The sequence below is a fragment of the Sphingomonas sp. genome, from assembly GCF_965227385.1.
Classification (GTDB): Bacteria; Pseudomonadota; Alphaproteobacteria; order Sphingomonadales; family Sphingomonadaceae; genus Sphingomonas.
Window position 1 is genome coordinate 3,754,663 of record NZ_OZ245750.1, and the last position, 112,974, is coordinate 3,867,636.

The following is a 112,974-nucleotide window of genomic DNA, read 5'->3' on the forward strand; positions in this document are numbered from 1 at the left end:
CAGCAAACGGTGGAATCCGACGAGGATGGTCTGCGCATCACACTGATGGACAGTGTGCGTCAGCCGATGTTCCGGCCCGGTACCGCGCAACTCAACGATCTCGCCCGCCGCCAGCTGAACACCGTGGCGGAGAAACTCGCCCGGTCGGGCGCCCGCCTGACGATCGAGGGGCATACCGACGGTGCAGGTGGCGACAATGAAGCCAATTGGCGACTGTCGGGCGAGCGCGCGCTGGCCGCGCGATCGACGCTGCTGGGCGGAGGCATCACCGCCGACCGCATTGCCGGCGTGATGGCACGCGGCGCGAGTCAGCCGCTCTATCCCGGCGAGCCCGACCGCGCGGAAAACCGTCGCATCACGATCATCGTCAAGGGCGAGTCCCCCGCCACCCCCGCCGATTCAAGCTTCAAGCTGTAAGCCGAGGACCATGAAGAAGATCCTGTTCCCCATCGTATTGCTGATCACCGGCGGCGCAATCGGTGCCGGTGGCGGCTATGCGACCAACTTCTTCCTGGGCACACCCGCCGGCGCAACCACGGCCAAGCCCGAGCCGGTCGAGGAAGAGCCGGGCAAGTTCGTCGCGCTGCCCGCCATGACCGCGCCGCTGGTGCTCAAGGACGGCAAGCTGTCGGGCTATGCGACGTTCGAGGTCCAGCTGGAAGTCGACGAGAGTCAGGTCGACGCGGTCACCGCGCGCCTGCCGTTTCTGCAGCATGCGATCAACCTGCGCACGTTCAAGGTGCCGTTGGCCGCCGGTGCGGACGGGATGCTGCCCGATCTCGACAATTTTCGCCGCGTGGTGATCGAAGCAGCGCGTGAGGCCATCGGCCCGGACAAGGTGCGAAAGGTTGCGATCACCAAAGCGGAGCCGGCCTGATGTATACCGACCATCCCGAACGCTGGGACCGCGCACCGACCGCATCCGACGACCGGCGGAGCGGCGGCGAGACACGCCTGGTCACCACGCTCCTGGTCGGCCGTCTCGTGACGCCGCACGGCGACGTCGTCTGCCGCGTCCGCAACATTTCGGAGAGCGGCGCGCGCGTGGAGTGCCCGATTGCGCTGGCGCGCGGAGACAAGGTGCAGCTCGAGCTGCGCGGTGCCCCGCTGGTGGATGCCGAGATCGCCTGGTCGCAGGGCGGGGCGTCCGGCCTGCGCTTTCTGTCCAAGGTTCCGGCCGAGGTCATTCTCAAGCCGCCACCGTGCAAACAGGGCTGGCACAACCGCCTGCCCCGGCTCGACGCCGAATGCGGGGTTCTCGTGACGTGCGACGGTCGCCGCATGGCCGCAACGCTGCGCGACATCAATCAGCGCGGGATGCGGATCGACGGGCTCAACCGCAAACTGACGCAAGGGACACTGGCTGTGCACATACCGCAGCTCGGGACCGTCAATGCGGCCGTTCGCTGGCAGCGCGAGGATGCGGCGGGTCTGCAATTTCTGACGCCGCTGCGGTTCGAGACACTGTCGGCCTGGCTGCTCGATCCCGCCAGCCGGTTCGGGCGGCGGGACTAGACTAACCGCTTCCGAAACTTCGGATCAGGCTTCCGGCAACCAGCGCCCAGCCATCGACCAGCACGAAGAAGATGATCTTGCACGGCAGCGCAATCGTTGTCGGCGGCAGCATCATCATACCCATCGCCATCAGCACCGCCGACACGGCAAGGTCGATCACCAGGAACGGCAACAGCAGCAGAAAGCCGATCTCGAACGCGCGGCGCAGCTCGGAAATCATGAACGCGGGGATCAGCGTGCCCAGCGGCACGTCCGCCCGCGTCCTGGCAGGTTCGGCGGCAAGGCCGTTGAACAGGGCGATATCGTCGTCGCGCACCTGGCTCAGCATGAACTTGCGGAACGGCGCGGCGGTCTTTTCGAACGCCACATCCTCGCTGATCTTGCCTTCGGTATAGGGCTTGATGCCGGCGGTCCACGCTGCCTCCAGCGTCGGCGTCATCACGAACATCGACAGGAACAGCGCCAGGCTGATGATGACGGGATTGGGCGGCACGCCCTGCGCGCCCAGGCCGGTCCGCAGCAGCGACAGCGCGACGACGATCCGGGTGAACGACGTCACCGTCATCAGGATGCCGGGCGCCAGGCTGAGCACGGTCAGCAGCGCGACCATGCCGATCGCCTTGCCGCTCAGCGACCCGCTGACCGCCTCCAGCGCCGACCCCCCTGCCCCGCCGTCGCCCGCCGCCGCAGCGGCGGTTGCAGGGGCGAGCATCAGGATCGCGGTCAGACCATAACGCAGCAGCTTAGGCATGACGCGCGATCCGTGCATGGGCGAAATTGTGGACGCGCTCGAGGTTGCTGAGGAAGGCGGTCGATCCCGCCGCATCGCCACCGTCGCGCGCCGCATCGAACATCGCGACCGGCTCGGGTTCGACCAGCGCGGCAAAGGCGGGCGCCGGCTTGGGAGCGGGCGTTTCGATCAGGCGCAGCGCAGGCGCGTCGGTGCGTGCCTCGTGCAGCACGACGTTGCCCTCGGGCGCCATCAGCACGAGATGTTCGACATTGTCGCGGCGGACGAGCAGCAGCGAGCGTTTCTGGTCGACGGTCAGCCGCTCGACCACTTCCAGCCGCTTTTCGGGGGTGCCACCGGTACCGAGCCGCCCGGGCAGGCGGATGTCGAAGCGCCGGACCGCCCACAGCGCTCCAGCCAGCAGACCGAGCACGATCGCGAGCGCACCAAACATGCGCAACAGGGCGAGGATCGTCATGCTGCGCTGCTCGCGGGGAGAACTTCGGAAATTTCGATCGACATATGCTCGCCGCTCACGATCACGCGGCCCTTGGCGATCAGCGTGTCGTTGACGTAGATCAGCGTCGGATCGGCATCGGTGCTGTCGAGCGCGACAATCGCGCCGCGGCTCATCTTGAGCACCTGGCGGATCGGCAACTGGGTGGACCCCAGCACGATCGACAGTTCGACCATGATATCGTTGAGCACGGCGTTCCCCTGCGTGGTCGTCATACCGTGTTTATAGGGGGCAGATTTTGCCCCCGGTCCGACCGACCCGGAAAAACTTGCCTATAAGAAAGCTGTCGGGGGCAATTCCTGCCTGCCGCGCCGGATTTGGGATCATGGACCTCAAAAGTGCCGTCTCGGTCTCCGCCTCGGGCCTGCGCGCCCAGTCGTTGCGGATGCGCGTGATTGCGGAAAACCTCGCCAACCAGAGTTCGGTGGCACAAACGCCGGGCGGCGACCCCTATCGCCGCCGCGTGGCAACTTTTGCCGCCGAAGTGGATCGCGCGACCGGCGCCACCAAAGTCTCGGTCAAGGGCGTCGCCACCGACAAGTCGGCGTTCCAGCGCGTCTATCAGCCGGGCAACCCCGCTGCCGATGCGCGCGGCTATGTGAACATGCCCAACGTCAACGGCCTCGTCGAGACCGCCGACCTCAAGGCCGCGCAGCGCTCGTACGAAGCCAATCTCAGCGCCATCGAAGCCGCCAAGGGCATGACGATGCGCACCATCGACCTGCTGAAATAAGGGAAGCATCCATGTCCATCGGAGCACTTGACGCCGCCACCGCTTATGGCCGGGCCGCCGGCGTAGCGCCGCTGTCGCGCGGCCCCGGCATTGGCGGCCCCGGCGCGACCGAGGCCCCGGTTGCCGGCGGCTTCGGCCAGCTCGTTCAGGGGATGGTCGGTGACGCGTCGTCGAGCCTGAAGGCGGCGGAGACCGCATCGACGCGCCAGATCGCCGGCAAGGGCGATCTGATCGACGTGGTGACCGCGATGGGCGCCGCCGAAGTCGCGCTCGACACCGTCGTCGCCGTGCGCGACCGCGTGGTCAACGCCTATTCCGAAATCATGCGGATGCAGATCTAGGCCAGAGCAATGGACGCCAACTCCGCCATCGAGATCGGGCGCGCCGCGCTGATCCTGACACTGACCGTCGCCGGGCCCTTGCTGTTCGCCGCGCTGTTCACCGGCGTCGCGATCGGCCTGCTCCAGGCGCTGACCCAGATCCAGGAGCAGACGCTGACCTTCGTGCCCAAGATCATCATCATGGGCATCACGCTGCTGCTCAGCTTTCCCATGATCGGCGGCGCGCTTGGCGACTTCATGCGCGTGCTCAGCGACAAGATCGTGCAGGGCGGCTGAGCGCAGCATGATCGAGGACCTGCCGCTGCACGCCACCGCCTTTCTGATCCTGTTTGCACGGGTCGGATCGGTGCTGATGCTGCTGCCGGTGTTTTCAGAAGACGCGGTCCCCGCGCAGATCCGCCTGTTCGCGGGGCTTGGCATGACGCTGGGCCTGTGGAGCTTCCTGTCGGCCAAGGTAATCCCTGTCGCGGATGTCACCGATATCCAGCTCGCCGCGATCCTCGTCGCGGAGCTGCTGGTCGGGATCGGCCTCGGCCTGATCATGCGCATCATGTATCAGGCGATCTCGATCGCGGGATCGCTGATCAGCCTTCAGATCGGTCTTACCTCTGCCATGGTGTTCGACCCCGGCCAGTCGGGCCAGGCGCCGATCCTATCCAAATTCGTCGGCGTCGCCGCCGCCGTCGTGTGCTTCGCGATGGCGGTCCACCATCTGTGGCTGGGCGCGCTGATCAAATCCTATGGCCTGTTCCCGGTCGGTGTGGTGCCGAACACGCAGGATTTCGCCCAGCTGGCGGTGCGGGTCGCGGGCAATTCGCTCGCACTCGGCGTTTCACTCGCCGCGCCGCTGCTGGTCTATGGCATCGTCTTCAACACCGTCCTCGGCCTGGTCGCGCGTGTCGCGCCGGCGCTGCAGGTCTTCTTCATCGCCCAGCCGCTCAACCTGCTGCTGGGCATCACCATCGCCGCCGCGACGCTGGGGGCGACACTCGTCACCTTCGCGAACAGCATCGCGACGTGGATGAACATGGGCTGGAGCTGACGCGATGGCCGATGAATCGGAGGACAAGGACTCCAAAACATTCGCCCCATCCGAAAAGCGCATCGAAGATGCGCGAAAGAAGGGCGACGTGCCGATGGCGCCGGAGATGCGTCAGGCGGCGATGTTCGTCGGACTGATCATCGTCACCGGCGCCCTCGGGGCACAGGCTGCATCGGCGCTGGCCGGATCGCTCGCCCGCATCTGGGGCCGAGCGGACGATTTCCTGTTCAATCCCGACGGAGCGCAGATCTTCGGCGGGTTCGTCCTTGGCGAACTGGCCGCCGCGCTGTTGCCGATACTCGGCGCATTGTTCGGCTGCGCGCTGATCGGCGGCTTTGCCCAGGGGCGGCCGATGCTGAGCTTCAGCCGCATCGCGCCGAAATTCTCGAAGATCAATCCGGTGTCGGGCTTCAAGCGCATGTTCGGCGCGCAGGGGTTGTTCGAATTTGCCAAGACGCTCGCCAAGCTGATCGTGGTCGGCACGATCGGGACGATCATCCTGTGGCCGTTCCTGCCCGGATTCGAAACCATGGTGGGCGTCGGCCCGACGACAATAGCCGATCTGTCGCAACAGATGATCATGAGCGTGCTGACCATCGTCGTGGTGCTGGTCGCGGTGATCGCGGGCGCCGACTTCGTCTATCAGCGCTACAGCTGGTCGAAGAAGAACATGATGTCGCTCAAGGACATGAAGGACGAGCACAAGGAGCAGGAGGGCGACCCCAAGATCAAGGGCAAGATGCGCCAGATCGGCCTCAAGCGCTCGCGCCAGCGGATGATGCAGGCAGTCCCCTCCGCCACCGTCGTCATTACCAACCCGACCCACTATGCGGTCGCGCTGAAATATGACCATGGCGCGATGAACGCGCCGATCGTGGTGGCCAAGGGCACCGATGCGATCGCGCTGAAGATCCGCGAGATTGCGACCGCCAACGGCGTGCCTCTGGTCGAAAACCGCCCGCTCGCCCGCGCGCTGCACGCCAGTGCCGAGATCGATCACCCGATCCCGCTGGAACATTATCAGGCGGTGGCAGAGGTCATCAGCTATGTGATGAAGCTGGCGCGCGCGGGGCAGTAACGGCGGCTTCGGCAGGCGCCGGACCGGCATAGTCGCCGATCTGCCCCATTAACCATGTCCATTCACAATGGGGATCAGACCGTGCGGTCGTGCTTGGCCAGTTCGACGCGCACGCGCAGCTCAATGTCGCGCGCGATCTCGGCGAGCTCGGGATCGTCCGGCATTTCGAACAAAGCGGCCCATTGCGACAGCGCGTCGAGCGCTGCGGCGTCGGGCAACCCCTTCACCTGCGCGGCGTGCAGCTGCTCGAGAATCTCGAGCCCGCGCGCCGCCGGGCGTGCCTCGCGGCGGCGCTTGTCCTTAGGCGTTTCCAGCGCGGTCGCGGCGGCGAGCAGCACGTGAACCGTCGTCGCGGCCTGCAGCGTCGGGGCGGCCTGCGCCCCTTGTCGCGGCGCTTCGGGCATCTCCATTTTCGGGATGGCCAGGCGCAGGGCGGCGTCGGATTTGGACAGTGCGCTGAGCACCATCTGCACCGGCATCGGAACGCCCTCGATACGCACTGCTTCTCTTCTCCGCGAAGACCGGAACGGCCTTCTTCCTTCTATAAGAAGATTAACGGCGTTCCGGAGACGATGGACAGGTTTATGCACATTTTAAGGTTCCTGTTGCTGGCGCTGGTGCTGGCGGTGCCCGGTACCGCCGCGGCGAACAGCGCGCACCGCATCAAGGACATCGTCGATATCGAGAATGTCCGCCCCAACCAGCTGGTCGGATACGGCTTGGTCGTCGGCCTGCCCGGCACGGGCGACCGGACGCGCAACACGCCCTTCACCGAGGAATCGATCCAGGCAATGCTGGAGCGGATGGGCGTCAATGTCCGCGGGTCGCAGCTCAAGACGATGAACGTCGCTGCCGTATCGATCACCGCGACCATGCCGCCCTTTGCCCGCGCCGGATCGCGCATCGACGTGACCGTATCGGCGATCGGCGACGCTACCAGCCTGCAGGGCGGGACGCTGATCGCGTCGTCGCTGCGCGCGCTGGACGGCGAAATCTATGCCGTGGCGCAGGGCCAGGTCTCCGTCTCCGGCTTCAAGGCACAGGGCGCGGCGGCAAGCATCAGCCGGGGGGTTTCCACCTCGGCCCGGATCGCCGATGGCGCAATCATCGAGCGGGAGGTTCCGTTTGCGCTGCGCAGCGCGACCAGCCTCAAGCTGGCGCTGAAGAACCCGGATTTCACCACCGCCAACATGATTGCCGGCACGATCAACTCGACCTTTGCCGGTACCGCCGAGGTCCTTGACCCCGCCACGGTCGAAATCAAGCCCGGGCCCGGTTTTCCCGGATCGGTCGTCGATCTGGTCGCCCGTATCGAAAACCTGCCGGTGACGGTCGATCAGCCTGCCAAGGTGATCGTCAACGAAGCATCGGGCACGGTGGTGATGGGCGCCAATGTCCGGATCAGCCCGGTCGCGATCGCGCAGGGCGGGCTGACCATCAGCGTCGCCGAAACGCCACAGGTGTCGCAGCCCGCACCGCTGTCGCAGGGCCAGACCCAGGTCGTGCCGCGCACCCAGGTGACGGTCGACGACGGCACCGGCCGCTCGCTCGGCACGCTGGGCGGCGAAACCTCGCTCGCCTCGCTGGTCGCCGGCCTCAACGCGCTCGGCGTCAGCCCGCGCGACCTGATCACCATTCTTCAGGCCGTGAAGAGCGCCGGCGCGCTTCAGGCCGATATCGAGGTGCAGTGATGAGTCCCCTCTCCACCCCCGCCGCCGCGACCACCGGCGCTGCGCCCAACATTCCGACGCCAAAGAGCAAGGAGACGGCGCAGGCGTTCGAGGCGACCTTCATCGGCCAGATGACCCAGCTGATGCTGGAGAGCGTCGAGGAAGGCGAGTTTTCCGGTGGGCATGGCGAACAGATGTTTCGCGGCGTCCTCGCCGAAAATCTCGGTACCGCGATCGCCGCAAAGGGCGGCATTGGCCTGGCCCCCGCCGTGATGGACCAGATTATCAAGCTTCAGGGAGGCAATACGAATGGAAACTGAGCTTCTCGACCTGTTCCGCTCGCTGGCGTCGATCAGCGAGGAAGAAACGATGCTGCTGACGCAGGGCCGTCGCGGCGAGATCGCGGCGCTGGTGCAGGCCAAGACCCGGCTGGTCGGCGCGGTCGATCATGAAGTGGCGCGGCTCGATCGCACCAGCCCGGACTGGCGCGATACGCTCGACGCGGACACGCGTGCCGAGCTGACAGAACTGGCCGCACGGCTGCGCGACATCTGCGCCGCCAATGGCGCGGCGCTCAAGCGCCAGATCGACCTGTCGGACGAGATGATGGCGGAGATCGCGGCGGATGCCCGCCGCCGCCGCGGCACGGGCAGCGGTGCCTACGGCGCATCGGGCGGACTGGCCTTTGCCGGGACCGCGGTGCCGATCTCGGTCAACGCCAGCTTCTGAAGTCCACAAAAAAGGGGGGCGTCCCGGCCGGGACGCCCCCCTTTTTTCGTGCGCGTGCGTGGCGTCAGCCGCCGCCCTTACGGCCCAGCGCCGACTGCATCAGCCCCTGGCTCTTGCGATAGAGGCTGGTCATCGCGGCAAAGTCCGCCTGGATCTGACCCATTTTGAGCAGCTGGTCTTCGAGCGTCACGTTATTGCCGTCGGGCTTGGTTTCGCTGGTATCGGCGTCGAGCATCACGCTGCCGGCCGAGATCGGTGCGCGGGCGCCGAGTGCAGCCATGCTGCCGGTCAGCTGAACCCGCGGCCGCGCGATCGATGCGCTGCTGTTGCCGGTTTCGATCAGGTCGCTGAAGTCGGGCGCGCGCACGTCGCGCGCCTTGAAGCCCGGCGTTTCGCTATTGGCGATATTCTCCGAAATCACGCGCTGGCGTTCCGAGAGATGCTTCATGTTGCGGGCGATGCCGCCGATCAGATCGCTCATAAGTTCAGAACCCTATGGAGGTCGACGGGCCGGAGGCGAGGCGGCTGAGCGCCGCCTGGTAATTCGCCATCTGCGCCTGTTCGCGCGCGGTGTTCCCGCCCTTGCGTGCGCCTTCGACAAGTGCCTGTTTGCCATCGTCCCAATAAAGCGAGCGATAGCCGGTCTGCGACACCGAAAGCGCGGATTTGAGTTTTGCCAGGGCGGCGGTTGCCGACTTTTGGTCCGCGATCGACAGGCCCGGGTTGAGCCCCAAACCAAAGCTGCCGCCCGGACGGACGCGTGGCGCATCCTTGTCGATCGGGTCCATGCCGGACACGCGCGCAGCTGGCAGACCCAGCTTTTCCAGTGCGTCGCGACCGGCCGGACCTGCGACGAACTCGATATCGATCCCCGCCTTGGGCGACACGCGCAGCATCGCGCCGTCGTCCTTCTTGGGCGTGGTCACCAGCGCCTTCGATCCGGTGATCTTGCGCACCTTGTCGGCCAGGCTGGCCAGCGTTTCTTCCTTCGCGATCGTGATCGTGCGGAGCGGTCCGCCCGCGACGCGCATCTGGAAGCTGTCGCCTTCGCGCAGGCTGGACCCGGTGGTCAGGCGCAGCGAGCCGTCGGGCGTCGCGACGCCGCGACCCAGGCCAAGCGCATCGACCTTGCTCGACCCGCCATCGGATGCGGCAACGCGCACCGGTTCGGTGCGCAGGGTCGGCTGGCCGAATTGCGTGATCTTCTCGACGCCGCCGCTGGCCGGATCGATCCGTGCCACGAAACCGTCGGTCGGTCCGCTGCGCGTGCCGCCCAGATCGCCGGTGGTGCGGCCGCCGACATAGAGCTTGCCATTGCTGAAGGCGAGGCTGTCGACCTGTTCGTTGCCGGCCGTGCCGAGATAGGTGGTGGCCATGCTGCTGCCATCGGCGGCAAGGCGCATGACGAACCCGTCGCGCCCGCCGGTGACCCCGTTGACCTGCGTTCCAGGCAGTGCAGAGAGCGTCGTTCCGCCGATCGCAATCGATCCGTCCGGCGCGATCGCAATGGCGCGCGCGTCGGAAGCGCCCAGATCGATGGTATCGAGCACCGTTCCGGGACTGGCAGGGTCGAGGAAGCGGAGCTTCGACGTCGCGCCCTCTTTGGTCAGCGCGGCGAGGCGACCATCGGCGGTCATGGTCATCGCCGTGACGCTTTCGTCGCCGCTGGTGCCCGGCAATTTGACGCGCTGGGTCACTGCGCCCGTCCCGCTGAGCCGGGCGACAAAGGCGTCTCCGCCACCCTGTGCCGCACGGCCGCCCACCAGGATCGCGCCATCGTCCGCGATGGCGATGCTGGTGGCGCGATCGTCACCCGACGATCGGATGCGGCTGGCGAACATCTCGTCGCCGTTATTGGCATAGCGGGCGACGAGCATGTCGGCGTCCGCGCTGGTTCCGGCGAAATTGCCCGACACCGTGCCGGCAACGACGATGTCGCCATTCTGGGCGACGGTGACGGCAGCGCCTGACGCGCTGTCGGCGGCGCCCAGCGCGCGTTGCCACACGACGTTGCCGAGGCTGTCCATCTTGGTGAGATAGAGGTCCTGCGTACCGGCGGCGCGCAATTCGTCGAGGTCGCCCGAGGCGGTGCCGACGACATAGGCAAAACCGTCCGCATCCGTCGCAACGGCATCGGTGGTAGTCGCCACCGCCTTGGTCGTCAGCCGGTCCTTCGCCTCGATCGTCGCCAGCGTCTTGTTGGTCATCGCCGCTTCGGGATCGTCGATGCGCAGCACGCGGGCTGCGGTCGGCGTTTCGAGGCCGGTGCGGCCGGTGGCGACGATCAGCGCATCGGGGGCATCGACCTGATCGATCGACACGCTCTCCAGCCCCTGGCGGTTGATGCCCATCGTCCAGCCGTCTTTTTCGGTCTTTTTCGGCTCGAACGTGACCTTCCATTTCGGCGCAGGCGTGCCGTCGCCGTTGAGCACGACATTGCCGCCAGCATCGCGCAGCGGAATATTGGCGATCGCCTGATTGACGAGGTTCGCCACGCTGTCGAGTGTGGGCGGTTCGGGCAGCGAACCAAGGTCGATCACCACCGTATCGATCGAACTGCCGCGCTCCAGCGTGACCCGGAACCGTTCGGTCCCCGACATTTGCGAGAGCACCTCGTCGCGCTTCGCCACGACGCCCTTGCCCGACACGCTGACCGTCAGCCCGCCGGTGCCCGGCGCAACCACCGTGCTTTCGGCCCGGCGGACCGGCTGCCCAAAGGACAGCTCCAGCTTGTCGGAGGGCGCGGTGCCCATATAGGTCTGGAGGTCGGCAAGCCCCTTGGCGAAGGTCGCGGCGAGCTGGCCGCGTTCGGTGGCCGACAGGCCCGGCTTCGCGGCGCTTTCGGCAAGAATGTTGAGACGGTCCAGCGCTTTCCAAGTGGTGAAGGCGGTCTGCACATCGGTCGGCAGCGCCCGTACGCCGTTCAGCGGCTTGTCGATGATGGTGGCGAGGCGGCGGATCGTGGCGATCTGATTTGAGATCGACCCGGTCGATCCGGCCTCGCGCCAAGGGGGAGTCGTTTCGGGTAGGGTGAACTGAGCCTTGGCCTCGCGCACGGCCTTGCTTTCCACCGTCAGGCCCGCGCCCGAGGTCGAATACCAGCTCGTATCGGCACCCAGCAGGGTCAGCCCCGCCAATCCCGAAGAGATGTTCATGATCCTGTCCTCACGCGACCGGGAACCCCCTTTCGAGTCCATAATAGAGGGGTCGTGCGCGAAACCGACGGGTTAACCACGAATAAATGCAGGGGAACTAGACGATGTTGATGACTCCGGTCGAGGAACCGCCAGAATATAAGCGGCTCAACCAGCGGGAGCGTGCGGCGGCGCTGATGCTTGCGCTGGGCCAGGAGCATGGCGCGCCGATCTGGGAGCAGCTGTCGATCGACGAGGTCAAGGAACTGTCGCAGAGCATGTCGCAGCTCGGTCGGATCCCCTCCAGCCTGGTCGAATATCTGCTCAACCAGTTCCAGGCCGAAATGTCGTCGATGAGCTCGTGCCACGGCTCGTACGAGACGACCGAACGCCTGCTCAACAGCGTGCTCGATGCCGACCGCGTCAAGGAGATCATGGAAGATATCCGCGGTCCGTCGGGCCGGACGATGTGGGACAAGCTGTCCAACGTCAACGAAGGCGTTCTGGCCGGTTATCTGCGCAACGAATATCCCCAGACGATCGCCGTCATCCTGTCCAAGCTGAAATCCGACCATGCCGCGCGCGTGCTCGGCGCGCTCCCGCGCGACATCGCGGTCGATGTGGTGCAGCGGATGCTGCGCATGGAAACGGTGCAGAAGGAAGTTCTGGCACAGGTCGAAGCGACGCTGAAAACCGAATTCATGGCCAATTTCGCCCGCGCCCAGCGCCGCGACCCGCATGAAGCGATGGCCGAAATCTTCAACGCGATGGACCGGTCGACCGAGGAAAGCATGCTCTCCGCGCTCGACGCCCGCTCGCCCGACGCCGCCGACCGTATCCGCTCGCTGATGTTCACCTTCGAGGATCTGGGCGGTCTGCTGCCGGCATCGATTGCGGTGATCGTCCGCCAGGCCGACAAGCGCCAGATGGCGCTGGCTTTGAAGGGCGCGCCGGAAAACATCCGCTCGCTGTTCTTCTCCACCATGACCGAACGCTCGGCCAAGCTGCTGCGCGAGGATATGGCTTCCATGGGTCCGGTGCGCGCGCGCGATTGCGAAGAGGCGCAGTCCGCACTCGTCCGCCTGGCCAAGAACCTTGCCGATATGGGGGAGATCGTGCTGGTCGATCCCAAGAGCGACGACACGATGATTATCTGAGGTGCAGACGATGGATATGGCCTTCAGCACCAAACCGTTCGGCTTCGATCGCGTATTCACCGCGCCAAAGCCGGCGCGCACGGTCGAGCATGACGACACGATCTCGCTGGTCATCAAGATCGAAGCGCTTGAGGACGAACTGGCGCATCTGCGCAAGACGCAGAATGAGGAGCTGGCCCGCGCACGCGCCGATGCGTTTCAGGCCGGGCTCGATGCAGCGCGTTCGGACCGCGAGACCGCATTGCTCGCGGCAATGGACGCGCTGCATTCAGAGGTGGAGGGCATGGTCGAGGATCGGGCAGGCTTTCGCGCCGACACCGCGCGCGAAGCGGCCGAACTGGTACTCGCGGTGGCGCAGCATCTGGCCGGCCATCCGCTGCTCGCATCGCCGGCCCAGGCGATCGATGACGCCATCGGCCGCGCGCTGGCCCAGGTGACACGCGGCACCGAATTGGTAGTGCGCGTCCACCCCGACATGGCCGAGCAGATCGAGGAGCGGATCGCCGCGCGACAGGCCAATGACCGCCGCCGCCTGAACCTGCATGTTACGCACGACCCCTCGCTCGCCAGCGGCGATGCGCGGATCGAGTGGGACGAAGGCGGGCTGACGCTGGACCGTGCGATGCGCGAAGCCGCGGTGCTGCGCGAACTGAACAATCTTTTTCCGGTTGGCGACGGTCCGGCACAATGATCCTCTATCAGTAACCTGTCGGATGGCCCGGCTCCCCTGCCCGGCCCCCTCCGCAGATCGGCGCCCCCGGACTCCCCCGTCCGGGGGCGTTTTGCGTTTGCGGTCGCGGCAGCGGATCGAAGCGGCACCGGCCCGTTTTCCCCACCCGGACGCACTTGCTCCGCCCGGATTAAAGCGTGGGCGGGCGCCGCAGAAATCCACTCGGCAATTTTTTCCCACCGGCAAAACCTGCCGCGCTGGCGCCATCTATAATTGACCTGAGGAACAGGCAGTTCCGGCTGGTTGATAGGGTGCCGCTTGGAGCAGGTTAAAGGGCTGATCGCACAATTGGGGGCCAAGCGGCTCATCATCATGGGCGGCGTCGCGGCATTGATCATGGCGGCGCTGGCGATGGTCGCGCTGCGGGGTGAGAACACCACCATGGGGTTCCTCTACACCGATCTCGACCCGTCGGCCGCCGCCGCGATCTCGGAGAAGCTGAAGTCGCAGAACGTCCCCTTCGAACTGTCCGCCGACGGCACCGCGGTGATGGCCCCAGTCGATCGCCTCGCCGAACTGCGCATGGCGATGGCCGGCGAGAAGCTGGGCGGCAAGATCGGCTATGACGTGCTGGACGAGGAACAGCCATTCGGCGTGTCCGCCAGCCGCGCCAAGATGAACGAAACCCGCGCGATCGAGGGCGAACTGGTCCGCTCGATCCAGAGCCTCGATGCCGTGTCGGGCGCGCGCGTGCATATCGTGATGCCCGAACGCGCGATGTTCGCCGCAGAGGCGCGGCCCGCGACAGCATCGGTCACCGTCAAGACCAAGGGCCGCCTGCCCGCCGAGACGATCCAGGCGATCCGCTACCTCGTCTCGTCCGCAGTCCCCGAACTCTCGCCCGAATCCGTGTCGATCGTCGACCAGTCGGGCGCTTTGCTCGCGCGGGCCGGCGAACAGGGCGCGGCGGGCGGCGGCACCATCGACGAACGCCAGGCGCAGATCGAGGCGAAGATGCGGGAGGAGATCATCGCGCTGCTCGAGCCGATCGTCGGCCAGGGCAAGGTCCGCGCCGAAGTCGCCGCGCAGATCGATCGCGATGCAACGCGCGAGGAATCCAATGTCTACGATCCCGACAAGCAGGTGATCGCGCGTCAGGTGACGGTCGAAAGCGACGACCAGACCAACGAGAATAGCGGCGAACAGGCCGCGACGGTCGGCAACCAGCTGCCCGAGGCACAGCAGCAGCCGGTCGGCGCCAATGGCGGCGACACACGGCAGCAGGCGCGCAAGGAAACGTCGGAAGACGTGACCTATGCCAACAGCGCGACCCGCAGCGTGGTGACGCGCGAACCGGGCAAGCTGACCCGCCTGTCGGTCGCGGTCACCGTTGACGGCGGTGCCCAGGGTCTGCCCGAAGCACGCAAGCAGCAGCTGACCCGGCTGGTGGAGAATGCCGTCGGCATCGATACCGAACGTGGCGACAGCGTGGTGGTGGAAAGCCTCGCCTTTGCCACCCCGGCCGAACCTGCCGATGCGCAGACCGCCTGGTACAGCTTCTTCACCTCCGACCAGGTGGTCGGGTTGCTGAAGATCCTCCTGGTCGGTGCGATCGGCCTGATCGTGCTGCGCATGCTCCGCTCGCGCGCCAACAAGGAGGCTGAGGGCGAGGTCGGCCCGCCGATGCTGCCCAGCGATCAGAACGCCGAGATGCTGGCCATCGCGCAGCAGGCCGCCGAGGGCGACCCGGAGGCGCTCAAGCAACTGGAATCGATGCAGGGCAAGCGCTCCGACGTCCCCCTGCTCGACCACGAAGTTCAGCTCAACAATGTCGATGGCCAGGTCAAGGCGTCGCATCTGCGCAAGGTCGGCGACATGGTCGCCAGCAACGCGCCCGAAGCGACCGCCGTGATCCGCCAGTGGATGAACGCATGATGGAGACTCCGATGTCCGAACCCGGCGAACCGATCGAGAGCCACGAGAGCGGCGCCATGATCGAGAGCGAGGCACCGCCGTCGTTCGAGGAATTCGCAACCGACGGCCCCGCCACCGATACCGGCCCCGCCGGCTCGCTGTCCGCCGTTAGCGAGGTTCCGGTCCGCGTCCAGGCCGTGCTCGGCCGTGCGCGCGTGCCGGTCGGCGAGCTGATCCGGATGAAGTCGGGCATGGTGCTCGAACTCGACCGCCGCGTCGGCGAGCCGGTGGACGTCTATGTCAACAACCGGCTGGTCGCGCGCGGCGAAGTGATGCTGGTCGACCATGCGCTCGGCGTCACGCTGACCGAAATCGTCCGCCAGGAAGGCTGAACATGCAGCTTCGCCTGATGATCGTCGGCGCCAGCAGCGGCCCGTTTGGCGAGGCTGCGCGCATGGCGCAGAGCCTGGGTGCCGAAGTGACGATCGCCGAGACGCCGTCCGAGGCGCTGGAGCATCTGCGAGAGCGTGGCGCGGGGCTGGTGATGATCGATGTCGACAGCGACGTTCCCGGCTTCATGCGCGCACTGATCGCCGAGCGCTTTGCCGTGCCCGTACTCGCCTGTGGCATCGACGCCCCGGCCGAGCGGGCGGTCGCGGCGATCCGCGCGGGTGCGCGCGACTATATTCCCCTGCCCCCCGATCGCGAGCTGATCGCGGCCGCGATCGCGCAAATGGCCCAGGCCGATTTCGCGCCGATGGTTGGCGAAGACCTCGCCTGGCTGCGCGCGCTCGACTTCGCGCGCGCAATGGCCCCTGCGCATGCCCCGATCCTGATCAGCGGCGAGCGCGGCACCGGCAAGGAGCGCGTCGCGCACGCCACCCATGCCGCATCGGGCCGATCCGGCTTCGTCACGGTCGAATGCACCGGCGTCGCGCCAGAGGTGCTGCACTCCGAACTGTTCGGCCATGCGGCCGGCGCGTTCGACGGCGCGCTGGCCAGCCGCCGGGGTGCCTTTGCCACCGCCAGCGGCGGCACGCTGTTCCTGCGCGATATCGATCGCCTGCCCGCCGCGCTCCAGCTGGACGTGCTCAAGGCGATGGCGGCCCCGGCCGCGCCCAACGTCATCGCCAGCACGCGCCGCGACGTCGCGGCGATGGTCGATGCCGGACAGTTTCGCGGTGACCTGCTTGCCCGCTTCGCACTGGCCACCGTGGCGCTGCCGCCGCTGCGCGCGCGCGGCGGGGACATCCGCCTGCTTGCGGCGACCTTTGCCGCACGCTTCGCGGCGATGCAGTGCCTGCCCAGCCCGCTGATCGACCCGGCGACCGAAACGCTGCTGACCAGCCATGACTGGCCCGGCAATGTCGCCGAACTGCAGGATGCGATGCACCGCGCCGTGCTGCTGTCGCCCGACGGCTATATCGGTCCGGAAGCGATCGTGCTGGCGGACGGGTCGCGGCTTGCCCCGGTCGCTCCATCCGCGGGCAAGCCGGTTATCGCCTCGCTCGTCGGCCAGACCGTCGAAGAGGTCGAGCGCCAGCTGATCCTCGAGACGCTGGAGCGGTGCCAGGGCAACCGCACCTCGGCCTCGCAGATCCTGGGCATTTCGGTCCGCACGATGCGCAACAAGCTCAAGGCCTTTGTCGAGGCGGGCATTGCGGTCGTTCCGGCAACCTGACGCGGAAATCATGCGATGAACGGACTCAACGGCTTTCTTTCGCGTCTGGGCAATGGTCGCGACATCGCGCTGGCGGTCGGCGTGTTGGCGATCATCGGCACGCTGGTGCTGCCGATGCCCGGCTGGATGCTCGACCTGGGCCTTGTCCTGTCGATCACCCTGTCGGTGATGATCCTGATGACGGCGCTGTTCATCGAAAAGCCGCTACAGCTGTCGGCATTCCCGACGATCCTGCTGATCGCGACGATGCTGCGGCTTGGCCTCAACATCGCCTCGACCCGCTTGATCCTGGCGCATGGCCATGAAGGCGCGCATGCGGCGGGCGGCGTGATTGCGGCGTTCGGCGAGTTCCTGATCGGCGGCGAGCCGGTGATCGGCATCACCATCTTCGCGATCCTGATCGTCATCAACTTCGTCGTCATCACCAAGGGCGCGGGCCGCATCGCAGAAGTCGCCGCGCGCTTCAGCCTTGACGCGATGCCCGGCAAGCAGATGGCAATCGACGCCGACCTGTCGGCCGGCATGATCACCGAAGAACAGGCGCGTAGCCGCCGCCAGGAAGTGGAGGCCGAAAGCGGCTTCTTCGGCGCGATGGACGGTGCGTCCAAGTTCGTGAAGGGCGATGCGATCGCCGCGCTGCTGATCACCGCGATCAACGTGATCGTCGGCCTGATCATCGGCGTCGCCGTTCATGGCGTGCCGTTCGGCGAGGCGTTCCACAGCTACACGCTGCTGACCGTCGGCGAAGGGCTGGTCAGCCAGGTTCCGGCACTGGTGATTTCGATCGCCGCTGGCCTGATGGTGTCGAAGGGCACGCAGGCGGGCAAGACCGGCACGGCACTGGGCGAGCAGCTGGGTCGCTATCCGCAGGCATTCGGCATGTCCGCCGTCCTGCTCAGCGGTCTCGCGCTGATGCCCGGCCTGCCATTCCTGCCGTTTGCGATGTTCGCTGCGGGCACGGGCTATGCCGGCTGGCATCTGGCCAAGAAGAGCAAGGAACGCGCCGCCCTTGCCGAGCGCATCGCGCAGGTCGAAGAGGCCGAGGCCGCCGCCACAGTCGAGGAACCGATCTCGCGCACGCTCGCGATTGACGCGGTCCGGATCGAGATCGGCTATGGCCTGTTGCCAATCATCAACGATGCCGCGCGCGAACCGCGCCTCGACGATCAGGTGCGCGCGCTGCGCCGCCAGATGGCGACCGAATATGGCTTCGTCCTCCCCTCGGTCCGCATCATCGACAATATGGGCCTGCAGGCGAACCAGTATGTCATCTACATCAAGGAGACCGAGGCCGCGCGCGGCGACATCCGGCTCGACCGCCTGCTCGTCATCAATCCCGGCGACGGTCCGGCGGGCATCCCGGGCGAACCGACGCGCGAGCCGGTGTTCAACCTGCCGGCCCTGTGGATCGACCGCGAGCTGCGCGAGGAAGCGGGCTTCCGCGGCCTGACCGTGGTCGATGCCGGCACGATCATCACCACGCACCTGACCGAACTGGTCAAGGACAATATCGCCGACATGCTGAGCTACACCGAGGTGCAGAAGCTGTTGAACGAGGTGCACACCGACTCGTCCAAGCTGGTGGCGGAGATCATTCCCTCGCGCATCTCGATTTCCGGCGTGCAGCGCATCCTGCAGAATCTGCTGGGCGAAGGCGTGTCGATCCGCGACGTGCCGACGATTCTGGAGGGAATCGCCGAAGCCGCGCCGATCACCACCAACCTGACGCAGATCACCGAACATGTCCGCGCGCGCCTTGCCCGGCAGATCTCGGCCACCCAGTCGCGCGAAGGATCGATCCCGATCGTCACCCTCTCGCCCGAATGGGACGCCGCCTTTGCCGAGAACATCATGGGCCAGGGCGACGAACGCCACCTCGCCATGCCGCCGTCGATGCTGCAGGGCTTCATCGCAGCCGTGCGCGACACTTATGACCGGATGGCGAACAGCGGGGAAATCCCGTGCCTGCTCACCAACCCCACGATCCGCCCGTTCGTGCGCAGCGTGATCGAGCGGGTACGCCCCGCCACCGTGGTGCTGTCGCAGAACGAAATCCACGCCCGCGCCCGGGTGCGCGCGCTCGGCACGATTGGTTGAGCCATGCGACCGGACGGCATGCCGCACCTCTATGATGCGCCTATGGTGCCCAACCTCCTGCCCTTTTCCGCCGCCATAACCACAGGCGGCGGGCCGACCCCGTCGAATGTCGCGGGGGTTGTGGCCGAGCCCGGCTTTGCCGCCATGCTGGGATTGCCGACTCCGCCGGTGCCCGACGCCGCGGTCAGCGTCGTCGATGCGCCAGTCCAGCTGATCCCGCAGGGCAAGGCGCCGTTGCTGGGGCTGGTCACCGACCAGCCGGTCGCACCGGTCGAAGCGGCTGATCCTGACCAATCGGAGCTTGCAGAACCGATCGCGGTCCCGGCCACGCCGGCACTGGCACTGGTCGAACCGGTCGCCCGCCCGACGGAAGTAGCGCCGGCGCCCTCGTCCGGACCGGGCGATAAGGCAGCCGCGGCGCCGACGGGTCCCGCCGTTATGGTCAATCCGACCGCGCCCATTCGCCCGCTCACGCCTGCGGACAGCGGCGCGCCGGTCGCCGATGCCGCGACCCAGGCGCCAGTTCTAAACCCCGCGCCGGTCGCTGAAGCGCCGACCGAGGGACCGGCAAGGCCGACCGCGATCGATGCGCCATCCCCCGCGCTGGCTCACACCGACGGCACCGTCGCGACGGGCGATGGGGCTGGCAAGTCCATCCCGAACCCGACGCCGTCGGTATCGGAGACGCCGGTGGCCCCGGTCAAGTTGGCGCAAAGGGCGCCTGACCCAGCCCCCGTGGCCGACCCGCAGGGCAGCATGGGGACGGTCGTGGACCCGGTGCGCAAGGCAGAACCGCCGATCCCGGCCCAACCCAAGGCGATCCCGACATCGGAAGATGACAGCGTCGCGGCGATCGATGGGCCGCGCAAGCACGTCATCGGCCCGGTGCCGACAGCTCCGGTAGAAACCGCGCCGCGTGCCGTGGAACCGATGGCGGTCGAGCTGGTCGCTGTTGAACCCGTCGCCGTCGGACCTGATACGGTCAGCTCCGCGTTGCTCGAGCAGCCCGCGGCACAGGCCGAAGCCGCGCCCGAACAGGTCCCGACCCAGCCCCAACCGTCCGTGATGGCATCGATCAGCGTCGCGCCGGTAACGCCGGCCACCGCGGACGCCGTTACTCCGGCGGTACCGGATCCAGCCAAGGTTGAGACGCAGGCCACGCCTGCGGCACCGGTTGCGCTGCGCGTGGTCGAACCCGCTCCCGCTGAAATCGCCAGCGACGCGCCCGCAGATGATGGCGCATTCGATACGCTCGTCGCGATCAAGAGCGATGCCGACGCCGATGCGCTGCGCACCACCAGCGATACCGGCGGCGACGCGATGAACCGCGACGGCCACCGCCAATCGACGCCGCAGCCCGCGGCACCGGCCCCGGCGATCGCACAAGCTGCCGGAGCCCCGCTGCCTGCCTTCGATCCGCTTGCCGCCGCCGCAGCCCATGGCGCGACCCATACGGGTGATCCCGTCGCCACCGAGCATCGCGCGCGCGCAGCCGCGATCGGTGAGGATGTTGGTATCGCCATCGTCCGCCATGCCGATAGCGGTTCGGGCGATGTGCTCGTGATCCGGCTCGACCCCGCCGAACTCGGCAAGATCGAAGTCCGGTTGCGGATGGACGAGGCGCGGCAGCTGAGCGCCGAGGTCACCGCCGATCAGCCCGCGACGCTCGACCTGCTCCGCCGGGACTCCGACAACCTCACCCGCGCGCTCAACGATGCCGGCTTCCGCGCCGACGACCAGAGCCTGCGCTTCGACAGCCGTGGCTTTGGCCAGAGCGACCAGCATGCCCAGCAGGGTCGCCGCATCGCCAGCCGTGCCTATCTGAACGACGGCGATGCCGCCAATGTTCAGTCCGCCCCCACCCCCGTCCAGGTCCGCAGTTCGGGCCGGGTCGATCTCGTCGCCTGAAGGAGCCGATCATGGCCGTCGACGCCGCCTCCGCCGCCAATGCCGCGACCAACACCAACACCGGCAATGCGCTGGGCAAGCTCGCCACCGATGCGACGATGTTCCTGCGCCTGCTGACGACCCAGATGCAGAATCAGGACCCGCTCGATCCGATGGACACGTCGGAATACACCCAGCAGCTCGTCCAGTTCTCGCAGGTCGAACAGTCGATCCAGCAGAATGCGTCGCTCAAGTCGATCCTGACCGCGCTGACCTCCGACAATCTCGTCGGCGCGGCTTCGGTCGTCGGCAAGGTCGCGAGCTTTGGCAGTGATCAGGCGGGCCTGACCGGGACCAGCCCGGCGCAATGGACCTATGCCACCAGCCGCCCGGCGGAATCGGTGGTCGCCACGATCAAGAACGCGTCGGGCGCGACGGTGCACACGGTCAACCTGAGCGGATCGCAGGGCGATCTGGTGTGGGATGGCACGCTGGCCAACGGCACCCGCGCACCTGACGGCGCCTACAAGCTCGAGATCTCGGCGAAGGACACGACCGGCGCGAGCGTGCCGGTTTCGATCTCCGCGCGCGGCCTGGTCAAGGAAGTGGCGCAGGATGCATCGGGCATGACGTTCCAGGTCAACGGCGTCTTCTACAACTCCGCCACGCTGATCCGCCTGACGCAGTGACGCTTCAGGCTTCGCGGGCCTCCAGCATCTTGATGATGCCGGAAAAGTCCATGCCGGCATGGCCCTCGTCCGCGAACTTGCCGTAAAGCTCGGCCGCGCGCGCGCCCATCGGCGTGTCGGCGTGGACCGTTTCCGCCGCCTCCATCGCCAGCTTCAGATCCTTGAGCATCAGCCCGACTGCAAAGCCGCCCTGATAGTCATTGTCGGCGGGCGATTTGGGGCCGACGCCGGGCAAGGGCGCATAGCTTGTCATCGACCAGCTCTGGCCCGACGAGACCGAGCTGATGTCGTAGAAGGTCTGCGGGTCGAGCCCGAGCTTGCGCGCGAGCAGGAATGCTTCGCAGGTCGCGACCATCGTCGCGCCGAGCAGCATGTTGTTGCAGATCTTCGCCGCCTGCCCCGCGCCATTGCCGCCGGCATGAATCACCGCCTTGCCCATGTCGGACAGGAACAGCTCGGCGCGTTCGAACGCGGCGGCGCTGCCGCCGACCATGAAGGTGAGCGTGCCGCCCGCCGCCGCCGCGATCCCGCCGGAGACCGGCGCATCGACCGCCATCAGCCCCTTGATCGCCGCCGCATCGGCGACGCGGCGCGCGGTATCGACGTCGATGGTCGAGCAGTCGATCAGGATTGCCCCGGTATCCGCCGCGCCGAACACGCTGTCGGCATAGACCTGTTCGACATGCTTGCCGGCGGGCAGCATGGTGATGACGGCCTCCGCGCCCTCCGCTGCTTCAGCCGCGCCGGCGACGGGCAGGCATCCGGCGGCCTTGGCGCGGGCGAGCGCCTCTTCGCTGAGGTCATAGGCGCGCACGTCATGCCCCGCCTTTGCCAGGTTCGCGGCCATCCCGCCGCCCATATTGCCAAGACCGATAAATCCTACGCGGGCCATCATCACTCTCCCCTCCCGCTTGCGGGAGGGGCCGGGGGAGGGCCTGTCCGCACGCGGTGTGTTCTGATCTGGAGGGACAGGCCCTCCCCTAACCCCTCCCGCAAGCGGGAGGGGAATTGTTCAGTTCGCCTCCCATACGCGGGAGGGCGACTTATTTACCCGTCCAGTTCCCCGGACGCTTCTCGACGAACGCCGCCATGCCTTCCTTCTGGTCGGCGCTGCCGAACAGGCCGTGGAACAGGCGACGTTCGAACTGGACGCCCTGCGAGAGGCTCGTCTCGAACGCGGCGTTGACCATTTCCTTGTTCGCCAGCACCGCGAGCGGGGCCATCGACGCGATCGTCGCGGCGGTCTTGAGCGCTTCGTCGAGCAATTCGGCGGCGGGAATGACACGGCTGACGAGGCCAGCGCGCTCCGCTTCTTCCGCGCCCATCATGCGGCCGGTCAGGCACATTTCCATCGCCTTGGCCTTGCCCACCGCGCGGGTCAGGCGCTGCGACCCGCCCATGCCGGGCGCGACCGCGAGCTTGATCTCGGGCTGGCCGAACTTGGCGGTGTCGGCGGCGAGGATGAAGTCGCACATCATCGCCAACTCGCACCCGCCGCCCAGCGCAAAGCCTGAGACCGCGGCGATGATCGGCTTGCGCGTGCGGGTGAACTGGTCCCAGCCGGCGAAGAAATTGTGACCGTACATGTCGGCGAAGCCCTGCGCCTGCATCTCCTTGATGTCCGCGCCTGCGGCGAACGCCTTTTCGCTGCCGGTGAGGACGGCGCAGCCCTGTGACGGGTCTGCGTCGAACGCGGTCATCGCCGCGAGCAGTTCGGACAGGATTTCGCTGTTGAGGGCGTTGAGCGCCTGCGGGCGGTTGAGCGTCACCAGCGTGACGGCGTCGCGCTGTTCGACAAGGATGGTGTTGTAGTCTGTCATCGTTGTTCCTGTTCGTCACCCCAACGCGAGCTGGGGTCTTGTAGGCAAGAGACCCCCAGCTTGCGCTGGGGTGACGGCTAATGTCGCGGCGTCCAAGCCTCGTCCTCGGGCAGGGGGGCGAAGATCTGGTCGATCAGATGGTCGCTCACCCCGTCCGGCGTCGCGGGATCCCAGCGTGGATGGTTGTCCTTGTCGATGATCAGCGCGCGCACGCCTTCGATGAAGTCGTGGCGCTGTACGACGCGGGTGGCGACCGCGAACTCCTGTCGCATCTCGTCCTCGAAGGTCGGCATGGTGGCGCCGTCGAGCAGCAGCTTGAGACTGACCTTCATCGACTGCGGCGATTTGCCCGCGATGTCGGCGCGTTGCTGCATCGCCCAGTCGCCCGGATCGGCCTGCAGCGCGGCGATGATGTCTTCCAGCCGGTCGCTGGCGAACAGGCGATCGATGGCCGCGCGGTGGGTCAGGATGGCAGCGTCGGGGGTGGGCGTGGCGAGATCGGTCAGCACCACTTCGATGGCCTGCGGATCGGCGAGGATGTGCGCCTTGGCAACGTCGATGCGCTCGGCCGCCAGATAGTGGGTGGCAAGGTCCAGCGCGACACACTCCGCGCCGTCGAGCCGGTGGCCGGTGACCGCGAGATACTGGCCGACGCGCCCGGGGAGCCGCGAGAGATACCAGCCTCCACCGACATCGGGGAACAGGCCGATCCCGGTTTCGGGCATCGCGAACTTGGTATTCTCCGTCGCAACCCGGAACCGCGCGGGCTGGCTGAGGCCGACCCCGCCGCCCATCGTGATCCCGTCCATGAACGCGACGATCGGCTTCACGAAGGTGAACAGCGCGTGGTTCATCTGATATTCGACGCGGAAGAAGTCCCGCGCCGCAGCGCCATCGTCCGCGCCGCTCTCGGCCAGCATCCGGATATCGCCGCCCGCGCAGAAGCCACGCCCCTCAGCATGGTCGATCATCACCGCCTCGACCGCCGTATCCTCACGCCACGCGGCCAGCGCGTCGACGATCGCGACGCACATGCCGGTGTTGAGCGCATGGATCGCCTTGGGCCGGTTGAGCCGGATCCGGCCGACCTTGCCCTCGGTCGAAATCAGTACATCATTCATTGGCGCGTCAGCTCCCGTCCCACGATCATTCGCATGACCTGATTGGTGCCTTCGAGGATCGAATGCACCCGCAGATCGCGCCAGAAGCGTTCGATCGGGTAATCCATGAGATAGCCGTAGCCACCATGTAGCTGGAGCGCGCGATCGACCACCGCCGATCCGGTGTCGGTGGCAAAGCGCTTGGCCATCGCTGCGAACTTGGTCTTGTCGGGCGCGTTGGCGGTGACCTTGGCGGCGGCGAGATACAGCAACGCGCGGGCCGCCTCGAGCTCGGTCGCCATGTCGGCGAGCATGAACTGGGTGTTCTGGAACTCGGCCACGGCGGTCCCGAACTGCTTGCGGTCTTTTGTATAGACAATTGCCTCGTCAAGGCAGCGCTGCGCCCCGCCGAGCGAGCAGGCGCCGATGTTGAGGCGGCCTCCGTCGAGGCCCATCATCGCGATGCGGAAGCCCTCGCCCTCGCCGCCGATCATGTTTTCGACCGGCACGCGGACATTGTCGAACATCACCTGTCGCGTCGGCTGGGCGTGCCAGCCGAGCTTGCGCTCGTTCGCGCCGAAGCTGACGCCCGGCATGTCCTTTTCGATGGCGAGGCAGGAAATGCCCTTCGGGCCATCGACCCCGGTACGCACCATCGTGACGTAGAGCTCATTCTCGCCCGCGCCGGAGATGAACTGCTTCGACCCGTTGACGATGAAATGGTCGCCGTCGCGCTTGGCGGTGGTCTTGAGCGCGGCGGCGTCGGAGCCGGAGGACGGTTCGGTCAGGCAATAGCTTGCCAGCCAGTCGGCGGTGACGAGCTGCGGGAGATATTTGTCCTTCACCGTCTGCGATCCGAAGCGATCGATCATCCACGCGGCCATATTGTGGATCGAGATGAACGCGCTGGTCGCGGGGCAGCCATAGGCCATCGCCTCCATGATCAGCGCCGCTTCGAGACGGCCGAGGCCGATCCCGCCACTCTCTTCCGACACGTAGATCGCGCCGAAGCCGAGTTCGGCGGCGGCCTTCACCGTCTCACGCGGGAAGATGTGTTTCTCGTCCCATTCCGCCGCATGCGGGGTGATCGCGTCGGCGGTGAAGCGCTGCGCCATCTCCTGGATCGCGCGCTGGTCTTCGGTGAGGTCGAATTGCTGGTCGGTCATATCGGGTCCGTTTTATCAAACAAATTCAGGGCGCAGGGGTTTCGCCAAGCACCCGCCGGGCGAACAGCGGATTGGCGATGCGCAGTTCGTTGCGGGCGTACCAGCGTGGCGCGGGCAGGCCCTTTTCCCACGCCAGCGCCTCGATCAGCGTGCCCTGGGCATGCGGCGTGTCCGGGTCGGCGTCGCGGAGCGGGTCGGCATGGGCTTGGTCGGCGGTGATGATGGTCCAGCCCTTGGCCTTCAGCGCCTTGACCAGATCGCCGATGAACAAGGCGGCGATGTCGGTTTCGTGGAGCAGCATGACGTGGGCGGGGGAGCGGCCCAGCGTCCGGACGGCGAGCGCATCATAGAATTCCGCCGCCTCGACATGACTTTCGACATACAGCTCGCGCAGCGCCTTCATGTCCATCGTCTTGCCGGCCTGTTTTGCGGCGATGGTCAGGCTTTCGATGTTCCAGTCGGACGATTCCGCGGTGACGTATCCGTTGGTCAGGCCGCGGGCCTTCAGCCCCGCGCGGATCGCGTCGCGCTTGACCTTGTCCTTGCCGCCCTCGTCGAGGAACGGGAAGCGGAACCAGGGGCGGTAACCGGCGCGCACTTTGAGCCAGGCTTCGGCGCGGTCGAGATCGGCGAGATAGGCTTGCGCATCGGTGTTGCCGAGCTTGGGGTGCGACCAGCTATGGTTGGCGAGGACATGGCCCGCCTTCACATAGCGGTCGAGATTGGCGAGGCCGTCGCCATGGCCGGGCTGGCCGATATTGCCGGGGTTCACGAAGAACACCGCCTGTTTGACGCCAGCCCGCTTGAGCGCAGCGGTGAGCTTCTTCGCGCGCACATCGGGATCGAGGAACGCCCCCTCCCCGCGTGGCGCATCGTCGAAGCTGAGCGCGATCCGCTTTTGCGCAGCGGCGGGGAGCGCGAGCAGCAGGCTGGCGAGCAGGGCCGCGACGATCCTCACTGGACGGTTGCTCCCTGCATCACCCGCTCTTCGAACAGGCGGTCGGCGACGGGGCCATCGGTGCGGTCGTACCAGCGCGATCCTTCGAGGCCCTTTTCCCAGGCGAGCATCTGGATGCGGGTGCCGTTGGCGAAATCGACCTGCGGCGTGCGGCGCGCGACCGGGTCGTCGAACGCCTCGTCCGCGGTGACGATGGTCCAGCCGGCCTTGCGCAGCCCCGCGACCATGTCGGGGAGGAACAAGGCGGCGAGGTCGGTTTCGTGGAGCAGCAGGACCTGCGCCGGGTGGCGGCCGGTGGCGCGAAGGGCGAGGGCATCGGCGAACTCGGCCGCGCCGACATGGGTTTCGACGTACAGGTCGCGCAGCCGGGCCATGTCGATCGTCCGCCCCGCGCGCTTCGCCTCGATCGTCAGCCGTTCCATGTTCCAGTCATACCCGTCGGCAGTGACGTAGCCGTTCATCAGGCCGCGTGCCGCGAGGCCTTCGCGGACCGCCTGTGCCTTTCCAGCGTCGCTCCCGCCTTCGTCCAGGAACGGGAAACGGAACCACGGGCGATAGTTCGGACGAGTGCGCAGCCATTCCTGCGACTTGTCGATATCGGCGAGGTAGAACGCCGCGCTGACGCGCGACAGGCCGGGATGGGTGCAAGTGTGATCGGCGATGACGTGACCCGCCGTCTCATAGGCGCGGACCAGCGCGCCGTCGCGGTCGCTCTGCAACCGGCACGGGTTGATGAAGAACGCCGCCTGCCGCACGCCCGCCGCCTCAAGCGCGGCCATCAGCTTCGGCCCGCGTTCCTCGAGCGTCAGGAACGCGCCGGCCCCGCGCGGCGTGTCGTCAAAGGTGATGGCGATGCGCTTGTCCACGCGCTCAGGCTCGCTGGCGGTCAGCGCCAACGGCGCGGCCCAGGCGATGCAGGTCAGCGCCGCGACCGCCACCACGATTCGAAACAGCCAGACCATCGCGCATCCCCTGCTGCGTGCAGGACATGGTTAGCACGGGCGTAACCGATTGACGAACGCGGCGGCGCACCCGCATCATCCCATGGTGGGAATGACGAAGGCGTTGGCGGCGTCGCCGACTCCGCCATCGGGCCAGCGCTGGGTGATCGTCTTCACCTTGGTGAAGAACTTGACCCCCTCCATGCCGTGCTGGTTGGTGTCGCCGAACGCGCTGCGCTTCCATCCACCGAACGTGTGGTAGGCAACCGGCACCGGGATCGGCACGTTGATGCCGACCATGCCGACATTGACGCGCGCCGCGAATTCGCGCGCGGCATGGCCATTGCGGGTGAAGATCGCGACGCCATTGCCATATTGATGGTCGCTCGGCAGGCGCAGCGCCTCTTCGAAGCTGTCAGCGCGGACCATCTGGAGGACGGGGCCGAAAATCTCCTCCTGATAGCTGCGCATCTGCGGCGTCACGCGATCGAACAGGGTTGGGCCGACGAAGAAGCCGTCTTCATGCCCCTGCAGCGTGAAGCCGCGCCCGTCGACGACCAGCTCGGCGCCCTCATCGACGCCCATCTGGATATAGCTTTCGATCTTCGCTTTGTGTGCGGCGGTCACCACCGGGCCGTAATGCGCCTCGCCATCGGTCGACACGCCGATCCGCAGCGCCTCGATCGCGGGCAGCAGCTTTTCGCGCAGTGCAATCGCGGTCTTCTCGCCCACCGGCACGACGACCGGGAGCGCCATGCAGCGCTCACCCGCCGAGCCGAACGCGGCCCCGGCGAGGTCGTTGACGACCTGATCGAGGTCGGCGTCGGGCATGACGATGCCGTGGTTCTTCGCGCCGCCCATCGCCTGCACGCGCTTTCCGGCCTCCACGCCGCGACGATAGACATAATGCGCGATGTCGGACGAGCCGACGAAGCTCACCGCCTTGATCTCCGGATGGTCGAGGATCGCGTCGACCATCTCCTTGTCGCCCTGCACGACCTGAAGCACACCGTCGGGCAGACCGGCTTCCTGCATCAGTTCGGCGAGGCGCACCGGCACGCTGGGGTCGCGCTCGCTGGGCTTCAAGATGAAGGCGTTACCGCAGGCGATGGCGACGCCGAACATCCACATCGGGATCATCGCCGGGAAGTTGAACGGGGTGATCCCCGCAACCACGCCGAGCGGCTGGCGCATCGAATAGACGTCGATGCCGGGGCCGGCTCCTTGCGTATATTCACCCTTCAGCACATGCGGGATCCCGCAGGCGAATTCGATGACTTCGAGCCCGCGCTGGATGTCGCCCTTCGAATCCGCGATCACCTTGCCGTGCTCGGACGACAGCAGGTGCGCCAGCTCGTCCATATGCTTCTCGACCAGCGCCTTGAACGCGAACATCACGCGCGCGCGGCGTTGCGGGTTGGTCGCGGCCCATGCGCCCTGCGCAGCCAGCGCCTTTTGCATCGCCGTTTCGAGGTCGTCGGGGCAGCCCAGCGTGACCTGCGCCTGCACCGCGCCGCTATTGGGGTCGAACACGTCCGACCGACGCGTGCCGGTACCCGCGCTGGCGCTGCCGCCGATGAAATGGGTGATCTCGCGCATGGGCCTCTCCTATTTGGGAACGTGATGCACCGGTGGAGTGACGGGCGGCAACCCATCGACATGCAGGGCATAGCTGCATATTTGCAGGCGATGGACTGGAGCGACCTCCCGATCTTCCTCGCCATCGCCCGCACCGGCCAACTGGCGAAGGCGGCGCAGAGCCTGTCGATCGACGCCACCACCGCTGGCCGCCGCCTCCGCCGCCTCGAACAGGCCGTCGGCGAGCGTCTCTTCGAGCAGGGGCCGGATGGTCAGGCGCTGACCCCTGCGGGTGAGCGGCTGTTGACCCATGCGCGTGCGATGGAGCGTGCCGCCGCCGCGATCGGCGAACGCGAGACGGGCGGGCCGGTGCGCGGCACGGTGCGTGTCAGCGTGTCGGAGGGGTTCGGCAGCTGGTTCGTCGGACGGCATCTCGGCACCCTTGCCGATGCCCATCCCGATCTGTCGGTCGACCTGGTCGCGAGCAGCGGTTTCCTCAACCCGACGCGGCGCGAAACCGATGTCGCGGTGCTGCTCGCCCGCCCGCGCCGGGGCCCGCTGCTGACCCGCAAGCTCGCCGATTACGGTCTGCGCCTCTATGCATCGCGGAGCTATCTTGCCGCGCGGGGCATTCCAACCGCTACCGAACAGCTGCGCGAGCACCGGCTGATCGGCTATGTTCCCGACATCCTCTATGCGCCGGAACTCCGCTATCTTGACGAGATTCCGGGCGCCCCCGCGCCGCAATTGCGCTCTTCGAGCATCAATGCGCAGCATCGCATGACTGCATCCGGGGCGGGAATCGCGGTGCTGCCCTGCTTCATCGGCGACGGCGATCCTGCTCTCACTCGCATACTGCCCGACATTGCGATCCGGCGCAGCTTCTGGCTGGTGACGCATGAGGAGACGCGCCACTTCGCGCCGGTCGCGGCGTTTACCGAATGGCTCGGCGCTTTGGTGGCACAGCATCGCGGCGAACTGACGGGATAGAACAAAAGGCGCAGAAAACCGCCATTTGTAACGGAAGTGTCACGCCCGGATAACGCCGCATTTACCCTGCGGTCCCTAGATCAAGGCCATGTTCGCGCTTGCCGATCCCGCTTCCGCCCCCGCCCCGTCGACCACGCGGGAATGGCTGTCCACGGCCGAGCGCAACCCGCCGTTCCTGCGCGAACACGATACGTTGTTCACCGCAACCGAGATGTTCCAGACCAACATGGAACTGCGCCTGCTTCCGGTCGTCGATTCTAGCCATCGCGCGATCGGTGCGCTGTTCGAAAAGGACGTGCGGCGGCTGCTGCTCAACCCGTTCGGCCATGCGCTGATGCGCAACCCGGCCTATGGCAGCGCGATCGCGGCGCATATCCGCCCTTGTCCCCAAGCCGAGGTCGGTCAGGAGATCGGCGCTGTGCTCGACGCCTATCGCGCGGCCAGCGGGCAGGAGGGCATGATCCTAACGCATCGCGGACGGCTGTTCGCGGTGGTCGCCAACCGCCGCATCGTCAGCCTGGCGGTCGAACGCGAGCTCAACCATGCGCGCGCGCAGCTGCGCCGATCGGCGCGGATCGAGGCGGCGTCGCGCCAGTTCGAAACGCAGGTTGCGGCACTCGCGGGGACGCTGAGCACCCTGTCCCAGCGCATCGGCGCCCATGCCGGCGCCACGGCGGTGCGCGCAGCCGACACCGGCGACCGGGCGGCGACGGTGGCGGCGGCGGCATCGCAGACCAGCCTGGGGATGCACGGCATTGCCGAACGCGGGCGCATGCTCGCCGATGCCTTCGCCACGATCAACAGCGACACCGCGCGCGCCAAGCGCGCGGCCGAGCACGCCGTTAGCCTTGTCGGCGAAGGCGGCGCGCGGATGCGTCAGCTGATGCGGTCGGCCCAGTCGATCGACGCGGTGATCGCGCTGATCGGCGAGATTGCCGGACAGGTAAATTTGCTCGCGCTCAACGCGACGATCGAGGCGGCGCGCGCAGGCGAGGCCGGGCGCGGCTTCACCGTGGTCGCGAATGAGGTCAAGGCGCTGGCGACCCAGGCCGGGACCGCCGCCGGGCGCATCAACACCCATGTCGCCGAAATCTGTGACGGCATCGCCCAAGTGGCGGGCGGGCATGAAGAGGTCGAACGGGCGATCGCGGCGATGGCGCGGCTGTGCGACACGGTCGAAGATGCCGTGGCGACGCAGCGCGACACGACGCGCCTGATCGCCGCAACGGTCGATGAAACGGTCAGCGCCGGCGCGCTGATCGCGGACGACGTCGCGGCGATCAGCGGCTGCGCGGGATCGGCGACGCAGAGCGCGCAGGAGATGAGCGGCCTCGCCCACCGCATCCACGCCGAGGCCAGCGCATTGGACGGCGCGGTGCGCAGCTTCCTGTCCGATCTGCGCGCGGCCTAGAGCGCGTCTACCGCCTCCCCTATAACCGCATAAACCCGCGCCAGGTCATCGTCGGCGATGCTGTAGGGCGGCATGACATAGACCGTGTTGCCGAGCGGGCGCAGCAGCACGTCGCGCTCACGGAAGAACGCCATCAGCCGCGGGCCGAGTGCGGACATGTAGCTGCCCGCGCGGTCCTCCAGCTCCATCGCGACGATCGTGCCGAGCTGGCGGAGGTTGGACACTTTGCTGCATAGCGGGGCGCTGAGATCGGTCTGGCGCAGGACTAGGTTCTCAACGCGTTCGAGCACCGGCTCTTCGCGCCAGATGGCGAGGTTGGCGACCGCGGCAGCACAGGCGATCGGGTTGGCGGTGTAGCTCGACGAATGGAAAAACATCCGCGACCGGTCTTCGCCCAAATGCGACGCGAAGATTTCCTCGGTCGCCATGGTCACCGCGAGCGGGAGCGCCCCGCCGGTCAGCCCCTTCGACAGGCACAGCAGATCAGGCACTATCTGCGCCCATTCGCACGCCAGCAGCGCCCCGGTACGGCCCCAGCCGGTCATCACTTCGTCCGCGATGAACAGCACGCCATGCGCCGCGCAGATATCGCGCATCGCGCGCAGCACCCCGGGCAGATAGATGCGCATGCCGCCCGCACCCAATATCATCGGCTCGACGATCAGCGCGGCGGGCCGGGGCGATTGCGAACAGAATTGTTCGAGCGCCGCCATCGTCAGCGGCTCACGACCGCGCTCCGGAAACGGGATGACGTCGACGTCGAACAGCAACGGGGCGTAACTCTTGTTGAACACGCCGCGCGCGCCGACCGACATGCCGCCGATCGTGTCGCCATGATAGCTGCCCTCCATCACAATGATGCGGGACCGATCCTCGCCGCGATTGGCGAAATGGCCGAGCGCCATCTTCAGCGCCACCTCGACACTGGTCGATCCGCTGTCGGAGAAAAACACTTTGGTCAGCGCGGGCGGCATCATCGCGGTGAGGTCGCGCGCCAGCGTCTCGGCGGGCTCGTGCGTCCAGCCGGCGAAGATGAGCTGGTCGAGCTTCTCGCTCTGTGCGCGGATCGCCGCCATGATGCGCGGGTGGCAATGGCCGTGCGTCGTCACCCACCAGGACGAGATGGCGTCGATCACGCGGCGGCCATCGGCGGTGTGCAGGATCGCGCCCTGCGCATGCGTCACCAGCGGCACCGGCTCATTGAGGCCATGCTGGGTAAAGGGATGCCAGACGGGTGACGTCATGCCAGCGGCCCGAGATCGAGCTGCGCCGCCGCCGCACGCAGGCTGTCCGGGGTCAGCGGGTCGAGGCACGGCAGGCGGCCGAGCGACGCGACCTGCCCCATCGCGCAGATCGTCGCCTGGCTGTCGGGGACTTCGTCGCCGGAGAACAGGATTCCGGCGACGGTGACGCCACGCGCGCGCAGCACTTCGATCGTCATCAGGCTATGGTTGATCGTGCCGAGCGCGGTGCGCGCGACGATCACCACCGGCAGCCCCCAGCGCGCGAACAGGTCGGCGTAGAGCAGGTCGCGGGTCACCGGGACCAGCGCGCCCCCCGCACCCTCGATCACCAGCCGCCCCGCCGGTGGCGTCAGGCGCGCGGGGTCGATGGTGACGCCATCGATCTCCGCCGCGCGATGCGGAGAGCAGGGGGTTTCGAGGAAATAGGCTTCGGGCAGCGTTTCCACGCCCGCGAGCCGCGCGACCGCTTCCCGGTCGCTCTCCGCCTCTTCGCGCCCGGCCTGCACCGGCTTCCAGTAGGTCGCGCCCAGCCGCCAGGCGAGCGTCGCCGATGCGACGGTCTTGCCCACTCCGGTATCGGTACCGGTGACGACGATCATGCCAATGCCTCTGCCAGTGAATCAATGTCTTGCGGGGTGACGTTCAGCGTCAGCGTGATGCGCAGCCGCGCGGTGCCCGGCGCGACCGTGGGCGGGCGGATGCCGCGCACGTCGAAGCCGCGCGCCTGCACCGCCGCCGCATGCGCCATCGTCGCCGCATCGTCGCCGATGATGAGCGGGAGGATCTGCGTCCCCGTCGCCGTCACGCCATGCGGAGCGAGTACCGCTTCGGCATGGGCGATCAGCGCATGGAGCCGTGCGCGCCGCTCCGGCTCCTCCGCCACGATGCGCAGCGCCGCGCGAACCGCGCTCGCCAGCAGGGGCGATGGCGCGGTCGAGAAGATGAAGGGGCGCGCGCGGTTGATCAGGAAATCGATCAGCACGCGCGAGCCGGTGACCAGCGCACCCTGACAGCCCAGCGCCTTGCCGCAGGTGTGGAGCGCGACGACGTTCTCCGCGCCCTCCAGTTGCTCCGCCAGCCCGCGTCCGTGCGCACCCCACACGCCGGTGGCATGCGCCTCGTCGACCAGCAGCATCGCGTCATGCCGCGCCGCCACTGCCGCCAGCTCGGCCACGGGCGCGCAATCGCCATCCATCGAATAGAGCGTCTCGAAGGTGATCCATGGCGTGCCCGTCCCGCCCTGCGCGCGCCACGCCCGGATCGCATCCTCCACCGCCTGCGGATCGTTATGTCCCGTCGCCACCGCCGGGGCGCGCGAAAGGCGCAGGCCGTCATGCATGCTGGCGTGGATCATGGCGTCATGGACGATCAGGTCGCCCGGCTGCGGCAGCGTCGCCAGCAGCGCGACATTGGCGGCAAAGCCGGTGGCGAAATAGAGGCAGGCCTCCGCGCCAAACAGCGCAGCGGCTTCGGCCTCCAGCGCCGCAATCTCGGGATCGTTGCCGCGCAGCAGCCGCGATCCGCCCGACCCGACCGCCACGCCACGCGCAACCGCATCGGCCACCGCATCGCGCAGCCGCTGGTCATTGGCGAGGCCGAGATAGTCGTTCGACGCAAAATCCAGCCCGGTGCGGGGGCTCAGCGACCGCAGCCGCCCCGCCCGCTCCAGCCGATTCAGGTCATCGTGGTGAAAGTCTGGCGTCATGCCGCTCCCGCACGGGCAAGCAGCGCCTGCGCCTGTTTCAGGTGCGGCGCGTCGATCATCTTGCCGTCGAGCTGCAACGCCCCCGCGTCCGGATTGGCGGCGAAGGCGGCGACGACTGCCTTCGCATGCGCGATGGCTACTTCGGATGGGGTGAAGGCGGCGTTGATCACCGGCACCTGCGCCGGGTGGATCGCCATCATGCCGGTAAAGCCGTCGCGCATCGCCCGCGCGCAATAGGCCGCCAGCCCGTCGAGATCGCGGAAGTTCGGATAGACCGTCTCGATCGGCGCGACGCCGGCAGCGTGTGAGCCAAACAGGGTCAGGCCGCGGATCATCTCATAGGGCGGGGTATAGCGCCCGTCCGCCTCACGCGAGGATTGCGCGCCGATCGCGGCGGGCAGATCCTCCGCCCCCCAGGTGATCCCGGCGAGGCGCGGCGAGCAGCCGGCATAGCTGCCCAGGCCAAAGATCGCGGCGGGCGTTTCGGTCGCGATTGGCAGGATGCGCGCGGCCACGCCAGCGAGCATTGCGTCGAGCGCGGCGACATCCTGCCCGCTCGCCGATTTGGGCAGCACGATGCCGTCGGCCCCACGCGCGGCGGCAAGGTCGTCCTGCGTCATGCCGCTGTCGAGCGGGTTGATGCGGACCCACAATGCCGGGCCACCATGCTGCGGTGCGAGGAATGCCGCCGCCGCCGCGCGCGCGTCGCCCTTGCGCTCCGGCGTCACCGAATCCTCAAGGTCCAGGATCAGCGCATCGGCACCGCTGGCCAGCGCCTTTTCCATCCGGTCGGGCCGGTCACCGGGGACGAACAACAAGGAGCGCAGGCGCATCGGATTTCCTCTCTCGTGCCCCGCGCCATGCCTTTGCGCGCGCCGGGCTGCAAGGGTGGCATCTATACTCTCCCGCCACGGGGAGGTGGCGCCGAAGGCGACGGAGGGGGAGGAAGCGATGTGGCAAGATGTTGAAGACACAGACGTCATCCCCCTCCGTCACCCCGGATCAAGTCCGGGGTGCCACCTCCCCCTGGCGGGGGGGGGGATAATTTGACGCCGTACGCATAGAGCGAGGTGGCTGCAGACGAGGCTATTTCGGACCGGGACGGCGGCGTCATACGCATACCTCTTCCGCGCGCGAGGACCATAGGAGGTGCGAAGCATGACTGAACGATCAACGCTTATGCTATGCCTAATAGCGCTCTACTTGGGGTCGAGCATTCCGGAGAAAGCGGGAGAAGGGGTATTTTACGCTATCCTCGGACTCGGCTGGGCAGTCTATCTTGTCTGGACAGTTGCTGCCTGGCGTCGCGGTGAGAAGATCTTTATCTGGCAGGAATGAAGTGAGTTCGCTTCCCATCCCTCCTTGATAGCCCCCCTACCGCACCGGCCGCTTCTCCAGCTTCCGCGCCAGCGTCCGTCGGTGCATTCCCAGCCGCCGTGCGGCTTCGGAGATATTGAAGTCGGTCTCGACCAATGTCTGGTGGATATGTTCCCACTCGACCGTCTTGATCGATGAGGTGCGGCCGTCGACCGGGGCATCGACATCGCCATCGACGCGCGCGAACGCGGCCTCGATATCATCGGTGTTCGATGGCTTGGCGAGATAGTGGTTCGCGCCGAGCTTGATTGCCTCGACCGCGGTCGCAATGCTGGCGAAGCCGGTGAGGACGACGATCTTTATGTCCGCATCGCTCGCCCGCAGCGTCTGGACGCACGCCAGCCCCGATGCGCCGCCGAGCTTCAGGTCGACCACCGCGAAATCCGGCGCGTGGTCGGCCAGCAGCGCCGCCAGCTCGTCATGGTTCGCCGCCCACAGCACGGTGTACTCACGCCGCTCGAACGAGCGCTTGAGCGTCCGGGCAAATGCCTCGTCATCCTCGACGATGATCAGCAGCCGCGCACTCATCGCGGTGCCGCCATCGCCAGCGCGGCGAGTGGCAGGACGATGCGCACCCGCGCGCCGCCGTCCAGCCGGTTCTCCGCGCTCGCCTCGCCGCCCAGCTTGCGCAGGACATTGACCAGCAGGAATAGGCCAAGGCCCCCGCCCGGTTTGCCCTTGGTCGAGCGATAGGGCTGGCCGAAAGTCGCGAGGATTTCGGGCGCGAAGCCGGTGCCGCGATCGGCGATCTCGATCACCAGCGCGTCCTCCTCGCGCAGCGCGGTCAGGGTCACGGTGCCGGGCGACACCTCGATCGCATTGTCGATGACGTTGCCGATCACCTGGCGCAGCGCCGGATCGGACACGATGGTGACGTCCGCGCCGAAGCGGTCGTCGAAATCGAGCGTGCCGGGGAGCAGACTGGCGCGATAGTCGGCGACGATTTCGGTCAGGAAGCGGCGCACGCTGGTCACCTCCGGCGCCACGCCGCGCGCCTCGCCCGCCGACATCAGGATGCCGCTGACGATCGCCTTGCAGCGGCGCACCGCCCCGTCCATCTCGGCCAGCTCCTGCTGCAGCTCGGCATCGTCCCTGAGCCGCGGCATCGCGCGCCAGTCGCCGATCGCGACCGACAGCAGCGACAGCGGCGTCCCCAGCTCATGCGCCGCGCCCGATGCGAGCAGGCCCATGCGCACGATATGGTCCTCCTCCGCCGCGCGCTGGCGGACGGCGGCGAGCGCGGCGTCGTGGGTGCGCAGGTTGCGGCTGATCTGGCCGATAAACACCACCAGCAGCACCGCGATCAGCACGAAACAGACGAACCCGCCGAACAGGTAGAGATTGACCGGATCGACCGGCAGATCGGGCGGCAGCACCAACGGCGTCGGATCGAGCGCGAGGATGCCGAGCGCGATCAAAGTCGCGGCGACGATCGTCCATGGGTAATAGGGCCGCAGCAGCACCGCGCCGAGCACGATGTGCAGCAGGAACAAGGCCGCGAACGGGTTGGTGATGCCGCCCGACAGGCTGAGCTGCACCGTCAGCGCGCCGACATCGAACAGCAGGGCGGCGGCCAATGCTCCATCGCTGAAGCGCGCGCCGCTGGCGATCAGCACATGGCTGGCGATGTTGAGCGCGGCGAGCGTCGCGGTGGACATCAGCAGCTGCGTCATCGGCAGGTCGATGCCGAGCGCGAACTTGACCACTGCCACCGTCACCAGCTGTCCGCCCACCGCCAGCCAGCGCAATTGCGTGAGCAGCAGCATGTTGCGCCGCCCCGCATCCGCCGGCTGAAAGGCGGGCTCAAGGATCTGCCGGTTCACGCGTCCTTGTTGGGCGCAACCGACGCTTTGCGCAACACCAGCCAGATGGCGCCCAGCGACAGCAGCGCCAGCGCGAACCACGTCAGCGCATAACCCAGGTGATTGTCGGAGAAGCGCAGCACGGTCAGCCCGCCGCGCGGCCACCCGCCCGGATTGGGCGCGGCGTCGGCATCGATGAAATAGGGCGCGGGGTCGTTCAGCCCTCGCGCGGCGGCGATCGCGGCGACATCGCGCGAATACCAATTGTCCGACGCCGCATCGTTACTGCGCAGGAAGCCGCCGCCCGGCTCGGTCACGCGCAGCAGGCCGGTGACCGTCACCGGCCCCGCCCCATTGCCCGCCGCACGGGTGGCGGCGTTGCGCCGGTCGGGGGACACAAAGCCGCGATTGACCAGCACGGTGAAGCGCCCGGTATCCAGCGGGGTGACGACCCAATAGCCACTGCCCAGATCGCTGACCGCACGCACGAGCGTTTCGCGGTCGTGCAGGAAGCGGCCGGTGACGCGGACACGGCGATAGGCATCTGCCTCGGCGCTGACCGCCACTCCCGGAGCGGGAGCCGCGACCGGCGCGGCGGTGCTGCGCGTTGCGACCGCGTCGATCAGCGCATGTTTCCACGCCCGCCGCTCGACCTGCCAGATGCCCAGCGCCACGAACCCGGCGGCGAGCATCAGCAGCAGCGCCGCTGGCACGGCGCGCCGGAGCTTCACGGAACCTGCTGCTCCAGATGCTGCGGCATCATGTTGCTGTTGAGGTGGTGCATGACCCACAGCGAGCCGGCGAGCATGATGAAGATCACGATCACGGTGAACACCAGAGAGGTCAGCGTCCAGCCGCCTTCGGACTTAGGGTTCATGTGCAGGAAGAAGATCATGTGGACGATGATCTGCACCACCGCAAAGCCCATGATGACGGCGGCGGTCACCCCGGCACTCAGCGGCATCGTCATCACCAGCCAGAACGGGATCGCGGTCAGGATCACCGACAGCACGAAGCCGATCACATAGTCGCGCAGCGTCGCGTGCGGCAGCTCGGCGGCGGCGTGGTGCTCGTCATGGTGCGCGCTCATCGCAGCATCCCCATCAGATAGACAAAGGTGAAGACGCCGATCCAGATGACGTCGAGGAAGTGCCAGAACATGCCAAGGCACGCGACCCGGCGCTGATTGGCCGGGATCAGCCCCTTGCGCCCCAGCTGAACCATCAGCGTCACCAGCCAGATCAGGCCGAAGGTGACGTGCAAACCGTGGGTGCCGACGAGGGTAAAGAAGGCCGACAGGAACGCGCTGCGCTGCGGCGTCGCGCCCAGTTCGATCAGATGGTGGAACTCATAGAGTTCGATGCCCAGGAACGCCGCGCCGAACAGGCCGGTGACGGCCAGCCAGCCCTGCGTCGCGCGAACCTTGCCCAGCTGCATCGACAGCATCGCAAAGCCATAGGTGATCGACGAGAACAGCAGCATCGCGGTGTTGAGCGCGATCAGCTTGAGGTCGAACAGGTCCTTTGGCCCCGGCCCCGCCGCGTAATTGCCGCCCAGCACGGCGTAACAGGCGAACAGGATCGCAAAGATGAGGCAGTCGCTCATCAGATAGATCCAGAAGCCCAGCATCGTGCTGTGCCCCTCGGGGTGCGGATGCTCCTCCAGCTCGTAAAAGACGGGGGGCGTGTTCGGGTCTGCGGTCACGGCGGTCATGCGGCGGCTCCGGCGGCCAGCTGGCGGGTGCGGGCGTCCTCAACCTCGGTGACGGTTGCCGCCGGGATGTGGAAGTCGCGGTCATAGTTGAAGGTGTGGATGATCGCGGTCGCGAGCAGCGCGACGAACGCCGCGATCACCAGCCACCAGATATGCCACACCAGCGCAAAGCCGCTCACCAGGCTGATGCCCGACAGGATGATCCCGGCACCGGTCGGGCGCGGCATATGGATGTCGCGGAAGCCGTCGACCGGACGCGCGGCGTTGCGCTTTTTCATGTCGTACCACGCGTCGAGGTCGTGGATGCGCGGGGTGAAGGCGAAATTATACTCCGGCGGGGGCGAGCTGGTCGCCCATTCCAGCGTGCGGCCGTTCCACGGGTCGCCATCGACCTTCAGCTCCTCACGCTTCCAGATGCTGACCGCGAACTGCACCAGCATCGCGAAGATGCCGACCGCGATCGTCGCCGCGCCGATACCGGCGATGATGAACCAGATCTGCAGGCTGGGATCGTCGAACACCCGCATCCGGCGCGTCACGCCCATCAGGCCGAGGATATACAGCGGCGCAAAGGCGAGCCAGAAGCCCACGACCCAGCACCAGAAGGACACCAGGCCCCACTTCTTGTCGAGCTTGAACCCGAACGCCTTGGGCCACCAGTAATTGATCGCCGCGAACAGGCCGAACAGCACGCCGCCGATGATCACATTGTGGAAATGCGCGATCAGGAACAGCGAATTGTGCAGCACGAAGTCCGCCGGCGGAACCGCAAGCAGCACCCCGGTCATGCCACCGATGGTAAAGGTCAGCATGAAGGCGACCGTCCACATCATCGGCAGCTCGAACCGGATGCGCCCGCGATACATGGTGAACAGCCAGTTGAAGAGCTTCGCACCCGTCGGAATCGAGATCACCATCGTGGTGATGCCGAAGAAGCTGTTGACGCTCGCCCCCGACCCCATGGTGAAGAAGTGGTGGAGCCACACGACGTAGGACAGGATGGTGATGACCACCGTCGCATAAACCATCGAGGTATAGCCAAAAAGCCGCTTGCCCGAGAAGGTCGAGGTCACTTCGCTGAACACGCCGAACAGCGGCAAGATCAGGATGTAAACCTCAGGGTGGCCCCAGATCCAGATCAGGTTCACGTACATCATCGACGATCCGCCGAAGTCGTTCGTGAAGAAGTTGGTGCCGGCATAGCGGTCGAGCCCGAGCAACGCGAGCACGGCGGTCAGCACCGGGAAGCTGGCGACGATCAGGATGTTGGCGCACAGCGACGTCCAGGTGAACACTGGCATCTTCATCAGGCCCATGCCCGGCGCGCGCAGCTTCAGGATGGTTACGATCAAGTTGATGCCGGACAATGTCGTGCCGACGCCCGCTATCTGTAGCGACCATATGTAATAGTCGACGCCGACATTGGGGCTGTAGGTGATCCCCGACAGCGGCGGATAGGCGAGCCAGCCGGTCTGGGCATATTCACCGACGAACAGCGACACCATCGTCAGCGCCGCGCCCGCCGCGGTCATCCAGAAGCTGAAATTGTTGAGGAACGGGAAGCTAACGTCGCGCGCGCCGATTTGCAGCGGGACGACATAGTTCATCAGGCCCGTGATGAACGGCATCGCCACGAAGAAGATCATGATCACGCCGTGGGCGGTGAAAATCTGGTCGTAATGATGCGCGTTCAGATAGCCTTCGCTCCCGCCGAACGCCATCGCCTGCTGCAACCGCATCATGATCGCATCGGCAAAGCCGCGCAGGAACATGATGAGGCCCAGGATCATGTACATGATCCCGATCTTCTTGTGGTCCACGGTCGTGAACCACTCCTTCCACAGATAGCCCCACAGGCGATATTTGGTGAGCAGCGCCATCATGGCGAGGCCGCCGATCGCGACCACCGCAAAGGTGACGATCAGGATCGGTTCGTGCAGCGGGATCGAGTCGAGCGACAGGCGACCGAAAATCGGATCGACCGACGGGGCGGGATGCGCAATGGGATCGGACACGGGCTTGCTCAGCTTTCCGGAAGGGCGGGAAGGTCGGTCATCGCGGTGCGCGCGATCGGCGGGGTCGACTGGCGCACGCGCGACAGGCCGGCGCCGGTCAGCGGGGTGCTGTCCACCGGCATGGGATCGGGGCCGGTCATCGGCACCATCGGCGTGGTGCAGACGGCGGCGACATAGCGGGTGTTGAGCGTCGGCAGCGTGCCGCGCGCAGCGAATTTGTCATAGGAAAGGTCGCGGACGTTATAGGTCCCGGCCAGGCCCAGCCCGCCGCGCGCGTCGATCGCCATCATGTCGTGCATGCACATCTTGCCCGGCTCGACGCAGAGGTTGACGACGCGGTCGAACAGGTTCGGCTCGACCTGCGCGAAGCGGCGCACCGGCTCCTTTTCGCTCGGCTTTTCGAGCTTGAGATAGGTCGCACGGTCGAGCGGCGTGGCATTACCCTTCACCTGCGCCACCCATTCATCAAACTTGCCGCGCTCCATGCTCTTCGCGGCAAAACGCATGTTGGAGAAGCCAGCGCCCGAATAGTTGGCGGAGAAGCCGACGAAATTGCCGGTCTGGTTGAAAATGCCGTGCAGCTTGGTTTCCATGCCCGGCATCGCATAAATCTGGCCCGCAAGCGCCGGGATGTAGAAGCTGTTCATCACGGTCGAAGACGCAATGCGGAAGCGGATCGGGCGATCAACCGGCGCGGCGAATTCGTTCACCGTCGCGATCCCCTGTTCGGGGTAGATGAACAGCCATTTCCAATCGAGCGCCACGACCTGCACCTCCAGCGGCTTTTCGCGGTCGGTCTCGGGCGCGCCCGGCCCTTTGGCTTCAGCGGCAGCGAGCGGGCGATAGGGGTCGAGCAGATGCGTGCCGACCCAGGTCAGCGCGCCAAGGCAGATGATGATCAGCAGCGGCGCGGCCCAGATCACCAGCTCCAGCTGGGTCGAATGGTCCCAGTCGGGATCATAGGGCGCGTCTTGATTGGCCGCACGGTATTTGAAGGCAAAGAACACCGTCAGCGCCATCACCGGCACGATGATCAGCAACATGAGCGCGGTGGAAATCATCACCAGATTGCCCTGTTGCCGCGCCACTTCACCGGCGGGGTCGAGGACGATCAGCCCGCAGCCGGACAGCAAAGGCAGCGCGGCGAGCGCCAGCAGGGGGCGAAGGCGATGGCGGAATCGGACAGGGTTCTGGGCCATGATCCCGCGCCTACGCCCCTGCCCCCGGCGCGCACATAGGACATTTTGTCCAATCCCTTGATGCCCATCAATGCAGCAGTGCGTTTTCGCTGCGGGAAGCCGACACTGGCCCGCATGAGTGAGTCGCGCCGCGTCAGCGGGGCAAGCCGGGAAGACTGGAATGAGCGCCGAGACCGTCCCCACGACCGAAGCCGAGCGCGATGCGCGCGCGGTCAATTCCGATGGCCCGCGGGACGGGCACAAGATTGCGCCAGGCGAGATCGCGATCGGCGTGGTGATCGGGCGCACGTCCGAATTCTTCGACTTCTTCGTCTATGCCATCGCTTCGGTGCTGGTGTTCCCGTCGCTGGTGTTCCCGCATCTCGACCCGCTGCAGGGGACTCTGTGGTCGTTCGCGATCTTCGCGCTCGCATTCGTCGCGCGGCCGGTCGGCACCATGATCTTCACCGCGATCGACCGCGCCTATGGCCGCGGGGCGAAGCTGACCATCGCGCTGTTCCTGCTCGGCGGGTCGACCGCCGCGATCGCCTTCCTGCCCGGCTATGCGTCGATCGGCGTTGGCTCGGCACTGCTGCTCGCGCTGTTCCGCATGGGTCAGGGCGTGGCTCTGGGCGGATCGTGGGATGGCCTCGCCTCGCTGCTCGCGCTCAACGCACCTGAGGGCAAGCGCGGCTGGTACGCGATGATCCCCCAGCTGGGCGCGCCGCTCGGCCTGATCGTAGCCAGCCTGCTGTTCATGTTCCTGATCGCAGCCCTGCCGGCGCAGGACTTCCTCGACTGGGGCTGGCGCTACCCGTTCTTCGTCGCGTTCGCGATCAACGTCGTGGCGCTGTTCGCGCGGCTGCGCATCGTGGTGACGCCGGAATATGCCACCCTGTTCGAGCGCCGCGAGCTTCAGCCGGCGCCGATGACCGAAACGATCCGGTCGGAATGGCGCACGATCATCCTCGGCGCGTTCGCCCCGTTGGCGAGCTTCGCCATGTTCCACATGGTCACGGTGTTCCCGCTGTCCTGGGTGTTTCTCTACACCGAAGAATCGCCGGTCCGCTTCCTCGCGATCGAGGCAGTCGCCGCCGCGCTCGGCGTCGGCGCGATCATCGCTTCGGGCTATCTTGCCGACCGCGTCGGGCGCCGCACCGTGCTCGCTGCGACCGCCGCTGCCATCGCGGCGTTCAGCGGCTTCGCGCCGCAGCTGCTGGAGATGGGCGAGGCTGGCGAGGCGGCTTTCATGCTGCTCGGCTTCGCTTTGCTCGGCCTCACCTTCGGCCAGTCGTCGGGCGCGCTCTCGGCGAGTTTCCAGCAGCGGCACCGCTATACCGGCTCGGCATTGACGTCTGACCTTGCCTGGTTGTTCGGCGCCGGCTTCGCGCCGCTGGCGGCCTTGTGGCTGTCGGCAGAGTTCGGCCTGTTGGCGGCGGGTGCCTACCTGCTGTCCGGCGCGGTCGGCACACTGGTGGCGTTGTGGCTCAACCGCGAACTGGGGCGCACGATCGATTGAGCGCGGTCATGCCGCGCGTACATCGCCCTGCTCCGCGCCATGGATCGCGATCCATTGCGCGACGCGCGCCAGCCGCAGCGGATTGATGAAGATCAGCCCGATCCGCTCGCCGCGCACCCAGCGGACATGCGCGCCCAGCGTACCGATATCGGCAATATCGATCTCGACCCCCTGCCCCAGTTCGACCGGAAGATCGGTTTCGACCTTGGCCCCGCCCTGCGACAGGTCGATCAGCGGGACCAAGTGCCAGACGGCGCCGATCCGCAGACGCGCCCGCAACGTCGTCGTCACGCGCGGGCAACGCGGCAGCTGATCGGGCAGCAAGACATTGTGCGTGTGGAGATAGGTGTGCACGTCGATCGGATCGTCAAAAGCGATCCCGGCCTGGCCCGGCTGGGTCCAGCGCACCACCCCGGCCACGGGATCGCAAACCTTGGGCTCGATGCGCACCCGCGTCCCCGGTTCGAGCGACGCGTAGATTTCAAGCATCATGCCACCCGAGCCGATGTTGCGGATCAGGCACAGATGCTGCGCGCCCGCCTCGGTCAGCAGCCTTGCGACCTGGAACAGAGTCGTGGTGCGATTGTCAGCGCGGCGATCTTCGTCGGGCTGCAGCGTCGTTTCCGGCAAGTGGTCGACAGTCACAGGCAACACTCCCGCAAGCGGACATTTACCGAACCAAGAGTGTTCGCAGCTCCGGCCCCGGCTCCGTCGTTTCAAATTGCAGGCTTACTCACAACGTTGCTAGCGAAGTGTCACTCAGCCTGGCTAATACCGGATTAGCCAGGCGACCATGGTTGCCCGCCGATGGGACCGCACCCCGTCGCGCGCGCCTTTCCGCCGCCCTTGCGGGCGTGGCGCAATGGCAGGTCAGGACCGGACGACCTAGATCGCGCCGCCCTTCAACTGCTTGACCGCGTGATCGGCCGCACGCGCGGTCAGCGCCATGAAGGTCAGCGACGGGTTGACGCACGACACCGACGCCATCTGCGCGCCGTCGGTGACGAACAGGTTCGCCGCGTCGTGCGCCTGGCTCCATTTGTTGAGCACCGCCTCGCGCGGGTCATGGCCCATGCGCGCGCCGCCCATCTCGTGGATGGCGTCGCCCGGCACATGCTCGCCGCGCCAGCTGTGCACGTTGAGCAGGCCCGCCGCGCGCAGCATCCTTTCGCCTTCCGTCCGCGCATCGTCCATCATGCGGATCTCGTTGTCGCGGAAGCGCACGTCGAAGCGCATCAGCGGGACGCCGAACCGGTCGACCTTGTCCGCGTGAAGGCTGACGCGGTTATCCTCATAGGGCAGGCATTCGCCAAACGCGCCCATCGCGAATTTCCACGGGCCATAGTCGCGCATACCCTGCTTCATCGATGCGCCAAAGCCCTTGGGCGGGACCGGCTCGCGCCGCGCGCTGCCCTGATAGCCATAGCCGCGGCGGAAGCCGACGCCTTCCTCGCCGCCGACATTGCGGAAGCGCGGGATGTAGACGCCGCCGGGCCGCCGCCCATATTCGATAAACTCGCTGAACCCGGGAATGTCACCCGCAGCGCCGACGCGAAAGATGTGATCCATCACATAGCGGCCGAGCGTCCCGCTGCTGTCGAAATGGCTCTTGCCGCTGCCCGGCACGCGCGAGTTCATCAGGATCTGGGTGGATGCCATTGCGGACGCGCACAGGAACACCATCCGCGCCGGGATGATCTCGACCTGCTTTGTCTTGGCATCGATCACGCGCACACCGGTGACGCGGCGGCGCGGCGCGTCATATTCAAGGCTGGTGACCACCGAATCCGGGCGCAGCGTCAGCCGTCCGGTGGCGCGGGCCAGCGGCAAGGTCACCGCCTGGGTCGAGAAATACGCGCCGAACGAGCAGCCGCGCCCGCACTGATTGCGAAACTGGCATTTGCTGCGCCCCTGTTCGGGCTTGTCCTCGGTCATGTTGGACAGGCGCGACGGAATGAGCTTTCGCCCGGGCGAGCTCGCTTCGAGCTTTTCCTTGAGCCATTTCTCCGCAACGTTCATCTGCATCGGCGGCTGGAACAGGCTGTCGGGCAGCTGGGGGAGGTTTTCGCGCGATCCGGAGACGCCAACCACCTGCTCGACATAATCGTACCACGGCGCCAGATCGTCATAGCGGATCGGCCAGTCGATCCCGACATTTTCCTTCTTGTTCGCCTCGAAATCTTCCGGGCTCCAGCGGAAGCTCCACCGCCCCCAGATCAGCGACTTGCCGCCGACCGCGCCGGGGCGGATCCAGTAGAATTTGTCACCCTCGCCATAGGCATAGGGGTTCAGTCGATCGTTATTGTAGAATTTCTGGCTGGACGGCGCGATATAGCCGTTCTTGGCGATGAAATAATCGCTATCGATCAACGGTTTGGGCATGATGTCGCGTGCCGGGATCTCGAACGGCGCCTTGCCGTCATAATCGTAATTTTCGCCATGCTCGACCATTACCCCGCGGTCGAGCATGAGGACGCGCAATCCCTTTTCGGTCAGTTCCTTCGCCGCCCATCCGCCGCTCACGCCTGAGCCGATGACGATCGCATCGAACTTGTCGGCCATGCCGATCCCCCCCTAAATCCGGTTACACGCCGATCCGGCGCAGATGGTCGAAACTGGCCTTGATATCGGGCAGATACGGCGCGGGCGCCTGATCATTCTCGACATAAAGATGCTGGACGCCGGCTTGGCTGTTCAGCGCAAAGATGTCGGCGAAATCGATCACCCCCGCCCCCACCCTGACCATCCGGCCGTCGGCGGCGCGATCCTTGACGTGATACGCATAGATGCGACCCGGCAGGCCCTTGATCACCGCCTTCACGTCCTCTCTCGCGGCGACGGCCCAGAACAGGTCGAGCTCGATCTTGACCAAAGCCGGATCGCCGTCCGCGACCAGCAGGTCGAACAGACTGCGCCCGTCAGGGGCCTTCACGGTGAATTCGAAATCGTGATTGTGATAGGCAAAGCCGAGCCCGGCCTGCTTGAGCTGCGCCGCCCAGCGGTTGAAGTCGCCGACCGCGCGCTGAAACACCTGCGGGTCGCGCATCGGCGGGGTCAGCCAGGGCAGGACGATCGTGTCGGCGCCCAGCGTCTTCGCCATCCGGACCACGGCGCCCAGATCAGCGGCCAGCGCCTCATAGCCGACATGGATCGACGGGCATTTCAGGCCGAGCCGGTCCATCGCCTTGCGCAGCGCGGCATGGTCCATCCTGTCATAGCCGCCACCGCCATATTCGACCTCGCGATAGCCGATCGCCGCGACCTTCTCGAGCGTAGCGATCGGATCGGCCGCGAACAGTTCGCGGACGGTATAAAGCTGCAGGCCGATGGATCGCGCCGTTGCGCGGGCCATCAATGGCGCAGCCGCGAAGCCGGTCGCGAGTGCAGCGCCGCCCGCCAGCCATTGGCGTCGGTCGATCATCATGACGAAAATACCTTCGTGCCGGGGGAATAGGGATATGCGCCGTCATAGCGGCCCGGCACCGGCAGATAATCGCGCTCCTGCGTGATGCCGATTTCGGACGTGAAATAGCCGGTGATGACGAGCTGGCGGAACTTGGTGAAGAAGCTCAGGCCGTCGGGGATCTTGTCCTCCATCGCCAGCGTGATCAGCGCGTCCTGCTGCTCGGGTGTGGCGTTGACGGCCGCGATCTGGAAATCGGCCTGGCTGCGCGCTTCGATCGCGTCGAGCCCGGCGACGATGACTTTGCGCTCGTCGGGGACCGCCCAGTCCGCGAGCATCTTTTCGATGAACTCCGGCACGCCCGCAGCAATCGCGCCCGGCGTGTCGGTCGTCGGCATGATGCGGTCGCTGAGCGCGCTCATCAGCGCGCGCTGCTGCGCGGTGAACACCGGGGTGCTGGGCGGGCCATCGCTGATCGGGGTCATCTGCGCCGATGCCGCACGCGCGATCGGTGCGAACACCGCGGTGCCGAACATCGCCGCGATCCCGGCGAGTACGTCGCGTCGGTCGAGTCTCATTTCCCCTCCCCGTGATGGTCGTGGCTCGCCGCAGCTTCGGGGAGCGGGCGCACCCAGATGTTGCGGAACGATACCGGCGAATTGTGATCCTGAAGCTGGATCGGCGCGGCGTCGCCATGCGCCTGATATTTGGCGACTTGCCGCCACACCGTCGTACCGCGCCAGGGCTGGCGGTTCTGCACCAGCACGCCGTTCAGGAAGGCGGTGATATAGGCCGGGCGCAGCAGCTTTCCGTCGGCGGCGAAGCGCGGGCGTTCGAACACGATGTCATAGCTCTGCCATTCGCCGGGCGCGCGCGACGCGTTCACCAGCGGCGGCGTGCTGCCATAGATCGCGCCGACCGTGCCGTCGGCATAGGTCGGGTTGTTGTAGCCGTCGAGGATCTGGATCTCGTAGCGCTGCATGAACCAGATGCCGCTGTTGCCGCGATCCTGAGAACTATGCTCAGGCGGGTTTGGCGAGCGGAATTCGAGGTGCAGCTGGACGTCGCCGAAGCTCTGCTTGCTGATCAGCGCATTCTCGCCCCCGCCGCCGGCGCGCGGACGCGAGGTGACGGCACCATCGGCAACCGTCCACGGCGTGTGCTGCGGCTGCCACGCTTCGAGCGAGCTGCCGTTGAATAGCACGACCGCGTCGGACGGCGCGCCGCCGGGCTGAGCGGCGGGGGTCACGATAGTGGGATGCGGACGATCCGCGTCATGCACTTTCCAGCTGGTGCCGGGGATCACGGGGGTGTCGCGGAAGCCCGGCTTTTCCTGCGCGGGCGCCGAGCCGCTCGCTGCAGCCAATGCCAGCGCCGCGATGGGCAGAGTCAGTTTCACGCGCTTCCCCTTCATGCCGCGTCGATCGCGCGATAGGCGGCGAGCAGGCGCTCCTCGCCCGCACGCCCTTCGACCGAATTGCCGTGCTCCATGCCGATCACGCCCCCGAACGTTTTCGCGCGCAGCCAGCGGACGATGTTGGCATAGTTGATCTCGCCGGTGCCCGGCTCCTTGCGGCCCGGATTGTCGCCGAACTGGAGATAGGCGATCTCGCTCCAGCAGCTGTCCAGCGTGCGGATCAGATGCCCTGCCTGGATCTGTTCGTGATAGAGGTCGGCGAGGATCTTTACCGCCGGACTGTCGACCCCGCGCGCGAGGGCATAGCCCTGCGGCACGGTTTGCAGGAACATGCCGGGATGATCGACCAGGGTGTTGAGCGGCTCCATCACCATCACCAGCCCATGCGGGGCGACGATGTCGGCGGCGCGGCGCATCGTGTCGATTACCCGGCCCGTCTGGATGTCGACCGGCACGCGACGGTCGAGAAAACCGGGGACCACGGTCATCCACTTGGCATTGAGGCGCTTGGCGACGTCGATCGACGCCCGGATATCGGCAAGAAACAGGTCACGGTCGCCATCGCCATCGGCGCCGAGCACGGGTCGCGACTGCGCCCATTTGGGCATCGACGCGACGAACACGCCCATCGTCATGCCGCGCTGCTGCAGCGCCCGCGCCATCGCCACTTGCTCCTCGACCGGCCGACCGGCGGCCTCATTATCCTCCCAGGCGGTGAAGCCCTGATCGGCGGCATAGGCGATCTGCTCGAGGCGGTTGCCCCGGCTGGCGAAGCTGCCCTCATGCGGCGCGAAGCCGAGCGAGAAGCGCGGTGCGTTCGATTGCATCGCGGCGCTCGGCATTGCCGCAGCGCCCGCCGTAGCGGCACCGGCGGCAAGGATGGAGCGCCGCGAGACCCTCACGCCGCTTCGCCCGCCAGCTGCGCGCGGGATCGGCCGCGCTCCCGCAGCCAGATGAAGCCGAACACAACCAGCAGGACCGCAGGCATGATCGCCAGCTTCTGGAACGAGACCGACGCCGCAGCATCCTCGACCGCCAGCTTGGCCGCGCCGGTCAGCGCGGCGAACGCCTCCGGCCCGCCCGCAAATTCGATCTTGGCCTGATCGAACATCGCGCCGAGCTGCGGCAGCACGAAGAAGCTGGCGAGCGCGCCCGCCGATCCGACCAGCCCCATCGCCCACGCCCCGCCGCGCGGATAGCGCTCGGCGACCGAGGCAAGCATCGTCGGCCACATCACGCACACGCCCAGGCCCCAGACGGTCGAGGCGATGATCGCGGCAACCGGCGTCTGTGCCTGCGACAGCATGAACAACCCGATCCCGGCGAGCAGGCTCGACACCCACAGCAGACCGGGGTTGGAAATCTTGTTGGCCAGCCGCCCCGCGAAATGGCGGAACACGAACATCAGCGCGTTGACGTACACCAGCAGCAGGATGCCGCGCATCCCAACGCGGTTGGACAGCGCGACGTCGATCCACTGGCCGGGCGCCAGTTCGGAGGCAGCGGTCAGGAACATCGCGCCGAACCAGATGAAGAAGCTGGGGCGGCGGAACACCTCGCCGATCATCTGGCCAAAGCTCACGCCGCTCTCGCTGCGCAGCGGCGGCGGGAAGCTGGTGGTCGCAGCGAGCAGGATCGTCGCGACTGCGGGCACCATCACGAGCGCCATGATCCCCTGCCACGGCAAGGTTGCCGACAGGAAGAACCCGGCAAGGCCGCCGATGATGATGCCGCCGGGGAACCAGGCGTGGAGCACGTTGAGCCGGTGGGTCGCGTCATCGGGATACAGCTGCGTCGTCAGCGGGTTGATCGCCGCCTCGGTCAGGCCCCAGCCGATCCCGCTCAGCAGCATACCGACCCACACGATCGTGTAGATGGTCATCCCACTCGCGATCTGGCCCGCCGTGACGATCAGCAGCGGCCCGGCGAAGAAGCACAGGCCCGCCGCGACCAGACACCGCTTCATGCCGATCTGGTCAAGAAATGCGCTGGCGACAAACAACGTGATCGCGAAGCTGAGGAACGCGGCACCGAGCGCGGCGGCGATCAGCTCACCCGCCTGCAACGGCGCGATCGGATCGATCCATTCGGCCTTCAATCCGCTCGCGATCGCCCCGCGGATCGCCAGCCCCGCCGCCGCGGTGAACAAAGCGAGGATGCCCAGCCAGAACAGCCGCCCCTTGTGATATGTCTCGGCCATCGCCGCCCTCCCCCTTTCAGTTTCTATTTCAGACCCAGCATCGCGCGGTTGAGTGCTGGGTTGCTGCCCCCGGCGAAATCGTCGAATGCCTTGTCGGCCTTGCGGATCATGTGCGCGGCGATGAACGGCGCGCCCTCGCGCGCGCCGTCCTCGGGATGCTTCAGGCAGCATTCCCATTCAAGCACGGCCCAGCCGGAATATCCGTACTGGGTGAGCTTCGAGAAGATGCCGCCGAAATCGACCTGCCCATCGCCGAGCGAACGGAAGCGGCCGGGGCGATCCACCCAATCCTGAAACCCGCCATAGACGCCCGAGCGCCCGTTCGGATTGAGCTCGGCATCCTTGACGTGGAACATCCGGATGCGCTCGTGATAGATGTCGATGAAGCTCAGATAATCGAGCGCCTGCAGCACATAATGGCTGGGGTCGTAGAGGATGTTGGCGCGCGGATGACTGTCCACGCCCGCCAGGAACCGCTCGAACGTGACGCCGTCATGCAGGTCTTCGCCCGGATGGATTTCGTAGGCAACATCGACGCCCTGTTCATCGAACGCGTCGAGGATCGGGCGCCAGCGCTTTGCCAGTTCGCCGAACGCTTCCTCAACCAGCCCCGCCGGCCGCTGCGGCCAGGGATAGAGATAGGGCCAGGCGAGCGCCCCGGAAAAGGTCGCATGCGCGTTGAGCCCCAGCCGCCGGCTCGCCTTGGCCGCCAGATGGAGTTGCTCGACCGCCCAGGCCTGACGCTCGGCCGGTTTGCCCTTCAGCCCATTGGGCGCAAACGCGTCGAACGCCACGTCATAGGCCGGGTGCACCGCGACGAGCTGGCCCTGCAGATGCGTCGATAGCTCGGTGATCTCGACCCCCGCCTCGCGGCAGATGCCGGCCAGTTCGTCGCAATAATCCTGGCTCTCTGCCGCCAGCGCCAAGTCGATGCAGCGGCTGTCCCAGGTCGGAATCTGCACCCCGACATAGCCAGCGTCCGCCATCCAGCGCGCGGCCGAGGGCAGCGTATCAAAAGGTGCCGCGTCGCCCATGAACTGTGCGAGGAAGACCGCCGGACCCTTCATGCTACCCCTCCGCAGACCAGAGCTATTTCGTTTCGGCTTTCAGATACGCGATCAGCGCGGCCCGGCGTGCCGGATCGGGCACCTTCACCACCATGCGCGTCCCCGGCACGACCTTGGTTGGCGCGGCGAGATACGCGTCGAGCGTCTTTGCATCCCACACGATGCCGGACGCCTTGAGCGCGGGGCTATAGGCAAACCCCGGCGCGGTCCCGGCCTTGCGGCCGAACAGCTTGTTGAGATTGGGACCCATCACGCTTTTCCCGCCTGCAGGCAGCGTATGGCACGCGCGACACGCGGCGAATGCCTGCGCGCCCGGATCCTGGGTCTGGCGTGCATCGACATCGGGCGTTCCCGCCGTTAGCGCTACCACACCGAGGAGCGATGCCACGAAGGGCAATGCGATGAGTGCTTTCACAATCCCCTCCGACTGTGCCAACCTTCGGGCTGACATCGTTGACAGCATCTAAGCGGATGGCGGCGCGGAACGCAACCCTGCCGGACCGGGCCGAGCGGAATTAGATAATTAGGAGAGGCGCAATGGAGACGGGCGGACATCAACGCATTCGCTATGGCATGGTCGGTGGCGGCGAAGGTGCGTTCATCGGCGCGGTGCATCGCATGGCGGCGGCACTGGATGGCGACTATGCGCTGGTGTGCGGGGCGTTCAGCAGCGACGCAGAGCGCAGTCGACGCAGCGGTGCAGCGCTCGGCCTCGATCCGGCGCGCAGCTATCCCACGCTCGACGCGATGCTCGCGGGCGAACGCGCACTGCCCGAGGGTGAGCGGATGCAGCTCGTGTCGATCGTCACACCCAACCATCTCCATGCCCCGGCGGCGATCGCGGCGCTCGACGCCGGATTCCATGTCATGTCGGACAAGCCGATGGCGCTGAACGTGGCCGAATCGCGCGCAATTGCGGCGGCGGTGGAGCGTAGCGGTCGGCTCTATGGGCTGACCTTTACCTATAGCGGTTATCCGCTGGTCGAAGAGGCCCGCGTGCGCGTGGCGCGCGGCGATTTCGGCACGATCCGGCTGGTACAGGTCGAATATTCGCAGGGCTGGCTGAGCGGGCCGCTGGATCGCGAAGGCAACAAGCAAGCGGAGTGGCGCACCGATCCCGCCCGTGCCGGGCTTGGCGGGTGTCTGGGCGACATCGGCACCCATGCTTTCCATCTGGCCGAGCATGTCTCGGGCCTCGCGGTGGAGGAACTCAGCGCCGATCTGACGACGCATGTCCCCGACCGCCGGCTCGACGACGATGTCGCCGCGCTGCTGCGGCTGGAGGGCGGCGCGCGCGGCGTGCTCAAGGCCAGCCAGGTCGCGGCGGGCGACGAGAATGGCCTGCGCCTGCGCATTCACGGCGAGCACGGAGGACTGGACTGGTCGCAGATGGAGCCCAACACGCTCACGCTGCGCTGGCTCGATCGCCCCGCCGAGATCGTCCGTGCGGGCGGCCCGGGCCTCGCCCCCTCGACCCAGGCGATGCTGCGCACGCCGGCGGGGCATCCCGAGGGCTATATCGAGGCCTTCGCCAATCTGTATCGCAGCTTCGGGCGGGCGGTCCGTGGTGGAGCGCCGGACGGATTCCCGGGTGTCGGCGACGGCCTGCGCACCATGACCTTCGTCGAAGCCATGATCGAGAACAGCGTCGGCGCAGAGAAGTGGACGCGTTTGGCAAAGTGGGGAGCGTAACCGTGGGATCGAAGGCTCCGATCGTGGCACTTGCCCTGCTGTGTGGGGCGTGCGTCCAGACGCCTGCGCCCGCAAGCGCGCCCGACATGACCTCGCTCGACCGGGCCCGCGCCGTCAGCGCCGGCCGCGTCGCCATGCCGCAGCGATTGCGGCTGGTCGATCTGCCAACCCCGACCGGTCCGGCCCGCAACCTGTTCAACGGCCGCGATCTTGGCGATTGGGACAGCTGGCTTGGCTACCCCGATCCCGCCGTCACCTATCGCGATGATCCCGGCCAGTCGCCGATCGGCACCGCCCGCGACCGCAGCGGCGATTTCGCGGTGCGGATGATCGACGGCGCACCGGCAATCTGGATCAAGGGCGAAACCTGGGGCAGCCTGGTCCATCGCGAAGACCTGCGCGACTATCATCTGCGCCTTGAGTTCAGATGGGGCGAGAAGACTTACGCACCGCGCGAAACGCTGCCGCAGAACAATGGGCTTCTGTATCATACGCATGGAGCGCCTGGTGCCGTATTCGGCACATGGTCCCCCTCGATGGAGTTTGAGATCATGCGCGGCTCGACCGGGATGCTCGTCGCCGTCGGCCGGAATGTCCGGGGTCGCACCACCGTCGCCCATGACGCGCGGTTGATCGAACCGCATTTGCGCTTTCAGCTTGGCGGGCAGGAAGTGGATATGGTCAACGGCACCCCCACCTGGAATGTCGAGGCGGCGCGAGATGCGGAACGGCCTGTGCGACAGTGGAACACGCTCGACCTATACGTCCTCGGCGACCGCGCGGTGCATGTCGTGAACGGCGTCCCGGTGGCACAGGTGCGAGACATGGCCGTGATCGCGCCAGACGGCACGCGCCGGCCGCTGACACATGGCCGCATTCAGCTCCAGTCCGAAGGCGCCGAGACCTGGTTCCGCAACATCACGATCGAACCGATCGCCAGCATGCCGCGGATCGTTGCCGAATAGCAGCGCCGGGCGCGGGAGGGGCGATCTTCTAAGCGCGGCTGCCCCGATACGGAGCGACGCACAGCGGGAATGAAGCGATCCCCCTCCAAAAACGGCATGGGCAGCCTCAGCGTCGCCGTTGCCGGGAGCAGACTGTCAGCCGCCGGCCCATCCGCCGCGTCGACCGACCGGCAACGCTGCCTGCGCAAACAGGGTTGCGCCCCTGGCCAACATGTGGATAGAGGCTGTCCTGCACGGAGCCACAACAGAGCCGCAGCGCGAAGCGACGGTGACATTAAGGCTCCGAGACTGCGGGTGTAGCTCAATGGTAGAGCAGGAGCTTCCCAAGCATTCTGCACAGCTGCGCAAGCATTCTCATAGCTTCTCAAAATGCAAGTAAGTCAAAAACTTACGTGCATTTGACCTTCTCATCTGGCACATTCTTTCTCGCTCCTACGCCTCACATTGCGGAGACAAATCGGAGACAGAACGTGCCAAATCTTCATCTGACGGACTTGTCGGTCAAGGCGCTCAAAGGGTCGGATACGAACACTACCTTTTGGGACACGACGACGCCCGGTTTCGGCGTCCGGGTCGGCAAGCGATCAAAGACATGGACTGTGATGCGCGGGCGCACCCGTGAGCGCATCTCGATCGGCAAGTATGGCGACATGTCGCTCGCGGACGCGCGAGCGGAAGCGAAGCGGCTCCTTGCCGCCCCCACAAGCGATTCCAAGCCTGCCAGCAAGACGATCCGGGACGCCCGCGACGAATTCCTCACCCACCACTACGACCCCGCCTCAACGAGTAGCTGGGCGCACAAGGTCGAACTCATCCTCAAAAAGCACTTGAGGAGCATCGAGCACAAGCAGGTCGCGGAGATCACTGACGGCGACATCCGTCGCGTGCTCGACAAACTCGCATCGACGCCGAGCATGCAGCTTCACGTCTATCGGGTGGCGCGGACCTTCTTCACGTGGTGCACCCGCTCCCCGCACCGCTACATTCAGCGCTCGCCGATGGAGGGGTACGCCCCGCCCGGCAAGGATCGCAAAGGTACGCGCGTCCTGACCGATGACGAACTGAGGTCCGTCTGGAACGCCGCAGGAAGCAGCTCACGCCTCGTTATTCGCCTTATGATCCTCTGGGGAACTCGCAACGAGGAAACGTGCGTCCTCCGCCGTGATTGGGTGTCAGACGACGTACTCACCATTCCCGGCGCGCACACCAAGAATGGGCGCGATCATGGCATTCCGCTCTTGCCGCTTGCGCAATCCGTGCTCGCCGAACGCCCCTACGATGGCGACTTCTATTTCCCCGGTCGCCACACGAATAAAAAGGCGCTCAACCCGTCGAGCCTTAACCGCATACTGGACGAGATACAGGAAGAGACGAAAACCAGCGGTTGGACGCTGCGCGATATCCGCCGCACCTTCCGCTCGAACATGGCCCGGCTGCGCGTTCCGCGCGAAGTGTGCGAAGTCCTCATCAACCACGCGCCGCCCGTCCTCGACGAGATATACGATCGGTATGACCGCCTGGACGAAAAGCGGGACGCGCTGGCGCGATACGAGGAATTCATTGCTCGGCTCGTGTCTGTGTAGCTGGGTCGGAGGCTCCGGGCCGCTCAAGTTTTCCACAGGCGCGCGGTCTGCCTTCAGGGTACGCTGAACGCAAGAACGCGATCAGCGTCGGCTCTACATCACTCGCTCCCGTGGCTTGGGGAGCGCCTGGACTGGCCGGGCGCTCCCGAATGTCACGGGAGTCAATCATGGACGAGAAGGCAAAGCGCGAGGCGATCAGACAGCTAAATGATCGGTTTCGTATGAGCGGTCCCATGGCCGGGAATTGGCTGGTTACGGCGGGCGTTCAAAGCCTTGGAGAGGCGGCAGTCGTGCTGGCGATCCAACTGACGACGCAGTTTGACGCCTTCACACCGTACAACGATCCATACGGCGAACACGACTTCGGATCATTCACGCTGGCTGGCCATAAGCTCTACTGGAAGATCGACTATTACGACCTGCGATTAAAGTTCGGCTCGCCTGATCCCGCGAACGAACAGCTTACCCGCCGGGTGATGACAATTTTGCTGGCCTCAGAATATTGAGGCCAGCTTTTCTATTGGTTGCAGCCTCTCGTCCACGCCAACAACTTCGTGGTACATTCCGCGTGCTTAGGCGCAAACCTGAGCGTCGCGACGCTCCCATACGGGAGTTAGCGACAATGAGACTGCTATCGAAGAAGGACGTTCGCGACCGGGTTCTCTACAGCCCCGCGCACATCGCCCGCCTTGAAGCTGCCGGACAATTCCCCAAGCGGGTGCGTCTTGGTGTCGGACGGGTCGGGTGGGTGGAAACGGAAATAGAGGACTGGCTTCGCGAACGCATCGCCCGACGCGAGGCATCCGGCTCCTGACGGAGCTACTTAGGGTCGGCGGGATGACCGCCGACCCTTTTTCAAATCAATATTTGCCTTGCTCGACAGGTACGCCGCCAAACCCATTCCCGACGAGCATGCCGTTAGAGGCGATGAAGCACGAACCGTTGTTGCTTTGCTTCCAGGCGATGATCAGTTGCGGCGCACTGTCAGCGTTCGGGATGGCACCGAGAAACGGACCCTGCGAAATATCGCCTGCCCATCCCGCCTTGAGCGCCAGCTTCTTCGCTTTTTCGAAGAAGCCATTCACTTCCGCCTCAAACTCATCGGCATCTTCAAATTCCATCGCGAAATCGCGTGCTTGGAACTTTCTAAGATCGACCATTCCAGACCAGTAATCGATTGGTCCGGTTGTCCACAGGTTCACGAAACCGTTCTTTGCCATGTTCAATCCTAAGTGTTGATAGCCGTAGGTACGCCCAGGCTAACATCATGCGCCAAATGTGCAGCAGACCTTGAAGGACCTCATCGCGCATCGTTCGTACACACAAAATCTAATTCTCGCCCCTCCGATTCGGCCCCGGCTTTTGCTTGGCCAGGGTGAGCCCGGTGCAGTGTTCCTGATCGGCGATCCAGTCCACGTCACCGAGCGGGCGACCGGTACGGAGATGCGCCTCGATTGCTTCGATGACGGCTTGCGCTTTGGGGCTAGCGTCGGACAGGTCAACGCCGTGCTGCCAATAGCTGCGCCAAGTGCGGATATGCGCCGACAGAGCGCGCAGGTCGGTCCGCGGGTCGTCGGCCTAGCGCTTGCCCGCCAGGTGGCTGCGCGCGCTCGACCACAGCCATTGATCGGGGCCGTTCGACCATCCCCGCCGCAACCGGGTTGTTTCGACATAGCGGATCGCCGCCACCAGATACGCGTCGTCCATCGGATAGCTGGCAAAACGCCCCTGAAACAGGAAGCCGCGCCAGCCTTCGCGGAAATTGACCATGCGAGTGTAACGCCGGTGCGCCTCGCCCAGCATAGCACGCAGCCCGTCGCTACTGGAGGGAACGAGAATGAGGTGGACGTGATTGTCCATCAGGCACCAGGCGAGACATCGCGTCCCGCTGGCGCGCGCGCCCTTTGCAATCAGATCGAGATAGGCGCGGCGGTCGTCGTCATCGAAAAAACACCGGCAGGCGGCGATTGCCGCGCTGGGTGGCGTGGTGCGCAATGCCGGGGAGGACGAGACGAGCGAGACGGACCATGGGCCGAGGGTATCACAGTTGCGGATGGCAATTTGGCATTGTGCCCCGGAATTCCCGATGCGATCGCCATATCCGGGTCTCGAACTGAGGACAATTAGGTATTGTGTCCCCGGAACTTGCCCGGAATTCCACGGTGAATTCCGTTTTACCTCCGAACTTCTGGGTTTTCAGGTATGGCCCGAGGTATTGATGGCTTCCTTATTGTCTAAAAATTTACGTATTATGCGGCCGAAACCCGTCCTGAAATTGCGAACACTCTTTCAGTTTAGCGATGATCAAATCCGCATCTTCTAAAGCAAAAGTTACGTTGAAACATTCATAGAAATCCAACGCCTTGTTCATAATAAGGAGATCGCGCCCAAAATTAGAACTATGAACACGAACATCGCAAAAGTCCAGATCATTTATCGGAACCGATTTTACAAAACCTCCATATAATTTCCCCTTACTTATCCATACCGCCGAACCTCCATTTTTAATGACAACTATAATAATAAAAAAAGGAACTGCGAGACCAAACAAAACCAACGGCACAGACACCTCATTATAGGGACGATACCGTGTCTCTTTGATCAAATTTTCAACCGAAAATATTTCAACGAGCGACATACCCGACAAAAGCAATCCACCAATAAGCATTGTGATGTACGGAAGAATGACGACGCACGTCAATCTTAACCATGAAATTCTTGAAATCTCAATTTTTCTTCCGTCGCTGATAATCACGGTACTGGCTCCTGGCACATTGTACAGCCTTCAAGGAGGCTCGGGGGCGGCAACATGGATTCAGCGATGGTACCTGCACCCGCCGTGAAGCCAAGTGCGTCGCTTATTTGACTGAAGGTAATAGCCCCCACCGCCCCGCCCCCCGGCGATCGGTGCAACGCCGCCCCTACAGCGTATCCTACGGTTGCCACAAGTCCATTCACTAGGGTTTGACCGCCTGTATTGGCGGCAGCCGCGGCAACATCCTTGCCCTGCGCCGTTTGATCTACGAAGGTTGCGGCCGGACCAACGACGCCCGCAGCCTTCCCTGCCCCACGGAACGCGCGCGCAAGGGATCCTGACCCATCGTCGAGACTGTCGGATCCCGCTTTGGCGACAGCTTGCGTAACGTCTGCTGCCTTACCGATACCTTTCGCAGCAGCACTGCCTTCCTGGGTTCCGCGCGACGGAGCATTACCAGAGCTTCTCACGCCCTTTGTACGCGCCTCAGACTTCCGAATAAAGTACCCGGTTCCTCTGACGTCTGGCCCCTGTTGCCGCTGACCGCATGTTTGCGACTTTGGATCTACACAATTTTTACCTGTAGGATCACGACCGTTCACTGGATCATTCCAGACATAGGCATAAAGATTCACTTGGTCGTCATACCCGATCGGGTCGACCTGGAGGAACCGCCCCAGCGTCGGCGAGTAGATGCGCGCCTTGTAGTGATACATCCCCAGCTCAGGGATCCACGCCTGGCCGGTATATTGAAACCTCAGATTGGCGGGCCCGCCTGACGGAATCCCATATTCGTCATAGGCCCGGATGCCGAGCGGGGCGCCGGTGCTGTCCGCCACCGACACGATCGAGCCTTGATGATCGGCCTGCAGGCTCCGCCGGGTCGCGCTCGAGACCGCGTTGCCCTCATACCACAGCAAGGGGTCGTCCTCACCCGTGCCGTGGACATAACGCCGAAGGACCGCGCCGCTGCCGTCCAGCTCCAGCGTGAGCTCGTCGCCGTCATAGACGAACCGGGTGATGCCTGCGCCGCCATCGGTCGTCTCATAGAGCCGCCCCATCGGGTCGTAAGCCATCGTGGCTTGCACCACGCCGGTGTAATTGACCGTCGGGCAGGTACCATCGACCTGCGCGCGCTTCTCGATGAAGCGGTTCTCCACATCATATTTGTACGCGCTGGCGCCATCGAGCGTCAGGTTGCCGTTCGCGTCGTGGCAGAAGGTCGCAGACCCTGCGGTCGTATACTGGTTGAGCCCGTTGACCGCATAGGTGCGATCGACATTCACATAGCCGGTGAACCGATAGGCATCGTTGCTGCGTCCACGCGTGACGATCTGACTTGCCGGGTTGTGAGTGAAGGACAGCGTGACATCGTTCGCGGTGCCGGCCAGATTGTCCGTCAGGCTATTGAGGCGTGAAAGCCCGTCATACCCATAGCTGCTGACAACACCCCCGCGCGTGCTGCCGGAACGCCGCCCCTGGCTGTCGTAGCTGATCGCGGCGACCTCCGTAGTTCCGTTCTCCAGAATGGCGGTCAGGCGATTCAGGCCGTCATAGGTGGAGGTAAAATACACACCATCGGGGTGGGTGACCCGCGTTCGGTTGCCGCCGGCATCCCATTCATATGCCAGCGTTCGCGACGTTCCGCCCTGATCGGTGGTGCTGGAGCTCAGTCGCCCCAACCCGTCATAAACATTGGTGATGCCTTGACCGCCGGTCGAGCCGAAGCGCGCATAAAGCTGCAGCCCGCGTAGATCATATCCATAATAGACATCCGCCGCCGTCGTACCCGGCAGATCCTTGACCGTGACCCGATTGAGCGCGTCATAGCTGTAGCCGATCACCTGCCCGTCGCGCTTTCTCAGCGATGTGCGGTTGCCGTTCGGATCATAGGCATATTCTTCATAGTCGCTCGCATTGACCGCGCCGACCGTGGTCTTCGACGGGAAGATCCAGCGCGCCTGACGATCATGGCCGTCATAGGTCATTTCCGCGCGATTGCCGTTGGCGTCGATCACCGCCGTACGCTTGCCGTTGGCGGAGTATTCATACCGGGCATAGTCAATCTGGACGCTCGTCGCGACGCCCTGCTGAACCTTGATCAGCTGCCCCGCGGCATCGTAGAAGTTGCGCGTGATCCGGTCCGGGCCCTGAGTGCCTTCTGTTCCCAGCGTACAAGCACTCGCCGGCAGCGATCCGAACGCGGCCGGGTTCATCCGAACGGCCTGGCACTCCAGTCGACCAAGGCTGTCATAGCTGAACTGCGTCACCGCCTGGGCCACCAGGCTGGCGTCCCTGGTCATCTGGCTCAGTTTGCGGCCCATCCCGTCATAGGTCGTCTCCACGACCATATGGATCGAGAAGCCACTCCAGCTCGCTGGCGCAATCGACTCATTCTGCCAGTCCGCGAGGCCGCCAGTCTCGACCTTGATCAGGTTGCCAGCAGCGTCATAGGTGTTGCGTACCGCCGGACGCGGGTTGCCGCCAGCGCCGTCAGGATCGGGTGCGATCGTGCCGGTCACCTGTCCGGTCGCATCGTAACGCGTTGCGCTGGTAAAAGCGGGCGGCGTTTGTGCGAACGCGGTCGCAGGACAGATCGCCAGGCCCAGCGCTAGCGCGGGAAGGATGTCGCGCGTGGCTGCTCTCATCGCCCCCTCCGAATGGAGATCTCATTGGTCGGATATATTTTTTACAACCATCCGGTCCAAGGCAATATAAACAATCTTTGGACTAGAATTTCGTTCTGAAAAAAGAGATTCGCAGTTAAAAAGTCTTACAACATATTTATCATTGCCATCTACTTTTTTCAGCGGAAGTATTGCTTCACCCTTTTCAACCACGCGAAAATCAATCGTTCCATTTCCCGGCAGCACGTGATCAGATCTTCCTTGCACAATCGCCGATCCACCTACTAATTTCACATCATCCGGAAGTCGTAGGTAGAGATTTCCTTCCAAATCGGACATCGGAATGCAATAGCGGTTTGAAAAATTATAACTCAGTAATTCGATGTTTTCATCGGAAAAACCATTGACCGAGCTTTTACGCTCCTTATCTCCACAACCAGATACCAAGAGCATAGCGATCAATAGCAGCGCATGCCAGGGGGCCCGTCTCATTCGTCGTCCATCTCGATGAAAGTTCTAGTTAGTGCATTCGCATTGAAAAGCGACGTACCCTTTTGCGCGTGCTGCATCGCTTCGACGGCCGTGTCCTGAGGGAATCCTCCAAAACCACTATCCGTAACCGCAGGCCCCCTTCCATCCAAACGGATCCATGAATTTCGTGAGGTTTCATGAAGAGCCTCGTGAATAATAGTAGACGCTCTAGTCGTAGGACCAACGGTAATCATACCAGACGCGGCCGTACCACGCCTTGCATTGTAGCTCGGATCAATATTAGCTTGCTTATTACTCCTAAGCCCAGCAAGCGCTCGGGTAGCTCTCGCTGCGACATAACCCAACATCCTCTCGTTACGGGAGCTACCCTTGCCTATAAATTTTTCCATACGATCGGCGACGCCCGATGCCGATTTGGGAATGGGTTTTCCTGCTCGAACAGCATCTCGCATACTGATTAAATCCTTCCGCACCCCTTCAAGAACGTTAATCGCTTTAACCTGTTCTTTATTGAATGATCCACATATTCTAGTGCCGGTACATTGATACAACCCAGTTGGATCTGTCTTGTTCACGGGGTCATTCCCCACGTAAGCATAGAGATTGACCTGATCGTCATACCCGATGGGATCGACCTGCAGGAACCGCCCGAGCGTCGGCGAATAGATCCGCGCCTTGTAGTGGTACATCCCAAGCTCGGGGATCCACGCCTGTCCGGTATACTGGAACCGCAGATTGGCAGGCCCGCCCGACGGAATCCCATATTCGTCATAGGCCCGGATACCGAGCAAGGCTCCGGTGCTGTCCGCCACCGACACGATCGAGCCTTGATGATCCGACTGCAGGCTCCGCCGCGTCGCGCTTGAGACCACATTGCCCTCGTACCACAGCAAGGGGTCGTCATCGCCCGTGCCGTGGACGTAACGCCGAAGGACCGCGCCACTGCCGTCCAGCTCCAGCGTCAGTTCATCGCCGTCATATACGAACCGGGTGATGCCTGTGCCGCCATCGGTCGTCTCATAAAGGCGCCCCATCGGATCGTAAGCCATCGTGGCCTGCGCCACGCCGGTGTAATTGACCGTCGGGCAGGTGCCATCGACCTGCGCGCGCTTCTCGATGAAGCGGTTCTCGACATCATATTTGTACGCGCTGGCGCCATCGAGCGTCAGGTTGCCGTTCGCGTCGTGGCAGAAGGTCGCAGAGCCTGCGGTCGTATACTGGTTGAGCCCGTTGACCGCATAGGTGCGATCGACATTGACATAGCCGGTGAACCGATAGGCATCGTTGCTGCGTCCGCGGGTAACGATCTGGCTTGCCGGGTTGTGAGTGAAGGACAGCGTGACATCGTTCGCAGTGCCGGCCAGATTGTCCGTCAGGCTATTGAGGCGTGAAAGCCCGTCATACCCATAGCTGCTGACAACACTCCCGCGCGTGCTGCCGGAGCGCCGACCTTGGCTGTCATAGCTGATCGCGGCGACCTGCGTAGTTCCGCCCTCCAGAATGGCGGTCAGGCGATCCAGGCCGTCATAGGTGGACGTAAAATACACACCATCGGGGTGGGTCACCCGCGTTCGGTTGCCGCCGGCATCCCATTCATATGCCAGCGTTCGCGACGTTCCGCCCTGATCGGTGGTGCTGGAGCTCAGTCGCCCCAGCCCGTCATAGACATTGGTGATGCCTTGACCGCCGGTCGAGCCGAAGCGCGCATAAAGCTGCAGCCCGCGTAGATCATATCCATAATAGACATCCGCCGCCGTCGTACCCGGCAGATCCTTGACCGTGACCCGATTGAGCGCGTCATAGCTGTAGCCGATCACCTGCCCGTCGCGCTTTCTCAGCGATGTGCGGTTGCCGTTCGGATCATAGGCATATTCTTCATAGTCGCTCGCATCGACCGCGCCGACCGTGGTCTTCGACGGGAAGATCCAGCGCGCCTGACGATCATGGCCGTCATAGGTCATCTCCGCGCGATTGCCGTTGGCGTCGATCACCGCCGTACGCTTGCCGTTGGCGGAGTATTCATACCGGGCATAGTCGATCTGGACGCTCGTCCCGACGCCCTGCTGAACCTTGATCAGCTGCCCCGCCGCGTCGTAAAAATTGCGCGTGATCCGGTCTGGGCCTTGGGTGCCTTCTGTTCCCAGCGCACAGGCACTCGCCGGCAGCGATCCGAACGCGGCCGGGTTCATCCGAACTGCCTGGCACTCCAGTCGACCAAGGCTGTCATAGCTGAACTGCCTCACCGCCTGCGCCACCAGGCTGGCGTCCCTGGTGGTCTGGCGCAGTTTGCGACCCATTCCGTCATAGGTCGTCTCCACGACCATATGGATCGAGAAGCCACTCCAGCTCGCCGGCGCAATCGACTCGCCCTGCCACTCCGCGAGGCCGCCAGTCTCGACCTTGATCAGGTTGCCGGCGGCATCATAGGTGTTGCGCACCGCCGGACGCGGATTGCCGCCGGCGCCGTCAGGATCGGGTGCGATCGTGCCGGTCACCTGTCCGGTCGCATCGTAGCGCGTCGCGCTGGTAAAAGCGGGCGGCGTTTGCGCGAAGGCGGTCGCAGGACAGATCGCCAGGCCCAGCGCTAGCGCGGGGAGAATGTTGCGCATGGCTGCTCTCATCGCCCCCTCCCTCACGGACAGCTCGTCAAACCGGCGCGCGGCGCGGTCTCACTGATCTTGCGTCCCAGCGCATCATAGCCGAAGCAGGTGCGGAGCGAGACCCCATCGGCGGTGACCACCTTGCTCTTCAGCAACAAATTGCTGCCCACGGACGCGCTCCCGACCTGATATTCGTAGGTGGTGACGACCTCATCGGCCGCTCCGCCGGCACAGGCGTTGCCAACCGTGGCCGTAGCCTTGCACGTCCGCTCCTCGCTCAGCAGCCACACGGGCGTCGCCGCCTGCACATATCCGCTGCCCGTCGCCTTCAGCCAGGCATAATGCTGCGCATAAGCGTAGCGGGTAACCGGGTTGATGCCGTTCACCGCTGGCAGCGTCTGCGTCAGCACGCTCCCATGATCCGGGCTGTAAGTGGTCGTCGTTACATTGCCGTTGGCGTCGGTAACCGACGTCGGTTTGGCGCACGCCTTTAAATTCAAGCAGCTATAGGTTGCAGATTGGACGATATCGGCGAGGCCGCTGCCGGGTTTCGCCTTGGTCACTACTTGAGTGACGTTCAGTTTGCTGTCGTAGCTGTAATAGGTCTTTATACCACTAGGATCAGTCAGGACCTGCAGGGCTGTAGGGCGACATCCCTGTCCGTTCGGATAGGGCATGCAATAATCGCCCGTATAGACACGACCAAGCTCATCTACGAGCCGTTCAGGCTTCGGAGTGATATATGTCGTTTTATCTGGGTATAGTTTTGGGGGTCTATACCCCCCGTAGCTCGCAGAAACACTTTTTCCCTCGTACGTGTAGCTACCGCCCGCCACGTCATCTGAGCCTGGGTTGAAATCCCCTTGCGAAATAACATTGTACGAATAGTCGTAGGTCGCTCCAGGCGAAAAAACCTGCCTCTTAACAACACGGAAGTACCAGTCTGCGTAATTTTGCTGGTACGTGTTCACCAAATATGGTGTGGCGCTTCCTGGCTTATAAAATGAAAGCGTATAATCGCTCGATCCGTCTACATATGTATTACCAAAGTTCCATACGGTGCCAGACGGGTCTGTCATTTGCGTCATGAAATTGCCGGAATAGGCGTAACTCGCCGACATTGCGCCAGTAGGACAGGTGTACCCGGAGGGCAACGATACCACAGCTAGGTTCAGCGCGCACGCCTTGGATATGTAAGGTTGCGATCCGGAAGTCGTATACTCGAAAATCAAAGCGAAGCCGGTGCTAGCAACCACCTGTCGCAACCGCGAGTTGATCGTTCCAATATTATCATAACTGAAGTCATATCGCGTGCCATCTGGCAGAACCATCTGGCTCGCATAGGCGCAATTGCCATTATCCTGATTACAACGTGCCGATGTCATCGGGTTGAACGTAATTACTGTGCCATCAGGCGCCGTGTATAAATAATAGTATGACGTTCCTGACTGGACACGCGATATCTTCGCATTCGATGGGTTGATCGGAGGCCCCAGGTCCCCGTAATAATTTCGCGGGAGATCTGATCGAAACGACATCGACCTCCCTTGGGCTGTGACCGAAATCTGAATGGGCCCAGATCCGCCTACCTTAAGGCCGCCACCGGTCACGAACGAGTCGTAGACGAAAATTTCCCAGTTGTGGGAAAATTGGGCAAACCGCTCGACATGCGGTTTGCCATTGTCCGTGGACCTGACAAGCGAGATTCCGCTCGACGTTCCGCTCGCGCCAATGCTCAAATCAGTGTGGCTATATGTGAAAACGCCGGAGCGCAGATCGACGCCGCCGGGGCTGAGCGTAAAGCGATCGATCGGAACTGGCCCCACAATGCCGCTCTGCCCAATGGCTGCACTCGCAGCGACAAAGGCGAAGAGGGGAACGACCCGCAACACTGCCTTCCAACCGTGAACCAATTTACCCAAACCCATCACACCCTCCATCCCACGAACTATTCGTCAACCGATCAAGGTGCCGGAGTTGGGGTAGGTGTAGGTGCGGGCGTGCAGACGGCCGGCCCAGCCTTGTTCGTGATATAGCGCTCGCGGTTACTGGCCGCGTCGTAGCAAATTGCGGTGCTCGTTCCGTTATCGGGACCGCCCGATACAGCCGAAGTGCGCAATCGGCCTAATGCGTCATAGCCGTAGGTGATGGTTTCCGCATTGGATGCGGCCACCCAAATGCAGGCGAGTGTTGAAGCCCCCAACAACAGCGCGCGATTCTTCCCCATGGCCCCCGTTCCATCTTTCCAGTTACGGGAAGTACGCACATACCCGAAACGAACACAATCGGGAAAATCGACCGTGACAAAATTGATTTTGAGGGAGCCAGAGAACTCGTTTTGCGGTTGGCAAATGTTGCTCAAGGCTACAGAATCCCTGGTCAACCCGATTCGGGTAAGGGGGCATTTGTGACAGTTTTTCGGGCTTCAGCGGCTAGCTTGGTGCTGTCCGCGGCGATATTCTGTGCATCCGCAGCAGCAGCGCAGGACACGCTCGGCGATCCGGCTGGCTCTGGTGTCCTGGTGTCGGCGGTGCAGTGGCTTCAAGGCACCCTGCTCGGCACGGTTGCGACTGTTGTTGCCGTAATAGCCGTGGCGGTCGTAGGTCTCATGATGCTCACCGGTCGGATCAACTGGCGCTATGGCGCGACGGTCATCCTCGGCTGCTTCATCCTGTTTGGCGCTGCGAGCATCGTAGCGGGCATCCAGTCGACCGCGTCGCTAGGCGGCTGATCGGTGCAGGGCCTTGAACGGGATACGGTGTTCGTCGCGCTAACGCGTCCACAGATGTTTGCTGGCGTCACCTATACGTGGTTCGTCACCAATGCGGTGATCTCGACCGAGTTGTTCCTGGTTTTCCGATCGGCCTGGGTGGTCCTGCTTGCTCTCGTCGTCCATGCAATTGGTGTGCTCGCCTGCCTGCGCGAGCCGCGCTTCTTCGACCTCTGGCTGACTCGTGTCGGGCGCTGCCCACGGGTCCGCAACCATGCGATCTGGCGATGCAATTCCTACCGCCCCTGACCAGCGATCCCAAGGTGATCGCGCGCGAGAAGGCGGCGGGGGAGCATCTGCCCTACGCCGCGCACGTCAATCCGCATACGCTGCGGACCCGCGATGGCTTGCTGATGCAGATGATCCACCTGCGCGGCCTGCATTTCGAAACGGCGGACACCGATGAGCTCGACTATCGCAAGCGACTGCGCGACGCGATGCTGCAGGCGGTCGGTACTTCGCGGTTCGCGCTCTACCACCATGTCGTTCGCCGCCGCGTCGACGCGGAACTTGCCTCACAGTTTCCCGACGGCTTCTCGCAGCAGCTCGACGAACGCTGGCGCGCACGGCTAGCGACCAAGCAGCTTTATGTGAACGACCTGTTCCTGACGCTGATACGGCGCCCGATGCCGGGACGGATCGGTGTACTTGACCGGGTGCGCGGCTGGCTCGGCAACGCTGGACTCGATCAGGCAGCATCGGAATCCTATGAGCTGCGCGAACTGGACGCAGGACGCGAAGCGCTGATGGCCGCGCTTGGCAGCTACGAGCCGCGCCTGCTCACAACCTACGCAACCAAGCACGGCGATTGCTCGGAGCCGATCGAGTTTCTCGCCAATCTGTTCAATGGCGACATGCGCCCGATGTTCCTGCCCGAGGCGGATATCGGCCATTATCTGCCCTGGCGCCGGATCAGCTTCGGACAGGAACTCGTCGAACTGGGCGCGGAAGGCGCCCACCGGACCAGCTATCTGGGACTGGTGTCGCTCAAGGATTATCCCGGCCACACCGGCTCGGGCATGTTCGACGACCTGCTGCGCCTGCCATACGAGATCACGATCTCGCAGAGCTTCGGCTTCGTTGACCGGCAGGCCGCGCTATCGCGCATGAACCTCGCGTTGCGCCGGATGCGCTCGGCAGAGGACGAGGCGCTCAGTCTCCGCGCCGAGCTGTCCAACGCCAAAGACGACGTGGCGGCAGGCCGCGCGGGGTTTGGCGAACATCATTTGACGATCGCGGTGCGCGGCGCGACCCCGGTGGAAGTCGACGCCGGCATCGCCGAGGTGCAGGCCGCGCTCGCCGACCTTGGCGCGGTCGCGGTGCGCGAGAATCTCGCGCTTGAACCCGCCTTCTGGGGGCAGTTCCCCGGCAATTTCAAATATATCGCGCGGCGTGGCCTAGTCTCGACGCGCAATTTCGCGGGGCTTGCGAGCAGCCATAATTTCCCGCTGGGTCAGGCGCGCGGCAATCACTGGGGCGAAGCGGTGTCGTTGCTCGAGACCACCGCCGCCGGCCCCTATTTCTTCAACTTCCACCAGGCCGACCTCGGCAACTTCACCGTCATCGGTCCGTCGGGCTCAGGCAAGACGGTAGTGCTCAACTTCCTGCTCGCCCAAGCGCGCAAGTTTCAGCCGCGCATCATCTTCTTCGACAAGGATCGCGGCGCGGAACTGTTCATCCGCGCGATCGGCGGGCGCTATGATGTTCTGCGGCCCGGCACGCCGTCGGGGCTCAACCCGCTGCTGCTGGAGGACACACCCGCCAATCGCCAGTTCCTGATCGACTGGATATCGGTGCTGGCGGGCGGCGCGGACACCGATGAAGTCGCACTGATCAAGGACGCGGTCGACACCAACTACCGCCAGCCTGCCGAGGATCGCCGGCTTGCCTATCTGGTCGAGCTGTTCCGGGGCGGGCATCGCCCGCATTCGGCGGACCTGTGGTCGCGGCTGCGCCCTTGGTGGGGCGAAGGTGAGCGCGCCTGGCTGTTCGACAATGAAGAGGATCTGACCGACCTCGCAATCGACACCGCCGGGTTCGACATGACGCAGATCCTCGATGACCCGGCACTGCGCTCGCCCGCGATGATGTACCTGTTCCATCGGGTCGAGGAACGTCTCGACGGCAGTCCGGCGATCATCGTCGTCGATGAAGGCTGGAAGGCGCTCGACGACGAGGTGTTCATGCGGCGCATCAAGGATTGGGAAAAGACCATCCGCAAGCGCAACGGGATTGTCGGCTTTGCCACGCAAAGCGCGCAGGACGCGCTCGAAAGCCGGATCGCCAGCGCGATCATCGAACAGGCCGCTACCCAAATCTTCATGGCCAATCCCAAGGCGCGCGCGGTCGACTACATCGAGGGCTTTGGTCTCAGCGAACACGAGTTCGAACTGGTCCGCAACCTGCCCGACAATGCGCATTGCTTCCTGATCAAGCATGGCAATCACAGCGTCGTCGCGCGGCTCAACCTGACCGGTGAGCGCGATCTGCTGACGATCCTGTCGGGGCGTGAGCGCACCGTGCGCCTGCTCGACGAACTGCGCATCACCACTGGGGACGATCCGGCAGACTGGATGCCCAAGCTGCTGGAGCTGGCATGATCTGTCCCTCGGTCCCGATCGATGGCGGTTATGTGAGCGCGATCCTTGCGTTCGTGGACTGCCAGGCGCAGCAATTGGGGGCAGCCGGTTATCAAGCGCTCGCGGCACCGGGCTCGACCTTCTCGATCATTCTCGCCGTACTGCTGACCATATTCGTCGCGCTGTTCGGCTATCGCATGATGCTGGGGCATGTGCCGAGCGTGCGCGAAGGCGTGATGGCGTTCGTCAAGATCGGCATCGTGCTGATGCTGGCGACCAGCTGGCCGCCCTATCAGACGCTGGTTTATAACAGCGTGTTCAAGGGTCCCGCCGAACTCACCGCATCCATCGGTGGCCCGGCGGGGCTCCCGGGTGCGCAGGGCGGTATGGTCGCGCGGCTGGAGTATACCGACCGCATGCTCATGTCGCTCGCAGTCAACGGCGCGGGTTTCCCGCAGACGACCGAACAGGCCGCGCAGCGCACGCCTCCGGTGCTTCCCGGGTTCGACGCGCTGGCGCTGGCGCGCATCTTCTACCTTGCCGGCATTGTCGGCGCATTTGCATCGGTCCGGATCCTTGCCGGCCTGTTGCTCGCGCTCGCGCCGTTCTTCGTGGCCTTTCTGCTATTCGAGGGGACACGGGGACTGTTTGAGGGGTGGCTGCGCGCACTCCTCGGCGCAGCGCTCGGGACGCTTGGGGTCGCGATCGTGCTCGGCATCGAGCTCGCCATCCTCGAAACCTGGCTTTCGAACATCCTCGCCGCGCGGGCGGCGCGGATTTCAGTGCCCAATGCGCCGGTCGAGCTGCTCGTCACGACCGCCACCTTCGCAGCTGTTCTCGGGGCGATGCTCTTCGCGCTGGCGCGCGTGGCGATGGGGCTCCGGCTGGGCACGATCCTGACCTGGACCGCGAGCCGCGCGGGTGCCGCCCCAAAAACCACCGGCGAAGCCCGTCCCGACGCCGAAGGCAGGAGCGAACCCGTCGTCGCCCGCTCGCGCGCCATCGCGATCTCCGATGCGGTGGCCACTTCCCAACGTCGCGAGGAGCAGGCTCCAGCCGCGGCCATTGCAGGTGCGAGCCGCGTGCCGATCGAAGCGGCGACCCGTGATACCGCCCCGCCCCCGCCAACCCCGCTCGGACACACGTTCCGGCGCCGCGCCACCAGCCGCGTTTCGGCAAGCGCCGGACGGAGAGACCAACGATGAAGCCCGACCATTCCACGGCAAGCCCCGCCTATTTCAAGGCGGCGACCAGCTGGGCGCAGGACCAGAATGCGGCGCTGCGTAGCTCACGGCGTACCGCATGGATCGTCGCCGCGGTGCTCGCGGTGGTCGCGATGTGCGAGGCGATCGCCCTCATGGTGCTCACCCCGCTCAAAACGGTCGAGCCCTATACGCTGATGGTCGACAAGCAGACCGGTGCAGTGCAGGCGCTCAAGCCATTGCAGGCTGCAGAGATCACGCCGGACAGGGCGCTGACCCAGTCGTTTCTCGTCCAATATGTGATTGCCCGCGAGAGCTTCGACATCAATGCACTGCAGTCCAACTATCGCAAGGTCGCACTCTGGTCGGCCGACAGCGCGCGCAGTCGCTACATCGCCTCGATGCAGCCGTCCTTCCCGGATGCGCCGCTCAACCGATATCCGCGCTCGACCATGATCGAGACCGAAGTCAAAAGCGTGTCGCCGATCGGTCCCGACGCGGCGATGGTCCGCTTCGAAACCCGTCGCACCGACCAGGGCGGGCAGGCGCGTCCGATCGGTTCTTGGGTCGCGGTGATCCGCTTCCGCTATTCGGGCGAGCCGATGCGGGTCGAGGACCGCTATATCAATCCGCTCGGCTTCCAGGTGACACGCTATCGGCGCGATGCCGAGGCGCTGCCGCGACCGGTCGCACCGGCACCGGCACCGGCACCGGCACCGGAAGCCAGCGTAACGCCCATTACCGGAGCGCAGCCGTGAAGCGCGCCGTCTTGCTCGCGATCCTCACGCTCGCAGACGTATCGCCCGCAGCCGCACAATATCGCCCACAACCTGCAGGCGCCGACTCCCGTCTCCAGATCGTCGAGTACCGAACCGATCGGGTCGTCACGCTTGAGGTCGCGCCGGGCTATCAGCTCAGCCTCGAATTCGCACCCGACGAACGGATCGAGAGCGTCGGAGTCGGCGACAGCGGCGCGTGGATGGTATCGACCACCAAGCGAGGCGATCATCTGTTCATCAAGCCGATCCAGCCCGGGGTTTCGACCAACATGACGGTGGTGACGGATGTCCGCAGCTATGCGTTCGACCTCCAGCCGCTGCCGGGGCCATCCCCGATGATGGCGTTCAGCGTGCGGTTCTCCTATCCGACGACTCCCGCAGCGGGCGGCGAAGCCAAGGCGACCACAGCCGCCGTCGAGACGCTCTACCGCATCAGCGGCGATCGCAAGCTGCGCCCCTCGGCGCTCAGCGACGATGGCCTCAAGACCTATATCGAATGGCCCGTGAACGTCGCGATGCCGGCGGTCTATGCGATCAACGATCAGGGGCATGAGGCGCTGGTGAACGGCGTTGTGCAGGACGGACTCTACGTCATCGACGGGGTTGCGAAGCAACTGGTGTTCCGGATCGATCGACGCTCCGCCCGCGCGACGCGGATTGTGCGGAAGGCCAAGCCATGAGCGCCCCGGAACCCATGGAAGCCGTTCCAGCCATCAGGGACGTGCGCCCGAATGTCGGCACCGCGACGCGCCAGATACCGACCTGGATCTTCATCGCCGGCGTGGTTGCCGCCGGGCTGATCCTCTTCGTGGTTCTGGAAACACGGCGAAGTGCGCTTTCTGCTCCAGCGGTCACGGCAAGAACCGCTGAATCGACCGCGTTCGCCGCGCCGCCGCCGCTGCTGATCCCGGCGGCTCCGGTACCGCCTGCCGCACCGCCGCTCCCGCCGGCGGTCGCAACGGTGATCTCCGCACCCACCCCACCGCCCACTCCTGCTCCGCGGCCTGCACCAGCGCCCGAGCTGCAGATCGTCTATGTGCCGCAGCCCCAGAGCCAGTCCGCATCGCGGCCGGAGCCCGTGCGATCCGACACGGCGGCAGTACTGGTGATCGATCAGGGTGCCCCAGCGCGAACCGAGCGCGCAGACACCGGTCGAGGGGACGATCAGGAAGCGGCGAAAGGCCAGACGCAGCCGCGCGACACCAACCGCGCCCGATCCAGCGTGCTCGCCAATCGCTCGACCACGATCGTCCAGGGCACGCTGATCCAGGCCGTGCTCGAATCCGGGCTCGACTCAACGCGGGCGGGGTTTGCGCGCGCGATCGTGTCGCGCGATGTACGCGGGTTCGACAATTCGCGCGTGCTGATCCCGCGCGGCAGCCGCCTGATCGGCGAGTATGACGCCCAGACCTCCGCCGGGCAGAAGCGCGCGCTGATCAATTGGACGCGCCTCGTGCGCCCCGATGGCGTAACGATTGCGATCGGATCTCCGTCAGCGGACACCGTCGGCCGCACCGGCGTGCGTGCGCGGGTCAACACGCACTTTTTCGAGCGGTTCGGCGGCGCAATCCTCCAGTCGGCGCTCGATATCGGCGTCAACATTGCTTCGCGCGAAGCCGGAGCTCCGGTCATCTATGCGCTGCCCGGCGCAAATGTGACGGCGCAGGCGGTCCAACCGCAACAGATCACACCGACGCTGACCGTCAAGCCGGGCACCAGCGTCAGCGTGTTCGTCGCGCGCGATCTCGATTTTACCGGGGCAGCCGCTGTCCGATGAGCAAGCCGCTGCGCCGCCAGGTCTATCTGCGGGCGTTCCTCGCGCCCTTCGCCAATGTGCTGGCGCGGCCCGATGTCACCGACGTCTATGTCAACCGCCCCCACGAGATCTGGACCGAAAGCACCGGCGGCGCGATCGAGCGGCTCGAAAGCGCCGAACTCGACGAAGAGACACTGGTCCGCCTGTCCCGCCAGATCGCCGCGCTCGCGCACCAGGGCATCAGCCGCGAGCACCCGCTCCTATCGGCCACCCTCCCCGACGGCGCGCGTGTGCAGGTCGTCGGGCCGCCCGCCACACGCGGCGGGGTCGCGCTCGCAATCCGTAAGCATGTCGCGCCGAACCTCAAGCTCGCCGACTATACCAGCGCAGGCGCATTTGCCGACGCGCGGATCGGGGACAGCGGCACCGCGACAGCGGATGCTGCGATTGCCGATGCGCTGTCGAGCGGCGACCTCGAACGCGCGCTCGCGACAGCCGTGCGCGCGCGCAAGAACATCCTCGTCGCCGGCGGCACCTCGACCGGCAAGACCACGTTCCTCAACGCGCTGATCGCCGAGATCCCGGCGGACGAGCGATTGATCTTCATCGAGGACACCCCCGAACTTCAGCTCCAGCACGCCAATGCACTTGGCTTGCTCGCCGCGCGCAGCGAACTTGGCGAGGCGCGGGTGACCGCAAACGACCTAGTCGCGGCATCGCTGCGTATGCGTCCCGACCGCATCATCCTTGGCGAGCTTCGCGGTGACGAGGCACTGGCGTTCTTGCGCGCGGTCAACACGGGCCATCCGGGCTCGATGACCACGGTCCATGCCGACAGCCCCAGGGGCGCAATCGAACAGATCACTCTGCTCGCCCTCCAGAGCGGTTCCCAGCTGAGCCGCGCGGATGTGCATCACTATGTGCGCTCGACGATCGATCTTTACGTTCAGCTGAGCCGCGCCGGCGGGCGGCGTTACGTGTCGCAGGTCGCGACGGCGGCCATGCTCGAACAGCAAACCTAAGCCGTGGCGGACGGGCTCTCCACGCCGCCTGGGACAGGTGCGCTGGTCGATGCAGCGCACTGGGTACAGGGCGCAATGCTGGGCACGCTAGCGACAGCGATTGCGGTCATTGCGGTCGCGTTTATCGGTTTTGGCATGCTCAGCGGTCGCATCGACGTGCGGCGCGCACTCGTCGTGATCCTTGGATGCTTTGTGGTGTTTGGAGCTCCACTGATTGCCGCCGGATTGCTGCAAATGAGCGATTCAGATTCCACCGCGCTCGCTTCCACACCGCTACCACCGGCCCCGCCGCCTCTGCCACCGACGCCGAGCCCGCAGCCTTATGATCCTTATGCAGGAGCCTCGGTGCCGCCGCGCTGACCTCTGCATACGGGTCCAGCATACAGAGCAGGATACCGTATCGGGGGATTTCTAGGCGCAATATCTCAGTAATTCAGTAGTCTTGCCGCTACACCGGCCTCCGACTCCATGCCAAGATGGATGTTTCTGCGAGGACTGGACTGGTTGACTCTCGGCGTTACCTAGCCTCAACTCTCCTGGTCTTCGGGGGAGGGCACTATGCAGCTCAAGATCAAGCGTTCGCAACGCGAGGCCGGCGTTATGTCGTCCAAGGTGATCTTCGCGATCGACGTGCGCGCAGAATACTCAACATCCGAGCGCGCGAGCATCCAGCGATACAAGCTCCACAACGAGGTCATCTATAACAGCGAAGCGTCCAAGCGGCATCTCGCGCGCGTGGACGCGAACCTCTCCAGCGGCACGGCGGGCGGCGTGCTCAAGTCCTTCGCGTCGCTCGCGCTGGTCGCCATGAATCTCAACATCACGATCAGGAGCCTTGAGCAAGGCCACCACATCGAATGCAAAAGCATGGCGGAGCTAATCGACGCGGAAGAGACGCTCATCGACGCCTGCAAGAATGTGAAAGCCTATCTCGACACCGCTGCCACCTTCGATGGCCGGGAAGTGCTCATCGATTTTGACGGTGCCCAGCCAGCGGTGGTGGCGCATTCGACGACGCCTGCTCCGATGACAGTCGTGCAGGCACCAGCGCCAATGGCTGAGCCGGCACCGTCTCTCGTGGCACCAAGTCGCGATGAGCCCGCGGAAGAAGCGGACACCGACCCCGAGTACCGCCCGCCACTCCAGGCATTCGGTATCGAGCTGCCGGCGGGCGTTGAGGAAAGACATCTCACCTTCGCTCTCGTCGGTGCTGCGTTCGTCGTGCTCCTACTTGCTGTCCGCGCCTGCGCCTACTGATGCGCCCGCCAACGCCATCGGCATATGTCCCGCTCACGCGCAGGTTCGGAAGCGAGCATGAGCGGGAACTGCGCGAGACCCGCGCGCTCTATGAGCGGGTCGCTGCGCATCAGGCGAGGTTCGGGGTGAGCAAGGCGATGCTCACCATGCAGGCGATCGACGCCGCGCTTGAGCTGCCCGACGATATCCGCTTCGCCTTCTACTGCGTCGCCGACCATCTCATCGAAGTCGAAGAGCAGATATGGACCCTGCCCGAGCCCGACTTCGGACGCATGTCGCTCCAAGCGTTCGTCGAGTACCGCAATCTGCTCTACGCCAAGGAGCATTTCTTCGCCAATCAGACCGCGATCCTGGCGATGCTCGGCGAAGCGATCGAGAATGTCGTCTTCGGGATCGTATCGCTGCTGCCGGACCTCGCAGCCCCCACCCCCTTTACCGTCCCTCTGGTGTACGCGCTGTCCGATCCCCGCGACACCATCCACCGCATCTTTGGCACATTCGCACAGGACGAATATCGCGACGCGGGGCTGTTCCGCGACCTGACGCGGCAGCTCTACATCAACATCTGCGTCGCATCCGGTCGCGATCCTGAGCGCGAAGAGCGCAAACCGTTCCGGTTCGCCAACGAGAGCACGCTCCCCCTCGACGAGCTGGTCGATACCTATCTCGCCTACACCCCCTTCTACGACCTCTTCATGACGCCGGTCCCGCTCAAGCTCACCCATGAGGAGCGGTTCCATCATATGCATATCGTTGGGGGCAGCGGCGCGGGCAAGACGACCCTCATCGAGAACCTCGTGCTCCACGATCTCCAGTCCGACGATCCGCCGTCACTGGTCATCATCGACCCGCATAGCGACCTCATCCGGAAGCTCACGCGCGCAGACCTGGGGCTCGGCGACCGGCAGGTGGTGATCGATCCGCGCGATATCCACTATCCACCGGCGCTCAACGTGTTCGCGCTCAATCAGGAGCGCCTTCAAGGATATGACGAGGTGACGCGCGAGCAGGTGACCGCAGGCGTCATCCAGACCTTCGACTATCTGTTCACCGGTCTTTTAGGCGCGGACCTCACCGCCAAGCAGGGCGTGTTCTTCCGCTATGTCGCGCGGCTCATGTTGACGCTACCCGAGGCGCTCGGGCGCAACGCCACCATCCTCGACATGCTCCGGCTCATGTCAGATCCCGTGCCGTACGGCGCGGCAATCGAGAAACTGCCGCCAATCCCGCGCGACTTCTTCGTCAACGACTTCATGGGGCCGACGTTCAAGCAGACCAAGGAGCAGATACGCTACCGGCTCCAGGCCATCATCGAGAACCCGACGATGGCGCGGCTGTTCACCAGCCCCGAAACCAAGCTCGACCTGTTCGCCGAGCTTAATCAGGGATCGATCATCCTCGTGGACACCGCCAAGGACTTCCTCAAAGGAAGCAGCGCAAGCTTCGGCAAGCTGTTTATCTCGCTCACGCTCCAGGCGGTGCTCGAACGCTCCGCCATCCCGGCACACGAGCGCAAACCGACCTTCCTGATCGTGGACGAAGCCGCGTCGTACTTCGACAGCAACATCGACGATCTCTTGACCGAGGCGCGCAAATACCGGTGCGGGTGCCTGTTCGCGCATCAGTATCTCGATCAGGCGAGCGGAAGCCTCCGCGCCTCGCTCAACGCCAACACCGCAATCAAATTCGCGTCGGGTCTGTCCGCATCCGACGCTCGCGCTATGGCGAGCGAGATGCGCACCACGCCGGACTTCATCCTCGACCAGCCTCGGCTCCAGTTTGCCGCGCATATCAAGGGATCGACGCCGCACGCGGTGTCTATTCCCATTTCGCCGGCTCCCGATCTCCCGCAACTCAACGCGGAGGAGTATGACGAGATAATCGCACGCAACCGGTCGAGGGTCGCGATTACCCCTGCGCAGAAGAATGATGCGGCGGCTGGCACGCAGGTCGAAACGCCATTCGAGCCGCCCGATGATGATATTTCGAAGGAGTGGTGACGCGGATGTCGGACAAGGAGCGCACCGTCGGGTGGATCGACTATGTGATCGCGAGCGACGATCCTGGCGACAAAGCGCTTGCCGACGAGTTCCTAGCCAGCAATTGGTCATACAGCCAGACCATGCAGTGGATCGTCCAAGAGACCGCCACGGGTGGCCTCGCCCCCGAAATGATGGCCCAGCTTGAGCGCGAAACGGCGGCCGGGCGCGCTATCCAAGAGCGAATACTCGCGCGGGGGCAGGCGCTGGCAGCGTCAGGCGCTCGCCCGGCAGACGCCGCGACAGCCGAGGCGTGGCACGCACGCCGCCGAAACCTGTGCCCGACCGTGCCGTCAGGAAATCCGATATCCCGCGCATAAAAAGCCAACTGTGCAGGCGTGCTCGTGCCGCGCCATGGCATTGCAGGCGCGCCCATGGCGACCGGTTACAGTGCATTCTCGGCGCGCTACGCACCATCCCATGCCCCACGACGCCCTAAATCGTCGGCTTCGCTACGCAGCTCCGCAGCCGGGTGCTGTCCGCATGATTCCGACGGAAGCAGACATTCGCCTGTTCGAGGCAATCGACCGGCACGGGCCGCTGCCAACGCATTACCTCCATGAACTGACCCGGCACGCACGAGGCAATCTCGCCAACCTAAAATTCCGCCTCACTCATTTCTACAACGGCGATGCGCACGGCCCCTATCTCGCGCGCCCACAGCAACAGTTCGCGTCGTTCCATGCGCGGTACCAGCATCTGGTGTACGATTTTGCGCCCAGGGCAAAGCTCGCACTCGCTGAGCGCGGGACGTTGGTCCGCCAGCCTCAAGGCCGGGCGGCTCCATTCGTCCATCAGCTCATGCAGGCATGCGTGGGCGCGTCGTTTGAGATTAAGGCGAGTGACCATGGCATTTGCTACATCAGCCGCAGCGAAATACTCGCAAAGGCAGCAGCCGATCTGGCACTGCCGCTTTCGGCGAACCGTTCGCTGATCCCGGATGACCTGTTCGGCCTCGAATATCCGGGGGCAGGTTATCGCTTCTTTGCCGTCGAAATCGATCGCAACACCGAGAGCATCGAGCGATCGATTTCCGGTCAAACCTCGTTTGGGCGAAAGATTGCGGCGTACCTCCATATATTGCGAACGCGCGCGTACCGGACACATTGGGGGATCCCCAACCTGACCGTGCTCACGGTCACGACCAATCGCACGCACGCCGCAAATATCATCGAATATATCCGCGCACAGGATGCTGGACCGTTTGCAGAACGCTTCCTGTTCCAGGCAGAACCCAGCTTCGGCGCGAACTGGCGGGTGCCGAGCGACGTGCTGTCCGGTGTGCTGACTGAGGAATGGCGTACGATCGCGGATGCGCGCCGAATTGACGCACCTTAGATCGCGAGTCCGACCGGTGGCACGGACCATTTTGGCAAGATTCGCCCGCCTCCCATTCCGCGCTAGCAAGTAAGGTAGGGGGTCACGGCGACACGTCGGCCACCCCACGCCCCAGCTGATCGAGAACGTCGACCGCCCGCGCCTGATAGTGGACCAGCACGAGCGCCGCAGCGCTGAATAGCGCCATGCGCGGATGCTCGCTGTTCCAGGCGCGACGCGGGCGGGGGAGACGGTGCGACAAGGCAGGCAGATGTCGAGCCACCGCTTCAGCGACCTCCTGGCGCGTCGCGGCACCAACGCTCGCGAAATGCGCCTTCACCTGACCGAGCGGGAAAATCGCGACATCGACATTCTCGCTTGCCGCCAGTGAGACGATCAATCGGCCGAGCCGCTCGATCCGCGTCTTGCGCGCAGAGGTCCTTCGTTCGAAGGATTCCAGCACGATTACCTCGGGCTGGTAGCGAGCAATAAGCTTGCGCACATGCTCAACGCATTTGCGGTTTTTATCGTGGCAGTGCGTGGAGCGGACTCCCCAGTCATGCGGCGAGAACGGCCCGGAAAACACAACCCATCCCATCCCGGAGGAGGTTGGATGTACTCCCAATATGAACCCTGGACGCGGCTTGGCGCTCATAGGCCGGCGTCAGTTACCCCGTACCGACTGCTGAAACTGGCCAGAAGCTCGCGCTTTCGCTCCGCTGAAAGTCCCTCGCGCCCTTCGAGCTGGATACTGAGCGGTGCAAGTCGCGCGGCGAGCGCCTCGATGCCGCTCCGCGCATGATCAGGAAAGATGTCAGCGATGTCGGTCTCGAAGAGCGCGCTGAGGCGGAGCGCCACCTCGAGCGAATAATGCCGCGCCCCCATTTCCATATGGCCGACACCGGTGCGGGAGCGTCCGATCAACTGGCCGAGCTCAGTCTGTGACAGCGCCCATGCCTTTCTGAGTGATGCGATTTTGTTGTGCATGTGTGAGTTTGGTTAGAGATGGCTCTCGGCCCTTCTTCTATCATTCCAGAGACGGCTCGCTCGTGGCAGGCGGTAGATTGCCAATGCTGTGGGCAATCGCGTCTGCATCCGTTGTGGACAGTGTGGACAGTGCAAAGCGTTCGACCAGCGCGTCGACGCGTTCCCGCGCATCCTGACCTACCACATAGATGCCGCGCGATTTGGTGGTCGCTACCCCTAGCCGGCGCACGATCGCACCAACCGATTTGTTGCTGAGCGGAAGCTGAAAGTCTGCCAACGCTGCGTTCGTTCGGCGCGCGATGTCATCGATGGTGACATAGGGAACTGAAAGGTCCGCGAAAGCGTCGCGCATCGCGCTGACCACCGCCCGCTCACTTCGCGGCACGTTCCCGGAACTCTCGGTGCGCGCGTCAACCACCAGCCAGTTCGCCAGCATTGCGCGCGCACCGGGATCATCGACTAGCGACAGGAGCGGCATTGCTACCTGATTAAGCCGCGCCGATACGCCCCCCATTCGACAGCCCGGATCGATCCTGACTTCACGTCGTGCAGCAAAGCGCCATGCTAGCAGGCGATTACGCAGGCATTGCGCCTCTGCCGCCTGCGCTCCGGGGAGATGCAGTGGAATGTCGGATCGTAGCGGTCGTGTACCTGTCTTCTCGCTCAGGAAGCGGCTTTCAAGCGCGGTATCCGAGAAACGCTCACGCATACCGATCAACTTCGGACCAAATACGCGGAATGCGCGCGGGTTCAGCTCCTTGTGTCGGTTCGCCATGGTGCGCAGCACTGGCAGGCCGCGGACATTGCCGTTGTTGAGGATCTTGGCGATGTCAGCCGTCGCGTCAGAGAAGCGGAAGTCAGCTTCGTCGAGAACCAACGTACCACCAAACGCATCGAGAATATGGAAGATTGGAGATACCGTCGAGGCGCCGGAGGCGAAGAACGGCTTGTAGCAGATCGACCCGATCGTCAGCAGCGCGCGCGTCTTACCTGTCCCGAAATCGCCCTGAAAGCGCAGATAGGGCAGCTCGTTGAACGCGTCATATACCCAGCTCAGCAGCACATAATGGGCGGCGATCGCTTCGAACTCGGGCGTGAGATCGACATAGCGATGGAGGTAGCTTGTGATGTCGGCCACCAGCTGCTCCTTGCTGCCTGCGTCGCCGATCGCCGAGGGCAGCAGCACGCAGTCATGTAGGAGCAGATTATTGTCCGGTGCATAGGGGATGAGGCGCAACCCCGATGGCAACACATGATCCGGTGCGATGATCGGCGCTGCATCCGGGGCGGCAATCGCTAGCGCGGTCGTTCCCTGCACAGGGTCGAACACGGTCTCGATCAGCGTGCCGTCAGCGAGGACACGCGAGATAACCGGGACCGAATTGCTGTTGCCATCCATATCTCGATGATGGCCGATGCACGGAATCCGTAGAGGCGGTAACTTGCGCGCGCCGTTGGCAATCTGACGCCTGCCAGCTTGCCTGCTGCTCTGCCATGCTTCCACCATGTCGACCCCTGAGCGCCGCCCCGGTGATCTTCTGCTCGATCGCTATTGTCAAAATGCCGATCCCGAGACGCGTGAAGCGGCACGAGAAGCTTTTCGTGAATTTGCCCGCATCCTTGAAGCCCTTGGGGAGGCGGAACTTATGCACCGGGACGATTCGCATGAATCCCCGGAACACGATACGATTCAGCCGACTCCTTCTGCAATATGAAAGGCTACTTCGCGTACATCCGGGTATCGACTGCAAAGCAGGGCGAACTTGGTTCGTCCCTGTCCGAACAGCGTTCCTCCATCGAAACCTATGCCGTCCGCAACGGCCTCGTCATCGCAGAATGGTTTGAGGAGCGCGAGACGGCGGCCAAGCAAGGCCGTACTCAGTTCACCCGCATGATGAAGCGCCTGGCTCGCCGCGAGGCTCCCGGCGTTATCATCCACAAGATCGATCGCAGCGCACGCAACCTGCGGGATTGGTCTTTCCTTGCCGATCTCATGGACCAGGGCGTCGACGTGCGTTTCGCCCATGAGAGCCTAGACCTGGGGTCGCGCGGGGGTCGGCTCGCGGCTGATATTCAAGCCGTGATTGCGTCGGACTTCATCCGCAACCTGCGACAGGAAGTCCGCAAGGGGATCGACGGCGCGCTCAAGCGTGGACTCTACCCCCTCCCCGCTCCGATCGGCTATCGCGACTGCGGCAAGGGGAAGCCCAAGGAGATCGATCCGGTAATGGGGCCGCTCGTCCGCAAAGCGTTCGAACTCTATGCGACCGGCCGCTTCACCGTGCGCGACCTCTGCGACGAAATGGCCCGCCGGGGACTTCGAAACCGGCAAGGCGGCCCTGTCTCGGCGAACGGCATATGGGAAATGCTTCGACGCCCCTTTTACATCGGGCTCATCCACATCAAGCGCACCGGCCAGACATTCGCCGGCGCCCACTCCCCGCTCGTTACAAAAGCGGTCTTCGACCGCTGCCAAGCCATCCTGTCCGGCCGCGCTTATGCGCTCACGACGAGGCACGCATTTCTGTACTCACGCCTGATCAAATGTGGGCAATGCGACCGCGCCCTTATCGGCGAGCGGCAAAAGGGCCATGTCTATTATCGTTGCCACTCTGACAGTTGCCGGGGCACCTCGCTGCGGGAGGCTGACATCAGCGAGGACCTGCATCAGCTACTCCAGCATTTGCAGCTGGATCCCGCAGAGTTGAGGGACTTGAGGGACTTGACCGAAAACGCCCATGCGCGCGCCGAAGAGGAAAAGCGGGTAGCACAGCAAGCAGCGAAGCTCGGCCTTGCGCGGTGTGACGAACTCCTGTCCCGACTGACCGATGCCTTTCTCGACGGTGCGATCGAGCGAGACTTGTTCGACGCGAAAAAGGCCCAATTGCTTTCCGAACGTCGTGGATATCTGGATGCGATCGAAACGCCTCCGGAGGAGAGCCCGGAGATCACCAAGCTGAAAAAGCTCGAACTCGGAAAAGTGGCTCTGCAGAAGCTTCAATCGTCGAACCACGCGGAAATCCGCAATGCGGTCGTTTTGATTATGTCGAACCTGGTAGCAGACCACAAAAGCCTAGCCTTTGCGCTATATTATCCGTTCGACGAGCTGATTTTGAAGCGCGCTGTCACGAATGGTACTCCGTACAGGGCCGAGCCTCGAAATGGCGGTACTTTGTTCACCAGACGGGAATCTCACTCGCAAACCCCGACCCTCGGCGCTTCTTGCAACATTCGAGCGCAGCGCCTATGATTAATGACGGTAGCAGGAAGGATCGCATTTTGGCTCGCATAGCCAACCGATGTCGCTCTCGTTCGCATCGTCTGCGATCCAGTACCTTACAAGCTTATAAACCAGGTTTGTCGATCTAGCGCAGATACCCGAGGCCTATGGTTCTCGGGACGGCAGCGAGTCGTTTACAGGAGCCATTATGGCATCACGGGCGAAAGTAGTTGAGAGTCCGCCAAGATCCGCAGCAATCCATCGCCGCGGTATGCACCCTGCCGCAAAGGGCAGGTCCGCCCGCATCGTTGGGGGAGTGACCGCCGGCTTGGCAGCAGCAGCATACTTCACCGCTCGTATTTTCTCCCTCGCCCGCGGCGAGGCTTCAAATTCATTGAAGTCTCGCGAACGGTCGGGAGATACCATGACCTTAGATCCTTGCAGTCAGTCGGAAAGCATTCCCCCTGGCTCCTACAGTCGCGACACCCTGCCCCCTATCAGCGATGATGCGCAGGCGATACTCGCGCGAGTTCGCAAAACGTCCGAACGCTTCGCCAACGAAGGCGTTGGACCATCTTCGCGTGGCATTGAATCGGGAATGAAGCGAGTCATCCCGGATGACATCGGGGTGCCGCGCATCGACACACCTTGATCTTTATCATCTCTGCCGCATTATAAAGCCCTGCTCACGCGGGGCTTTATTGTGGGGGGGTGAATGGATATTCTCGCGATTCTGCGATCTGATAAGCAGCCCAGTATTCAAAAGTTCAGCATTTACGTTCCGGATAAGGACAAATACCGCCAACCCATTAAACCGAGCCACGATGCCTGGGTCGAGGCCGCTCTCCATGTCCTCACCGACATCAACGGCGGCTGCACGCTCCAACCCTCTTCACGAGGCGTTTGGAAGGCAACCGACGGTGAGTTTCTCGAAGATGACGTCGCAATCGTCTATTCATTCATTACCGACGACGAGGCATTCAAAGCGCGATTTCACGAAATATCAGCGTTCATGCACCGCTTCGGCATCGAGGCGAAGCAGGAGTCCGTGCTCGTCGAGCTGACCGATGGACATCGAGCGTATTTTCTTGATGAAGCCTCGTATCAGCATGAATGAGTCTGACGCGGACTAGGTCGTAAGCATGGGCGCCCAGTGAGCTTCATCAGATCGGCAAGCGAAGTCGATCCGCCCCAAGATCGACCCCAAGGTTGCATTCGCGCGCCTCCCCGATTATGCATCGCTTTCAACTGGAAGCGCTGTCGTTCTTTGCTGGAGACACCTGATCCAGACGGGCAACAATCCGCCGCAGACGGGCGTTGACCCGCTGAATGACCCTGTGCCAGCAGCGGTCTATGGTCCTGCGCACCCAGCGCGTAAATCGTACAATGAGGTAAGCAACTCGTACGATTATCCATGCGCCCGCCATCACCCAAGAAATCCAGATGATAACGGTGAGCAACGGATTAACCCAAGAAGCCCATTCCTCGGGTATAATCTCAGTCGTAAATCCCATCCACAAGCCAAGCTTGTCGATGATTCCATAACATGCCATAAATAAGATGGCATGGGGAGCCTTATTAGACATGCCGAATCTCCTTGGTAGTCGACCTAACTCCTCATCCTAGCCAGCCCTACGTGTGCAATACGCAAGGCTGGCAATTCCGGTCCCCGGCACATTCTCTTTGGAGACCGTGTCGGGGACTTTTCTATGCGTGAGATATAAACAAAAACCCTCTCGCATAGTCTTCCGACTATTTTCTCGCGTGCCCTCGGAGACGCGAGAGCTAGAGGGTGCACCGCCCGGGGGCGATCGGTATGCCACAACGACACCAAGTGACGAATCGGCGATATCCGCCGTCACTGACAGGATAGCATCATCGACTAGAACGATATGCAAGGGACAAGTAATAGACGGATTGATTTTACACGCGGGCACGATACGTTCCGCTGATGCGTGAAAAATTTACACGAGGGGCAAATGCCAAAGAGTCAAGCGGACCGGTCGTTGAAGGCGTTTACTGCCTTGCCGAGAGAAAAGCGTAAAACACCTGACTCCCTGCGCTTGCTGCTCCACGACTTAATTTGTGACCGTTTTGAACGCAACCCCAATGTTGCGTCTGAAGGACTGCGCGAAATTCTGAAGCAGGATAAGGAACCTGTAGAGTTTCGCGTAAACCCGAAGGCGATCTGGGACTCATCGTTCCTGGGCGTTGTCAAAGGACGCCAACAGATTTCCTACAGCCAGATGGACGCTATGGCGCGCGCCTTCGGCATTCCGATGGGGCTGATGCTGCTCTTCAGCCGCGCGCGTTCTGACGTTAGCAAGACAAAGCATGCGGGGGAGGCGCTTCGCGTTTTGCGCGCCGCGTCAGCGGCAATTACTCTGCTAGAAAATGAGCTTGTTGAGAGGGATAACGGCCCGTTGGAAGGTGACAAAGCCTTACTTACCCACGCCCTGTTCGAGCGATTCTGCAAGGCGTTCGACGACAAGTATCACGAACTCCTGATCTAGCTGGCAAGAGTGAATTCCCCTTGCCCAGTTCTTGATACCACCGGGGTGAGCGGCGCTGCCTCCTAGGCGAAGCGCCGCAGCCAGCAACCGAGGGCTACGCCCTCGGTCCTCCACATGCGTTTCGGCCCTGCGGGTGCAGGCTGCCGCGCCCCGCCTTCTTAGTCGCTCTTGCCGCCCACCCCTTCCGGGTCGGTGCGCATTTTGGAGTGACTACAATGGAACTGACTCATCTCAGCCTGGACCAGCTCTCGGTTTCGAAGCTCAACATGCGATATGGTGCGAAGGCACCCGATATCTCCGACCTCCTGCCCTTGGTCCGAGCGCGCGGCATTATCGTGCCCCTGCTAGTCCGACCCAATGGCAGCGAGCAGACCTTCGAGATCGTTGCCGGTCGTCGTCGCTACTTCGCGGCACGGGCACTCGTTACCGAGGGTTTACCCCTCGGAGCCCTGCCGTGCGCGATCCTTGACGACGGCGATGATTCCGACGCGCTTGAGGCATCCCTCATCGAGAACCTCGCCCGACAGGACGCGGATGAGGTTAGCCAGTGGGTGAGCTTCGTCCGGCTCGTCAAAGCCGGGAGAAGCGTCGAGGACATCGCCCTCACCTTCGGCATCACCGAGCAGCAGGTGAAGCGGATACTCGCACTCGGCAACCTCCTACCCGCCATCCGCTCGCTGTACCGCAAGGGAGAAATCGACCCTGCCACCGTGCGCCACCTCACCCTTGCTTCCCGCGCACGCCAACAGGAATGGCTGTCCCTCTGGCGTGATCCGGAGGGCCGCGCGCCCGTGGGCAGCAATCTCAAGCACTGGCTGTGCGGCGGGCAGTCGATCCCCACCAAGGTGGCGATCTTCCCGCTCGACAGCTATCCGGGCGAGATCATCTCAGACCTGTTCGGCGAAGACCGGTATTTCGCCGATAGCGAGCTATTCTGGGAGCATCAGACGCGCGCGGTGGACGCACTTGCAGCTACATTTCGGGATCAAGGCTGGGAGAGCGTGCATGTCCTGCCAGAGACCTCATATTTTCAGCGCTGGGAATATGTATGCGCCGACCAGACCGAAGGTGGCGGCGTGTACGTTACTGTGTCGGGCTCGGGCGAGGTTGAAGCGCACGAAGGCTGGAAGCTCCGCAAGGCTGAACGAGAAAACCGTGAGAAGGGAAGTCCAGCGGAGCGTCCTGAACTCTCCGCGCCGCTGCGCAACTATGTCGATCTCCACCGTCATGCGGTAATTAGGGCCGAGTTGGTCAAACGCCCCGATCTGACACTTCGACTGATCGTCGCGCACATGATGTGCGGATCAGGGCTGTGGAAGGTCGAAGCCGATCCGCTACAGACCCGCAAAGCCGAGATCGCGCAGAGCGTGGCGGAGGCTCCCGCATCGGAGCAGGTTCGCCGTGCGCTCAACGACGGCTGTTTGTTGCTGAGGGAGGACAATAGTGGGAGCGTGATCGGGTGCGGCCAATACGGAGGACTAGCCGCGACGTTCTCCGCGCTCACGGTGCTGTCTGATGATGCCGTACTCCAGCTCGCGACAGCGGCGATGGCCGAGAGCCTCGAAGCCGGAAACGAGCTGATCGACGTTCTCGGCGCACATATCGCACTCGACCTTTCGGGCGACTGGCAACCGGACGACACCTTCTTCGATCTGTTACGCAACCGCGCGGTTGTGGAAGCGATGGTCGAGGAAGTGGCGGGAGCGGAAGCCGGGCGCGCAAATGCCGGTACGACGCTCAAGCTTCAAAAGGCGATTATCCGCGACTGCCTCGCGGGCAGGAACGGGCGGCAGAAGGTCGAGGACTGGGTTCCGCGGTGGCTTACGTTCCCGCAAGGAAGTTATGTCCAGCCGGCCTCGGCAGCCTGACTGAACGAAGGGAGCGGCATGACCGCTCCCTCCACGTCCCCCAAGTCCCCAAACTCCCCGACGTCCGACAATGCCAGCTTACCACGCAAAGTGCCGCCGTGTGCCGCGCGTTCGTCTCCGCGATACTTGACCCTGGACTCCCGCGCTCAGGGGAGCGCCGCACCACGGTGGTGGGGCGCTCCCGGAAGAACGGGAGACACGAACATGGCACGCACTTCACGAACATCTTCGGCGTATGAAACCATCACCGCGCGGATCATCGAAGCGATCGAGCAAGGCGCGGGCACATTCGTCATGCCTTGGCATGGCGACGGCACGAGCCGTCCCGTAAACGCCGCGAGCGGCAAGCCCTATTCTGGTGGCAATGCAGTGGGCCTCTGGGCCGAACAGATGCTGCGGGGATACGGTTCGCCGCACTGGGCGACGTACCGCCAATGGGCAACGCGCGGCGCGCAGGTCCGCAAGGGGCAGCGCGGCGCACCGATCATCTTCTATAAGCCGACTGAGCGGATAGAGGATGACGAGCGCCGACCCGGCTTCGTCATGCGGTCCTCGATCGTGTTCAACCTGGAGCAGGTCGAGGGCGGGTATCCGGACGTGACAACCGTTCCAGCAGCCGAAACACTCGACGACGTTGACCTGTTCGTCCGGCTGACCAAGGCGCGGATCGAGCATGGCGGCACCCGCGCCTATTTCGATCCGGGGAGCGACTATATCGCTATCCCGGACAAGGCGCGGTTTATCGGCTCACCGACATCCAGCGCCACCGAATGCTACTATTCGACGTTGCTCCACGAGCTGGTCCACTGGACCGGTGCGGAGCATCGCCTCAATCGGACGTTCGGCGAGCGGTTCGGCGATGCCGCTTATGCTGCCGAAGAACTGGTCGCCGAGCTGGGCGCTGCATTCCTCTGCGCCGATCTGGGCGTCACCAACGACCCGCGCCCGGATCATGCCGCGTATGTTGCGTCGTGGCTAAAAATCCTGCGGAGCGATTCCCGCGCGATTTTTACCGCCGCGAGCCTATCAACCGCCGCGGTGACCTATTTGCACGAGAAGCAGCTACCATTCTGATCTTTCGCAGCCGGCCCGTGCCGGCTGCTTTTCTATAGCGCTTTGAACTAACGGCGTGCGTGAGAGGCCGGGGCTTTGCCGCTAAATCGTGATTTTAGCGGGCAGCCGTCGCACCACTTCGGCAAATAGTACCTCGGGATCGACTTTGAGCGCTCGTGCGATAGCGCAGAATTCGATGAGATCGACGCGACGTTCGCCTGTCTCGATATACGAGATGAACGGCTGCGGTCGTCCGAGTGCGCGGGCCAACTCCACCTGCGTGACGCCCGCCTCCTTCCGCGCCTCGATCAGCACGCCGAGGAACTGTGCATACGCGTCACTGAAAACCGACTTTGGCACGATGGCTGCTCACCGCTGAGAACAGCCCTTCCTCTAGATACGAACTTCGGATATATGGTCTTCATATATTTGTGGGCGCCTCCCTGAGGGCGCTGGCGATAAGAGGGGGAGATAGTATGCGAATATTGCCCGTCGCGCTCGTAGCGCTCATGTTACCTTCCTGCGTCGGTATCGGCGGTCTCTCGCCGGCGAAGTCATACACGACGAACACCACGATTGAGCTTCCTCGCCGCGCTACGAACTTCATCCCGACCGCAAGCGAAGTCGGGCAGTCGCTTGGATATCGCGTGTCGGGCACCGACACGGAACGCAACGCCGTCACGCTCACTGACAGCGTGGACGGCATGGGCGCTGCATTCACTGGCCGTCACGTGCAACGAACAGTAGTTGTCGCGTTACGGCCTGACGGACGCACTGTTGCGATCAACCTCGCACTAAACGGAAATCTCGGGACCGCATCGCAAAAGAGCGCAGAGCAGCGTCTAGAGGCCCTCAAGACCGCGCTGACAGCGCGGTTCCGCTAAATCAACCAGCTCGCGCGGAGGGGCGGCAATGAAGCGCAGATCGACGTTCAAATGCATGGTGGTCGCTGGACTGGCATTGGCAGGCTGCAAACCAGCGCCCGATACGGCGCTGGTTGCGAACGAGGCCAATGTTGCGGCAGCGCCTACGGAGCACGGAGCCGTTCCGCAGCCGACGGGGCTATCCGACAATGAACGGCTCCAGATCGAGCAAGATATCCTTGGACGGTTCATGAGTGCCCGCTACCGGTCGCGGCGCGACATGCTATACGCGGATGCTGAGTGCTCTAGCGTTTTCTCTGTTGCCAACCCCAAGATCGTAGATGCTATGCTTGGCGACGGGACGGGTAAGTTGCGGGTGGGCGTGTCGTTCACGCTCCACACCATGCCGCCTCGGTGGCGCACTGTTCCGACCGACCAGTGCTATGGCTTCATTGTCCCGCAGATGAACTTCGGTCAGCCGGTTCGCATCCCGTTCGAATTTAGGGTCGAGAAGTGGCAGACCGGCTGGCGGCTCGCACAGGCGCAACCGGGCGAGCCATTTCAGCTAGCTCCGCGCTGAACGGCGTGCTTGGAACACCGGCAATCATCAAGCGGGTGTAGAAGCTGCGATTGGGTAAGTTGATGATATCGAGTGGGTCGAAGGCTGGCGCGAGTTCCTTGGCGAACAACGCCGCGTCTTCGACGCCCGTACGAAAGCAGACCAGCGAGCCGGCATTGCCGAGAACCGCATGACGGGTGTCGGGGTCCAGCTGGTGCAGGTGCTGGTGGGCAAGCACCAGCCCGAAGCCGAATTTGCGCATTTCGGCCATCATTGACGCAAAGGCGATCGTCGTGAAATTCTGGAATTCGTCGACGTACATGAAGTACGGCTGCCGTTGTTCCGTAGTAAGGTCAGCACGCGACATCGCGGCCAGGCCCAGGGTGGAAACCAAGAGGCTGCCGAGCGTGTTCGCGCTATCCGAGCCGATCCGTCCCTTCGCGAGATTGACGAGCAGGATTTGGCCGCGGTCCATTATGCTGCGAAATCGCAAGTCAATCTCCGGCTCAACGAGTACGCGGTACAACATTGGGTCGGATAGCAGCGCGCCAAGCTTGTTCTGGATCGGTGCCAAGGCCTCGGCCGCAAACCGAGGCTGGTAGTGCGCGAATTCTGATTTCCAGAATGCGCGCACGACCGAATTGGAAACATTGGACGCAGCCTTCTGGCGGAACACCTTGTCGGTATAGAGCTTGAGGATGTCAGGAAGCGTCGCATCGGGCCATTCAAGGAGCGTGAACAGGCTGTTGCGCAGGATGTGCTCCATGCGCACGCCCCATGCATCGGGCCATAGCTTCATGAATGTCTCGAGGAGTCCCGATGCCGCGAGTGGCACTTTGTCGGCACGAACCATTCGTAGCGGGTTGTATCCGTACGGCTGCCTTGGGTTCGCCGCGTCGAGATAGGTGAATTCGATACCGTGCTGGTGCAATCCAGCGGCCAGCATGTCTGCAAGATCCCCGTGAGGATCGATCAACGCAAAACCGCGCCCAGCAGTCGCGTCTTGCTCTGCGAGCTGGCCCAGAAGCGTGGATTTGCCGACCCCCGTCTGACCTATGACGTACAGATGCGCGAGACGATCAGCTTGGCGGATGCCGAACCGAAGGTTCTGGCGGCGGTGGTTCGCGACCCCGAGGTAGCTGACAGACATACGAACATGCTCGCCCCCGGGGCGCAAAATTGGCAGGCTCTAGTTTGCCGTACAGATGCATCAGATCAGTCAAATGGTGGAAACGGTGCTAGCTGATTGGTCGGACAGGCTCATTTTCACCATCAATTACGTCATCAATAACCGAAAACGTGTGTCTCTGGGCCCGTCAAATCACGACCAAGGAATGCAGCCTAACTCCGGTCATAGGACATTACGAGTAGCGACTACAGAATCAGTCGCTCGCGCGCCAACCCTTCAAAGGTTCGAAGATCTCGTTTCGTAGACCGGAAGGCGCCAATGAGACCTTAGGGGGCGTGGCAATCGACTTCACGTTGAAAGTGTCTGTGGTATCCTCTCAAAATTTGATTCCAAATGGACTACGGCTAGGTCACCAGCTGCCTTTGGCTTCGCACCAAAGCGGATAGCCAACTCGCCAACCGCTCAGAAATCTCGGATTCTTCACATTGTTGACGCAACATCTCGAACATAGCCCTCTTCAAGTGTGCGCCATCGTCGTGCGTACGCTGCAGTACGAGGCTGAGATAGCGGCCTAAGGCGATGATAACATCCTGCCGCGATGGGATTAGCCCCACCTCCCCCTCACACCAAACAGCGAAATGTTCCATCCACTCTCGAAAATGAGCGCCGACCTTGCCCTCATAGCGTCGCCGGATCTGGAAGACTTCATCCCAGGTAGCGACGGACTCGACATCGCCCAATAGGTCTACCTGCCAGGCTGGTAACGGAAAAGGACCATTGTCGTCTCCCTCGAACGGTCGGCTTGCCAGCAGCGACACTTCAGCTTGGTTCTGGCCGTAAGGGTCAAAACATCGGCGCCTCTGTCCGGTACCATCGCAAATCACGTCTACCGCAGCTTTGTAGGCCCGATTGCACTTACCACCCATAGGGGCAAGATTGCGAAGATTGGCACCGGCGAATGGATAGAGCGAGCGGGGCAGATAGTGGTCCATGTCCTCGCGTGCCAAACCTGGCGCTTCGAAAGGCTCAATTCCGCAGAAGGGGCAGCATTTGCCCGGCAGCCCTTCGAAGATAACTGCGTATTGCCGATCACGCACCTTGAAGCTCTTCAACGCATCGAATGCAGCGTCGAATAGATCGGCGGTGGGCTTTCTGATTTTGACTGGTGTTGCGGCGATCCGCGGGCAGGCTGCGATGCCGTCAAACACCGCCGGAATGTTGTTCTGATCCTGCAACGCCCGTAGCACCTTGGTCCTCTGGCGATTGGTGAGACCTGCCGCTGCCGCCCGGAACGCGTTATAGCGAGTTTCTAAGGCCTGCCGATCAGCGAGGTCAGCAGGCATGTCATCGGACCAGTCCGGTGCATCCTCGCCATTATTCAGCGCCTCAAGCGCCGATCGCACCTTGCCGTAAACCGCGTCGTGCACCCAATTTTCGGCCGTCGCGGCTATGGGATAGACGTTCAACACTCAGTTGGATGCCCCAGCGCCTTCGAGCTGACGCAAACGATCAGCCAGAAAGGCCTTTTCGAACGACGAACCGAGCGTGTCGATCGCCTGCTGCAACTGCTCGATGGTCCCGTTCTCCATGAGGTCTCGGATCTCGTCCCGCGCGAGCTGGGAAATGGGCGGCGACACGCCGAAGCAGTGCTCAAGAATGCGGTCGAACGTGGCACCATACGTTTCGACCGAGGGGCGCACGATCTGCACCTTTCCGTCCGCACCCTTCGAGAAGACGTGAACCTGATCTCGGCGCAGATCGGACGGAACGAACGGCGCGTGCGAGGTAAGTAGCACCTCCTGACGACCTCGTCCGTCAACCGGCAGGTTGAGCAGGCGCTTGACGAATTTTACCCGCCATTGCGGATTGAAGTGTGACTCGGGCTCATCCAGGATGAAGAGCGCGTTGTCCTGCAGGATCATTGCGAACATGCCCATGATTTGAGCCAGCTGTGTTCACCATCCGATAGAGAAACGTAGTCAAGCGATCGCGCAATAACCCTTTCGTCACCACGATAGAACCGGACCTGCTCGAAGCGGAAGATCTTTTCCTCGTCCTGTGGCTCAGGAAGACGCGAAGCGAAGCGGCGCGTCTCGATTTCCTTCTTGAGCCTGTCTCTCGCCTTACTGGGGATTGCTAGATCATTTAGTAAGGCCAGCTTATGAAAAGCGCGATACAATACAATCGGACTGTCGAAATTTTCTGCGAACGCTGCGCGCGTCGCATCATTGACCAGGAAGTCGAGGACATAAACTTCCATCTTTGGGTCATACGACCAGCAGGTCGCCGCGGACTGAAGCGCGGAGATGTAGCCTTCTAGCTCATCCGTCAGTTGGACACCCTTGCGTTTGTCACTTCGACGCCGCTTGGTCTTCAACCGAGGCAAGTGATTGAGCTGGATCACACATCGGAATGAAGCCAAATAGTCAAGTCGCGCGTCCTCAAGGATGGCTTTCTGCACTGCCTCTGTTCCCAGCAGCAGGTTGGCGACCAGCACTTCAAGATGGGCGCTGTAGTCGATGAGCAGCAAACGATTGTCAGCAACTTCGTCCTCGGAACCCTCGAACGCAGCCTCTCGTACGCTTTTGGCATAGCCCGCTCGACTGACGAAGAACGGCAGGCTCAATGTCTCGTTATCCCCGGATGTATAACCGACGATCAGCGATGGCAGACGAGCGCCGAAGCCCGGATCATCGATCGCGATCGGAGCCCACTCACCGTCTTTTTGGACCGCCATGTCCAGCGGAGGATTGCGCATGCCCTTCTTGACGCGCTGCAGGCGTACATGCTCCACGCCGCCGTCGCGAGACAGCGATACCAAATACTCCACGGAGAACAGTGTGGACTTATCCGCTACATCCCGCTCCTCGTTCGGCGCATGGGCATACCAAGCGGACTGGAAAATTTCGGACAGCAATTGCAGCAACTGGGACTTACCCGACCCGTTCTGCCCGATCAGGCAGTGAGGGGAGAGCGTTGCACTCGTTCCGCCCTCCAATTCGCTTTCAGAGGCCTCGCTTTCGAAATCGACGTCGATCTTATCAAGCAGGCCTCCGCAACTCATTGCGTGCTCGACCGTGAGGCGCAGAAGTTTCATGCTGCAATCCTGAAAAACTTCATCGTGCGATCCCGCCCGCTGTAGCGCTGTTCAAGTTCCGGCTTGTCGCCCGCAAGCAAATCAAAAACCGCATCTTTTAGGGTCTCATAGTCGGTTGGCATTTGATCCCGCAAAGCCTCGAACGTCAGCCCGTCGTTTGGCCAATTCTCAAGCATTTCAGTAAGTGTATTCACTGGAAGCCCTTTCTCAAAAGGCCGGGTGCGTGGGCGCCGGCTCTTGATGGGACGCTCGAGTGCCCCTGATCCGAATACCTTCGGCAGTGCTGCGTTGGTGATGCTGGGGACGAGTTGGCCTGAGAAAGCCTTTTGCGCAGCGGAGGCTTGTGCGGCGTTAGCATCGGCGAGTGAGTCCAGGATCTGCGCGCGGACGCCGTCCGTCCACCTCGTTTGTTCTTCATAGAACTTCAAAGCCGCACGGGCGTCGTCTGCGCTCGGCAGCCGGATCGGCAGGGCACCGAGTTTGCCTTTGCTGATAGACGCAAGATTGGTGGTTTGTTTGGCTTCAGACAGAAAATAATCGCGCCCTAATTCGTTGGCGTAGTGAGAGATGAACTCTGGCGGAAATGCCGCGTCATGCAATCGCACCCGAAACACATGGTTTTGGTGCAGGCATTCTGCCACTTCGCCACTCCAGACCCAGCCACGTCCCAACTTGTCGCGGTCACCGCCCTCATTCATTAGGATATCGCCTTTGGCGAGCCGGTACTTCTTGGCCTCGGCCGCAGGCACTGAGATGTTCCGGATCTCTCGAAGGTCGAGCCATCCGCGCTGGACATTCGCGACGCGAAGATAGGGCTGCGACACAAGTTTGACCGTGCCGTAGCGCTTGCCCAATGTTAGGCCCGTCTGAATGTCCGCGATCTCGCCGAGCTTTACCTCACGCGCGATCCTCATCTCATCCCAGCGCCCAGACAACGCTCGGATTAACATGGCGCGCCTGTATGCCTCCAACAGCGTGAGGGAGGATTGCAGCTGCGCGCGCGCGCTATCGAACAACTGATTGGTGGTCGTCAACCGCTGGGCGATCGCCTGCTGCTCAGCAAGCGGTGGCAGCGCTACCTCAAATTTTTTCAGAGCGGCAAACTCGATGCTCTCGACCGTGGTGCCCGGCTTGAGCGTTCGAGACAAGATCTCTGACTGAAGATAGATCAGTTGGTGCTGAAGAAAAGCCGGATCGACGTCCGCGACCGGCGTGAACGCCTTTAGGTCCTGATTGATGACCACCGGGACAGTCGTCAGTCCTACTGGGAGCGTGCGCGCGAGGATGCCGCTGCGAGTGACCAGGAGAATAGAACCTGCAGGGACGACGTCCAAACCCGTTTCGGTAATGGCGCGATGAGTGATCTTGTCCGCAGCGGACTCGATCAACCGCTGCTTCATATCCTTTGGCGAAACCCAGGGTACGACGCCGCCAGACCAGTAAATCGTGTGCGATTTGGAGGGCGTGCCGCCCCCGCGCCAGATGCCGATGTTATCCAGCGGCACCCGCATCCAATGGCTAGGAGCCGAGCGAATCATAGAATTGCCCGAGTCAAATGACAGGCGACGCCCGCGCTATGATTTCTCCGACCCAGGAAATTTTCATTCCGCATTCGGCACACGGTCCAAATCGGCAGCAATCGCCTCCACATCCCCAAGGGCAGATCTCAAGGTTTGGACTAACGCAGCCAAGATTTCCTCCGGTTCCCTCTCGTCGAGCTCCTCCCTATGACCTTCAGGTAACCACCGCAAATCTAGGTTATCATTCCGCTCGGAAATATCCTCACGACTAAAGACGCGGAAGCGAGGATCGATTGCGTCGTCGCGCTGGCTACGTCCTAATGGATCATCGCCGTACAGCCTCACGAAGTCAGCAAATACTTCGTTGGTAAGATTCCGGCCCTTGCGAAACCGCTGCATGTTAGTGCGGAGATCATAGACCCACATCTGGCGCGTGGCCGGCTCGCCCTCGCGCGGCCGCGAAAAGAATAGAACGCTTGTCTTAACATCTGCAGCATAGAAAATGCCGCCGGGCAGCCGAAGTAGTGTGTGGACGTTGCAGGTGTCCATCAGATGCTTGCGCACACGCCGACCTACGCCGTCCTCAAAGAGGACATTGTCCGGCAGGACTACGGCAGCCCGGCCACCGGGTTTTAGTGCGAGGTAGATGTGTTGCAGGAAGAGCAGCTGCTTGTTGGAGGTCGGGAACGGTAAATCGCTTCGACGAGCGCGGGCTCCGCCCGCACTACTTCCAAACGGAGGATTTGCGATGATAACATCCGGCGCCGTCAGTGCGGCGGCGTCTTCAGTTAGCGCATCGCCATGGATAAACTGACCTTCCATGTCGTGGAGGAACATGTTCATTAAACATAGGCGGTAGGTGTCACCTTCGATTTCAATGGATTGATACCGCGGTGGATTCTTTTCGCGGGCCGCTTTGGTGTGCTTGCTCGCAATGTACTCTTGGGCAGAGATCAAAAAACCTGCCGTACCCGCCGCCGGATCTTGGATCGTCTCACCTAACCCCGGCTTCAGGACGCTGACCATCGCATCAACTAGAGGACGCGGCGTAAAATACTGGCCGGCTCCTGATCGTGCTTCTGCCACGCTCCGCTGGAGAAGACTTTCGTAGACCGCGCCGAGTCCGTCAATCTTGGCCTCATGCCAGTCGATGGCGTTGATGCCGTCAACAACCTTACGCAGGTTTTCCTCGTGATTGAAGACCGTGGTTGGAAAGCGGAAAATCTCGCGCACGACATGATCCGGCGCATCCTCCCCGAGCGTCGTAAGCATCTTCCGATAGCGGCCGAGCATTCCGCCGTCCACATCCGCGGTCAGATCGGACCAATGGCACCCGTTTGGTAGCAGATTCTCTCGCCCCGTTTCCTCAGCGATCTTTAGGAACAGAAGATAGGTCAGTTCCGAGAGAAATTTGTGGAATACGATGCCATCGTCCCGGAGGACGTGGCAGAGCGACCAGATTCGCTTCGAGACAACGGGGATAGACATCGGGGCGCACGCCTACGACACCAGAGTGGTTCGAGCAACGATGATGGTCGGCCACCATCAGGGTCGATTGTGAGGGTGCCATGGAGCGGCCTGACGTTTGCCCCCTGCTTTCAATCCGCCTCGCGATCCTACCCGGGTATGCCAGCAAGGGGGCTTCGGAACCTACGGTTGATCGACTAACCACCACGTGTCCAGATAAACGGACCGCAGCTCTTCCAAGATCCGGAGAGCTAACTGCCGGTCCGCAGACAGCCCAGTAGCCGCCGCTATCACGCGACTGCGCGTCAGCGACCTTAATCCACCTCTTTCATTCTATTGTCCATCGTTCGTACGCGAACAGGGGTTGCGCCCTTGGGCCGACATGTGGATACAGGCCGTCCGGCATCGGAGCCAGAAAAGAGCCAGAGCGACAAGTAAAGGTGACGTAAGGCTTTGAGATTGCGGGTGTAGCTCAATGGTAGAGCAGGAGCTTCCCAAGCTCACGACGAGGGTTCGATTCCCTTCACCCGCTCCAATGTTGCATCGCCGTCGCCATTGCCCCTACCAAGTAACGAACTTGGAGGAGACACGATGATGCGCATGTTCCTGGTCGCGGCGCTGCTGGCGACGACCGCTCCGGCTTTCGCGCATCGGCATCCCGACCCCGCCCCGCCGACTCAGTCTAAGCCGGTTCCCAAGGAATATCTGCTTAAGCCCCCGGCTGATGCCGCCGAATATGTGGTGGTATCCGAGGCCGGGCAGCATGGCAGCCAATGGCGCTGGCAGCTGCCCGACGGGCGCGTCGCCTATCGCTGGTCGCAGGAGCTGCGCGGCTGGATCACCGAGATGGATCAGGTCACGACCTTTGCCAAGGACGGCAGCATCGCGGCGCTGACCGTGCGCGGCGTGACCATGTCGGGCGATGCGGCGGAGGAGTATCGCGTGACCGGCGGTCGCGCGACCTGGAAGACCGCGACCGATGCGGGCGAGGCGCCCGCTGGCGGCTGGTATATCCCGGCGGGCGGGGTCGGCATCGCTTCTGCGCCGATCATCGATGCGCTGGCCGCAGCGGGCGATGCGGGGGTCGCGTTCCTCCCCGGCGGGCGCGGGCGCATGACCTTTGGTGGCTCGCAGGTGATCCAGGGGCCGGGCGGACCGAAGACCGTCCAGCTCGCCTTTGTCAGCGGCATCCTGCCCTCCCCCGTCCCCGTCTGGCTGGACGACAAGAAGCGCTACTTCGCGGACATCGGGTTCATCTCGGTTATCCCCAAGGGCTATGAAGGCGCGCTCAAGCAGCTGCGCGACGCACAGGATGCCGCGACGGCACAGGCGGTGACGACCATCGCCAAACGCTTCCTCGATCCCGCTGCCAAGGCGCCGGTGCTGTTTGACAACGTCCGCCTGTTCGACGCGGACAAGGGCGTGTTCCTGCCCGACCGCGCGGTGCTGGCACAGGACGGCAGGATCGCGGCGATCGGCGCGGCAGGGTCGCTCACGGCACCCGCCGGCGCGCGCACGATCGATGGGCGCGGCAAGACATTGGTGCCCGGCATCTGGGACAGCCACCTCCATATCGGCGATGACTGGAGCGTGCTGTCGAACATGGCGAACGGCATCACCAGCTTTCGCAGCCCCGGCACCAATTTCGACCGCGCGGTCGAGGCGACCCGGCGGCGCGGCGAAGCCACGCTGTTGATGGGCGAGCCGTTCATCTCGGTCATCATCGACAAGAAGGACCCGCTGGCCGCACAGGGCGCCGAAGTGGTCAGCAGCGTCGAGGAGACGATCGCCACCGTCCGCCGGATCAAGCAGGCGGGATTGTGGGGCGTCAAATTCTACACCTCGATGAACCCCGCGTGGATCGCGCCCGCGGCGGCAGAAGCGCACCGGCTGGGCCTGCACGTCCATGGCCATGTTCCGGCGACGATGAAGCCGAGCGAGGCGGTCGCGGCGGGCTATGACGAGCTCACCCACCTGAATTTCGTGGTGATGGAGTCGATGCCCAAGGAGGTGATCGACAAGGCGAATACGCGCCAGCGGATGGAGGGGCCGGCGCGCTACTTCAAGGATGTCGACCTGAACGCACCGTTGATGACCGGCTTTGTCGCCGATCTGGCGCGGCGCAAGACGGTGGTCGATCCCACCATCGTCATCTTCGAAGGAATGCTGACCCAGGATGGCGGCGCGCCGCATCCTGCCTATGCGCCCTATATGGGCATCATCTCTCCGGTGATGGAGCGATCGGCCTTCACCAGCGGCGGCTATCCGCTTTTCGACGGGCTGACCCGCGACGATTACCGCAAAAGCTATGCGAAGATGGTCGAGCTGGTCGGGCGGCTGCACAAGGCGGGGGTGACCGTGGTCGCGGGCACCGATGGCTGGGGCATCGAACTGGTGCGCGAGCTGGAAATCTACCAGCAGGCCGGGTTCAGCGCGGCGGAGGCGTTGCAGAGCGCGACCATCGTCCCTGCCCGCGTGGTCGGCGCGGACAAGCGCACCGGATCGATTGCGGTCGGCAAGGAGGCGGACATGGTCCTGGTCGACGGTGACCCCTCGACCGAACTCGGCGCACTGCGTCGTGTCGTCACCGTGGTCAGCGACGGCTATGTCATGGACGGTGCCGAGCTGCGCAAGGCGGCGGGGTATAGCGGGATGCCGAAGTAGATGCGCGTGCGGGGGCGGGTTGCCGCCCCCGTCTCGTCATTCCATCTTCACTCCACCGTCACCGACTTGGCGAGGTTGCGCGGCTGGTCGACGTCCGTGCCCTTGGCCACTGCGACATGGTAGGCGAGCAGCTGCACCGGCACCGCATAGACGATCGGTGAGATCAGCGGGTGGACGCGGGGCATCTCGATCGTCGCGAGGCAGTTGTCGCCCGCTGCGGCGATCCCCTCGGCGTCGGAGATCAGCACCACCTTGCCGCCGCGCGCCTGCACTTCCTGCATGTTGCTGACGGTCTTTTCGAACAGCGGGCCGCTTGGCGCGATGACGATGACGGGCACATTCTCGTCGATCAGCGCGATCGGTCCATGCTTCATCTCGCCTGCGGCATAGCCTTCGGCGTGGATATAGCTGATTTCCTTGAGCTTCAGCGCCCCTTCCATCGCCAGCGGATAGTCGGTGCCGCGGCCGAGATAGAGGACGTCGCGCGCGCCGGCGACGCTGCCGGCCATCGCCTCGATCGCCTCGTCGCGGCTCAGCGCATCGTTGAGCGCGGCGGGGGCTTCGGCGAGGTGGAGGACGATTTCCTTCTCTTCTTCCCGCGTCATCCGCCCCTTGGCCTTGGCCAGGTTGGCGGCGAGCGCAGCGAGAACCGCGAGCTGGCAGGTGAACGCCTTGGTCGATGCGACGCCGATCTCCGGCCCGGCGTGGGTGGGGAGCAACAGGTCCGCCTCACGCGCCATGGTGCTGGTCGGCACGTTGACGACGGCGGCGATCGTCTGCCCCTCCGCCTTGGCGTGGCGCAAAGCGGCGAGCGTGTCGGCGGTCTCGCCCGACTGGCTGATGACGATCATCAACCCGCCCGGCTCCATCACCGGCGCGCGGTAGCGGAATTCGGATGCCACATCGATGTCGACGGCGACGCGGGCAAACTGCTCGAACCAGTATTTGGCGACCATCCCGGCATAGAAGCTGGTGCCGCACGCGACGATGGTGACGCGGCGGATCGCCGACAGGTCGAATTCGGGGATCGGGAGCGTCACTTCCTCCTCGAGCCGCTGGAGATAGCCGCGCAACGTCTGTGCCACCACGATCGGCTGCTCGTAGATTTCCTTCGCCATGAAGTGGCGGTGATTGCCCTTGTCGATCAGCTGGCCCGATGCGCCCGAATTGACGATCGGCCGCTCGACGGCGTTGTTCTCGACATCAAAGACCTGCACGCCGTCGCGGGTGAGGACGACCCAGTCGCCCTCCTCCAGATAGGAGATGCGCTGCGTCAGCGGCGCGAGCGCGAGCGCGTCGGAGCCAAGATAGGTTTCCCCCTCGCCATAGCCCACGACCAGCGGCGAACCGAGCCGCGCGCCGATCAGCATGTCGGGATGGCTGCGGAACAGGATGGCAAGCGCGAAGGCGCCATGCAGGCGCGGGAGTACCGCCTTGACCGCCGCGACCGGGTCGAGCCCGGCCTCGACCTGCTCGCTCACCAGATGCGCGACGATCTCGGTATCGGTCTCGCTCTCGAACACGCGGCCGCGCGCCAGCAATTCCTCGCGCAGCGGCTTGAAATTCTCGATGATGCCGTTGTGCACCAGCGCGACCTCACCCGTCGCATGCGGGTGGGCATTGTTGGTGGTCGGGCCACCATGCGTCGCCCAACGGGTATGCGCGATACCGACATTGCCGGGCAGCGGGTCTTCGGCCAGCACCTTGCCCAGGTTGACCAGCTTGCCCGAAGCGCGGCGGCGCGCAATGCCGCCATCGACGATCGTGGCGATGCCGGCCGAGTCATAGCCGCGATATTCCAGCCGCTTCAGGCCATCGAGCAGCCGGTCGGCAACGGCGTCATTGCCCAGGATTCCAACGATTCCACACATGGGTCTGCTCTCGACTCTAGAGGGTATAGGGGACGCGGATCCCCGGCATGTTCGCCGGGAAATCCTTTGTATTGCGGGTAACGAGGACGCGACCGCGCAACATCGCGGTGGCGAGAATGACGGCATCGGGCGAGCGCAAGCGCTGACGTTCCCGACGCAAACTGGCGGCACGAGTCGCGATCTCCACGTCCATCTCGTCGATGCCGAAGCCGGAAAGCAGGATTTCCGCGCGGCGGAGGCCCTCCCCCGATCCTTTGGACAACACTTCAATCCACACCATGCGACTGATCCACGCGCGCGCGCCGCCCGACGTCGCGCGGCGCAGTTCGTCGCGCGCAGGCTCCAGGCCCGTGAGCGCGTCGATCAGGATATTGGAATCGAACGCAAAGCCGCTCACTTGGCGGGCTTCTTCGGATCGGGGTAATGCCCCTTGCTCATGTCGAGATAGATTTGGCGCTGACGATCATCTTCCGCGTCGAAGAGGTCGGGGAACTCAGCCTTGACCTCTTCATAATCATCATCCCACGGGCGGGTCGACGATGCACGCTCGCGCCGCTGCCACTCGACAGCGTCGCCGATGTCGTCGCGATCCTTCCACGCGCCAAACCCGATTTCCAGCCAGTCTTTCGGCGCCTCGGCCTTGTACGCTGCCACTGCCTCGCGCAGTACCGATGCGCGCGATTTGCCTAGCTCGGCAGCGCGCTGGTCTAGCCACTTGATGTCCTCATCGGGCAGATCGGCAAGGATACGGGTCATTGATATACTGATATCATATCATGATATCATGTCAATGCGGGAACTTGCTGTCGACGAAGTTCCGCACGAATTCGACCGGGTCAGGCTCATGTCCCTGCGCGGCGACAAACCTTGCGCGGCCCTTGGTCCAGACCTCGTTGATCGCGCCCGCCATGCCCTCGGGAAACTGCATCCGCTGCACGACGATGCTGCGCCAGTCGCCAGTGGCGCCGAACAGTGCGTGGAAGCTTGGCTCCTGCGCCTTGAGCGCCGCATCGCTATCCGCATCGAGCGCGCCGATGGCGTCGAGGACATAGGCATCGAGCAGCTTCAGGAACGGCTTGCCTTCGTAGATGTCGCTCATTTCGCCGCCTTTCGTGCTGCCATCGCCGCGCGGAACCGCTTCGCCCATCCCGCCAGCGCGGTCTGTTCGGGGCGAACCAGCGCCAACGCATCGGCCTCGACATCCTTCGTCACCACGCTGCCCGCGCCGACGATCGCGCCCTCACCGATGCTGACCGGAGCGACGAGCGCGCTGTTCGATCCGACAAACGCCCCCGCGCCGATCACGGTCGGATATTTGAAGAAGCCGTCATAGTTACAGGTGATGGTGCCCGCGCCGATATTCGCGCCCTCACCCACCTGCGCATCGCCCAGATAGGTGAGGTGGTTGGCCTTGGCGCCCTTGCCCAGCACCGCCTTCTTGGTCTCGACGAAATTGCCGACCTTGCTCTTCTCGCCCAGCACCGTGCCGGGGCGCAGTCGGGCATAGGGGCCGACTTCGGCACCGGTCGCGATCGTCGCCCCCTCGATATGGCAGAAGGCGCGGATGGTGACGCCGTCCGCGACGGTGACGCCGGGGCCGAACACCACGTTCGGCTCCACCGTCACGTCGCGGCCAAGCACAGTGTCATGCGCGAACCACACGGTGTCGGGAGCGATCAGCGTTGCGCCATCGGCCATCGCCTGCGCCCGCCGTGCCGCCTGCCAGCGATCCTCGGCATAGGCGAGCTCGGCGCGGCTGTTGATCCCGATCACCTCATCGGCATCGGTCTCGACCACCACCGCGCGGTCGCCATCGGCCAGCGCCAGCATGACGATGTCGGGCAAATAATATTCGCCCGCCGCATTGTCGTTCCCCACCCGGTCGAGGAGCGGCCACAGGTCTGCCGCGCGCACTGCAGTGACGCCCGAATTGCACAGATCGACAGCGCGCTCCTCGGCGGTCGCGTCCTTGTACTCGACCATCTTGGCAATCGCACCGTCCGCGTCAGCGATGATCCGGCCATAGGCCTTGGCATCGTCGGGACGAAAGCCGAGCACCGCGACGCGCGGTGCATCCGCCGCGTCGAGACGCGCCGCCATCGCCGCGATCGTCTGCGCCGACAGAAAGGGCGTATCGCCGAATGCGACGATCACGGTTCCGTCGAACCCGGCCAGCGCCTCGCGCGCCATCAGCGTCGCGTGCGCAGTTCCGAGCTGCTCGGCCTGATGCGCGATCCGCACGCCCAGCGGCGCGACCGCCGCCTCGACCTGTTCGCGTCGCGCGCCGACCACGACGACCTTCTCCGCCGCGCCCGCCGCCGTGAAGGCGTCGGTCAGGTGCAGCAGCATCGGCTTGCCGGCGATCGGATGCAGCACCTTGTGCGTGTCGGACTTCATCCGCGTCCCGCTTCCGGCGGCAAGGATGATCGCGGCGATCGGCTTGGTCATCGGCAGATAGCTCCCCTCGCGCGCGGCCCTGCCACGATCATGTTGCAATTTCCATAGCGGTACCGGCATTTGGCGCGATGACCGATTTTCCGTTCGATATCGTCGGGTTCGACCTCGACGGCACACTGCTCGACACCAGCGCCGACCTGCTCGCCGCGACCAATCATGCGCTCGCGCTGGTGGGCCGCCCGCCCCTGTCGCCCGACCGGATCAGGACGATGATCGGCGGCGGGGCAAAGAACATGCTCAAACAGGGGCTGGAGGAGTCGGGCGGCTATGATGAAGACGTCATGCGCCGGGCTTACCCTGCGCTGCTGGAGTACTATGGCGACAACCTCTCGCACGGCACCGTCCCGTTCGCCGGGCTAAGCGAAGCGCTGGACGATCTGGAGGCGCGCGGGGTCAAGCTCGCAATCGTCACCAACAAGTTCGAACGCTTCGCGACGCGGCTGGTGCGCGAAGTCGGCATCGACCACCGTTTTGCCTGTGTCATCGGCGGCGACACGATGGGGCGCGGCAACGCCAAGCCCTCGGCGGCCCCGATCCATGAGATGATCGCGCGCTGTGGCGGCGGACGCGCGGTGTTCGTGGGCGATTCGACCTATGACATCACGGCTGCGAAAAACGCCGGTATCCCCAGCATCGCGGTCAGCTTCGGCTTCCTGATGCAGCCGGTCGCGGAGCTGGGCGCGGACGCGGTGATCGACGGCTACGACGAACTGCTGGCGACACTCATCCGGCTGGCCGATAGCCCTTCCGCCACTTCGTCCACAAATGCCGCGCCAGCATGAGCGGTGGCATGCGGAGGAAATGGCCGCGCAGGTAGAAGGCGAACTCGGTCAGCTTGCGCGTGCGCCGCCCCCAGCCATCCCGGGCGAGCAGGCAGCGGACATAGACGCGATCGGCCAGCGTCAGCGCGGCCCCGTCGCCGAACAGATGCGCGGATAGCCGCAGCGACCGCTCGACCTCCCGCGTCAGGCCATGCTGCGCCGCGCAGGCCGCGAGGGCGAGGTCGAACTCCACCCCGCCAAACTCGTCGCGCAGGCAGTGAATGTCCCACAGGTTGCGCAAGCCCCCCTGCAGATCGCCATCGGCGAACAGATGCGCCGCCGCATGCACGACCATCCCCTCGGGCGGCAGCACCGACAGGCCGTTGCCCAGCGGCACCGCGCTGGCGATCAGCGCCGCCGCGTCGGGCGTCACCCGCGCGGTGAGTGGGAGGATCGTGTGGTGGACATCGATCATCCGGTCGCGCTCGCGATGAATCAGCGGCGGCAGCTCGTGCATCCAGCGGCGGTAATAGGCGTCGTCATAAGGGTCGGGCTTGACCCACTCCCACCCGGCGGCGAGCAGCAGCGCCTCCGCCTCGTCGATCCGCTCGCGCGGGACGAGAATGTCGAGATCGCCGATCTGCCGCCCCTGCCCCGCCGCCAGTCCGCTCGCGACGAACGCGGTGCCCTTGAGCAGCACGACGGGCATGCCGCTGGGTGCCAGCGCACGCCGCGCCATTTCCGCCTCCCACAGTGCCGCCAGCCGCCCCTGCTCCGCCGCCGCGCGCGCGTCTGCCAGCACCCGCGCCGCCGCGGGCGGGATCGCCAGCCCCTCGATGCGGTGCGCCAGGCTGCCGATCAGCGTCTCCGCTCGCGCCGCGCAGAGCAACGCGGTCCAGCCCGCCGCATCCAGCGCCAGCACCGAGCCGGGATCGCGCAGTGCGCGGGCGACGAGCGCGCCGCTCACGCAAGCTCTCCCCACAGCCGCTCGACCAGCGCAATCGCGCCGTCGGTGTCGGGATAGTCGATCGCCCGCGCCGGCACCCCGCGCACCAGTCCGGTCAGCGCGTCGAACCCGGCCTCACCCAAGGCAACATAGTTGGTCGAGGCTTGCGTGAGCCGCACGAAACACTCGCTCGGCTCGACCGCCCGCTCGGCGACCTGATGGCCGAATGCTGGGAACAGGATCAGCGCCGGTCGCGCTGGCGCATCCATCGCGGCAACCGCGCGCGCGTCCGGGACAAGATGTCGGATATCGCCCTTCGGCGTACCCTGGAGCAACGGCCCCCAGCGCGCATCGGGCAGCGCCGCCTGCATCACCCCGATCGCTTCATTCTTCAGGCTGATCAGCCGCGGAAATCCGTGCAGCATCCCCGAGGCGGGATCGAGCAGCGCGAACTCGTCGCCCATCAGCCGCCAGCCGCGCGCCATCAGCAGCGCGGCGAGCGTCGATTTGCCGGCCCCGCTTTCGCCGGTCATCACCAGCGCACGCCCGTCCTTCTCGACCGCCGAAGCATGGAGCAACAGATAGCGCCGCTGCCCCAGCGCCATCTGCAGGTTCATCGCCATTTCCGCCGCCAGCACCCCCTGCGCCAGCGGCAGCGGCGCCGCCTCCGGGATCACGAAATCGCCGCCCAGATGCACCGCCGGGCGCACCCAGCGCCGCCACGGCCGCGCGGCGAATAGCCGGACCGTGAAATCGGGAACGCCGTCCTGAGGCTGTGGATAGTCGCGATACAGATCGTCCAGCGCCGCGATCGGCCTGCGCCAGTCGCTGCCGATGCGGAACCCCACCGGACCGATGCGCAGCATGGCGGCGTGACGCATCAGACGCGCTCCACCAGCCCGGACGCGACCAGCTCTTCGATTCGCGCGGCAAGCGCCGCGCGGTCGGGATCGACCAGATCGAACCGCTCGGCCAGCACCGCCAATGCTTGATCCAGCGTCAGCGGCTCAGCCAGCAGCTCAAGCAGTTCGGGCACCGGCGAATCCACCAGATGGGTAATCCCCGACGCGCGGTGATAGACCAAAGTCAGTGCATCCAGCGGCTCGATCCGCAGCGTCGCGGCGGGCGCGGCGCGATACCGGGTCACGCGGCGTTACCCGCGCGGCATCTGAAGCGACGCGAAACAGGTAAAACCGCTGGTCCCGCGCTGCAGCCGGCGGATGTAATTGGTGTACGCGCGGCTCTGGTCATAGGTCGTGCCGGGCAGGTTCGCGCCGCTCAGCGCCTGCTTGACCTCTTCCCCCTTGAAATTGCGCCCGGCCGGAGGAAATGCGCCTTGTGTCCCGGCTGGAACCAGCGATCCATCGGCGGCGATATAATTGCCCGCGCGCCCGGCATCGGGGACCGGAATCTCGCAATTGAGCACCGATCCGGCAGTCTGGGCCAGCGCCGGTTTGATCGACACGATCGCCGATGCGCTGACGGCGCCCAGCATCAGCGCACGCCTGCTCGGGATTGTCGGCGATCCGTCCTTGGGGGGCGTCGTGTCGGCCATATCCGTTCTTCCCTCGCACAACGGCCTTTCACAAGTGTGAATCGCGCGCATGATCGGTTAGGCATGGCGTCATGCCGAGCCTGACCAACCCCCGCACTTTCGCCGCGCTGATCGCGGTCCTCGTCACTGCGGTCGTTGCGTGGATCACCGCGGGGCCCCAGGCGGGCGGGATCGCGCTGGTCGGCGCGACGCTGGCGGCGCTGATCGCATCGCCCCCGCCGGAGGAACCGGCGCACGACATCCCCGGCCCCGACCCGGTCAGCACCGCGCCGGCCGGCGTGGCCGAGGCGATCGAAGCAGTATTCGAACCGATGTTGCTGGTCGAGGCACAGCGGGTTGCGGCCGCCAATCGCGCCGCGCGCGCGTTGCTGGGCGAGCATATTCTTGGCGAGGATGTCCGCGTTGCGATTCGGCACCCCGCCGCCGCCGAACGACTGATCAACCCGGTCGACGGCGCCCCGGGCGGCCCGATCCACCTGGTCGGCCTTGGCACCCGCGATCAGCGGTGGGAGATGCGCGTGCGCGCGCTGAACGGCGGCGCGCGGGTCGTCCATCTCAGCGACCGCACCGGCGCGCATGCCGCCGACCGCATGCGCGTCGATTTCGTTGCCAATGCCAGCCACGAGTTGCGCACGCCACTCGCCTCGATCCTCGGCTTTATCGAGACGCTGGAGGATGCCGCGGACGATCCGGAAACCCGGGCGCGGTTCCTGAAGGTCATGGACAATGAGGCACGACGGATGCGCCGGCTGATCGACGACCTCATCTCGTTGTCGCGAATCGAGGCCGAAAAATATCGCGCGCCCGACGACATGGTCGACCTCGCCGCGCTGCTTGGGCAGGTGCGCGACGAGCTGTCCTCGCTTGCCCCGGCGCGCGCGGCGGATATTGCGCCGACCATCGCTGAACTGCCCCCGGTTCGCGGCGACCGGGTGCAGCTCTCGCAACTGCTGCACAACATCATCGGCAATGCCATGAAATATGGCCGCGCGGGCACGCCGGTGACGGTCTCGCTCGACGCGACCGATTCAGCGATGGTGCGCCTGAGCGTGCGCGACGAGAGCGAGGGCATCGCGCCCGAGCACCTCCCGCGCCTGACCGAACGATTCTATCGCGTCGATTCGAGTCGCAGCCGCGCCGCCGGCGGAACCGGCCTGGGACTGGCGATCGTCAAGCATATCGTCGAGCGGCATCGTGGCCGCCTCGACATCGCCAGCGTGGTTGGTCAGGGCACGTCGGTCACAATCCTGCTGCCCGTCGCACCGATTCCGGACGCGGTGTCATCATAGCGTCACGCAACTGCAACACAGGGCCATCGCGGACAGGACCGGCCCCTGTCCCGCGACTCGCAGGACGGCCGGGGGGAATCACGATGCGCAGTTTTTCGCTGATCGCGCTTTCGGCGCTGACCTTGTCTGCCTGTGGCGGCGGCGGCCAGGCGTCGCGCGACCAGATCAAGATCGTCGGTTCTTCGACCGTCTATCCCTTCACCACCATGGTCGCCGAGCAGTTCGTCAATTCGGGCAGCTTCAAGGCCCCGGTAATCGAATCGACCGGTACTGGCGGCGGCATGAAGCTGTTTTGCGCGGGTGTCGGTCCGCAGCATCCCGACATGACCAACGCGTCGCGCCGGATGACCGCGTCGGAATTCGACCTGTGCCAGCGCAATGGCGTTACCGACATTCTCGAGGTTCAGGTGGGCATGGACGGCATCGCCTTCGCTGAGGCAATCAACGGTCCGAAGATCCAGCTGACGCTGGCCGAAGCCTATCGCGCGCTCGCCGCGACCCCTATGGGCAAGCCCAACACGGCGAAGCTGTGGTCGGACATTAACCCGTCGCTGCCGGCGGTGCCGATTTCCGTCATGGGGCCGCCCGCGACCAGCGGCACGCGCGATTCGCTGCACGAACTGATCATGCATCCGGGGTGCGAAGAGGCCTATCCGCAAGTCAAGGAAATCGAAAAGACCGACAAGGACAAGGCGAAGGAGCTGTGCACCCGCGTGCGCGAAGACGGCGTCTATGTCGATTCGGGTGAGAACGACAATCTGATCGTCCAGAAGCTCAGCGCCAATCCCAATGCGATCGGCGTGTTCGGCTATTCCTATCTTGAGGAAAACGCGTCGCGGCTGAAGGGCGTGCCCGTCAATGGCGTCGAGCCCAGCTACGCGGCGATTTCGTCCGGCCAGTATCCGGGCGCCCGTGCGATGTTCATCTATGTCAAGAAACAGCATCTGAAGGCGGTGCCGGGGATCAACGAATTCCTCGCCCAATATACGCGGATGTGGGAGCCGGGCGGTCCGCTGACCAAGCGCGGGATGATCGCGTCGTCGGACGCGGATCGCAGCAAGGCGAGCGACACGATCGCCAAGGGCCTGACGATGCAGCGCGGCGACCTCAAATAACGTCGACCGACACCAATAGCGTTCCCAGATAGGCGGCTTTGACCGGTGAATGTTTTCGCACTCCTGTTCCTGATCCTCGGCCTGGGCCTGATCGGCTGGTTGACGGCGCGCGCCCGGGCGGCGCGGATGGCGCGCGGACTGCCCGCCAAGCGGCTGCACAGCCTGCCGAGCCAGCATGGCTGGTATGTCGCGACCTGGGCGGTGGTCCCGGCGCTGATCTTCCTGATCGTCTGGGTCAATGTCAGCCCGGGGCTCGTCACCGAATCGGTGCTCGCCAATCCGGCGGCGGCGCAACTCCCAGCCTTCGGGTTCGAGCGGGAGACGATCCTCAACGAAGCGCGCAGCATTGCTGAGGGGAGCAGCCAGGGGGCGTTCTATCCGCTGGCCGAGCAGCTGGCGCCGGCCTATTCCGCCGCGCTGAGCCGCTATCACTGGATCGGCACGGCGCTCGCGCTGATCCTCGCCTTTGCCTTTGGCGCCTTTGCCTTCACGCGCGTTAAGCCTGACTTTCGTGCGCGCACCAAGTTCGAGCGGGCGGTGATGATGGTGTTGCTCGTCGCATCGCTGATCGCGATCCTGACGACGCTGGGCATCTTCCTCTCGCTGATCTTCGAAAGCGTCCGTTTCTTCTCGATCGTGCCCATCACCGATTTTCTGTTCGGTCTGAACTGGAGCCCCCAGGTCATCCGCGCCGACGATCCCGGCGCCAATCTGGGCGCGCTGCCGCTGTTCTGGGGTACCTTCTTCATCGGCGCGGTCATTGCGATGATCATCGCGATCCCGTTCGGCCTGATGAGTGCGATCTACCTCACCCAATATGCTCCGCGCAGCTTCCGTGCGTGGATGAAGCCGATCCTCGAGATTCTCGCGGGCGTGCCGACAGTCGTCTACGGCTATTTCGCCGCGCTGACCGTGGGGCCGCTGATCCGCGACTTCGCGGTGATGCTGGGCTTTCAGTTTGCCTCGGCCGAAAGCGCGCTGTCGGCAGGGCTGGTGATGGGCATCATGATCATCCCGTTCGTGTCGTCGATGGCCGACGATTCGATCGCCGCCGTGCCCACCGCGATGCGCGACGGGTCGCTTGCCATGGGCGCAACGACCAGCGAGACGATCAAGCGCGTGCTGATCCCTGCCGCGCTGCCGGGCGTGGTTGCCGGCATCCTGCTGGCGGTCAGCCGCGCGATTGGCGAGACCATGATCGTGGTGATGGCGGCGTCGGGCGCAGCGAACATCACGCTCAATCCGTTCGATGGCGCGACGACGGTCACGAAGCAGATTGTCGACCTGCTGACCGGTGAAACCGCGTTCGACAGCCCCAAGACGCTCGCCGCCTTCGCGCTCGGGCTGACCCTGTTCATGATCACCTTCCTGCTCAACATCGTCGCGCTGCGCGTCGTCAAAAAGTATCGCGAAGCTTATGAGTGAGTCCCTTGTCCCGCAGCTGCCGACTGGTAACGCGGAGCCCGCACCCGCGGCGCCGACCGGCTGGAAGACCGACGCGATGCAGAAGCGCATTCGCGCCCGCTACGCCAGGGAACGTCGCTTCCGAATGTGGGGGCTGGCGGCAGTCATCGGCTCGGCCAGCTTCCTCGCCTTCCTGCTCGTCACGATGCTGTGGCAGGGCATTGGCGGGTTCCAGCGTGCCGAGATCGCACTGCCGATCGACTTCAAGGCAGCTGCGCTTGAAGTGACGCCGGAACAGCTGCGCGGCAAGGGTGCCGATCTGGCGCTGGCCAGCGCGGGCTTGAACGATGTCGTCGCCGATGCCGCCGTCGCGGCCTTCGGACCGGACGGCGCCGACTATATCTCCGAAAGCGCCTGGGTCACCGTGCGCGACGAGCTGAAGGCCCGGCCCGAGTTGCTGCAGGGCCGTGCCTCGATCGACGTGCCGGCCTCGTCCCCGATCGCGCTCGCGGCAAAGGGCGACGGGAACGATCCCGAAGTGACCCGGATCGCCGCGCGACTGCGCGACGAAGGCACGCTGAAACAGGGCTTCAACATAAACTTCCTGTCGGGTTCGGACGCGACCGACCCGACCGGCGTCGGGATCTGGGGTGCGCTCAAGGGTTCGTTGCTGACGATGCTGGTGACACTGTTGATCGCCTTCCCGATCGGCGTGTGTTCGGCCGTTTATCTCGAGGAATATGCGCCTCGCAACCGCTGGACCGACCTGATCGAGGTGTCGATCAACAACCTGGCCGCGGTCCCGTCGATCATCTTCGGCCTGCTCGGCCTCGCCGTGTTTCTCAACTTCCTCCACCTGCCCCGCTCCGCGCCGCTGGTGGGCGGCATGACGCTGGCGCTGATGATCATGCCGGTGATCGTCATCGCCGGGCGCAACGCGATCAAGGCGGTGCCTCCGTCGATCCGCGACGCCGCACTCGGCATCGGGGCCAGCCGGATCCAGGTGGTGTTCC

The 112,974-nt window shown here is 64.2% G+C and carries 115 protein-coding genes and 1 tRNA gene (2 of these 116 cut by a window edge); 55 read left to right on the plus strand and 61 right to left on the minus strand.

Annotated elements, in window-relative coordinates:
• The 3 genes in view from ACO05N_RS18485 to ACO05N_RS18495 are tightly spaced (at most 10 nt apart) and all read left to right on the plus strand, a layout consistent with a single transcriptional unit that may run on beyond the window.
• Positions 1-417, plus strand: the end of a protein-coding gene (locus tag ACO05N_RS18485) for a flagellar motor protein MotB (RefSeq protein WP_422058440.1). The gene continues 435 nt to the left of window position 1, outside the view; 417 of the gene's 852 nt are visible here — the last part of the coding sequence; its start codon lies off the left edge, out of view; the stop codon is at positions 415-417.
• 10 nt (positions 418-427) lie between these two features.
• The gene (locus tag ACO05N_RS18490; RefSeq protein ID WP_422058441.1) at positions 428-877 is read left to right on the plus strand and encodes a hypothetical protein; all 450 of its coding nucleotides are present in this window, start codon (positions 428-430) and stop codon (positions 875-877) included.
• On the plus strand, positions 877-1,515 hold the full coding sequence (locus ACO05N_RS18495) for a PilZ domain-containing protein (protein ID WP_422058442.1): 639 nt from the start codon (positions 877-879) through the stop codon (positions 1,513-1,515). The genes ACO05N_RS18490 and ACO05N_RS18495 overlap by 1 nt, the downstream gene beginning before the upstream one ends.
• A 1-nt stretch (position 1,516) precedes the next feature.
• Here the strand turns inward: ACO05N_RS18495 and fliP are convergent, their stop codons facing one another.
• Genes fliP through ACO05N_RS18510 form a run of 3 tightly spaced genes read right to left on the minus strand, consistent with a single transcriptional unit; the run spans position 1,517 to position 2,977 of the window.
• A complete protein-coding gene (gene fliP, locus ACO05N_RS18500) occupies positions 1,517-2,266 on the minus strand; it encodes a flagellar type III secretion system pore protein FliP (RefSeq protein WP_422058443.1) in 750 nt (249 codons plus the stop codon).
• Positions 2,259-2,723, minus strand: a complete 465-nt coding sequence (locus ACO05N_RS18505; RefSeq protein WP_422058444.1) for a FliO/MopB family protein — start codon at positions 2,721-2,723, stop codon at positions 2,259-2,261. Before ACO05N_RS18505 ends, fliP begins: the two co-directional genes overlap by 8 nt.
• On the minus strand, positions 2,720-2,977 hold the full coding sequence (locus tag ACO05N_RS18510; protein WP_422058445.1) for a FliM/FliN family flagellar motor switch protein: 258 nt from the start codon (positions 2,975-2,977) through the stop codon (positions 2,720-2,722). The genes ACO05N_RS18505 and ACO05N_RS18510 overlap by 4 nt, the downstream gene beginning before the upstream one ends.
• Positions 2,978-3,087: 110 nt before the next feature.
• Between ACO05N_RS18510 and flgC the strand changes: the two genes are divergently transcribed.
• The 5 genes from flgC to flhB are packed head-to-tail and all read left to right on the plus strand — an operon-like array spanning position 3,088 to position 5,956.
• Positions 3,088-3,495 (plus strand): flagellar basal body rod protein FlgC, encoded by a 408-nt coding sequence (gene flgC, locus ACO05N_RS18515; RefSeq protein ID WP_422058446.1) that lies wholly within the window; start codon positions 3,088-3,090, stop codon positions 3,493-3,495.
• An 11-nt stretch (positions 3,496-3,506) separates the two neighbouring features.
• Complete coding sequence (locus ACO05N_RS18520; RefSeq protein WP_422058447.1) at positions 3,507-3,836, plus strand: flagellar hook-basal body complex protein FliE; 330 nt, start codon at positions 3,507-3,509, stop codon at positions 3,834-3,836.
• Positions 3,837-3,845: 9 nt separating this feature from the next.
• Entirely contained in the window at positions 3,846-4,112 is a 267-nt protein-coding gene (locus tag ACO05N_RS18525; protein WP_422058448.1) for a flagellar biosynthetic protein FliQ, read from the plus strand.
• Positions 4,113-4,119: 7 nt separating this feature from the next.
• Complete coding sequence (gene fliR / locus ACO05N_RS18530; protein ID WP_422058449.1) at positions 4,120-4,878, plus strand: flagellar biosynthetic protein FliR; 759 nt, start codon at positions 4,120-4,122, stop codon at positions 4,876-4,878.
• Positions 4,879-4,882: 4 nt separating this feature from the next.
• Positions 4,883-5,956, plus strand: a complete 1,074-nt coding sequence (gene flhB / locus ACO05N_RS18535; protein ID WP_422058450.1) for a flagellar biosynthesis protein FlhB — start codon at positions 4,883-4,885, stop codon at positions 5,954-5,956.
• A gap of 74 nt (positions 5,957-6,030) precedes the next feature.
• Here flhB and ACO05N_RS18540 read toward each other — a convergent pair whose 3' ends face one another.
• Positions 6,031-6,456, minus strand: coding sequence for a flagellar assembly protein FliX (locus ACO05N_RS18540; protein ID WP_422058451.1), 426 nt, complete (start codon positions 6,454-6,456; stop codon positions 6,031-6,033).
• 84 nt (positions 6,457-6,540) lie between these two features.
• Between ACO05N_RS18540 and ACO05N_RS18545 the strand changes: the two genes are divergently transcribed.
• The 3 genes from ACO05N_RS18545 to ACO05N_RS18555 are packed head-to-tail and all read left to right on the plus strand — an operon-like array spanning position 6,541 to position 8,355.
• Positions 6,541-7,647, plus strand: a complete 1,107-nt coding sequence (locus tag ACO05N_RS18545) for a flagellar basal body P-ring protein FlgI (RefSeq protein ID WP_422058452.1) — start codon at positions 6,541-6,543, stop codon at positions 7,645-7,647.
• Positions 7,647-7,946 carry a rod-binding protein gene (locus tag ACO05N_RS18550; protein WP_422058453.1) on the plus strand — a complete coding sequence of 100 codons (300 nt, stop codon included), beginning with the start codon at positions 7,647-7,649 and terminating at the stop codon, positions 7,944-7,946. Before ACO05N_RS18545 ends, ACO05N_RS18550 begins: the two co-directional genes overlap by 1 nt.
• Entirely contained in the window at positions 7,936-8,355 is a 420-nt protein-coding gene (locus ACO05N_RS18555) for a hypothetical protein (protein ID WP_422058454.1), read from the plus strand. The genes ACO05N_RS18550 and ACO05N_RS18555 overlap by 11 nt, the downstream gene beginning before the upstream one ends.
• 64 nt (positions 8,356-8,419) lie before the next feature.
• Here the strand turns inward: ACO05N_RS18555 and ACO05N_RS18560 are convergent, their stop codons facing one another.
• Together ACO05N_RS18560 and ACO05N_RS18565 are read right to left on the minus strand one after the other, a co-directional pair.
• On the minus strand, positions 8,420-8,836 hold the full coding sequence (locus tag ACO05N_RS18560; protein ID WP_422058455.1) for a flagellar basal body protein: 417 nt from the start codon (positions 8,834-8,836) through the stop codon (positions 8,420-8,422).
• Between the two features lie 4 nt (positions 8,837-8,840).
• Entirely contained in the window at positions 8,841-11,510 is a 2,670-nt protein-coding gene (locus ACO05N_RS18565) for a hypothetical protein (RefSeq protein WP_422058456.1), read from the minus strand.
• Positions 11,511-11,614: 104 nt separating this feature from the next.
• Here ACO05N_RS18565 and ACO05N_RS18570 point away from each other — a divergent pair, with 104 nt between their 5' ends.
• From ACO05N_RS18570 to ACO05N_RS18605, 8 genes are all read left to right on the plus strand, one after another.
• Positions 11,615-12,646, plus strand: coding sequence for a flagellar motor switch protein FliG (locus tag ACO05N_RS18570; protein ID WP_422058457.1), 1,032 nt, complete (start codon positions 11,615-11,617; stop codon positions 12,644-12,646).
• Between the two features lie 10 nt (positions 12,647-12,656).
• Positions 12,657-13,337: a FliH/SctL family protein gene (locus tag ACO05N_RS18575; RefSeq protein ID WP_422058458.1), complete on the plus strand. Its 681-nt coding sequence runs from the start codon at positions 12,657-12,659 to the stop codon at positions 13,335-13,337.
• A 297-nt stretch (positions 13,338-13,634) separates the two neighbouring features.
• On the plus strand, positions 13,635-15,251 hold the full coding sequence (gene fliF, locus ACO05N_RS18580) for a flagellar basal-body MS-ring/collar protein FliF (protein WP_422058459.1): 1,617 nt from the start codon (positions 13,635-13,637) through the stop codon (positions 15,249-15,251).
• Between the two features lie 11 nt (positions 15,252-15,262).
• Entirely contained in the window at positions 15,263-15,622 is a 360-nt protein-coding gene (gene fliN / locus ACO05N_RS18585) for a flagellar motor switch protein FliN (RefSeq protein WP_422058460.1), read from the plus strand.
• Positions 15,623-15,624: 2 nt separating this feature from the next.
• Positions 15,625-16,911: a sigma-54-dependent transcriptional regulator gene (locus ACO05N_RS18590; RefSeq protein ID WP_422058461.1), complete on the plus strand. Its 1,287-nt coding sequence runs from the start codon at positions 15,625-15,627 to the stop codon at positions 16,909-16,911.
• A gap of 15 nt (positions 16,912-16,926) precedes the next feature.
• On the plus strand, positions 16,927-19,008 hold the full coding sequence (gene flhA, locus ACO05N_RS18595) for a flagellar biosynthesis protein FlhA (RefSeq protein WP_422058462.1): 2,082 nt from the start codon (positions 16,927-16,929) through the stop codon (positions 19,006-19,008).
• An 18-nt stretch (positions 19,009-19,026) separates the two neighbouring features.
• Entirely contained in the window at positions 19,027-20,916 is a 1,890-nt protein-coding gene (locus tag ACO05N_RS18600; RefSeq protein ID WP_422058463.1) for a flagellar hook-length control protein FliK, read from the plus strand.
• An 11-nt stretch (positions 20,917-20,927) separates the two neighbouring features.
• A complete protein-coding gene (locus ACO05N_RS18605) occupies positions 20,928-21,584 on the plus strand; it encodes a flagellar hook assembly protein FlgD (protein ID WP_422058464.1) in 657 nt (218 codons plus the stop codon).
• A 4-nt stretch (positions 21,585-21,588) separates the two neighbouring features.
• On the opposite strand, the gene mmsB is transcribed toward ACO05N_RS18605, so the two are convergent.
• From mmsB to ACO05N_RS18640, 7 genes are all read right to left on the minus strand, one after another.
• Entirely contained in the window at positions 21,589-22,476 is an 888-nt protein-coding gene (gene mmsB / locus ACO05N_RS18610) for a 3-hydroxyisobutyrate dehydrogenase (protein ID WP_422058784.1), read from the minus strand.
• A gap of 151 nt (positions 22,477-22,627) precedes the next feature.
• A complete protein-coding gene (locus tag ACO05N_RS18615) occupies positions 22,628-23,404 on the minus strand; it encodes an enoyl-CoA hydratase (RefSeq protein WP_422058465.1) in 777 nt (258 codons plus the stop codon).
• A gap of 77 nt (positions 23,405-23,481) precedes the next feature.
• Positions 23,482-24,525, minus strand: a complete 1,044-nt coding sequence (locus tag ACO05N_RS18620) for an enoyl-CoA hydratase/isomerase family protein (protein WP_422058466.1) — start codon at positions 24,523-24,525, stop codon at positions 23,482-23,484.
• Entirely contained in the window at positions 24,522-25,670 is a 1,149-nt protein-coding gene (locus ACO05N_RS18625; protein ID WP_422058467.1) for an acyl-CoA dehydrogenase family protein, read from the minus strand. The genes ACO05N_RS18620 and ACO05N_RS18625 overlap by 4 nt, the downstream gene beginning before the upstream one ends.
• A gap of 25 nt (positions 25,671-25,695) precedes the next feature.
• A complete protein-coding gene (locus ACO05N_RS18630) occupies positions 25,696-26,628 on the minus strand; it encodes a polysaccharide deacetylase family protein (RefSeq protein WP_422058468.1) in 933 nt (310 codons plus the stop codon).
• Complete coding sequence (locus ACO05N_RS18635) at positions 26,625-27,590, minus strand: polysaccharide deacetylase family protein (protein ID WP_422058469.1); 966 nt, start codon at positions 27,588-27,590, stop codon at positions 26,625-26,627. Before ACO05N_RS18635 ends, ACO05N_RS18630 begins: the two co-directional genes overlap by 4 nt.
• A 75-nt stretch (positions 27,591-27,665) precedes the next feature.
• Complete coding sequence (locus tag ACO05N_RS18640; RefSeq protein WP_422058470.1) at positions 27,666-29,168, minus strand: CoA-acylating methylmalonate-semialdehyde dehydrogenase; 1,503 nt, start codon at positions 29,166-29,168, stop codon at positions 27,666-27,668.
• 90 nt (positions 29,169-29,258) lie between these two features.
• Here ACO05N_RS18640 and ACO05N_RS18645 point away from each other — a divergent pair, with 90 nt between their 5' ends.
• A complete protein-coding gene (locus ACO05N_RS18645; protein WP_422058471.1) occupies positions 29,259-30,137 on the plus strand; it encodes a LysR family transcriptional regulator in 879 nt (292 codons plus the stop codon).
• A gap of 88 nt (positions 30,138-30,225) precedes the next feature.
• Entirely contained in the window at positions 30,226-31,548 is a 1,323-nt protein-coding gene (locus tag ACO05N_RS18650) for a methyl-accepting chemotaxis protein (RefSeq protein WP_422058472.1), read from the plus strand.
• Here ACO05N_RS18650 and ACO05N_RS18655 read toward each other — a convergent pair.
• From ACO05N_RS18655 to cyoA, 11 genes are all read right to left on the minus strand, one after another.
• Positions 31,545-32,792, minus strand: coding sequence for an adenosylmethionine--8-amino-7-oxononanoate transaminase (locus ACO05N_RS18655; RefSeq protein ID WP_422058473.1), 1,248 nt, complete (start codon positions 32,790-32,792; stop codon positions 31,545-31,547). The two genes, ACO05N_RS18650 and ACO05N_RS18655, sit on opposite strands and share 4 nt — an antisense overlap.
• Complete coding sequence (bioD, locus tag ACO05N_RS18660) at positions 32,789-33,391, minus strand: dethiobiotin synthase (RefSeq protein WP_422058474.1); 603 nt, start codon at positions 33,389-33,391, stop codon at positions 32,789-32,791. Before bioD ends, ACO05N_RS18655 begins: the two co-directional genes overlap by 4 nt.
• Positions 33,388-34,497, minus strand: coding sequence for an 8-amino-7-oxononanoate synthase (locus ACO05N_RS18665; RefSeq protein WP_422058475.1), 1,110 nt, complete (start codon positions 34,495-34,497; stop codon positions 33,388-33,390). The genes bioD and ACO05N_RS18665 overlap by 4 nt, the downstream gene beginning before the upstream one ends.
• Complete coding sequence (locus ACO05N_RS18670) at positions 34,494-35,330, minus strand: HpcH/HpaI aldolase/citrate lyase family protein (RefSeq protein WP_422058477.1); 837 nt, start codon at positions 35,328-35,330, stop codon at positions 34,494-34,496. The genes ACO05N_RS18665 and ACO05N_RS18670 overlap by 4 nt, the downstream gene beginning before the upstream one ends.
• Before the next feature lie 541 nt (positions 35,331-35,871).
• Positions 35,872-36,402 carry a response regulator transcription factor gene (locus ACO05N_RS18675; protein ID WP_422058478.1) on the minus strand — a complete coding sequence of 177 codons (531 nt, stop codon included), beginning with the start codon at positions 36,400-36,402 and terminating at the stop codon, positions 35,872-35,874.
• On the minus strand, positions 36,399-37,697 hold the full coding sequence (locus tag ACO05N_RS18680; RefSeq protein ID WP_422058479.1) for an ATP-binding protein: 1,299 nt from the start codon (positions 37,695-37,697) through the stop codon (positions 36,399-36,401). The genes ACO05N_RS18675 and ACO05N_RS18680 overlap by 4 nt, the downstream gene beginning before the upstream one ends.
• Positions 37,694-38,368: an SURF1 family protein gene (locus ACO05N_RS18685; RefSeq protein WP_422058785.1), complete on the minus strand. Its 675-nt coding sequence runs from the start codon at positions 38,366-38,368 to the stop codon at positions 37,694-37,696. The genes ACO05N_RS18680 and ACO05N_RS18685 overlap by 4 nt, the downstream gene beginning before the upstream one ends.
• 35 nt (positions 38,369-38,403) lie before the next feature.
• Positions 38,404-38,766 (minus strand): cytochrome o ubiquinol oxidase subunit IV, encoded by a 363-nt coding sequence (gene cyoD / locus ACO05N_RS18690; protein WP_422058480.1) that lies wholly within the window; start codon positions 38,764-38,766, stop codon positions 38,404-38,406.
• A complete protein-coding gene (gene cyoC, locus ACO05N_RS18695; RefSeq protein WP_422058481.1) occupies positions 38,763-39,389 on the minus strand; it encodes a cytochrome o ubiquinol oxidase subunit III in 627 nt (208 codons plus the stop codon). Before cyoC ends, cyoD begins: the two co-directional genes overlap by 4 nt.
• Positions 39,386-41,404 (minus strand): cytochrome o ubiquinol oxidase subunit I, encoded by a 2,019-nt coding sequence (gene cyoB / locus ACO05N_RS18700; protein WP_422058482.1) that lies wholly within the window; start codon positions 41,402-41,404, stop codon positions 39,386-39,388. Before cyoB ends, cyoC begins: the two co-directional genes overlap by 4 nt.
• An 8-nt stretch (positions 41,405-41,412) precedes the next feature.
• Entirely contained in the window at positions 41,413-42,603 is a 1,191-nt protein-coding gene (gene cyoA, locus ACO05N_RS18705) for a ubiquinol oxidase subunit II (RefSeq protein WP_422058483.1), read from the minus strand.
• A gap of 160 nt (positions 42,604-42,763) precedes the next feature.
• On the opposite strand from cyoA, the gene ACO05N_RS18710 reads away from it, so the two are divergent.
• The gene (locus ACO05N_RS18710) at positions 42,764-44,101 is read left to right on the plus strand and encodes an MFS transporter (protein ID WP_422058484.1); all 1,338 of its coding nucleotides are present in this window, start codon (positions 42,764-42,766) and stop codon (positions 44,099-44,101) included.
• Between the two features lie 6 nt (positions 44,102-44,107).
• Here the strand turns inward: ACO05N_RS18710 and ACO05N_RS18715 are convergent, their stop codons facing one another.
• The 9 genes from ACO05N_RS18715 to ACO05N_RS18755 form a co-directional block, all read right to left on the minus strand.
• A complete protein-coding gene (locus tag ACO05N_RS18715; protein WP_422058485.1) occupies positions 44,108-44,746 on the minus strand; it encodes a PilZ domain-containing protein in 639 nt (212 codons plus the stop codon).
• A 240-nt stretch (positions 44,747-44,986) separates the two neighbouring features.
• Complete coding sequence (locus ACO05N_RS18720; protein WP_422058486.1) at positions 44,987-46,663, minus strand: GMC family oxidoreductase; 1,677 nt, start codon at positions 46,661-46,663, stop codon at positions 44,987-44,989.
• A gap of 22 nt (positions 46,664-46,685) precedes the next feature.
• Positions 46,686-47,525, minus strand: coding sequence for a sugar phosphate isomerase/epimerase family protein (locus tag ACO05N_RS18725; RefSeq protein WP_422058487.1), 840 nt, complete (start codon positions 47,523-47,525; stop codon positions 46,686-46,688).
• Entirely contained in the window at positions 47,522-48,082 is a 561-nt protein-coding gene (locus ACO05N_RS18730) for a gluconate 2-dehydrogenase subunit 3 family protein (protein ID WP_422058488.1), read from the minus strand. The genes ACO05N_RS18725 and ACO05N_RS18730 overlap by 4 nt, the downstream gene beginning before the upstream one ends.
• Complete coding sequence (locus ACO05N_RS18735; RefSeq protein ID WP_422058489.1) at positions 48,079-48,903, minus strand: 3-keto-disaccharide hydrolase; 825 nt, start codon at positions 48,901-48,903, stop codon at positions 48,079-48,081. The genes ACO05N_RS18730 and ACO05N_RS18735 overlap by 4 nt, the downstream gene beginning before the upstream one ends.
• 11 nt (positions 48,904-48,914) lie before the next feature.
• Positions 48,915-49,763 (minus strand): hydroxypyruvate isomerase family protein, encoded by an 849-nt coding sequence (locus ACO05N_RS18740; RefSeq protein ID WP_422058490.1) that lies wholly within the window; start codon positions 49,761-49,763, stop codon positions 48,915-48,917.
• Positions 49,764-49,819: 56 nt separating this feature from the next.
• Positions 49,820-51,121, minus strand: a complete 1,302-nt coding sequence (locus tag ACO05N_RS18745) for an MFS transporter (RefSeq protein WP_422058491.1) — start codon at positions 51,119-51,121, stop codon at positions 49,820-49,822.
• A gap of 23 nt (positions 51,122-51,144) precedes the next feature.
• Positions 51,145-52,188, minus strand: coding sequence for a sugar phosphate isomerase/epimerase family protein (locus ACO05N_RS18750; RefSeq protein WP_422058492.1), 1,044 nt, complete (start codon positions 52,186-52,188; stop codon positions 51,145-51,147).
• Positions 52,189-52,210: 22 nt separating this feature from the next.
• Positions 52,211-52,603 (minus strand): c-type cytochrome, encoded by a 393-nt coding sequence (locus ACO05N_RS18755; protein WP_422058493.1) that lies wholly within the window; start codon positions 52,601-52,603, stop codon positions 52,211-52,213.
• A 122-nt stretch (positions 52,604-52,725) separates the two neighbouring features.
• Here ACO05N_RS18755 and ACO05N_RS18760 point away from each other — a divergent pair, with 122 nt between their 5' ends.
• The 5 genes from ACO05N_RS18760 (at position 52,726) to ACO05N_RS18780 (ending at position 57,242) form a co-directional block, all read left to right on the plus strand.
• Entirely contained in the window at positions 52,726-53,880 is a 1,155-nt protein-coding gene (locus ACO05N_RS18760; protein ID WP_422058494.1) for a Gfo/Idh/MocA family protein, read from the plus strand.
• A gap of 23 nt (positions 53,881-53,903) precedes the next feature.
• Entirely contained in the window at positions 53,904-54,845 is a 942-nt protein-coding gene (locus tag ACO05N_RS18765; protein WP_422058495.1) for a 3-keto-disaccharide hydrolase, read from the plus strand.
• Positions 54,846-55,315: 470 nt separating this feature from the next.
• Positions 55,316-56,428, plus strand: a complete 1,113-nt coding sequence (locus tag ACO05N_RS18770; protein ID WP_422058496.1) for an integrase arm-type DNA-binding domain-containing protein — start codon at positions 55,316-55,318, stop codon at positions 56,426-56,428.
• A gap of 167 nt (positions 56,429-56,595) precedes the next feature.
• Positions 56,596-56,934: a DUF3768 domain-containing protein gene (locus ACO05N_RS18775; protein WP_422058497.1), complete on the plus strand. Its 339-nt coding sequence runs from the start codon at positions 56,596-56,598 to the stop codon at positions 56,932-56,934.
• Between the two features lie 116 nt (positions 56,935-57,050).
• Positions 57,051-57,242, plus strand: a complete 192-nt coding sequence (locus tag ACO05N_RS18780; protein ID WP_422058498.1) for a helix-turn-helix transcriptional regulator — start codon at positions 57,051-57,053, stop codon at positions 57,240-57,242.
• 46 nt (positions 57,243-57,288) lie between these two features.
• On the opposite strand, the gene ACO05N_RS18785 is transcribed toward ACO05N_RS18780, so the two are convergent.
• The 8 genes from ACO05N_RS18785 to ACO05N_RS18820 form a co-directional block, all read right to left on the minus strand.
• A complete protein-coding gene (locus ACO05N_RS18785; RefSeq protein WP_422058499.1) occupies positions 57,289-57,648 on the minus strand; it encodes a hypothetical protein in 360 nt (119 codons plus the stop codon).
• A gap of 358 nt (positions 57,649-58,006) precedes the next feature.
• The gene (locus ACO05N_RS18790; protein WP_422058500.1) at positions 58,007-58,423 is read right to left on the minus strand and encodes a transposase; all 417 of its coding nucleotides are present in this window, start codon (positions 58,421-58,423) and stop codon (positions 58,007-58,009) included.
• A 247-nt stretch (positions 58,424-58,670) separates the two neighbouring features.
• The gene (locus tag ACO05N_RS18795; RefSeq protein WP_422058501.1) at positions 58,671-59,183 is read right to left on the minus strand and encodes a hypothetical protein; all 513 of its coding nucleotides are present in this window, start codon (positions 59,181-59,183) and stop codon (positions 58,671-58,673) included.
• The gene (locus ACO05N_RS18800; protein WP_422058502.1) at positions 59,180-61,705 is read right to left on the minus strand and encodes an RHS repeat-associated core domain-containing protein; all 2,526 of its coding nucleotides are present in this window, start codon (positions 61,703-61,705) and stop codon (positions 59,180-59,182) included. The genes ACO05N_RS18795 and ACO05N_RS18800 overlap by 4 nt, the downstream gene beginning before the upstream one ends.
• Before the next feature lie 147 nt (positions 61,706-61,852).
• Positions 61,853-62,272, minus strand: a complete 420-nt coding sequence (locus tag ACO05N_RS18805; protein ID WP_422058503.1) for a hypothetical protein — start codon at positions 62,270-62,272, stop codon at positions 61,853-61,855.
• A 26-nt stretch (positions 62,273-62,298) separates the two neighbouring features.
• Positions 62,299-64,911: an RHS repeat-associated core domain-containing protein gene (locus ACO05N_RS18810; protein ID WP_422058504.1), complete on the minus strand. Its 2,613-nt coding sequence runs from the start codon at positions 64,909-64,911 to the stop codon at positions 62,299-62,301.
• Positions 64,912-64,934: 23 nt separating this feature from the next.
• Positions 64,935-66,830, minus strand: coding sequence for a hypothetical protein (locus ACO05N_RS18815; protein WP_422058505.1), 1,896 nt, complete (start codon positions 66,828-66,830; stop codon positions 64,935-64,937).
• Between the two features lie 35 nt (positions 66,831-66,865).
• Entirely contained in the window at positions 66,866-67,264 is a 399-nt protein-coding gene (locus ACO05N_RS18820; protein WP_422058506.1) for a hypothetical protein, read from the minus strand.
• Between the two features lie 75 nt (positions 67,265-67,339).
• On the opposite strand from ACO05N_RS18820, the gene ACO05N_RS18825 reads away from it, so the two are divergent.
• From ACO05N_RS18825 to ACO05N_RS18885, 13 genes are all read left to right on the plus strand, one after another.
• Positions 67,340-67,633 (plus strand): TrbC/VirB2 family protein, encoded by a 294-nt coding sequence (locus tag ACO05N_RS18825; protein ID WP_422058507.1) that lies wholly within the window; start codon positions 67,340-67,342, stop codon positions 67,631-67,633.
• Between the two features lie 3 nt (positions 67,634-67,636).
• Positions 67,637-67,921: a type IV secretion system protein VirB3 gene (locus tag ACO05N_RS18830; protein WP_422058508.1), complete on the plus strand. Its 285-nt coding sequence runs from the start codon at positions 67,637-67,639 to the stop codon at positions 67,919-67,921.
• Positions 67,900-70,272 (plus strand): VirB4 family type IV secretion/conjugal transfer ATPase, encoded by a 2,373-nt coding sequence (locus ACO05N_RS18835; protein ID WP_422058509.1) that lies wholly within the window; start codon positions 67,900-67,902, stop codon positions 70,270-70,272. The genes ACO05N_RS18830 and ACO05N_RS18835 overlap by 22 nt, the downstream gene beginning before the upstream one ends.
• Positions 70,269-71,456 (plus strand): type IV secretion system protein, encoded by a 1,188-nt coding sequence (locus ACO05N_RS18840; protein ID WP_422058510.1) that lies wholly within the window; start codon positions 70,269-70,271, stop codon positions 71,454-71,456. The genes ACO05N_RS18835 and ACO05N_RS18840 overlap by 4 nt, the downstream gene beginning before the upstream one ends.
• Positions 71,453-72,211 carry a virB8 family protein gene (locus ACO05N_RS18845; RefSeq protein WP_422058511.1) on the plus strand — a complete coding sequence of 253 codons (759 nt, stop codon included), beginning with the start codon at positions 71,453-71,455 and terminating at the stop codon, positions 72,209-72,211. Before ACO05N_RS18840 ends, ACO05N_RS18845 begins: the two co-directional genes overlap by 4 nt.
• Positions 72,208-72,912, plus strand: coding sequence for a TrbG/VirB9 family P-type conjugative transfer protein (locus ACO05N_RS18850; protein ID WP_422058512.1), 705 nt, complete (start codon positions 72,208-72,210; stop codon positions 72,910-72,912). The genes ACO05N_RS18845 and ACO05N_RS18850 overlap by 4 nt, the downstream gene beginning before the upstream one ends.
• Before the next feature lie 14 nt (positions 72,913-72,926).
• Positions 72,927-74,009: a TrbI/VirB10 family protein gene (locus ACO05N_RS18855; protein ID WP_422058513.1), complete on the plus strand. Its 1,083-nt coding sequence runs from the start codon at positions 72,927-72,929 to the stop codon at positions 74,007-74,009.
• The gene (gene virB11, locus ACO05N_RS18860) at positions 74,006-75,010 is read left to right on the plus strand and encodes a P-type DNA transfer ATPase VirB11 (protein WP_422058514.1); all 1,005 of its coding nucleotides are present in this window, start codon (positions 74,006-74,008) and stop codon (positions 75,008-75,010) included. Before ACO05N_RS18855 ends, virB11 begins: the two co-directional genes overlap by 4 nt.
• Before the next feature lie 3 nt (positions 75,011-75,013).
• On the plus strand, positions 75,014-75,370 hold the full coding sequence (locus tag ACO05N_RS18865) for a TrbC/VirB2 family protein (protein WP_422058515.1): 357 nt from the start codon (positions 75,014-75,016) through the stop codon (positions 75,368-75,370).
• Positions 75,371-75,568: 198 nt separating this feature from the next.
• A complete protein-coding gene (locus ACO05N_RS18870; protein ID WP_422058516.1) occupies positions 75,569-76,267 on the plus strand; it encodes a hypothetical protein in 699 nt (232 codons plus the stop codon).
• Positions 76,267-78,267 carry a type IV secretory system conjugative DNA transfer family protein gene (locus ACO05N_RS18875; protein ID WP_422058517.1) on the plus strand — a complete coding sequence of 667 codons (2,001 nt, stop codon included), beginning with the start codon at positions 76,267-76,269 and terminating at the stop codon, positions 78,265-78,267. The genes ACO05N_RS18870 and ACO05N_RS18875 overlap by 1 nt, the downstream gene beginning before the upstream one ends.
• A 5-nt stretch (positions 78,268-78,272) precedes the next feature.
• Positions 78,273-78,626 carry a hypothetical protein gene (locus ACO05N_RS18880; RefSeq protein WP_422058518.1) on the plus strand — a complete coding sequence of 118 codons (354 nt, stop codon included), beginning with the start codon at positions 78,273-78,275 and terminating at the stop codon, positions 78,624-78,626.
• Between the two features lie 163 nt (positions 78,627-78,789).
• Positions 78,790-79,644 (plus strand): hypothetical protein, encoded by an 855-nt coding sequence (locus tag ACO05N_RS18885; protein WP_422058519.1) that lies wholly within the window; start codon positions 78,790-78,792, stop codon positions 79,642-79,644.
• Between the two features lie 82 nt (positions 79,645-79,726).
• On the opposite strand, the gene ACO05N_RS18890 is transcribed toward ACO05N_RS18885, so the two are convergent.
• From ACO05N_RS18890 to ACO05N_RS18900, 3 genes are read right to left on the minus strand one after another with little or no spacing between them, the layout of a single operon-like run.
• Positions 79,727-80,278 carry a crossover junction endodeoxyribonuclease RuvC gene (locus tag ACO05N_RS18890; RefSeq protein WP_422058520.1) on the minus strand — a complete coding sequence of 184 codons (552 nt, stop codon included), beginning with the start codon at positions 80,276-80,278 and terminating at the stop codon, positions 79,727-79,729.
• Entirely contained in the window at positions 80,275-80,610 is a 336-nt protein-coding gene (locus tag ACO05N_RS18895) for a helix-turn-helix transcriptional regulator (protein ID WP_422058521.1), read from the minus strand. Before ACO05N_RS18895 ends, ACO05N_RS18890 begins: the two co-directional genes overlap by 4 nt.
• A gap of 40 nt (positions 80,611-80,650) precedes the next feature.
• The gene (locus ACO05N_RS18900) at positions 80,651-82,117 is read right to left on the minus strand and encodes a hypothetical protein (RefSeq protein WP_422058522.1); all 1,467 of its coding nucleotides are present in this window, start codon (positions 82,115-82,117) and stop codon (positions 80,651-80,653) included.
• Here ACO05N_RS18900 and ACO05N_RS18905 point away from each other — a divergent pair.
• The 4 genes from ACO05N_RS18905 (at position 82,116) to ACO05N_RS18920 (ending at position 84,947) form a co-directional block, all read left to right on the plus strand.
• On the plus strand, positions 82,116-82,325 hold the full coding sequence (locus ACO05N_RS18905; protein WP_422058523.1) for a hypothetical protein: 210 nt from the start codon (positions 82,116-82,118) through the stop codon (positions 82,323-82,325). The genes ACO05N_RS18900 and ACO05N_RS18905 overlap by 2 nt on opposite strands.
• Positions 82,322-83,860 carry a recombinase family protein gene (locus ACO05N_RS18910; RefSeq protein ID WP_422058524.1) on the plus strand — a complete coding sequence of 513 codons (1,539 nt, stop codon included), beginning with the start codon at positions 82,322-82,324 and terminating at the stop codon, positions 83,858-83,860. Before ACO05N_RS18905 ends, ACO05N_RS18910 begins: the two co-directional genes overlap by 4 nt.
• Positions 83,861-84,158: 298 nt before the next feature.
• Complete coding sequence (locus tag ACO05N_RS18915; RefSeq protein ID WP_422058525.1) at positions 84,159-84,482, plus strand: hypothetical protein; 324 nt, start codon at positions 84,159-84,161, stop codon at positions 84,480-84,482.
• Between the two features lie 63 nt (positions 84,483-84,545).
• Positions 84,546-84,947: a hypothetical protein gene (locus tag ACO05N_RS18920; protein ID WP_422058526.1), complete on the plus strand. Its 402-nt coding sequence runs from the start codon at positions 84,546-84,548 to the stop codon at positions 84,945-84,947.
• A 127-nt stretch (positions 84,948-85,074) separates the two neighbouring features.
• Here the strand turns inward: ACO05N_RS18920 and ACO05N_RS18925 are convergent, their stop codons facing one another.
• A complete protein-coding gene (locus tag ACO05N_RS18925) occupies positions 85,075-85,416 on the minus strand; it encodes a hypothetical protein (RefSeq protein WP_422058527.1) in 342 nt (113 codons plus the stop codon).
• Between the two features lie 369 nt (positions 85,417-85,785).
• Here ACO05N_RS18925 and ACO05N_RS18930 point away from each other — a divergent pair, with 369 nt between their 5' ends.
• The 3 genes from ACO05N_RS18930 to ACO05N_RS18940 all read left to right on the plus strand — a co-directional run bounded on the left by ACO05N_RS18930 (position 85,786) and on the right by ACO05N_RS18940 (position 89,285).
• Positions 85,786-86,343 carry a hypothetical protein gene (locus tag ACO05N_RS18930; RefSeq protein ID WP_422058528.1) on the plus strand — a complete coding sequence of 186 codons (558 nt, stop codon included), beginning with the start codon at positions 85,786-85,788 and terminating at the stop codon, positions 86,341-86,343.
• Positions 86,344-86,558: 215 nt separating this feature from the next.
• Positions 86,559-88,211: a ParB/RepB/Spo0J family partition protein gene (locus ACO05N_RS18935; protein WP_422058529.1), complete on the plus strand. Its 1,653-nt coding sequence runs from the start codon at positions 86,559-86,561 to the stop codon at positions 88,209-88,211.
• Positions 88,212-88,415: 204 nt separating this feature from the next.
• Complete coding sequence (locus ACO05N_RS18940) at positions 88,416-89,285, plus strand: ArdC family protein (RefSeq protein WP_422058530.1); 870 nt, start codon at positions 88,416-88,418, stop codon at positions 89,283-89,285.
• Positions 89,286-89,366: 81 nt separating this feature from the next.
• Here ACO05N_RS18940 and ACO05N_RS18945 read toward each other — a convergent pair whose 3' ends face one another.
• On the minus strand, positions 89,367-89,624 hold the full coding sequence (locus ACO05N_RS18945) for a helix-turn-helix domain-containing protein (RefSeq protein ID WP_422058531.1): 258 nt from the start codon (positions 89,622-89,624) through the stop codon (positions 89,367-89,369).
• A gap of 552 nt (positions 89,625-90,176) precedes the next feature.
• Between ACO05N_RS18945 and ACO05N_RS18950 the strand changes: the two genes are divergently transcribed.
• Entirely contained in the window at positions 90,177-90,707 is a 531-nt protein-coding gene (locus tag ACO05N_RS18950; protein ID WP_422058532.1) for a hypothetical protein, read from the plus strand.
• Here ACO05N_RS18950 and ACO05N_RS18955 read toward each other — a convergent pair.
• From ACO05N_RS18955 to ACO05N_RS18980, 6 genes are all read right to left on the minus strand, one after another.
• Complete coding sequence (locus ACO05N_RS18955; protein WP_422058533.1) at positions 90,628-91,836, minus strand: type IV secretory system conjugative DNA transfer family protein; 1,209 nt, start codon at positions 91,834-91,836, stop codon at positions 90,628-90,630. The two genes, ACO05N_RS18950 and ACO05N_RS18955, sit on opposite strands and share 80 nt — an antisense overlap.
• A gap of 383 nt (positions 91,837-92,219) precedes the next feature.
• Entirely contained in the window at positions 92,220-93,284 is a 1,065-nt protein-coding gene (locus ACO05N_RS18960; protein ID WP_422058534.1) for a hypothetical protein, read from the minus strand.
• The gene (locus tag ACO05N_RS18965; protein WP_422058535.1) at positions 93,285-93,752 is read right to left on the minus strand and encodes a hypothetical protein; all 468 of its coding nucleotides are present in this window, start codon (positions 93,750-93,752) and stop codon (positions 93,285-93,287) included.
• Positions 93,734-94,912, minus strand: coding sequence for a hypothetical protein (locus ACO05N_RS18970; protein ID WP_422058536.1), 1,179 nt, complete (start codon positions 94,910-94,912; stop codon positions 93,734-93,736). Before ACO05N_RS18970 ends, ACO05N_RS18965 begins: the two co-directional genes overlap by 19 nt.
• Positions 94,909-96,423, minus strand: coding sequence for a restriction endonuclease subunit S (locus ACO05N_RS18975; protein WP_422058537.1), 1,515 nt, complete (start codon positions 96,421-96,423; stop codon positions 94,909-94,911). The genes ACO05N_RS18970 and ACO05N_RS18975 overlap by 4 nt, the downstream gene beginning before the upstream one ends.
• A gap of 90 nt (positions 96,424-96,513) precedes the next feature.
• Positions 96,514-97,920, minus strand: a complete 1,407-nt coding sequence (locus ACO05N_RS18980) for an HsdM family class I SAM-dependent methyltransferase (RefSeq protein WP_422058538.1) — start codon at positions 97,918-97,920, stop codon at positions 96,514-96,516.
• A 440-nt stretch (positions 97,921-98,360) separates the two neighbouring features.
• Between ACO05N_RS18980 and ACO05N_RS18985 the strand changes: the two genes are divergently transcribed.
• Positions 98,361-98,434: transfer RNA gene (locus tag ACO05N_RS18985), tRNA-Gly, on the plus strand.
• A 56-nt stretch (positions 98,435-98,490) separates the two neighbouring features.
• Positions 98,491-100,563 (plus strand): amidohydrolase family protein, encoded by a 2,073-nt coding sequence (locus ACO05N_RS18990; RefSeq protein WP_422058539.1) that lies wholly within the window; start codon positions 98,491-98,493, stop codon positions 100,561-100,563.
• A gap of 47 nt (positions 100,564-100,610) precedes the next feature.
• Here ACO05N_RS18990 and glmS read toward each other — a convergent pair whose 3' ends face one another.
• From glmS to glmU, 5 genes are read right to left on the minus strand one after another with little or no spacing between them, the layout of a single operon-like run.
• Positions 100,611-102,434, minus strand: a complete 1,824-nt coding sequence (gene glmS, locus ACO05N_RS18995) for a glutamine--fructose-6-phosphate transaminase (isomerizing) (RefSeq protein WP_422058540.1) — start codon at positions 102,432-102,434, stop codon at positions 100,611-100,613.
• Between the two features lie 16 nt (positions 102,435-102,450).
• Positions 102,451-102,831 carry a type II toxin-antitoxin system VapC family toxin gene (locus tag ACO05N_RS19000; protein WP_422058541.1) on the minus strand — a complete coding sequence of 127 codons (381 nt, stop codon included), beginning with the start codon at positions 102,829-102,831 and terminating at the stop codon, positions 102,451-102,453.
• Complete coding sequence (locus ACO05N_RS19005; protein ID WP_422058542.1) at positions 102,828-103,190, minus strand: ribbon-helix-helix domain-containing protein; 363 nt, start codon at positions 103,188-103,190, stop codon at positions 102,828-102,830. The genes ACO05N_RS19000 and ACO05N_RS19005 overlap by 4 nt, the downstream gene beginning before the upstream one ends.
• A gap of 31 nt (positions 103,191-103,221) precedes the next feature.
• A complete protein-coding gene (locus ACO05N_RS19010; RefSeq protein ID WP_422058543.1) occupies positions 103,222-103,533 on the minus strand; it encodes a hypothetical protein in 312 nt (103 codons plus the stop codon).
• Positions 103,530-104,882: a bifunctional UDP-N-acetylglucosamine diphosphorylase/glucosamine-1-phosphate N-acetyltransferase GlmU gene (gene glmU, locus ACO05N_RS19015; RefSeq protein WP_422058544.1), complete on the minus strand. Its 1,353-nt coding sequence runs from the start codon at positions 104,880-104,882 to the stop codon at positions 103,530-103,532. Before glmU ends, ACO05N_RS19010 begins: the two co-directional genes overlap by 4 nt.
• A 77-nt stretch (positions 104,883-104,959) precedes the next feature.
• Between glmU and ACO05N_RS19020 the strand changes: the two genes are divergently transcribed.
• Positions 104,960-105,673 carry an HAD-IA family hydrolase gene (locus tag ACO05N_RS19020; RefSeq protein ID WP_422058545.1) on the plus strand — a complete coding sequence of 238 codons (714 nt, stop codon included), beginning with the start codon at positions 104,960-104,962 and terminating at the stop codon, positions 105,671-105,673.
• On the opposite strand, the gene ACO05N_RS19025 is transcribed toward ACO05N_RS19020, so the two are convergent.
• From ACO05N_RS19025 to ACO05N_RS19040, 4 genes are read right to left on the minus strand one after another with little or no spacing between them, the layout of a single operon-like run.
• Complete coding sequence (locus ACO05N_RS19025; protein ID WP_422058546.1) at positions 105,615-106,619, minus strand: nucleotidyltransferase domain-containing protein; 1,005 nt, start codon at positions 106,617-106,619, stop codon at positions 105,615-105,617. The genes ACO05N_RS19020 and ACO05N_RS19025 overlap by 59 nt on opposite strands.
• Positions 106,616-107,479 carry an HprK-related kinase A gene (locus ACO05N_RS19030; protein ID WP_422058547.1) on the minus strand — a complete coding sequence of 288 codons (864 nt, stop codon included), beginning with the start codon at positions 107,477-107,479 and terminating at the stop codon, positions 106,616-106,618. The genes ACO05N_RS19025 and ACO05N_RS19030 overlap by 4 nt, the downstream gene beginning before the upstream one ends.
• Positions 107,479-107,745 carry an HPr-rel-A system PqqD family peptide chaperone gene (locus ACO05N_RS19035; RefSeq protein ID WP_422058548.1) on the minus strand — a complete coding sequence of 89 codons (267 nt, stop codon included), beginning with the start codon at positions 107,743-107,745 and terminating at the stop codon, positions 107,479-107,481. Before ACO05N_RS19035 ends, ACO05N_RS19030 begins: the two co-directional genes overlap by 1 nt.
• A gap of 6 nt (positions 107,746-107,751) precedes the next feature.
• On the minus strand, positions 107,752-108,153 hold the full coding sequence (locus ACO05N_RS19040) for a hypothetical protein (protein WP_422058549.1): 402 nt from the start codon (positions 108,151-108,153) through the stop codon (positions 107,752-107,754).
• Between the two features lie 71 nt (positions 108,154-108,224).
• Between ACO05N_RS19040 and ACO05N_RS19045 the strand changes: the two genes are divergently transcribed.
• The 4 genes from ACO05N_RS19045 to pstA all read left to right on the plus strand — a co-directional run.
• Positions 108,225-109,442: a sensor histidine kinase gene (locus ACO05N_RS19045; RefSeq protein ID WP_422058550.1), complete on the plus strand. Its 1,218-nt coding sequence runs from the start codon at positions 108,225-108,227 to the stop codon at positions 109,440-109,442.
• Positions 109,443-109,525: 83 nt separating this feature from the next.
• Positions 109,526-110,557 carry a substrate-binding domain-containing protein gene (locus ACO05N_RS19050; RefSeq protein WP_422058551.1) on the plus strand — a complete coding sequence of 344 codons (1,032 nt, stop codon included), beginning with the start codon at positions 109,526-109,528 and terminating at the stop codon, positions 110,555-110,557.
• A gap of 45 nt (positions 110,558-110,602) precedes the next feature.
• The gene (pstC, locus tag ACO05N_RS19055; protein ID WP_422058552.1) at positions 110,603-111,982 is read left to right on the plus strand and encodes a phosphate ABC transporter permease subunit PstC; all 1,380 of its coding nucleotides are present in this window, start codon (positions 110,603-110,605) and stop codon (positions 111,980-111,982) included.
• On the plus strand, positions 111,975-112,974 hold the 5' portion of the coding sequence (pstA, locus tag ACO05N_RS19060) for a phosphate ABC transporter permease PstA (protein ID WP_422058553.1). 302 nt of this gene lie beyond the right edge of the window; the window shows 1,000 of its 1,302 coding nt (coding positions 1-1,000); it begins with the start codon at positions 111,975-111,977; the stop codon falls past the right edge of the window. The genes pstC and pstA overlap by 8 nt, the downstream gene beginning before the upstream one ends.

Bases quoted from the DNA above. Each gene is read 5' to 3' on its own strand.
- ACO05N_RS18980 (WP_422058538.1), bottom strand. From the start codon at position 97,920: ATGTCTATCCCCGTTGTCTCGAAGCGAATCTGGTCGCTCTGCCACGTC.
- ACO05N_RS18855 (WP_422058513.1), top strand. From the start codon at position 72,927: ATGGAAGCCGTTCCAGCCATCAGGGACGTGCGCCCGAATGTCGGCACC.
- ACO05N_RS19020 (WP_422058545.1), top strand. From the start codon at position 104,960: ATGACCGATTTTCCGTTCGATATCGTCGGGTTCGACCTCGACGGCACA.
- ACO05N_RS18710 (WP_422058484.1), top strand. From the start codon at position 42,764: ATGAGCGCCGAGACCGTCCCCACGACCGAAGCCGAGCGCGATGCGCGC.
- ACO05N_RS19005 (WP_422058542.1), bottom strand. From the start codon at position 103,190: ATGACCCGTATCCTTGCCGATCTGCCCGATGAGGACATCAAGTGGCTA.
- ACO05N_RS18590 (WP_422058461.1), top strand. From the start codon at position 15,625: ATGCAGCTTCGCCTGATGATCGTCGGCGCCAGCAGCGGCCCGTTTGGC.
- ACO05N_RS18570 (WP_422058457.1), top strand. From the start codon at position 11,615: ATGTTGATGACTCCGGTCGAGGAACCGCCAGAATATAAGCGGCTCAAC.
- ACO05N_RS18640 (WP_422058470.1), bottom strand. From the start codon at position 29,168: ATGCGCGAGATCACCCATTTCATCGGCGGCAGCGCCAGCGCGGGTACC.
- ACO05N_RS18885 (WP_422058519.1), top strand. From the start codon at position 78,790: ATGATTCCGACGGAAGCAGACATTCGCCTGTTCGAGGCAATCGACCGG.
- ACO05N_RS19045 (WP_422058550.1), top strand. From the start codon at position 108,225: ATGCCGAGCCTGACCAACCCCCGCACTTTCGCCGCGCTGATCGCGGTC.
- ACO05N_RS18615 (WP_422058465.1), bottom strand. From the start codon at position 23,404: ATGACAGACTACAACACCATCCTTGTCGAACAGCGCGACGCCGTCACG.
- ACO05N_RS18495 (WP_422058442.1), top strand. From the start codon at position 877: ATGTATACCGACCATCCCGAACGCTGGGACCGCGCACCGACCGCATCC.
- ACO05N_RS18490 (WP_422058441.1), top strand. From the start codon at position 428: ATGAAGAAGATCCTGTTCCCCATCGTATTGCTGATCACCGGCGGCGCA.
- ACO05N_RS18625 (WP_422058467.1), bottom strand. From the start codon at position 25,670: ATGACCGACCAGCAATTCGACCTCACCGAAGACCAGCGCGCGATCCAG.
- ACO05N_RS18905 (WP_422058523.1), top strand. From the start codon at position 82,116: ATGTCGACCCCTGAGCGCCGCCCCGGTGATCTTCTGCTCGATCGCTAT.
- ACO05N_RS18510 (WP_422058445.1), bottom strand. From the start codon at position 2,977: ATGACGACCACGCAGGGGAACGCCGTGCTCAACGATATCATGGTCGAA.
- ACO05N_RS18880 (WP_422058518.1), top strand. From the start codon at position 78,273: ATGTCGGACAAGGAGCGCACCGTCGGGTGGATCGACTATGTGATCGCG.
- flhB (WP_422058450.1), top strand. From the start codon at position 4,883: ATGGCCGATGAATCGGAGGACAAGGACTCCAAAACATTCGCCCCATCC.
- ACO05N_RS19040 (WP_422058549.1), bottom strand. From the start codon at position 108,153: ATGGCCGACACGACGCCCCCCAAGGACGGATCGCCGACAATCCCGAGC.
- bioD (WP_422058474.1), bottom strand. From the start codon at position 33,391: ATGATCGTCGTCACCGGTACCGATACCGGAGTGGGCAAGACCGTCGCA.
- ACO05N_RS18665 (WP_422058475.1), bottom strand. From the start codon at position 34,497: ATGACGCCAGACTTTCACCACGATGACCTGAATCGGCTGGAGCGGGCG.
- ACO05N_RS18890 (WP_422058520.1), bottom strand. From the start codon at position 80,278: ATGAGCGCCAAGCCGCGTCCAGGGTTCATATTGGGAGTACATCCAACC.
- ACO05N_RS18750 (WP_422058492.1), bottom strand. From the start codon at position 52,188: ATGAAGGGTCCGGCGGTCTTCCTCGCACAGTTCATGGGCGACGCGGCA.
- ACO05N_RS18605 (WP_422058464.1), top strand. From the start codon at position 20,928: ATGGCCGTCGACGCCGCCTCCGCCGCCAATGCCGCGACCAACACCAAC.
- ACO05N_RS18815 (WP_422058505.1), bottom strand. From the start codon at position 66,830: ATGGGTTTGGGTAAATTGGTTCACGGTTGGAAGGCAGTGTTGCGGGTC.
- ACO05N_RS18720 (WP_422058486.1), bottom strand. From the start codon at position 46,663: ATGGCCGACAAGTTCGATGCGATCGTCATCGGCTCAGGCGTGAGCGGC.
- cyoA (WP_422058483.1), bottom strand. From the start codon at position 42,603: ATGGCCCAGAACCCTGTCCGATTCCGCCATCGCCTTCGCCCCCTGCTG.
- virB11 (WP_422058514.1), top strand. From the start codon at position 74,006: ATGAGCAAGCCGCTGCGCCGCCAGGTCTATCTGCGGGCGTTCCTCGCG.
- ACO05N_RS18675 (WP_422058478.1), bottom strand. From the start codon at position 36,402: ATGAGTGCGCGGCTGCTGATCATCGTCGAGGATGACGAGGCATTTGCC.
- ACO05N_RS18730 (WP_422058488.1), bottom strand. From the start codon at position 48,082: ATGAGACTCGACCGACGCGACGTACTCGCCGGGATCGCGGCGATGTTC.
- ACO05N_RS18725 (WP_422058487.1), bottom strand. From the start codon at position 47,525: ATGATGATCGACCGACGCCAATGGCTGGCGGGCGGCGCTGCACTCGCG.
- ACO05N_RS18875 (WP_422058517.1), top strand. From the start codon at position 76,267: ATGCGCCCGCCAACGCCATCGGCATATGTCCCGCTCACGCGCAGGTTC.
- ACO05N_RS18950 (WP_422058532.1), top strand. From the start codon at position 90,177: ATGAAGCGCAGATCGACGTTCAAATGCATGGTGGTCGCTGGACTGGCA.
- ACO05N_RS18670 (WP_422058477.1), bottom strand. From the start codon at position 35,330: ATGCGCCTGCGCTCCTTGTTGTTCGTCCCCGGTGACCGGCCCGACCGG.
- fliP (WP_422058443.1), bottom strand. From the start codon at position 2,266: ATGCCTAAGCTGCTGCGTTATGGTCTGACCGCGATCCTGATGCTCGCC.
- ACO05N_RS18900 (WP_422058522.1), bottom strand. From the start codon at position 82,117: ATGGTGGAAGCATGGCAGAGCAGCAGGCAAGCTGGCAGGCGTCAGATT.
- ACO05N_RS18555 (WP_422058454.1), top strand. From the start codon at position 7,936: ATGGAAACTGAGCTTCTCGACCTGTTCCGCTCGCTGGCGTCGATCAGC.
- ACO05N_RS18620 (WP_422058466.1), bottom strand. From the start codon at position 24,525: ATGAATGATGTACTGATTTCGACCGAGGGCAAGGTCGGCCGGATCCGG.
- ACO05N_RS18635 (WP_422058469.1), bottom strand. From the start codon at position 27,590: ATGGTCTGGCTGTTTCGAATCGTGGTGGCGGTCGCGGCGCTGACCTGC.
- ACO05N_RS18685 (WP_422058785.1), bottom strand. From the start codon at position 38,368: ATGCTCGCCGCCGGGTTCGTGGCGCTGGGCATCTGGCAGGTCGAGCGG.
- ACO05N_RS18895 (WP_422058521.1), bottom strand. From the start codon at position 80,610: ATGCACAACAAAATCGCATCACTCAGAAAGGCATGGGCGCTGTCACAG.
- ACO05N_RS18870 (WP_422058516.1), top strand. From the start codon at position 75,569: ATGCAGCTCAAGATCAAGCGTTCGCAACGCGAGGCCGGCGTTATGTCG.
- flgC (WP_422058446.1), top strand. From the start codon at position 3,088: ATGGACCTCAAAAGTGCCGTCTCGGTCTCCGCCTCGGGCCTGCGCGCC.
- ACO05N_RS18845 (WP_422058511.1), top strand. From the start codon at position 71,453: ATGAAGCCCGACCATTCCACGGCAAGCCCCGCCTATTTCAAGGCGGCG.
- mmsB (WP_422058784.1), bottom strand. From the start codon at position 22,476: ATGGCCCGCGTAGGATTTATCGGTCTTGGCAATATGGGCGGCGGGATG.
- ACO05N_RS18810 (WP_422058504.1), bottom strand. From the start codon at position 64,911: ATGCGCAACATTCTCCCCGCGCTAGCGCTGGGCCTGGCGATCTGTCCT.
- ACO05N_RS18600 (WP_422058463.1), top strand. From the start codon at position 19,027: ATGCCGCACCTCTATGATGCGCCTATGGTGCCCAACCTCCTGCCCTTT.
- glmU (WP_422058544.1), bottom strand. From the start codon at position 104,882: ATGACCAAGCCGATCGCCGCGATCATCCTTGCCGCCGGAAGCGGGACG.
- glmS (WP_422058540.1), bottom strand. From the start codon at position 102,434: ATGTGTGGAATCGTTGGAATCCTGGGCAATGACGCCGTTGCCGACCGG.
- ACO05N_RS18785 (WP_422058499.1), bottom strand. From the start codon at position 57,648: ATGGCAAAGAACGGTTTCGTGAACCTGTGGACAACCGGACCAATCGAT.
- ACO05N_RS18920 (WP_422058526.1), top strand. From the start codon at position 84,546: ATGGATATTCTCGCGATTCTGCGATCTGATAAGCAGCCCAGTATTCAA.
- ACO05N_RS18935 (WP_422058529.1), top strand. From the start codon at position 86,559: ATGGAACTGACTCATCTCAGCCTGGACCAGCTCTCGGTTTCGAAGCTC.
- ACO05N_RS18650 (WP_422058472.1), top strand. From the start codon at position 30,226: ATGTTCGCGCTTGCCGATCCCGCTTCCGCCCCCGCCCCGTCGACCACG.
- ACO05N_RS18575 (WP_422058458.1), top strand. From the start codon at position 12,657: ATGGATATGGCCTTCAGCACCAAACCGTTCGGCTTCGATCGCGTATTC.
- ACO05N_RS18955 (WP_422058533.1), bottom strand. From the start codon at position 91,836: ATGTCTGTCAGCTACCTCGGGGTCGCGAACCACCGCCGCCAGAACCTT.
- ACO05N_RS18840 (WP_422058510.1), top strand. From the start codon at position 70,269: ATGATCTGTCCCTCGGTCCCGATCGATGGCGGTTATGTGAGCGCGATC.
- ACO05N_RS18655 (WP_422058473.1), bottom strand. From the start codon at position 32,792: ATGACGTCACCCGTCTGGCATCCCTTTACCCAGCATGGCCTCAATGAG.
- ACO05N_RS18775 (WP_422058497.1), top strand. From the start codon at position 56,596: ATGGACGAGAAGGCAAAGCGCGAGGCGATCAGACAGCTAAATGATCGG.
- ACO05N_RS18565 (WP_422058456.1), bottom strand. From the start codon at position 11,510: ATGAACATCTCTTCGGGATTGGCGGGGCTGACCCTGCTGGGTGCCGAT.
- ACO05N_RS18645 (WP_422058471.1), top strand. From the start codon at position 29,259: ATGGACTGGAGCGACCTCCCGATCTTCCTCGCCATCGCCCGCACCGGC.
- ACO05N_RS18975 (WP_422058537.1), bottom strand. From the start codon at position 96,423: ATGCGGGTGCCGCTGGATAACATCGGCATCTGGCGCGGGGGCGGCACG.
- ACO05N_RS18550 (WP_422058453.1), top strand. From the start codon at position 7,647: ATGAGTCCCCTCTCCACCCCCGCCGCCGCGACCACCGGCGCTGCGCCC.
- ACO05N_RS18525 (WP_422058448.1), top strand. From the start codon at position 3,846: ATGGACGCCAACTCCGCCATCGAGATCGGGCGCGCCGCGCTGATCCTG.
- ACO05N_RS18940 (WP_422058530.1), top strand. From the start codon at position 88,416: ATGGCACGCACTTCACGAACATCTTCGGCGTATGAAACCATCACCGCG.
- ACO05N_RS18910 (WP_422058524.1), top strand. From the start codon at position 82,322: ATGAAAGGCTACTTCGCGTACATCCGGGTATCGACTGCAAAGCAGGGC.
- ACO05N_RS18965 (WP_422058535.1), bottom strand. From the start codon at position 93,752: ATGGGCATGTTCGCAATGATCCTGCAGGACAACGCGCTCTTCATCCTG.
- ACO05N_RS18925 (WP_422058527.1), bottom strand. From the start codon at position 85,416: ATGTCTAATAAGGCTCCCCATGCCATCTTATTTATGGCATGTTATGGA.
- ACO05N_RS19050 (WP_422058551.1), top strand. From the start codon at position 109,526: ATGCGCAGTTTTTCGCTGATCGCGCTTTCGGCGCTGACCTTGTCTGCC.
- ACO05N_RS19030 (WP_422058547.1), bottom strand. From the start codon at position 107,479: ATGCGTCACGCCGCCATGCTGCGCATCGGTCCGGTGGGGTTCCGCATC.
- ACO05N_RS18560 (WP_422058455.1), bottom strand. From the start codon at position 8,836: ATGAGCGATCTGATCGGCGGCATCGCCCGCAACATGAAGCATCTCTCG.
- ACO05N_RS18990 (WP_422058539.1), top strand. From the start codon at position 98,491: ATGATGCGCATGTTCCTGGTCGCGGCGCTGCTGGCGACGACCGCTCCG.
- ACO05N_RS18970 (WP_422058536.1), bottom strand. From the start codon at position 94,912: ATGAAACTTCTGCGCCTCACGGTCGAGCACGCAATGAGTTGCGGAGGC.
- ACO05N_RS18545 (WP_422058452.1), top strand. From the start codon at position 6,541: ATGCACATTTTAAGGTTCCTGTTGCTGGCGCTGGTGCTGGCGGTGCCC.
- cyoC (WP_422058481.1), bottom strand. From the start codon at position 39,389: ATGACCGCCGTGACCGCAGACCCGAACACGCCCCCCGTCTTTTACGAG.
- ACO05N_RS18760 (WP_422058494.1), top strand. From the start codon at position 52,726: ATGGAGACGGGCGGACATCAACGCATTCGCTATGGCATGGTCGGTGGC.
- ACO05N_RS18835 (WP_422058509.1), top strand. From the start codon at position 67,900: ATGCAATTCCTACCGCCCCTGACCAGCGATCCCAAGGTGATCGCGCGC.
- ACO05N_RS18780 (WP_422058498.1), top strand. From the start codon at position 57,051: ATGAGACTGCTATCGAAGAAGGACGTTCGCGACCGGGTTCTCTACAGC.
- ACO05N_RS18520 (WP_422058447.1), top strand. From the start codon at position 3,507: ATGTCCATCGGAGCACTTGACGCCGCCACCGCTTATGGCCGGGCCGCC.
- ACO05N_RS18505 (WP_422058444.1), bottom strand. From the start codon at position 2,723: ATGACGATCCTCGCCCTGTTGCGCATGTTTGGTGCGCTCGCGATCGTG.
- fliR (WP_422058449.1), top strand. From the start codon at position 4,120: ATGATCGAGGACCTGCCGCTGCACGCCACCGCCTTTCTGATCCTGTTT.
- cyoD (WP_422058480.1), bottom strand. From the start codon at position 38,766: ATGAGCGCGCACCATGACGAGCACCACGCCGCCGCCGAGCTGCCGCAC.
- fliN (WP_422058460.1), top strand. From the start codon at position 15,263: ATGTCCGAACCCGGCGAACCGATCGAGAGCCACGAGAGCGGCGCCATG.
- ACO05N_RS18745 (WP_422058491.1), bottom strand. From the start codon at position 51,121: ATGGCCGAGACATATCACAAGGGGCGGCTGTTCTGGCTGGGCATCCTC.
- ACO05N_RS19010 (WP_422058543.1), bottom strand. From the start codon at position 103,533: ATGAGCGACATCTACGAAGGCAAGCCGTTCCTGAAGCTGCTCGATGCC.
- flhA (WP_422058462.1), top strand. From the start codon at position 16,927: ATGAACGGACTCAACGGCTTTCTTTCGCGTCTGGGCAATGGTCGCGAC.
- ACO05N_RS18740 (WP_422058490.1), bottom strand. From the start codon at position 49,763: ATGCCGAGCGCCGCGATGCAATCGAACGCACCGCGCTTCTCGCTCGGC.